The organism is Umezawaea tangerina, assembly GCF_003002815.1.
Classification (GTDB): domain Bacteria; phylum Actinomycetota; class Actinomycetes; order Mycobacteriales; family Pseudonocardiaceae; genus Umezawaea; species Umezawaea tangerina.
Genome location: NZ_PVTF01000006.1, coordinates 230,687 through 346,029 on the forward strand (window position 1 = coordinate 230,687; position 115,343 = coordinate 346,029).

General features: G+C 66.5%; 96 protein-coding genes and 2 pseudogenes (1 of these 98 cut by a window edge). 61 read left to right on the plus strand and 37 right to left on the minus strand.

Going from position 1 to position 115,343, the window contains the following annotated elements; all coding sequences use genetic code 11:
• On the plus strand, nucleotides 1-1,329 hold the final stretch of the coding sequence (locus tag CLV43_RS21345; protein WP_106189011.1) for a family 78 glycoside hydrolase catalytic domain. The gene continues 1,890 nt to the left of window position 1, outside the view; only the last 1,329 of its 3,219 coding nucleotides appear in the window; its start codon lies beyond the left edge, outside the window; the stop codon is at nucleotides 1,327-1,329.
• Between the two features lie 47 nt (nucleotides 1,330-1,376).
• Here the strand turns inward: CLV43_RS21345 and CLV43_RS21350 are convergent, their stop codons facing one another.
• On the minus strand, nucleotides 1,377-1,832 hold the full coding sequence (locus CLV43_RS21350) for a MarR family winged helix-turn-helix transcriptional regulator (protein WP_245886761.1): 456 nt from the start codon (nucleotides 1,830-1,832) through the stop codon (nucleotides 1,377-1,379).
• 101 nt (nucleotides 1,833-1,933) lie between these two features.
• Between CLV43_RS21350 and CLV43_RS21355 the strand changes: the two genes are divergently transcribed.
• The 9 genes from CLV43_RS21355 (at nucleotide 1,934) to CLV43_RS21390 (ending at nucleotide 10,254) form a co-directional block, all read left to right on the plus strand.
• On the plus strand, nucleotides 1,934-2,569 hold the full coding sequence (locus CLV43_RS21355; RefSeq protein ID WP_106189012.1) for an NAD(P)H-dependent oxidoreductase: 636 nt from the start codon (nucleotides 1,934-1,936) through the stop codon (nucleotides 2,567-2,569).
• A 6-nt stretch (nucleotides 2,570-2,575) separates the two neighbouring features.
• Nucleotides 2,576-3,886, plus strand: a complete 1,311-nt coding sequence (locus CLV43_RS21360; protein ID WP_106189013.1) for a PucR family transcriptional regulator — start codon at nucleotides 2,576-2,578, stop codon at nucleotides 3,884-3,886.
• A 119-nt stretch (nucleotides 3,887-4,005) separates the two neighbouring features.
• The gene (locus CLV43_RS21365) at nucleotides 4,006-4,500 is read left to right on the plus strand and encodes a flavin reductase family protein (protein WP_106189014.1); all 495 of its coding nucleotides are present in this window, start codon (nucleotides 4,006-4,008) and stop codon (nucleotides 4,498-4,500) included.
• Between the two features lie 34 nt (nucleotides 4,501-4,534).
• Entirely contained in the window at nucleotides 4,535-5,749 is a 1,215-nt protein-coding gene (locus CLV43_RS21370) for an acyl-CoA dehydrogenase family protein (protein ID WP_106189337.1), read from the plus strand.
• 44 nt (nucleotides 5,750-5,793) lie between these two features.
• On the plus strand, nucleotides 5,794-6,624 hold the full coding sequence (locus CLV43_RS47875) for a cupin domain-containing protein (RefSeq protein ID WP_170155946.1): 831 nt from the start codon (nucleotides 5,794-5,796) through the stop codon (nucleotides 6,622-6,624).
• Complete coding sequence (locus CLV43_RS21375) at nucleotides 6,621-7,352, plus strand: HpcH/HpaI aldolase family protein (RefSeq protein WP_170155947.1); 732 nt, start codon at nucleotides 6,621-6,623, stop codon at nucleotides 7,350-7,352. The genes CLV43_RS47875 and CLV43_RS21375 overlap by 4 nt, the downstream gene beginning before the upstream one ends.
• On the plus strand, nucleotides 7,349-7,792 hold the full coding sequence (locus CLV43_RS21380; protein ID WP_106189016.1) for a nuclear transport factor 2 family protein: 444 nt from the start codon (nucleotides 7,349-7,351) through the stop codon (nucleotides 7,790-7,792). Before CLV43_RS21375 ends, CLV43_RS21380 begins: the two co-directional genes overlap by 4 nt.
• An 8-nt stretch (nucleotides 7,793-7,800) precedes the next feature.
• Complete coding sequence (locus CLV43_RS21385; protein WP_106189017.1) at nucleotides 7,801-9,027, plus strand: DUF3500 domain-containing protein; 1,227 nt, start codon at nucleotides 7,801-7,803, stop codon at nucleotides 9,025-9,027.
• Between the two features lie 243 nt (nucleotides 9,028-9,270).
• Nucleotides 9,271-10,254 (plus strand): nuclear transport factor 2-like protein, encoded by a 984-nt coding sequence (locus tag CLV43_RS21390; protein WP_106189018.1) that lies wholly within the window; start codon nucleotides 9,271-9,273, stop codon nucleotides 10,252-10,254.
• Nucleotides 10,255-10,281: 27 nt separating this feature from the next.
• On the opposite strand, the gene CLV43_RS21395 is transcribed toward CLV43_RS21390, so the two are convergent.
• The 7 genes from CLV43_RS21395 to CLV43_RS21425 form a co-directional block, all read right to left on the minus strand.
• Nucleotides 10,282-11,727 carry an L-fucose/L-arabinose isomerase family protein gene (locus CLV43_RS21395; RefSeq protein ID WP_106189019.1) on the minus strand — a complete coding sequence of 482 codons (1,446 nt, stop codon included), beginning with the start codon at nucleotides 11,725-11,727 and terminating at the stop codon, nucleotides 10,282-10,284.
• 25 nt (nucleotides 11,728-11,752) lie between these two features.
• Nucleotides 11,753-12,115, minus strand: coding sequence for an L-rhamnose mutarotase (locus CLV43_RS21400; RefSeq protein ID WP_106189020.1), 363 nt, complete (start codon nucleotides 12,113-12,115; stop codon nucleotides 11,753-11,755).
• 37 nt (nucleotides 12,116-12,152) lie between these two features.
• A complete protein-coding gene (gene rhaS / locus CLV43_RS21405; RefSeq protein WP_106189021.1) occupies nucleotides 12,153-13,226 on the minus strand; it encodes a rhamnose ABC transporter substrate-binding protein in 1,074 nt (357 codons plus the stop codon).
• Nucleotides 13,227-13,259: 33 nt separating this feature from the next.
• Nucleotides 13,260-16,643, minus strand: coding sequence for a glycosylhydrolase-like jelly roll fold domain-containing protein (locus tag CLV43_RS21410; protein ID WP_106189022.1), 3,384 nt, complete (start codon nucleotides 16,641-16,643; stop codon nucleotides 13,260-13,262).
• Nucleotides 16,644-16,884: 241 nt separating this feature from the next.
• Nucleotides 16,885-17,796, minus strand: a complete 912-nt coding sequence (locus CLV43_RS21415; protein WP_106189023.1) for a zinc-binding dehydrogenase — start codon at nucleotides 17,794-17,796, stop codon at nucleotides 16,885-16,887.
• A 100-nt stretch (nucleotides 17,797-17,896) separates the two neighbouring features.
• Nucleotides 17,897-18,829, minus strand: a complete 933-nt coding sequence (locus CLV43_RS21420) for an AraC family transcriptional regulator (RefSeq protein WP_106189024.1) — start codon at nucleotides 18,827-18,829, stop codon at nucleotides 17,897-17,899.
• 32 nt (nucleotides 18,830-18,861) lie between these two features.
• Nucleotides 18,862-19,713: an SDR family oxidoreductase gene (locus tag CLV43_RS21425; protein ID WP_106189025.1), complete on the minus strand. Its 852-nt coding sequence runs from the start codon at nucleotides 19,711-19,713 to the stop codon at nucleotides 18,862-18,864.
• 89 nt (nucleotides 19,714-19,802) lie between these two features.
• Here CLV43_RS21425 and CLV43_RS21430 point away from each other — a divergent pair, with 89 nt between their 5' ends.
• The gene (locus CLV43_RS21430) at nucleotides 19,803-20,369 is read left to right on the plus strand and encodes a TetR/AcrR family transcriptional regulator (protein ID WP_106189026.1); all 567 of its coding nucleotides are present in this window, start codon (nucleotides 19,803-19,805) and stop codon (nucleotides 20,367-20,369) included.
• On the opposite strand, the gene CLV43_RS21435 is transcribed toward CLV43_RS21430, so the two are convergent.
• On the minus strand, nucleotides 20,366-21,250 hold the full coding sequence (locus tag CLV43_RS21435) for a TIGR03619 family F420-dependent LLM class oxidoreductase (RefSeq protein WP_170155948.1): 885 nt from the start codon (nucleotides 21,248-21,250) through the stop codon (nucleotides 20,366-20,368). The genes CLV43_RS21430 and CLV43_RS21435 overlap by 4 nt on opposite strands.
• A 213-nt stretch (nucleotides 21,251-21,463) precedes the next feature.
• Entirely contained in the window at nucleotides 21,464-21,967 is a 504-nt protein-coding gene (locus CLV43_RS21440; protein WP_245886765.1) for a MarR family winged helix-turn-helix transcriptional regulator, read from the minus strand.
• Nucleotides 21,968-22,128: 161 nt separating this feature from the next.
• On the opposite strand from CLV43_RS21440, the gene CLV43_RS21445 reads away from it, so the two are divergent.
• Entirely contained in the window at nucleotides 22,129-24,876 is a 2,748-nt protein-coding gene (locus tag CLV43_RS21445) for an AfsR/SARP family transcriptional regulator (RefSeq protein WP_106189028.1), read from the plus strand.
• An 89-nt stretch (nucleotides 24,877-24,965) separates the two neighbouring features.
• On the opposite strand, the gene CLV43_RS21450 is transcribed toward CLV43_RS21445, so the two are convergent.
• Together CLV43_RS21450 and CLV43_RS21455 are read right to left on the minus strand one after the other, a co-directional pair.
• Nucleotides 24,966-30,620 (minus strand): RHS repeat-associated core domain-containing protein, encoded by a 5,655-nt coding sequence (locus tag CLV43_RS21450; protein ID WP_146174844.1) that lies wholly within the window; start codon nucleotides 30,618-30,620, stop codon nucleotides 24,966-24,968.
• Nucleotides 30,617-37,120: a LamG domain-containing protein gene (locus tag CLV43_RS21455; protein ID WP_146174845.1), complete on the minus strand. Its 6,504-nt coding sequence runs from the start codon at nucleotides 37,118-37,120 to the stop codon at nucleotides 30,617-30,619. The genes CLV43_RS21450 and CLV43_RS21455 overlap by 4 nt, the downstream gene beginning before the upstream one ends.
• Nucleotides 37,121-37,935: 815 nt before the next feature.
• Between CLV43_RS21455 and CLV43_RS21460 the strand changes: the two genes are divergently transcribed.
• Both CLV43_RS21460 and CLV43_RS21465 read left to right on the plus strand, forming a co-directional pair.
• Entirely contained in the window at nucleotides 37,936-38,751 is an 816-nt protein-coding gene (locus CLV43_RS21460; protein ID WP_170155949.1) for a cupin domain-containing protein, read from the plus strand.
• Nucleotides 38,752-38,764: 13 nt separating this feature from the next.
• On the plus strand, nucleotides 38,765-40,378 hold the full coding sequence (locus CLV43_RS21465; protein WP_106189032.1) for a hypothetical protein: 1,614 nt from the start codon (nucleotides 38,765-38,767) through the stop codon (nucleotides 40,376-40,378).
• Between the two features lie 54 nt (nucleotides 40,379-40,432).
• Here the strand turns inward: CLV43_RS21465 and CLV43_RS21470 are convergent, their stop codons facing one another.
• Nucleotides 40,433-41,701 carry an aminotransferase class III-fold pyridoxal phosphate-dependent enzyme gene (locus tag CLV43_RS21470; RefSeq protein WP_106189033.1) on the minus strand — a complete coding sequence of 423 codons (1,269 nt, stop codon included), beginning with the start codon at nucleotides 41,699-41,701 and terminating at the stop codon, nucleotides 40,433-40,435.
• Nucleotides 41,702-41,998: 297 nt separating this feature from the next.
• Here CLV43_RS21470 and CLV43_RS21475 point away from each other — a divergent pair, with 297 nt between their 5' ends.
• Entirely contained in the window at nucleotides 41,999-42,676 is a 678-nt protein-coding gene (locus CLV43_RS21475) for a guanylate kinase (protein WP_281262170.1), read from the plus strand.
• A gap of 298 nt (nucleotides 42,677-42,974) precedes the next feature.
• Here the strand turns inward: CLV43_RS21475 and CLV43_RS21480 are convergent, their stop codons facing one another.
• The 3 genes from CLV43_RS21480 to ahcY form a co-directional block, all read right to left on the minus strand.
• Entirely contained in the window at nucleotides 42,975-43,640 is a 666-nt protein-coding gene (locus tag CLV43_RS21480; RefSeq protein ID WP_106189035.1) for a YqcI/YcgG family protein, read from the minus strand.
• A gap of 320 nt (nucleotides 43,641-43,960) precedes the next feature.
• Entirely contained in the window at nucleotides 43,961-44,878 is a 918-nt protein-coding gene (locus CLV43_RS21485) for a cupin domain-containing protein (RefSeq protein ID WP_211304463.1), read from the minus strand.
• 9 nt (nucleotides 44,879-44,887) lie between these two features.
• Nucleotides 44,888-46,315 (minus strand): adenosylhomocysteinase, encoded by a 1,428-nt coding sequence (ahcY, locus tag CLV43_RS21490; protein WP_106189036.1) that lies wholly within the window; start codon nucleotides 46,313-46,315, stop codon nucleotides 44,888-44,890.
• Between the two features lie 687 nt (nucleotides 46,316-47,002).
• On the opposite strand from ahcY, the gene CLV43_RS21495 reads away from it, so the two are divergent.
• Nucleotides 47,003-48,277, plus strand: coding sequence for a helix-turn-helix domain-containing protein (locus CLV43_RS21495; RefSeq protein WP_106189037.1), 1,275 nt, complete (start codon nucleotides 47,003-47,005; stop codon nucleotides 48,275-48,277).
• Nucleotides 48,278-48,336: 59 nt separating this feature from the next.
• Here CLV43_RS21495 and CLV43_RS21500 read toward each other — a convergent pair whose 3' ends face one another.
• The 5 genes from CLV43_RS21500 to CLV43_RS21515 are packed head-to-tail and all read right to left on the minus strand — an operon-like array spanning nucleotide 48,337 to nucleotide 52,834.
• Nucleotides 48,337-49,125, minus strand: a complete 789-nt coding sequence (locus tag CLV43_RS21500; RefSeq protein ID WP_106189038.1) for an ABC transporter permease — start codon at nucleotides 49,123-49,125, stop codon at nucleotides 48,337-48,339.
• A gap of 10 nt (nucleotides 49,126-49,135) precedes the next feature.
• Nucleotides 49,136-49,912, minus strand: a complete 777-nt coding sequence (locus CLV43_RS21505) for an ABC transporter permease (protein ID WP_106189039.1) — start codon at nucleotides 49,910-49,912, stop codon at nucleotides 49,136-49,138.
• On the minus strand, nucleotides 49,909-50,844 hold the full coding sequence (locus tag CLV43_RS48480) for an ABC transporter ATP-binding protein (protein ID WP_211304464.1): 936 nt from the start codon (nucleotides 50,842-50,844) through the stop codon (nucleotides 49,909-49,911). The genes CLV43_RS21505 and CLV43_RS48480 overlap by 4 nt, the downstream gene beginning before the upstream one ends.
• The gene (locus tag CLV43_RS48485; protein WP_211304465.1) at nucleotides 50,841-51,671 is read right to left on the minus strand and encodes a GNAT family N-acetyltransferase; all 831 of its coding nucleotides are present in this window, start codon (nucleotides 51,669-51,671) and stop codon (nucleotides 50,841-50,843) included. Before CLV43_RS48485 ends, CLV43_RS48480 begins: the two co-directional genes overlap by 4 nt.
• Nucleotides 51,668-52,834 carry a M16 family metallopeptidase gene (locus CLV43_RS21515; RefSeq protein ID WP_106189041.1) on the minus strand — a complete coding sequence of 389 codons (1,167 nt, stop codon included), beginning with the start codon at nucleotides 52,832-52,834 and terminating at the stop codon, nucleotides 51,668-51,670. Before CLV43_RS21515 ends, CLV43_RS48485 begins: the two co-directional genes overlap by 4 nt.
• Before the next feature lie 565 nt (nucleotides 52,835-53,399).
• Here CLV43_RS21515 and CLV43_RS21520 point away from each other — a divergent pair.
• From CLV43_RS21520 to CLV43_RS21540, 4 genes are all read left to right on the plus strand, one after another.
• On the plus strand, nucleotides 53,400-54,530 hold the full coding sequence (locus tag CLV43_RS21520; protein ID WP_106189042.1) for a hypothetical protein: 1,131 nt from the start codon (nucleotides 53,400-53,402) through the stop codon (nucleotides 54,528-54,530).
• A gap of 517 nt (nucleotides 54,531-55,047) precedes the next feature.
• Nucleotides 55,048-57,981 (plus strand): ATP-binding protein, encoded by a 2,934-nt coding sequence (locus CLV43_RS21525; protein ID WP_170155952.1) that lies wholly within the window; start codon nucleotides 55,048-55,050, stop codon nucleotides 57,979-57,981.
• 172 nt (nucleotides 57,982-58,153) lie between these two features.
• The gene (locus CLV43_RS47155; protein ID WP_146174846.1) at nucleotides 58,154-59,851 is read left to right on the plus strand and encodes a beta propeller lectin; all 1,698 of its coding nucleotides are present in this window, start codon (nucleotides 58,154-58,156) and stop codon (nucleotides 59,849-59,851) included.
• 300 nt (nucleotides 59,852-60,151) lie between these two features.
• Nucleotides 60,152-60,592, plus strand: coding sequence for a hypothetical protein (locus tag CLV43_RS21540; protein ID WP_106189046.1), 441 nt, complete (start codon nucleotides 60,152-60,154; stop codon nucleotides 60,590-60,592).
• Nucleotides 60,593-60,627: 35 nt separating this feature from the next.
• Here CLV43_RS21540 and CLV43_RS47880 read toward each other — a convergent pair whose 3' ends face one another.
• Entirely contained in the window at nucleotides 60,628-61,026 is a 399-nt protein-coding gene (locus CLV43_RS47880; RefSeq protein WP_170155928.1) for a hypothetical protein, read from the minus strand.
• Here CLV43_RS47880 and CLV43_RS50465 point away from each other — a divergent pair.
• Complete coding sequence (locus CLV43_RS50465; RefSeq protein WP_425445767.1) at nucleotides 60,974-61,864, plus strand: AAA family ATPase; 891 nt, start codon at nucleotides 60,974-60,976, stop codon at nucleotides 61,862-61,864. The genes CLV43_RS47880 and CLV43_RS50465 overlap by 53 nt on opposite strands.
• Here CLV43_RS50465 and CLV43_RS21555 read toward each other — a convergent pair.
• Nucleotides 61,804-62,331 (minus strand): annotated as a pseudogene (locus tag CLV43_RS21555) (RES family NAD+ phosphorylase); the annotation flags it as partial. The gene CLV43_RS50465 and the pseudogene CLV43_RS21555 sit on opposite strands and share 61 nt — an antisense overlap.
• Before the next feature lie 3 nt (nucleotides 62,332-62,334).
• Nucleotides 62,335-63,294: a nucleoside monophosphate kinase gene (locus tag CLV43_RS21560; RefSeq protein WP_106189050.1), complete on the minus strand. Its 960-nt coding sequence runs from the start codon at nucleotides 63,292-63,294 to the stop codon at nucleotides 62,335-62,337.
• A 225-nt stretch (nucleotides 63,295-63,519) separates the two neighbouring features.
• Here CLV43_RS21560 and CLV43_RS21565 point away from each other — a divergent pair, with 225 nt between their 5' ends.
• From CLV43_RS21565 to CLV43_RS50080, 4 genes are all read left to right on the plus strand, one after another.
• Nucleotides 63,520-64,536: a radical SAM family protein gene (locus tag CLV43_RS21565; RefSeq protein WP_146174848.1), complete on the plus strand. Its 1,017-nt coding sequence runs from the start codon at nucleotides 63,520-63,522 to the stop codon at nucleotides 64,534-64,536.
• Complete coding sequence (locus CLV43_RS21570) at nucleotides 64,529-65,833, plus strand: hypothetical protein (RefSeq protein ID WP_106189052.1); 1,305 nt, start codon at nucleotides 64,529-64,531, stop codon at nucleotides 65,831-65,833. Before CLV43_RS21565 ends, CLV43_RS21570 begins: the two co-directional genes overlap by 8 nt.
• Nucleotides 65,834-65,836: 3 nt before the next feature.
• Entirely contained in the window at nucleotides 65,837-66,358 is a 522-nt protein-coding gene (locus CLV43_RS47160; protein ID WP_146174849.1) for a hypothetical protein, read from the plus strand.
• A gap of 230 nt (nucleotides 66,359-66,588) precedes the next feature.
• Nucleotides 66,589-66,720, plus strand: coding sequence for a hypothetical protein (locus tag CLV43_RS50080; protein WP_281262171.1), 132 nt, complete (start codon nucleotides 66,589-66,591; stop codon nucleotides 66,718-66,720).
• Nucleotides 66,721-66,966: 246 nt separating this feature from the next.
• On the opposite strand, the gene CLV43_RS21575 is transcribed toward CLV43_RS50080, so the two are convergent.
• The gene (locus CLV43_RS21575) at nucleotides 66,967-68,019 is read right to left on the minus strand and encodes an IS110 family RNA-guided transposase (protein ID WP_106189053.1); all 1,053 of its coding nucleotides are present in this window, start codon (nucleotides 68,017-68,019) and stop codon (nucleotides 66,967-66,969) included.
• 256 nt (nucleotides 68,020-68,275) lie between these two features.
• A complete protein-coding gene (locus tag CLV43_RS21580) occupies nucleotides 68,276-69,268 on the minus strand; it encodes an IS3 family transposase (protein ID WP_106189054.1) in 993 nt (330 codons plus the stop codon).
• Between the two features lie 1,009 nt (nucleotides 69,269-70,277).
• On the opposite strand from CLV43_RS21580, the gene CLV43_RS21585 reads away from it, so the two are divergent.
• Nucleotides 70,278-70,547 carry an integrase core domain-containing protein gene (locus CLV43_RS21585; protein ID WP_106189055.1) on the plus strand — a complete coding sequence of 90 codons (270 nt, stop codon included), beginning with the start codon at nucleotides 70,278-70,280 and terminating at the stop codon, nucleotides 70,545-70,547.
• A 210-nt stretch (nucleotides 70,548-70,757) separates the two neighbouring features.
• On the opposite strand, the gene CLV43_RS21590 is transcribed toward CLV43_RS21585, so the two are convergent.
• On the minus strand, nucleotides 70,758-71,537 hold the full coding sequence (locus CLV43_RS21590) for a transposase (RefSeq protein ID WP_106189056.1): 780 nt from the start codon (nucleotides 71,535-71,537) through the stop codon (nucleotides 70,758-70,760).
• Nucleotides 71,538-71,648: 111 nt separating this feature from the next.
• Nucleotides 71,649-72,323 (minus strand): GNAT family N-acetyltransferase, encoded by a 675-nt coding sequence (locus CLV43_RS21595; protein ID WP_106189057.1) that lies wholly within the window; start codon nucleotides 72,321-72,323, stop codon nucleotides 71,649-71,651.
• A gap of 2,142 nt (nucleotides 72,324-74,465) precedes the next feature.
• On the opposite strand from CLV43_RS21595, the gene CLV43_RS47165 reads away from it, so the two are divergent.
• The 3 genes from CLV43_RS47165 to CLV43_RS21600 all read left to right on the plus strand — a co-directional run bounded on the left by CLV43_RS47165 (nucleotide 74,466) and on the right by CLV43_RS21600 (nucleotide 77,890).
• Entirely contained in the window at nucleotides 74,466-75,401 is a 936-nt protein-coding gene (locus tag CLV43_RS47165; RefSeq protein WP_146174850.1) for a hypothetical protein, read from the plus strand.
• 1,090 nt (nucleotides 75,402-76,491) lie between these two features.
• Nucleotides 76,492-76,803, plus strand: a complete 312-nt coding sequence (locus CLV43_RS47170; RefSeq protein WP_146174851.1) for a hypothetical protein — start codon at nucleotides 76,492-76,494, stop codon at nucleotides 76,801-76,803.
• 157 nt (nucleotides 76,804-76,960) lie between these two features.
• Nucleotides 76,961-77,890, plus strand: a complete 930-nt coding sequence (locus CLV43_RS21600; protein WP_245886845.1) for a restriction endonuclease — start codon at nucleotides 76,961-76,963, stop codon at nucleotides 77,888-77,890.
• Between the two features lie 230 nt (nucleotides 77,891-78,120).
• Here the strand turns inward: CLV43_RS21600 and CLV43_RS21605 are convergent, their stop codons facing one another.
• From CLV43_RS21605 to CLV43_RS21625, 5 genes are all read right to left on the minus strand, one after another.
• On the minus strand, nucleotides 78,121-80,784 hold the full coding sequence (locus CLV43_RS21605; RefSeq protein WP_170155954.1) for an AAA family ATPase: 2,664 nt from the start codon (nucleotides 80,782-80,784) through the stop codon (nucleotides 78,121-78,123).
• A gap of 320 nt (nucleotides 80,785-81,104) precedes the next feature.
• A complete protein-coding gene (locus CLV43_RS21610) occupies nucleotides 81,105-81,509 on the minus strand; it encodes a hypothetical protein (protein WP_146174854.1) in 405 nt (134 codons plus the stop codon).
• 20 nt (nucleotides 81,510-81,529) lie between these two features.
• Nucleotides 81,530-82,423, minus strand: a complete 894-nt coding sequence (locus CLV43_RS21615; RefSeq protein WP_106189060.1) for a helix-turn-helix domain-containing protein — start codon at nucleotides 82,421-82,423, stop codon at nucleotides 81,530-81,532.
• Nucleotides 82,420-82,698, minus strand: a complete 279-nt coding sequence (locus CLV43_RS21620) for a hypothetical protein (RefSeq protein ID WP_106189061.1) — start codon at nucleotides 82,696-82,698, stop codon at nucleotides 82,420-82,422. Before CLV43_RS21620 ends, CLV43_RS21615 begins: the two co-directional genes overlap by 4 nt.
• Nucleotides 82,695-83,078, minus strand: a complete 384-nt coding sequence (locus tag CLV43_RS21625) for a recombinase family protein (protein ID WP_245886847.1) — start codon at nucleotides 83,076-83,078, stop codon at nucleotides 82,695-82,697. The genes CLV43_RS21620 and CLV43_RS21625 overlap by 4 nt, the downstream gene beginning before the upstream one ends.
• Before the next feature lie 528 nt (nucleotides 83,079-83,606).
• Here CLV43_RS21625 and CLV43_RS21630 point away from each other — a divergent pair.
• Complete coding sequence (locus CLV43_RS21630) at nucleotides 83,607-84,452, plus strand: helix-turn-helix domain-containing protein (RefSeq protein WP_106189063.1); 846 nt, start codon at nucleotides 83,607-83,609, stop codon at nucleotides 84,450-84,452.
• A gap of 12 nt (nucleotides 84,453-84,464) precedes the next feature.
• Complete coding sequence (locus tag CLV43_RS21635) at nucleotides 84,465-84,653, plus strand: DUF397 domain-containing protein (RefSeq protein WP_106189064.1); 189 nt, start codon at nucleotides 84,465-84,467, stop codon at nucleotides 84,651-84,653.
• A gap of 96 nt (nucleotides 84,654-84,749) precedes the next feature.
• Here CLV43_RS21635 and CLV43_RS47175 read toward each other — a convergent pair whose 3' ends face one another.
• Complete coding sequence (locus CLV43_RS47175; protein WP_146174856.1) at nucleotides 84,750-86,315, minus strand: hypothetical protein; 1,566 nt, start codon at nucleotides 86,313-86,315, stop codon at nucleotides 84,750-84,752.
• A gap of 220 nt (nucleotides 86,316-86,535) precedes the next feature.
• Between CLV43_RS47175 and CLV43_RS21640 the strand changes: the two genes are divergently transcribed.
• The 18 genes and pseudogenes from CLV43_RS21640 to CLV43_RS21720 all read left to right on the plus strand — a co-directional run bounded on the left by CLV43_RS21640 (nucleotide 86,536) and on the right by CLV43_RS21720 (nucleotide 106,190).
• Nucleotides 86,536-86,922 (plus strand): hypothetical protein, encoded by a 387-nt coding sequence (locus CLV43_RS21640; protein ID WP_106189065.1) that lies wholly within the window; start codon nucleotides 86,536-86,538, stop codon nucleotides 86,920-86,922.
• A gap of 154 nt (nucleotides 86,923-87,076) precedes the next feature.
• Nucleotides 87,077-87,457 carry a hypothetical protein gene (locus CLV43_RS21645; RefSeq protein WP_146174857.1) on the plus strand — a complete coding sequence of 127 codons (381 nt, stop codon included), beginning with the start codon at nucleotides 87,077-87,079 and terminating at the stop codon, nucleotides 87,455-87,457.
• A gap of 11 nt (nucleotides 87,458-87,468) precedes the next feature.
• Nucleotides 87,469-87,738: a hypothetical protein gene (locus CLV43_RS21650; protein WP_146174858.1), complete on the plus strand. Its 270-nt coding sequence runs from the start codon at nucleotides 87,469-87,471 to the stop codon at nucleotides 87,736-87,738.
• Nucleotides 87,739-88,598: 860 nt separating this feature from the next.
• On the plus strand, nucleotides 88,599-90,779 hold the full coding sequence (locus tag CLV43_RS21655) for a type IV secretory system conjugative DNA transfer family protein (RefSeq protein ID WP_106189068.1): 2,181 nt from the start codon (nucleotides 88,599-88,601) through the stop codon (nucleotides 90,777-90,779).
• Nucleotides 90,776-91,684 (plus strand): replication-relaxation family protein, encoded by a 909-nt coding sequence (locus CLV43_RS21660; RefSeq protein WP_106189069.1) that lies wholly within the window; start codon nucleotides 90,776-90,778, stop codon nucleotides 91,682-91,684. The genes CLV43_RS21655 and CLV43_RS21660 overlap by 4 nt, the downstream gene beginning before the upstream one ends.
• A complete protein-coding gene (locus tag CLV43_RS21665; protein WP_106189070.1) occupies nucleotides 91,681-92,721 on the plus strand; it encodes a DNA-methyltransferase in 1,041 nt (346 codons plus the stop codon). The genes CLV43_RS21660 and CLV43_RS21665 overlap by 4 nt, the downstream gene beginning before the upstream one ends.
• Nucleotides 92,722-92,828: 107 nt before the next feature.
• Nucleotides 92,829-93,134, plus strand: coding sequence for a hypothetical protein (locus CLV43_RS21670; RefSeq protein WP_106189071.1), 306 nt, complete (start codon nucleotides 92,829-92,831; stop codon nucleotides 93,132-93,134).
• Nucleotides 93,135-93,289: 155 nt separating this feature from the next.
• Nucleotides 93,290-93,433, plus strand: a complete 144-nt coding sequence (locus tag CLV43_RS47885; RefSeq protein ID WP_170155955.1) for a hypothetical protein — start codon at nucleotides 93,290-93,292, stop codon at nucleotides 93,431-93,433.
• A 55-nt stretch (nucleotides 93,434-93,488) separates the two neighbouring features.
• Nucleotides 93,489-95,225, plus strand: coding sequence for a recombinase family protein (locus CLV43_RS21675; protein ID WP_106189072.1), 1,737 nt, complete (start codon nucleotides 93,489-93,491; stop codon nucleotides 95,223-95,225).
• Nucleotides 95,226-95,708: 483 nt separating this feature from the next.
• A complete protein-coding gene (locus CLV43_RS48490; protein ID WP_211304466.1) occupies nucleotides 95,709-96,392 on the plus strand; it encodes a transposase in 684 nt (227 codons plus the stop codon).
• Between the two features lie 223 nt (nucleotides 96,393-96,615).
• On the plus strand, nucleotides 96,616-100,290 hold the full coding sequence (locus tag CLV43_RS21690; protein ID WP_106189074.1) for an FtsK/SpoIIIE domain-containing protein: 3,675 nt from the start codon (nucleotides 96,616-96,618) through the stop codon (nucleotides 100,288-100,290).
• Nucleotides 100,281-100,547 (plus strand): WXG100 family type VII secretion target, encoded by a 267-nt coding sequence (locus CLV43_RS21695; protein WP_106189075.1) that lies wholly within the window; start codon nucleotides 100,281-100,283, stop codon nucleotides 100,545-100,547. Before CLV43_RS21690 ends, CLV43_RS21695 begins: the two co-directional genes overlap by 10 nt.
• 103 nt (nucleotides 100,548-100,650) lie before the next feature.
• Nucleotides 100,651-101,563, plus strand: a pseudogene (locus CLV43_RS21700) (IS630 family transposase); the annotation flags it as partial.
• 199 nt (nucleotides 101,564-101,762) lie between these two features.
• Entirely contained in the window at nucleotides 101,763-102,368 is a 606-nt protein-coding gene (locus tag CLV43_RS49355) for a helix-turn-helix domain-containing protein (RefSeq protein ID WP_245886771.1), read from the plus strand.
• A gap of 23 nt (nucleotides 102,369-102,391) precedes the next feature.
• Nucleotides 102,392-102,796, plus strand: coding sequence for an integrase core domain-containing protein (locus tag CLV43_RS48500; protein WP_245886774.1), 405 nt, complete (start codon nucleotides 102,392-102,394; stop codon nucleotides 102,794-102,796).
• Nucleotides 102,797-103,446: 650 nt separating this feature from the next.
• Nucleotides 103,447-104,463, plus strand: a complete 1,017-nt coding sequence (locus tag CLV43_RS21710) for a hypothetical protein (protein ID WP_146174859.1) — start codon at nucleotides 103,447-103,449, stop codon at nucleotides 104,461-104,463.
• Nucleotides 104,464-104,472: 9 nt separating this feature from the next.
• Nucleotides 104,473-105,348, plus strand: coding sequence for a pentapeptide repeat-containing protein (locus CLV43_RS21715; protein ID WP_146174860.1), 876 nt, complete (start codon nucleotides 104,473-104,475; stop codon nucleotides 105,346-105,348).
• Nucleotides 105,349-105,899: 551 nt separating this feature from the next.
• Nucleotides 105,900-106,190 (plus strand): integrase core domain-containing protein, encoded by a 291-nt coding sequence (locus CLV43_RS21720; protein ID WP_281262175.1) that lies wholly within the window; start codon nucleotides 105,900-105,902, stop codon nucleotides 106,188-106,190.
• Between the two features lie 261 nt (nucleotides 106,191-106,451).
• Here the strand turns inward: CLV43_RS21720 and CLV43_RS49360 are convergent, their stop codons facing one another.
• Nucleotides 106,452-106,922, minus strand: coding sequence for a hypothetical protein (locus tag CLV43_RS49360; RefSeq protein ID WP_245886776.1), 471 nt, complete (start codon nucleotides 106,920-106,922; stop codon nucleotides 106,452-106,454).
• Here CLV43_RS49360 and CLV43_RS50470 point away from each other — a divergent pair.
• The 4 genes from CLV43_RS50470 (at nucleotide 106,842) to CLV43_RS49370 (ending at nucleotide 108,112) form a co-directional block, all read left to right on the plus strand.
• On the plus strand, nucleotides 106,842-107,105 hold the full coding sequence (locus tag CLV43_RS50470) for an integrase core domain-containing protein (protein ID WP_425445768.1): 264 nt from the start codon (nucleotides 106,842-106,844) through the stop codon (nucleotides 107,103-107,105). The genes CLV43_RS49360 and CLV43_RS50470 overlap by 81 nt on opposite strands.
• Before the next feature lie 105 nt (nucleotides 107,106-107,210).
• Nucleotides 107,211-107,339 carry a hypothetical protein gene (locus CLV43_RS50085; protein ID WP_281262172.1) on the plus strand — a complete coding sequence of 43 codons (129 nt, stop codon included), beginning with the start codon at nucleotides 107,211-107,213 and terminating at the stop codon, nucleotides 107,337-107,339.
• A 402-nt stretch (nucleotides 107,340-107,741) separates the two neighbouring features.
• Nucleotides 107,742-107,939, plus strand: a complete 198-nt coding sequence (locus tag CLV43_RS49365; RefSeq protein WP_245886778.1) for an integrase — start codon at nucleotides 107,742-107,744, stop codon at nucleotides 107,937-107,939.
• Nucleotides 107,927-108,112: an integrase core domain-containing protein gene (locus CLV43_RS49370; RefSeq protein WP_245886779.1), complete on the plus strand. Its 186-nt coding sequence runs from the start codon at nucleotides 107,927-107,929 to the stop codon at nucleotides 108,110-108,112. The genes CLV43_RS49365 and CLV43_RS49370 overlap by 13 nt, the downstream gene beginning before the upstream one ends.
• Before the next feature lie 277 nt (nucleotides 108,113-108,389).
• On the opposite strand, the gene CLV43_RS21735 is transcribed toward CLV43_RS49370, so the two are convergent.
• Nucleotides 108,390-108,986 (minus strand): AAA family ATPase, encoded by a 597-nt coding sequence (locus CLV43_RS21735; RefSeq protein ID WP_106189079.1) that lies wholly within the window; start codon nucleotides 108,984-108,986, stop codon nucleotides 108,390-108,392.
• Nucleotides 108,987-109,086: 100 nt separating this feature from the next.
• Here CLV43_RS21735 and CLV43_RS21740 point away from each other — a divergent pair, with 100 nt between their 5' ends.
• Together CLV43_RS21740 and CLV43_RS21745 are read left to right on the plus strand one after the other, a co-directional pair.
• Nucleotides 109,087-109,587, plus strand: coding sequence for an NUDIX domain-containing protein (locus CLV43_RS21740; protein WP_106189080.1), 501 nt, complete (start codon nucleotides 109,087-109,089; stop codon nucleotides 109,585-109,587).
• 24 nt (nucleotides 109,588-109,611) lie between these two features.
• On the plus strand, nucleotides 109,612-110,262 hold the full coding sequence (locus tag CLV43_RS21745) for a class I SAM-dependent methyltransferase (RefSeq protein ID WP_106189081.1): 651 nt from the start codon (nucleotides 109,612-109,614) through the stop codon (nucleotides 110,260-110,262).
• Here CLV43_RS21745 and CLV43_RS47180 read toward each other — a convergent pair.
• Nucleotides 110,249-111,556 carry a hypothetical protein gene (locus tag CLV43_RS47180; protein ID WP_146174861.1) on the minus strand — a complete coding sequence of 436 codons (1,308 nt, stop codon included), beginning with the start codon at nucleotides 111,554-111,556 and terminating at the stop codon, nucleotides 110,249-110,251. The genes CLV43_RS21745 and CLV43_RS47180 overlap by 14 nt on opposite strands.
• 479 nt (nucleotides 111,557-112,035) lie before the next feature.
• Between CLV43_RS47180 and CLV43_RS21750 the strand changes: the two genes are divergently transcribed.
• From CLV43_RS21750 to CLV43_RS21765, 6 genes are all read left to right on the plus strand, one after another.
• Nucleotides 112,036-112,344 (plus strand): hypothetical protein, encoded by a 309-nt coding sequence (locus tag CLV43_RS21750; RefSeq protein WP_106189082.1) that lies wholly within the window; start codon nucleotides 112,036-112,038, stop codon nucleotides 112,342-112,344.
• Between the two features lie 507 nt (nucleotides 112,345-112,851).
• A complete protein-coding gene (locus CLV43_RS47185) occupies nucleotides 112,852-113,064 on the plus strand; it encodes a hypothetical protein (protein ID WP_146174862.1) in 213 nt (70 codons plus the stop codon).
• 171 nt (nucleotides 113,065-113,235) lie between these two features.
• Nucleotides 113,236-113,733 (plus strand): type I restriction endonuclease, encoded by a 498-nt coding sequence (locus CLV43_RS21755; protein ID WP_342749805.1) that lies wholly within the window; start codon nucleotides 113,236-113,238, stop codon nucleotides 113,731-113,733.
• A gap of 38 nt (nucleotides 113,734-113,771) precedes the next feature.
• A complete protein-coding gene (locus tag CLV43_RS49375) occupies nucleotides 113,772-114,344 on the plus strand; it encodes a helix-turn-helix domain-containing protein (RefSeq protein WP_245886782.1) in 573 nt (190 codons plus the stop codon).
• A complete protein-coding gene (locus CLV43_RS48530) occupies nucleotides 114,341-114,868 on the plus strand; it encodes an integrase core domain-containing protein (RefSeq protein WP_245886786.1) in 528 nt (175 codons plus the stop codon). Before CLV43_RS49375 ends, CLV43_RS48530 begins: the two co-directional genes overlap by 4 nt.
• Before the next feature lie 221 nt (nucleotides 114,869-115,089).
• Nucleotides 115,090-115,287 (plus strand): hypothetical protein, encoded by a 198-nt coding sequence (locus CLV43_RS21765; RefSeq protein WP_106189083.1) that lies wholly within the window; start codon nucleotides 115,090-115,092, stop codon nucleotides 115,285-115,287.
• The last annotated feature ends 56 nt before the right edge of the window (nucleotides 115,288-115,343 follow it).

The following is a 115,343-nucleotide window of genomic DNA, read 5'->3' on the forward strand; positions in this document are numbered from 1 at the left end:
GCGGTCGCCAAGACCGGCGACTTCACCAGCTCGGACGACCTGCTCAACCGCTACCACGCCGCGCAGGCGAACACGATCCTGAACAACCTGCACTCGGTGCCCACCGACACCCCGATGTACGAGAAGCGGCCCTACACCGCCGACGGCTTCCTGGCCGCCGACTCCGCCATCGCCGGCTTCGACATGCGCGACTTCTACGAGAACTGGATGCGCGCGCACCGCGACGACCAGGCGCCGTCGGGCAACATCGGCCAGACCGTGCCCGGCACCGTGGGCGCCAAGGAGGTCGTCGACCCGATCTGGTCGGCCAGCCTCGTCCTCGTCACCTGGGACCTGTACTGGTACTACGGCGACATCCGGCCGCTGGAGGAGAACTACGCGGCGATGAAGTCGTGGCTGGGGTTCTTCGAGGCCAACATCGCGAAGACCGGCTACACCTACGCGGGCGGCAGCTACGCCGACTGGCTCTCCCCCGGCTACGCGATGCCCCCGGAGGGACCGCGGCTCGCGGGCACCGCCTACATCCACAAGACCACCACGACGATGGCGGCGATCGCCCGCGCCCTCGGGCGGACCGACGACGCCGCGCGCTACGACCAGCTCGCCACCACGATCGCCACCGCCTTCAACGCCAAGTTCTACGACGCGGCGAAGGGCGCGTACTTCGACGACCCGGCGGCGGGCTACCGGCAGACGTCCAACCTGCTGCCGCTGAGCCTCGGCCTCGTGCGGGAGGCCGACCGGGCCACCGTGGTGGCGAACCTCGTGAAGGACGTCGACGCCCGCGGCGCGCACCTGAACACCGGCGCGCTCGGCACGAAGCTCATCCTCCCGGTGCTCACCGACACCGGGAACTCCGACCTGGCCTACCGGCTCGCGACGAACCCGACGTACCCCGGCTGGGGCTACTGGTTCCAGTCGCTGGGCGCCACGACCATGTGGGAGGAGTGGCCCGCCGGGTCGCGGTCGCGGCAGCACGCCTTCATGGGCACCGTCGACGACTGGCTCTTCCAGGACGTCGCGGGCATCCGGCCCGCGGCACCTGGCTACACCAAGGTCCGGATCCAGCCCTCCCCCGTCGGCGACCTGAAGCGCGCGTCGGCCGAGGTGACGTCCCCGCTCGGCAAGGTGCGCTCGTCGTGGACCCGCGACCGGACCCGCCTCACCCTGAAGGTCACCATCCCGGTCGGTGCGAGCGGAGAAGTCCTCGTGCCGGTGGGCAAGGGGGCCAAGGTGGACGCTCCGGCGGGCGCGAAGCTCCAGACCACAAAGGACGGTTACGCCAGCTACCAGGTCGGTTCGGGCACCTACGAGTTCCGCGCGGGCTAGGACGACCGGCCCCTTGTCCACTGTGGACAAGGGGCCGACCCGTGCCCTCAGTCGCCTTCGATGACGCGGGTGACCCGCCTGCTGATCTCCTTCAGCTCCCGCTGCTGCGCCTTGGGCAGGACGTCGAACACCAGCCGCTGCACCTCGTCGACGTGCCCCGGCGCCGTGGCGACGACCTTCTCCCACCCCGTGTCGGTCAACGCCGCCAACGTGTACCGGCCGTCGGCCGGGTCTGGCGCGCGGCGCACCCAGTCCTGCTTCTCCAGCTTGGCGACGACCTGGGACAGCCGCGGCAGCGACGCCTCCGCCTCCGCGGCCAGCTCGCTCATCCGCATCGTCCGCTCCGGCGCCGTCGACAGCGTCGACAGCACCAGGTAGTCGAAGTGGCTGATCCCGGCGTCGCGGCGCATCTGGGTGTCGAGCGCGCTGGGCAGCCGGAGGATCAGCCCGACGAGCGCGCGCCAGGTGTCCTGCTGCTCGTCGGTCAGCCAACGCGGTTCCACCGCCCGAGCCTAGCCCGACCCCGGCGTGACGCGGCTCCCAGTTCAGTTAAACCTTCAAGCGTGTTAGCTTCAGTTAAAGGTTTAACTCAGAGAGGACCGCCATGACCCTGTTCCGCCTGGACGCCAGCATCCGCCCGGAAGGCTCGGCCACCCGCGAGATCGGTGACGTCGTCGAGCAGGAGTGGCTCGCGGCCCACCCCGGCGACCCGGTCGAGCGGCGCCACATCGGTGTCGACGTCCTGCCCGCCGACGCGTGGGCCGCGGCGGTCGACGCGAGCTTCACGCCCGAGGCCGAGCACACGCCCGCGCACCGGCGGGCCGCGGCGCTGGCCGCCGCGCTGGTGGACGAGCTGCTGGCCGCGGACGTGCTGCTGTTCGCCGTGCCGCTGTACAACTACGGCGTCTCCCAGCACTTCAAGACCTACAGCGACCTGGTCTGGACCGACCCCCGCGCGCACGGGAGGCAGTTCCTCGAAGGCAGGAAGACCGTGCTGGTCACGGCTCGCGGCGGCGCGTACGGCGAAGGCACGCCGCGGGCGGGCTGGGACCACGCGACACCGTTCATGCGCCGCACCCTCGCCGACGTGTGGGGCGCGGACCTGACCGTGATCGAACGCGAGTTCACGCTGGTGGGCGTGAAGCCGGCGTTCGCCGACTTCGCCGACCTGGCCGCGGCGATGCACGCCGAGGCGCTCTCGACAGCGCGGGAGGTGGGCAAGGCGCTCGGCGCGCTGTAGGTCGCGGTGACCACGACACGGCGGGCCTGGGTCGGCCGGCTGCGACCGCGGGGTGAGGTCGACGTCGACCGGGCGGCGTGTCCCCGCGAGATCGTCGAGGACGCCGTCGCCCGCGTCGGCACCGACCCCGTGCGCTGGGCGATCGAGCTGAGCGCCGCCGTCGTGCGGCGGATCGTCGACGAGGTGCCCGCGCTCGGCGGCAGCCCGGCCGCGGTCGCGATGCTCGGCCGGGGCAACGAGGCGACCACCCTGCGGGCGTTGTCCGCACTGGTCGAAGGCCCGGTCCCACCGCCGGGCGAGGCGACGTTGGAGAGCATCCGCGAGCTCGTGCACCGGGCCGTGCCGCTGGAGCAGGTGCTGCGGGGTGTCCGGGTAGGACACGCGGCGACGACCGAGGAGTTCCTGCTGGCCTGCGCCGAACTGGTCGAGCCGGAGGGGGCGGTCGACGAGGTCACGGCCGTCTCCCGCGAGCTGTTCTCCTACGTCAACGACCTCTCCGACACCATGGTCCGCACCTACCTGGTGGAGCACGAGGTGTGGAGCACCAGCGCCGCCGCGGCGCGCGCCGACACCGTGCGCTCCCTGCTGGGCGGTGCCGCGGCGGACGTCGGCGAGGCGTCCCGCGTCCTCGGTTACGACCTGCGGCGGACTCACCAGGCGGTGGTGGTGTGGTCGGAGTCGCCGGACAGCGGGTCGGCGGTGCAGGCCGCGGCGCTCCGGGCGCGCGGGGCCACCACGACGCTGGTCGTCCCCGTGGCCTCGGGACGGTCGTGGGCGTGGGGCACCGTACCGCCGGACGACGCCGGGGCCGGGGAGGGCGTCGGGTCGTGGGAGGGCGTCGCGGAAGTGCTGTCGCGGCACCACGTCCAGGCGGCCTTCGGGACTCCGGTGGCCGAGGTCACGGGATTCCGCCAGTCTCACCGCGAGGCCGAACGCGCGGAACGGGTCGAGCGGCTGCGGCGCGAGGCGGGACGGGTGCCGCGGCCCGCGACCGCCTACGCCGACGTCGCGACCATCGCCTTGCTGGCCGACGACCTCGACGCGGCGGGCGAGTTCGTGCGGCGAGAGCTCGGCGGGCTCGCCGCCCGCGGCGCGGCGATGGAGGCGTTGCGCACCACGCTGCACCACTACATCGGCGCCGAGCGCAGCCTCGTGGAAGTCGCCCGCCGCCTGCACGTGGCCAGGGGAACCGTGACCTACCGGGTGAACCGGGCCCAGGAGGTGCTGGGCCACGGCATCGACGACCGCCGCTTCGCCCTGCACGCCGCGCTGGCGCTCGCCGAGGAATTGGGCGACGCGGTCATCCTGCCGCGGTGAACGCGAACCGGGGTGGCAGCTCAACGGAGGGCCGGAATCCTGGTCCCGCGGACCAAGCGGCCTCGTGGGGAACGGGAGTTGACTCCGGTCGTCGGACCCGGAACACCAGGAGGCGCACGATGATCGACCGCGAGACCTTCGTCGAGCTGATGAGCGGGGTGTGCGCGCCGGTCACCGTGGTGACGGCCACGACCGCCGACGGCCGACCGCACGGCAGCACCGTGTCGAGCTTCGCCTCGCTCTCCCTCGACCCCCCGCTGGTGAGCTTCGCCCTGGACCGCGCTTCGGGTCTGCTGGCGCACCTCCAGCCCGGTGACCGCGTGGGGGTCAACATCCTCGGCGCGCACCAGCAGGAGCTCGCCTCGACGTTCGCCCGCCGCCACCGGGGACCGGGCCTGAAGTTCGACGGCGTCACCTGGACCGTGCGCGCCGGACTGCCGCACCTGCCCGAGTCCGCGGGCTGGACGGCGGGACGCGTCGAGCGCCACGTGGACGCCGGTGACCACGTCTTGCTCGTCGTGCAGGTCGAGGAGGCCGAGCCGACCTCGACTCCCCCGCTGGTCTACGCCCGCCGGGTCTTCGGCACGCACGCTCCCCTCGCCGTCGCGAGCTGACCTTTCCCCCGCACGCCACCACATCGGAGTGACGATGAGCATCATCATGGACGCCCCCAGCACCACCGCCGCCGCGCGCACGCTGCGGGCCGACCTCGTCGAGCGCGCCGCCAAGCTCCGCCCGTTGCTGGCGGACAACGCCGACGCGACCGACCGCGACCGCGCCGTGCCCGCGGAGAACATCGACGCCCTGGCCGGAGCGGGCCTGCTCTCGTTGACGCGGCCCGCCCGCCACGGCGGCCTGCAGACCGATTTCCGCACCCTGCTGGAGGTCAGCCGCGAGATCGCCCGCGCCTGCGGCTCCACCTCGTGGGTGGCCACGCTGCTCAACGCCAGCGCGTGGTTCGTCGGCCTGTTCCCCGCTTTGGCCCAGGACGACGTCTGGGCCGGGACCCCCGACGCCCGGATCGCCGGTGTCGTAACGCCTTCCGGTACCACACGCCTGGTCGAGGGCGGTTACCGGGTGAGCGGGCGCTGGGCCCCGGCCTCCGGCTGCGCGCACGCCGACTGGGCGGTGCTCGGGGTCGTCCGGCCGGACGCGGAGGGCACGGCGGACGCCGTCGGCATCGTGCTCGCGCCGATGGCGGAGCTGGTCGTCGAGGACACCTGGTTCGTGACGGGCATGCGCGGGACCGCGTCGAACACGCTCGTCGGCGAGGACGTCTTCGTTCCGGCGCACCGGTTCCTGTCCGTCCCCGACGCCGTGGAGGGCCGCTGCCGCACGCCGTTCACCGACGAGGCCCTCTACCGGGCACCGTTCGTGCCCGTCGCCGCGATCACGCTGACCGGCCCTCAGCTCGGGCTGGCCGCGGCCGCTGTCGACGTCCTGGCGGAGAAGGCGCCGCGACGGGCGTTGACCATGACCCACTACGCCACCCAAGCCGAAGCTCCCACCATCCAGATCGCCGCCGCGAACGCCGCGTCGCTGGCGGACTCCGCGCAGCTGCACGCCTACCGCGCGGCCGCCGACATCGACGAGGCCGCGCTGGTCGGGGTGTTCCCCGACTACGACGCCAGGGCGCGGATGCGGATGGACGCCGGGATGGCGGTGGTCCACGCGCGCGAGGCGGTGCGGATCGTGTGCTCGGCGCAAGGTGCCTCGACCTTCGGCGAGGCCAACCCGTTGCAGCGCGTCTGGCGCGACATCGAGACCGGCAGCAGGCACGCGGTGCTCAACCCCGAGGTGGCCGCCGAGATCTACGGGAAGTCGCTGTTCGGCATCCGCGGCACGGTGTCCGCGCTGGTCTAGCGCGCTGCCCGGTCAGGTTTTCCCTCTCACGAAAGGGGTCGACGATGACCATCGCGGGGTCACCCGTCTTCGACGTCGTCGCGCAGCGCGAGCCGGACCAGGTCTCCGCCGGTGGCAGCCGGACGTGGTCGTTGCGCGGCAGGAACTTCGTGGTCGCGGTCACCGAGCTCGAAGCGGGTGACCGCCTCACCGAGCACGACCTGCCCGACGAGCACGTGCTGCTCGTCCAGGACGACGTCGGGGTGGACGTGGACCACGGCGGTGTCGTCCACGTGTCCGAGCCCGCGCTCGTCGTCGTGCCCGCGGGCACCAGCGCCGTGCAGGCGGCGGCGCCGACCACGGTGGTACGGGTGTTCACCTCCCGCTGCGCCGAGCAGGTGCGGCGGGCGGTCAACCACGCCGCCGGGATCGACCCGCGGGCCGCGCCGCTCCCGGATCCCGTCCAGGCGGTCGACGGGATCCGGGTGCACCGGCTGAGCGACGTCCCCGACGAGGAAGGGCGACTCGGCCGGATCTTCCGGACGGCGTCGCTGATGGTGAACTGGTTCCCGGTGCACGACGGGCCGCGCGACACCGAACGGCTCTCGCCGCACGCCCACGGGGACTTCGAGCAGATGTCGGTGACCCTAGTCGGGACCTACGCCCACCACCTCCGGGTCCCGTGGACACCGCGGATGAGCGAGTGGCGCGACGACCGGCACGTCGAGGTCGGCAGTCCCTCGATGACGCTGATCCCGCCGACCGTCGTGCACACGACCCGTGCCGTGGGCGCGGGCCCGCACACGCTCGTCGACGTCTTCGCCCCACCCCGCCAGGACTTCCTCGCCAACGGCTGGGTCCTCAACGCCGCCGACTACCGGGAGACCCCGCTGTGACAACGCGTCCCTTCCCCCGGCTCGGGGCCTGGGTCAAGCTCCCCGCGCCGGAGAGCGTCGAACTGCTGGCACTGGCCGGGTTCGACTTCGTCGTGGTCGACCTCGAGCACGGCGCGATCGACACCCGCACCACGTCGACCATGATCGCGCTGGCCCGCGGCTGCGGGCTCACCCCGTTCGTCCGGGTCGCCGGGACGACCGCCCGTGACGTCCAGGTCCCGCTCGACGCGGGCGCGGCGGGCCTGTTCGTCCCGCAGGTGGACAACGCCGCCGCGGCACGGGAAGCCGTGCGGGTGACGCGCTTCCCACCGCTCGGACGACGTGGGGCCAGCACGTCCGGACGGGCGGGTCGGTGGGGGCTCGCCGAGCTCGCCGACCACGTGCGGTCCGGCAACGACGAGGTCCGCCTGGTGGTCCAGGTCGAGAGCGCCGGTGCCCTGTCCTCGATGGCCGAGATCGGCGAGGTCCCCGGCGTGGACGCGGTCTTCATCGACCCGACCGATCTCGCGGTCTCCGGCGGGCTGCCCGAGAACGGCCTGGCGGAGCTGGTCGCGGCGGCCGAACGGCGTTGCGCCGACCACCACATCACTTTGGGGACAACAGCATCCGGCGACGCACCGGACCTGCTCGGCCGCGGGTACGACTTCCTCGTCCTGGGCGCCGACACCACGATGCTGCGCCAAGGCGCCCGTGCACTGGTCGACGGTGCGACGGCGGTGGGGCGATGACCACCCACCTCTCGGCGCTGGTGACCGCGCTGTGGTTCGAGATCGACCACCGCGGTGGCGCCGCGGCCTCCGGCTTCTTCACCGCCGACGCCGAGCTGACGTTCTCGCGCCGGACCTTCCGCGGCACCGCGGAGATCGACGGCGTCTACCGCGACCGGGCCGCACGGGGGCCGCGGGTCTCGCGCCACCTGATGTCGAACTTCCACGTCCTGCGCCGGGAACCGGACCTCGTGGAGGCCGTGTCCGCCCTCGTGCTCTACGCGCGGGACGGCGAACCTCCCGTCCCCACAACGGTTCCCGTTCTGGTCGCCGACGTGTTCGACCGCTTCGTCCTGGTCGACAGCCCCAACGGGGAGGAACCCCGGTGGCTCATCGCCTCCCGGCGGATCGAGAACCGCTTCCTCCTGCCCGGCGACGTCCTGGCCGTTCCCACCGAGTGAGGAAACCCATGTCCCAGCAGCGAAACGCGGAAGACCTCCCCCTGCCGACCACGCGCGGCTCCCTGCCGATCGTCGACTCCCACCTGTACGACGACCTGCTCCCGCCCGAAGCCGCGTTCGAGCTGACCGCGGGCCTGCGCCGCCATCGGGACCCCTACGTGGGCATCACCGAGGACGGCACCCCGCGCCGAGGTCTCTACCGCCTCGACGGTCCGGGAACCTCCCCGAGGTCCGCCGTCCCGAAGGCCACGGCCTACCTCGACGCGCTGGCGCCGCACCGGAAGGTGGTCGGTGCCCTGCCGATGGACGCGCCGGAGTGGCGGCTGTGGACCAACGCGATCCCGACGTGGCACCCGAAGGGCCTGCGCCTGGACCGGCTCGCCCAGGCCGACCGCGACCGCGCACTGGCCGTCGTCGAGGCGAGCCTCAGCCCGGCGGGCTACGCCCAGGTGCGAGCGGCGATGGCGCTCAACGCGAACCTGGGGGAGCTGATCGACGACTACCGGGACACCCTCACGGAGTTCGCCTACTGGTTCACCGTCTTCGGGACCCCGTCGGCGGACTCGCCGTGGGGCTGGCAGCTGATGGGCCACCACGTGGACCTGCACTGCGTCTTCGTCGGCGGGCAGGTCGTGCTCGCCCCGGTGTTCCTCGGCGCCGAGCCGACGACCGGGACCGGCCGCTACGCGGGTGTCGAGGCGTTCGGCGACGAGACCGAGGTCGCCTTGGCGCTGCGCCGCACCTTGTCCGCCGACCGCGAGGACGAGTTCCTGCTGGGGTCGTCGTTGCGGGCGGAGGACCTCCCGCCCGAGCTCGCGGGCCCGTGGAACGGTCGGCACCTCGCGGGCGCGGGCGCCGACAACCTCGTCCTGCCGCCGGAGGGGATCGTCGCGGCGAGCCTGCCGCCCGACCAGCGCGACGGGCTGGTGGAGCTGATCCGGGTCTACCTCGACCGCATGCCGGCACCGCAGGCCGACCGCACGTTGGCGCTGGTCCGCGAGCACTTCGCCGAGACGCGCTTCGCCTGGCGCGGCGGGCACGACGACGAGTGCGCCTTCTACTACCGGATCCACTCCCCCGTGCTGCTGGTCGAGTACGACAACCACCCCGGCGTCTTCCTCACCAACCCCGAGCCCGCCCGCTTCCACGTGCACACCATCGTTCGGGCGCCCAACGGCAACGACTACGGCCGTGACCTGCTCGCCCAGCACTACCGGGCCCACCACGGAGGATGAGCCGCTGCCTGCCCGACCCGTCGCGGAGGGCCGCGCACTCCACCTAGATCACGCCGGGGGTCTTGTGGTCGATGTCGTGCGGACCGGGCCATCACGACGTCCGACCTCGCCCACAGGGCGGCGCACTCCTCGCCGCGCGGGAGCCGACCCCGGTGCTGCCGACCCAGGGGTCGACAGCATCTGGCTCGCCGTCGCCGACAGGACGATCTTCTCTCCATGAGCTCGTTCTCCCCTGGAGGTCGGATGACGGACAACGCGGCACCGGCGGACCGGTCCCGACGCACCTTGCTGAAGACGGCCGCGCTGGGCGGCACCGCGGCCGCCGCGGGCCTGGCACTGCCTGCCACGGCAAGGGCTTCCGCCCCGACGACCGCCGTCGACACGTCGCACGCCTCCCCGGAGGTCGTGCGGGTGCTCTCCGCCTACTTCCGGGACAAGAGCGCCGCCGACGTCGAGGCCACGATGGCGCACTTCGCCAAGCGGCCGGTCACCTACGTCGACGCGGTCGTGGGGTGGCCGTTCTCCACCTGGCAGGAACTGCACGACCTGTTCGCGCGGTACATGCCGACCTGGCCCGCGGGCGCTAGGTCCTACCCCACCCGGATCGTCGGGGACGCGACCGGCGCGATCGTGCACTTCACCGACGACGCCGGGCTGTTCGGCCCGTCCGAGATCCGGGCGGTCGGCGTGGTGGACCTCACCCGCGGCAGGATCACCCGCTGGGTCGACTACTGGGACGGCAGGCACTTCGGCATTTCCGACCGCGACGCGCTGAAGGTCCCCGACGACCGGTTCCCGACCGACTTCAAGGAGTCCACGGTCGGCGAGAACGCGGCCGCCCGGACCAGGCGGGTGGCGGCGGAGCTGAACCGGGCCTTCGCCGCCGACGACTCCGCGGCGGCCTCGGCGCTGTTCACGCCGGACGCCTCGTTCACCGACCTGGTGTCGCACGTCCACGTCGTCGGCCGGCGCCACATCGGGTCGTTCCTGGCCGGGGCCCGCGGCCTGCTGCCCTACACCGGCTCCGGCGCACGGGTGCGGCACGTCGTGGGCTCGAACACCGGCGGCGGGTACGAGTGGACCGCGTCCGGCGCGGTGCCCCGTGGCGTCAACACCCTGGAGCTCGACGACGCCGGCCGGATCACCTCCTTCACGGCGATGTGGGACGGCGCCGAGGTCGAGGACGACCGGCTCCTGCGGCTCGCGGCCGCCGCGGTCGAGCGGTGACGGGGTGGCCGCGGTCCGCCACGACCATCAGGGCCGGACGACCGTCAGCTCCAGGCCGAGCAGGTCCGCGACCGCGGCCAGTTCCGCGACCCGGTGCCCCGTCCCCAACGCCCAGTGGTGGCCGACCCCGGAGGCCGACCAGGCGTCGGTCCACTCACCGGGGTCGCGGCCGAAGTCCACCCTCGACGTCGTGTTGCCGATCCGCAGCAGCGGACCGGGGACGACGGTGCCCTCCGACGCGACCATCGTGAACGTGCCGTCGCGGTCCTGGCCGAGCCCGAACGCCGTGACCGGGCCGTGGGTGACGTCGAACTCGACCGACACGCCCCAGCCCCGCTTGCCGTGCAGGACGTCCAGCCCGCGCAGCAACGGCTTCCCGGCGCTGATGGCCAGGTGCGCGGGCCCGTCGTGGCCCATCTCCACGACGCCGTCCCGGAAGTTCAGCGCCTGGAACTCGGTGAACGAGCCGCCCGCGCCGAGCCGGTCCATCACCAGCATCGCCAACGAGGTGCGCAGCTCGTACTCGCCGCAGGCCGGGACACCGCGCGCGGTCAGCAGCGAGGAACCCAGGATCAGGCCCGCGCCGACGCGCTCGTGCACCTCCCCGTCGAGGCCGCGGTGGTAGTAGGCGAGGGAGTCCAGCGAGAAGTCCTCGACCAGCCGGTCGAGCGCGACCGACACCCTGGCCGCCCAGTCCAGGTCCTCGGCCACCACCGAGGAGTCCAGGGTGAACACCTCGCGGGCCAGCGCGGCGCGGGCCCCGGCCTCGGCGTCGGTGACCCGCTCGACCCTGACCCGCACGTCGTCGACCTCCAGGACCTCGACGTGCCCGCCGAGCTGGGCGCTCACCAGGGTCGAGTCGGTGGCGACGTCCATCATGCCGGGGTAGAGGTGGCCGAGCAGCCCGTGCCTGCCGTGGCGCAGCGCGGCCCGCACCCCGGCGGCCTTGACCCACCGCCCGATCCGCGTCCACGCCCGTTCGTCGGCCAGGTAGCCAGACACCGAGCGGAACTCGACGCCGCAGCGCCGGAACGCGTTGGCCATCTCGGGCAGCGGGCACGCGCCGCAGTAGGCGAGCCAGGCGCCGGTGTCGAAGGTGGCGTGGTCCATCACCTCACTGGGCTGCAGGTTGACCAGCAGCACCGGGGAACCGGAGCGCTGGGCGACCGGCACCAGCATCGACGCGGTCAGGTACGTGGTGAGGAAGCCGACGATCAGGTCGCAGTCGGCGACGCGCAGGCGTTCGGCGGCCGCGGCACCGTCGCGTTCGTCGGAGATGAAGCCGACGTCGACGACCTCGCAGTCCAGCCCGCCGAGCCGGGCGGACACCTCGTCCGCCGAACGGCGCAGCTGGGGCAGCAGCTCGGGGAACTGCGGCCAGTAGGCGCCGAGCCCACCGGAGACCAGCCCGACGCGGGTCCTGCGGGTGGTGACCCGGTCGAGCCCTGCTGGAACCTGGAGCGTGCCGGTCACGACAAGTCCTTTCACCGTGGGGAGTTCAGTGGTCGCGGTCGGGTGCCGCGGCGCGCCGTCCCAGCTGCTCGTCCAGGTTGAACACCTCGGCGAGCAGCCGGAACCCCTCGTCCGGCGGCGCGCCTTCCAGGTCGACGAAGTACTGCCCCATCTCGGCCTGCCACCGGCGGTTCACGTCGGTGGCCGCCATCGCCGCTTGGGCGTCGGCCAGCGAGTCGGCCTCGACGTAGCCGACCAGCAGGCCGTCCTCGTCCAGGAAGAGGGAGTAGTTGCGCCACCCGGTGTCGCGCAGGGCATCGAGCATGTCCGGCCACACCTCCCGGTGCCGTCGCCGGTACTCGGCCAGGCGGTCCGGCCGGACCTGCAACCGGAAGCAGTAACGAGGCATCGGCACTCCTAGCGCGTCGGCCGCCCCCGCGGCGGGGTCAGAAGTCGAACCGGTCGATGTTGGCGCTGTCGAAGACGGTCGGCGGGCCGAGGACGATCTCGCCGCGCTCCCCGACGGTGTACTCGCCGAGCTTGCCCGCCGTGAACCTCTCGCCCTTGGCGCCGGTGATCCGCCCGGACTCCAGCGCCACGCCCGCCTGCGCGGCGAGGTAGCCGATGTCGGCCGGGTTCCACAGCGCGAACCGGGCCACCGTGCCGTTCTTGACGAACTCGCGCATCTGGTTCGGCGTGCCGAGCCCGGTCAGCGCGACCTTGCCCTTGAAGCTCGACGAGCCGATGTAGCGCGCCGCCGCCGAGATGCCGACCGTCGTCGGCGACACGATCACCTTGAGGTTCGGGTACGACAGCAGGAGCCCCTGGGTCTCCTGGAACGACTTGAGGTCGTCGTCGTTGCCGTAGGCGATCTTCACCAGCTCCAGCCCGGCGTTCTCCGGCTTGGCCAGGTCGGCCTTCACCACGTCGATCCACGCGTTCTGGTTGGTGGCGTTGGGCGTCGCGGACAGGATCGCGATCTCCCCCGACCCGCCCGCGAGCTCCGAGGCCATCTCCACGAGCTTGTCGCCGACGCCCTGGGTGGTGGCCTGGTTGATGAACACGTCACGGCACTCCGCCGCCGCGTCGGAGTCGAACCCGACGACCTTGACGCCCTCGGAGCGCGCCCGCTGGAGCGACGGGCACACGGCGTTCGGGTCGTTCGCGGCGATGGCGATGACGTCCTGCCGCTGCTGGACCAGCGTGTTGATGTAGCTCACCTGGGAGGAGGCGCTGGCGTCGTTGGGGCCGACGAGCTTGTACTCGCCCTTGAGCTCCTCCAGCGCCGCCTGCCCGCCCGCGGTCTCGATGTCGGAGTACGGGTTGTTCAGCTGCTTGGGCAGGAAGGCCATCTTGACGCCCTCCTTGAGCGGTGCGTCCGGCCGTGCCGACCCGGACGCGGCGCCCGTCGACGTGGTGCCGCCGCTGTTCTTCGACGTGCCGCCGCACGCGGTCAGCCCGACGGCCAGCACGGCGGTGACGGCCGCGACGAGGACTCGGCTGGTGGAGGTTCGGGACATCGTTGTCGCCTCTCTCGGTGTCCGGTTGCCGGGTCAGCCGCGGGTCAGCGCGACGTCGACAAGCCGTTCGGGGCGCAGGAACACCGGGCCGACGAGCCCGGACGGGATCACCTGACCCCGCGCGTTCGCACCGGTGTTGGTGACGCGGACGCGCACGAGGTTGGTGCCCGGCCGCAGCACCGCCGTGACGTCGGCCCGGTAGGGCCTCCAGAGCCTCGTCCCGAGCGCCGCACCGTTGACCTCGACCTGCGCCACGTCGAGGACCGCACCGAGGTCGAGTGTCCACTTGCGACCCGACAGCACATCGGCGTCGAGCGCGATCTCCTTCTCGTACCAGGCGGAACCGGAGTAGGCGCTGTCCAAGTCGGTCCAGGAACCCAACGGCCGCGGGGTTTCCGGCGCGCCCGGTCGGTCGAAGCGGAACCTCCAGTCGCCGTCCAGCGCGACGGCGGCCAGCGCGTCCGCTACGGTCGTCGTTCCCCGGTAACGACGTCCGCCCGCGGTCGCGACGACCTCGACGGGACCGGGCCCGGTCACCCGCACCGTGGCCACGGCGTCGCGGGAATCGACCCGCACGCGCTCCACGGGTGCCGTCGAGGACACGGCGTGCGCCGGTTCCCGCGTCGCGCGGAACACCACCAGCACAGTCGCCTTCGACTCCAGCCGGAGCTCGACCGCCGTGCCGCCGTCGCGCTCCCCGGTGAACGGCGCGGACCGCCACACCCCGGCCGTCGTCGCGGTCCCGGTGTCCGGGTCCCAGACCTCCGGGACCCCCGTCGCGGGGAACGCGGCCGTGACGTCGACGACGGCGTCGCGTTCGTTCATGAGCACGAAGGCGCGTTCCCGGCCGCGTTCCAGCCGGAGCACCCGGACGTCCGCCGTCGCCGGGGTCAACGCGACCGCCGCCGCACCCGCCGCGACCGCCGCCGCGGCGGCGGCCGTCGGATCGGCGGCGCGGATCGCCCGGCGCGACCCGGTGAACAGCCCGTCGAGCGCACGGCGCAGGCCCGCGTGGTCTCCCCCGGCTTCCTCGGTGGGCAGGTCGCCGACGACGACCAGGGTCCCGCCCCCGCGGACGAACCGGGTCAGCACGGCCACCGTGCCCAGGGCCAGCACGGGTGTCCGCGGCACCACCACGGCCCGGTACCGCTGCCGCCCCACGACGAGCAGCGGCCCGCGCGTCCTGGCGTGCGCGATGAGCGCGGGGTCCGCGTCGAGCGCCCCCTCGTCGACGAGGTCGAAGTCGACCTGGACGTCCTCCAACGCGTGCGCCGCCCCCATGAACGCGGCGTCGATCCCCGTGATCGCCGCGGTGTCCTGGTAGGTCTCGACCGCGCGCTGCGGTTGCAGCAGGGCGGTGTGCGCCAGTGCCGGTGCCCGGCAGGCCTCCATCAGCCTGCCGATCCACTCGTTCAGCGGCGTGGACAGCTCCCACCACGGGTTGACCGGCTGGAACGGCGGCGGGTAGAAGATCACGTCGGAGTCGGTGAACCTGGCGTGCAGCAGCGTGTGGTTCACCCCGCGCACGGCGAACGCCCCGACCACCTCGCGGGTCAGCGCGGGGGTCACCTGCCAGCCGGTCGCGCCCATCGCCTCCAGGTAGACCCGTTCCAGGCCGAGCTGGTGCGCGGCGCTCGCGGGCCACCGGGACAGCGTGCGGTGGAAACCGCGCTGGTAGTGGTCGAAGATCAGGTCGGTGCCCGGCACCTGGGCCCACTGGTGGGTGGTGTTCATGTTGCCGGAGCTGCGGAGCTGCTCGCCCGGCCCGTACTCGTCCCACAGCGGGTTGGAGATGAACCGCAGCCCGTGGGCGGCCATCCACTCGCCCTGGCGGCGGTAGTAGGCCGAGGCGAAGCGGTCGGACACGGCGCGCCAGAACACCCCTCGCAGCCTCAGGCCGTCCTGCCCCAGCTCGTCGTGCACGGCGGCCAGCGCGATCCCCGGCTCAACCCCGAGGCGGGACAGCTCGGCGTCCAGCGCCGGGGACCAGGGCACGGTGTTGAACGGCCCGTCGGCCGAGGCGAGGAACGGCTCGTCGTCGGCGAAGCCGCGCAGGACCGTGCCCGCGGCCCAGGGGAACCTGCGCAGGTACTCGCCGGGCACCACGTCGAGGAACAGGTCCACGGCCTCGTCGTCGAGCAGGTCGAGGTAGGTGTGGGCCGCGTCCTGGACCAGTTCCCGCACCGTGAACAGGTCGACCCGCCACCGGCCGGCCGGGGCGTCCCACACGCCGCCCGCGCGGGCCAGGTCGGTCAGGTCGACGACCCTGGCGAGGTCCGCGGACCCCTCCGGCCGGGCGGTCGCGGTGATCAGCGGGGTGGTGGCGGCCGGGAGGTCGAAGGCGTCCAGGGAGGACGCCGAGTCGAACCCGTCGGCGAACAGCGTCCGCCCGTCGGGGTCGAGGACCGTCAGGCTGTCCCAGGACGACCGCTGGTCCACGACCGACCGCACGCCGACCCGTCCGGTGGCGTAGGTGCCGTCCACGACGGCGGGCTGCGCGACGCCGTCCACCGACGGGACGAACCGGTCCCCGCGGACCTCGACCTCCAGCACGTGGTCGACGGCGGGGTCGAACCCCTGGACCGGCGGCGCTCCCCGCACGAGGGTGAAGGAACCGCCGTCCTGCCGCCAGATGTCCACTCCGCCGTCGCGGCGCAGGTCCGCGAGGACGCCGTTCGCCTCGCCCCTGCCGCGCAACACCAGACCCGCTGTGTTGCGGTCCACCCGGACCTTCGCGACCACGTCGTAGTCCTGCCAGTCCGCACCCGCGCGCAGCAACGTGATCCCGTCCCGCGCGGAGGCGTCCACCAGCAGCCGTCCGTCCGAAACGGACAGTCCGCGGCCGACCAGCGGCACCGCCGTCCCACCCGCCGCGATGACGGTCTGGTGGCCCACGCCCTTGATGCGCAGGTCCGGGCGCGGCTGGTAGATGCGGTCGCCGACCTTGCCGCCGTTGACCACGAACCCGCCGCCGCGGCCGCTGGGGAAGAAGTCGTCGTTGAACAGCCACACGTGCATGCCGTGCCGCTGCGCCTCGCGGAGGGTGAGCTCGATGAGCGCGAACCAGTCCTCGGTGAAGAACCGGGGTCGCAGCGCCGCGGTGTCGAAGGGGAACACCAGCACCTCGAACACGCCCTGCCCGCGCATGTCGGCGAGCTGGTCGGTCACGAGATCGGGGGTGACGGCGCCGTTCCAGAACCACAGGACCGTCGGCCTGCTGTCGGCGCGCGGATCGGCGAACCGGGCGACCTGGAAGCCCTCGTCGGTGCCCGGTGCGGCGTTCGCGGTCGGCCGCCCTCCCACGACCGACACCCCGGCGACCAGCGCGGCCGCCGCGCTCAGGGCGAGCACGCGACGCCGGGGGAGCAGCAGGTCACCGGAGGTCGTCACGACGTGGACACGGCTCGGATCGCGCATCGACCCTCGACTCCTTTGTGGACGGACGATGTCGAGGTGAACGAGAGTTGAAACGATTCATTCACCGCCCGAGCCACGGTATATGACCTACGTCACTATGGTCAAGATTGACGACAGGACATGTTCGGGGACAACAGTTGACGAACCCGCATGGCGCCATCCGCCGAGGTCACGCGCGTAGCAGATCGGCTAAAACGTTTCAACCATGCCGTCGGACGACCTGCCGAGTGGGCCGAAGGCATCACGACACGTCGAGGACGACCTTGCCGCGGACCTCGCGGGCGAACAGCGCGCGGACGGCGTCGTCGACGTCCTTCCAGTCACCGCGCAACCCGACCTGCGCCGACAACCGCCCGGTGGCCAGCAGCCCCAGCAGGTCCGTCAGCTCCCCCGTGACCGGAGACGTCGCGTCCCCGTAGGTGTTGATGGTCCTCGGCGCGCCGAACCCGAACAGCGCCCCTGCCGGGAACGTCGTGCCCTGCCCCGAGGCGAAACCGACGAGGTGGACCGCCCCGCCGTCGGCCAGCAGGTCCCACATCCGCGCCAGGTCCGGTCCTCCGACCGCGTCGAGCACGAGGTCGAACCGGTCGTCCACAGTGGACAGGTCGGTCACCACGTCCCGCGCGCCGAGCTCGCGCAGCCCTGCCGCCCGATCGGGACCACCGACCTGCGCCGTCACCTCCGCACCGGCGAGCGCGGCCAGCTGGACCGCGAAGCGCCCCACTCCCCCGCTCGCACCGGTGACCAACACCTTGCGCGCCAACAACGACCGCGTCCGCAGGACGCGCAGCGCCGTGACCCCGGCGACGCCCAGCGCGGCCGCGTCGGTCAGCTCCACCCCGTCGGGGACCACGCCGAGCCACGCGGCGCGGACCGCCACCCGCTCGGCCCACGCGTACGGCGCCATGCCCAGCGCGACGCGCGCGCCCTCGGCGGGCCCCGAACCGTCGGCCGCGGCCCGCACCACCACACCGGCCGCGTCGTGCCCGTGGATGACGCCCGCGGGCCACTCCTCGGCGTACCGCAGCTCGCCGAGGTTCAGGCCGATGTGCCGGATCTCCACCAGCGCCTCGTCCGCGGCGGGCAGGGGCTCTTCGACATCGGCGAACCGGACCGGTCCGCCGTCGCCGTGTTCGACGACCAAAGCACGCATGATGATCTCCTGGTCAGCGGGGGGAACTCGCACCACCGAGCCTTCGCCACGGCGTCCCCTCCGACCAGGTCCGGCAGGATCAGAAGTGTGGCCATCTGCCTCACCGCCCGCCGGTGCGCTCCCGGACCGCGCGGCGGAACTCGCCGGGTGTCGTACCGCGCGCCCGCCGGAACGCCCTGCTGAACGCCTGCGGCGTCGCGTACCCGACCGCGCCCGCCATCGCGTCGATCGGCTCGTCGGTGTCCCGCAACCGGAGCGCGGCGAGGTCCATCCGCCACCGGGTCAGGTACGCGCCGGGCGTCTGCCCCACAGCGGCCGGGAACCGCCGCGACAACGTCGCCCTCGACACCCGGATCGCCGCCGCCAGCGTCGCCGTGGTCCACGGCCGCTCCGGCTCCTCGTGGATGCGCGCCAACGCGTCCCGCACCACGGGGTCGAGCAACGCCCCCAGCCACGACCCCGTCCGCCGCACCGGATGCCGTTCCAGCCAGGCCCGCACGAACTGCACCAGCAGGAGGTCGATCATGCTGTTGACCGCCGCGGTGGTCCCGATCCGCGGCCGCGCCAGCTCACCCTCCAGCAACCGGATCACCCCGTCCAGCGACGGGTTCTCCCGAGCGGCCAGGTGCATCGGTGCTGTGAGCGCGCCCAGCACCGCGGTGCTCACCTCGGGATCCTGCTCGTAGTGCAGGGTCAGCAACCGGGTCTCCACCGGCGGGCCGCCCAACCGCACCACCCCGCCCACCGCCTGCGCCCGCGCCGCCGCCAACGGGTCGCACGCCTCCATCCGCGCCCCGGCCTGGTTCGACAACCCGTGCACCGTCCCCGGCGGCAGCAGGACGACGTCCCCCGCCACCAACCGAAACGGCCGCTCGCCCGGCACGTTGAGCCACATCACCCCGTCGGACACCGCGTGCAACGCCGCACCCGGAAACGCGTCCAACCACAGCCCCCAGCTCCCACCGGCCTCGAGCCGCACCCCCACCGACCCCCGCGCCCCCGAGACCCGCAGCGCGTCCGCCAGAAGATCCATCCCTCCATCGTCGCACGGCCAGAAGTCACCGGTCAGCGGTCGAAAGCCACCTCGCCCGCCTGCTCCTTGCGGCTCTCCAACGCGGCCAGCCGTCCGGTCAGCGCGGCGTGCACGGCGTCGTAGGTGTCGGCGCCGAGCGGCAGGCGCAGTGGTGGGTTGGGGTCGCGGGTGGTGGCGTAGACGGCCGCGGCGACCTTGGCCGGGTCGCCGGTGAGGGCGTCGTCGTCGAGGGCTTCCAGCGAACGGCGCGTGCGGCCGACGGCGTTGTCGCGGTAGGGGGCCGTCTCGTCGGTGAAGCGCATAGCCGAGGCGAACCCGGTCCGGGTGCCGCCGGGCTCGACCAGGGTGAGGTGGATGCCGAAGTCGGCGACCTCGCGGCTGACGCTCTCGGTGAAGCCCTCCAGCCCCCACTTGCCCGCGTGGTAGGCGCTGTGCGTCGGGACGCCGACCTGCCCGCCCATGCTGGAGACCTGGATGATCCGGCCGCCGCCCTGCGCGCGCATCGGCGCCAGGAACGCGCGGGTGATCAGCATCGGTGCCAGCAGGAGCACCTCGACCTGGTCGCGGACCTGCTCGACGGTCATCTCCTCGGCGGCGCCCACGACGACGTACCCGGCGTTGTTGACCACTACGTCCACCGGCCCGGCGTCGATCGTCCGGCGGACCACCTCCTCGACCTCGGCGGGCCTGGTGAGGTCCAGGACCTCGACCGCCAGCCGGTCGCCGTGCGCCTCGCGCAGGTCGTCCAGCGCGTCCGGGCGGCGGACCGTGGCGGTGACGCGGTCGCCGTGGCGCAGGGCGTGGTCGGTGAGGTGGCGGCCGAGCCCGCCGGAGGCCCCGGTGACGAACCAGTGGCGCACCTCCTTGTCCACGGGTGAGGGCATGGGACCTCCTCGGCTAGAGTTCTAGCGGAACACGTTCCGCTTACCACTTAAGCGGAACGCGTTCCGGAACACAAGCCGAGAGGACCCCCATGCCCGCCACGCCCCGCCGGACCAGGAGCGACGCCCTGGAGAACCGGGCACGCCTGCTGGAGGTCGCCGCGCGGGTCTTCGCCGAGCAGGGCCTGGACACCGCGCCCGCCGCGATCGCCAAGCAGGCGGGCGTCGGCGTAGGCACGCTCTACCGGCACTTCCCGACCAGGGAAGCCCTCGTCGACGCCGCCTACCGGCACCAGCTCACCCTCGTGTGCGACCAGGCGGCCGAGCTCGTCACCCGGCACCCGGCCGCCGAGGCCACCCGGCTGTGGATGACCCACTTCATCGACTACGCCACCGCCAAGACCGGCATGTCCGAGGCGCTCAACGCCATCATCGCCTCCGGCGTCGACCCCTTCGTCGACAGCCGCGCCCTCCTCACCGGCGCCGTCGCCACCCTGCTCGGCGCGGGCGCGGAGGACGGCAGCGTGCGCACCGACGTCGCGTCCGAGGACGTCCTGCTCCTCATGGGCGGCATCGCCTACTCCGTGCAGCACGGCACCAAGGAACAGGCGGGCCGGCTCGTCGACCTCCTCATGGACGCGCTGACCAAGAACACCTAGGGCACCAGGGACCGCAGCTCGTCGAGGATCTCGATCTGCACGTCGATCTCCTCGGCCGACGGGGACGCGAACATGACCGCGTCGACCCCGCGGTCGCGGAGCCGTTCGATGTCGTCGGCGAGCTGGCGCGGCGCCCCACCGAGGAACGGCCGGTCGTCGGCCATCGGCTTGGCCACCAGGGGCGTGTTGCTCTGCGCCGTCACGATCAGCGCCGACGCGTCGCGCCCGAGGCGTTCGGCGCCCTCCCGGAACCGCGCGACCTGCGCCGTCACGCCGTCCAGGGAGAACGCGATGGGCGTGATGCCGTCGGCGATCCGCGCGGCCCGGTCGATACCGGCGTCGGTGTTGGCTCCGATGACGACCGGGATGTGGCCGCGCACGGGCTTCGGGTTGATCTCCGACGCCTCGATCCCGTAGAACCGGCCGCGGTGCTCCACGGGGTCCGGCCCCCAGCACGCCCGAACGGCCGCGATCACGTCGTCGAACCCGGCGCCCCGGCGCTTCCAGGGGACGCCCGCCGTCGCGAACTCCTGCGCCATCCAGCCCTGCCCGAACCCGGCGACGACCCGCCCGCCGCTGAACTGGTCGAGCGTCGCCAACCGGCGGGCCAGCACGACCGGCGTGTGCAGCAGGGCGTCGATCACGCTGGTGCCGAGGGTGATCCGACTGGTGAGCGCGGCCACGTGCCCCAGCGTCTGGAGCGGTTCGAAGGTCGTCCGGTACATCTCCGGCAGGCGTTCCATCGTGCCGTCGGGCCCCGGCACGACCGGCGCCATCGGGCGCAGCAGGCGCTCGTAGGTCCACAGCGAGTCGTAGCCGAGTCGTTCCGCCGCCTGAGCGATCGTCGTGATGTTGGCGGGCGAGGCGTGGACCCCCGACACCGGCAACATGATCCCCAACTTCAAGAGGTCCTTCTTTCCCCTGTTCCGCACGGGCCCAGTGGAAGATCACCGCGACCGCCCGCGGATCGAGTTGTGCCTTCCGCGCTCCCCGGACTACCCCGGTCGCGCACTTCGACGATAGCCATACTTCAAGAATGAAATCAACCTTGAAGTATCACGTCGTGGCTCCGGCCTCGCGACCTGTCCGAACGACTACTCCTGGTCTTCCCCGGCGTACAGCGGCCAGGCCCGCTGGGGGTCCACCTGCCGCGCGACCTGACGCCCGATGTCCCGCAGCCCGGTCACCTGCTCGGCGCTGAGCACGTCGAACACCAACCGCCGGACCGCCTCCACGTGCCCCGGCGCCGCCTGCTCGACCACGACCATGCCCGCGTCGGTCAACGTCGCCTCGACGACCCGCCCGTTCTCCGCCGACGGCCGCCGCACGACCCAGCCCCGCTGCTCCAGCCGCTTGACCACGTTCGACAGCCTCGACGGCGAGCCGTTCACGTACTGCGCCAGGTCGCTCATCTGCATGCGCCGCTCGGGCATCATGGACAGCGCGGCGAGCACGAGGTACTCGAAGAACTGGATCCCGCTGTCCCGTTGCAGCTGCGCGTCGATCGCCGTGGGCAGCCTGATCATCAACCACGACAGCGACACCCAGGCGTCGTTCTCCTCGGCCGACAACCAGCGCGTCCCATCCCGGCCTTCCACACCGCGCAGCCTACCTACCAGCACCGACCCCATCCCGATCACGCCGTGCGACCGTCCCGCCCCTGCCCAGTCGCCATCGCGTCGAATCTTGCGCCACCCGCCGCGGTGGGTGAAGCTGGTCGGGCCGCTGTCAGGGGGGCCGCGGCCGGTGGGGAGTTGTCGTGGGGACGCGGTTCACGCTGCTGGGCGAGGTCGGGGCGCTGGTCGACGGGCACGTCGTGGAGATCAGGCATCGGCAGCAGCGGTGCCTGCTGGCGCTGCTGCTGGTGGACGTCGGCCGGGTGGTGTCGGTGGACGCGCTGGTGGACCGGATGTGGGCCGACGAGCCCCCTCGACGCCCCCGCGAGGCCCTGTACAGCTACGTGTCGCGGTTGCGCGCGGCGTTGGCGGGCAGCGACGACGCCGTGGTGGAGAGCCGCGCGGGCGGGTACGCGCTGGTCACCGACCCGGAGGCGGTCGACCTGCACCGGTTCCGCGCGCTGGTGGCCGAGGCCGGGGCGAGCGCGGAGGACAAGGCCGCCGCGCTCCTGACCGAGGCGCTCGGGCTGTGGTCCGGTGAGGCGTTCGCGGGGCTGGACTCGCCGTGGCTGGTGGTGACGCGGGACGTCCTGGCGCGCGAACGGCTCCGGGCACGGCTGGACCTGGTCGACCTCCGGCTGCGCGCGGGGCTGCACCGCGAGTCGACCGCCGTGCTGGCGGAGCTGACCGCGGAGCACCCGCTGGACGAACGCGCCGCCGCGCAGTTCATGCTCGCCCTGTACCGCTCCGGGCAGCAGCGGGAGGCGTTGCGGCACTACGACCAGGTCCGCCGCGGGCTGGCCGACGAGCTCGGCGTGGACCCGAGCCCGCAGCTGCGCGACCTGCACCAGCAGATCCTCACGGCGACGGCGGCACCCGCGTCCACGCAAGCCCCCGTGCTCGTCCCCCGGCAGCTGCCCGCCGACCTGCCGGGCTTCACCGGCCGCGACGACCAGCTCGCCGAACTGGACGCGCTGCTGGCCGAGCGGCGCGACGCGGTGGTGGTCGCCGCGCTGTCCGGCACGGCGGGCGTCGGCAAGACGACCGTCGCGGTGCGGTGGGCGCACCGCGTCGCCGACCGCTTCCCCGACGGGCAGCTCTACGTGAACCTGCGGGGTTTCGACCCCGGCGGCACGGTGCTGGACGCCGCCGACGCCGTGCGCGGGTTCCTCGACGCGCTCGGCGTGCCCTCGGGCAACGTGCCGCGCGACCACGAGGCGCAGGTCGCGCTGTACCGCACGCTGCTCGCCGACCGGCGGGTGCTGCTGGTGCTGGACAACGCCCGCGACTCCGCGCACGTCCGGCCGCTGCTGCCCGGTGCGCCGGGGTGCCTGGTGGTCGTGACCAGCCGCGACGACCTGGGCGGGCTGGTCGCCACCAACAACGCCCGGCCGTGCGTGCTGCCCGTGCTGTCCGCCGAGCAGGCGAACCGGCTCCTGGCCGCACGGCTCGGCGTGCGCCGGATCCACGCCGAACCCGAGGCGACGGCCGAGCTAGTCGCCCGCTGCGCGGGGCTGCCGCTGGCGCTGGCCGTGGTGGGCGCACGGGCCGCCACCCGTCCTGGTCTGCCGCTGGCGTCGCTGGCCGCCGAGCTCGACGCGGACGACCTCGGGCTGGACGGGTTCGCCAGCGGGGACGCCGACACCGACGTGCGCTCGGTGTTCTCCTGGTCCTACCGCGCGCTCGGCGACGAGGCGGCGCGCGCGTTCCGGCTGCTGGCCGTGCACCCCGGCCCGGACTTCGCCACGCCCGCCGCCGCGTCGCTGCTCGGCGTTCCGCAGGCCGCGGCGCGGCGGGTGCTGGTCGAGCTGACGCGGGCGCACCTGCTCGCGGAGGTCTCGCCCGGCCGGTTCGCGTTCCACGACCTGCTGCGCGCCTACGGCGTCGACCTGGCGGACCCGGACGAGCACAGCGCGGCGCTGCTCAGGTTGCTCGGGCACTACCACCACAGCACCAACAACGCGCGCACGCTGTTCGCGATCCGCCAGAACGTCGGGCCCGAGCCGCCCGGCCCCGACGTGGTCGTGATCGACTTCGCCGAGCTCGAGCCCGCGCTGGCGTGGTTCGACGAGGAGGTGGCCACGATCCTCCCGACCATCCGGTACGCCACCGCGGCCGGACTCCCGCACGAGGCGTGGCTGGTGACCAAGGCGGCGGCGGCGTTCCTGGACCGCCGGGGGATGCTCTGGGACAACGCGGACCTGCTGCTCACCGGCCTGGAAGCCGCCGAACGCGCGGGCGACCGCCGCGAGGAGGCGGCCGTCCGGCAGAACCTGGGCCGCGCGTGCTTCAGGGTGGGCGCGTACGACGAGGCGCGGGTGCACCTCGACCGGGCCCTGGTGCTGAACACCGAACTGGGCGACACCAAGGCCCTCGCGCTCACCCGCCTCGGCCTCGCCAGGCTGTGCGGCTCGCTGGGAGCCGACCGCGAGGCGCTGCACCACGTCCAGTGCTCGCTGGAGCACTTCGAGGCCGAGGGCGACGAGAGCGGGCAGGCGTTGGCGCACAACGGGATCGCGCTCTGCCGTTCGCAGCTCGGCGACTACCCGGAAGCACTGCGGCACGCCGAGCTCGCACTCGCCCACGCCCCGGACGACTCCGGCTACCTGGACACGATCGGCCACGTCCACCTCCGCCGCGGTGACCACGACTCCGCCATCACCTACCTGCGCAAGGCGGTCGAGCTCGCCGTCCGCGAGCACGACAACAACTCCGAGGCGGAGTCCTACACCCACCTCGGCGACGCCTACGCCGCCGCGGGCGACCACGCCGCCGCCCGTGACGCCTGGCAGCACGCGCTGACCATCCTCGACCAGTTCCAAGCCCCGGAAGCCGCGAGCGTCCGGGCCCGGCTGCGCGACCTGGTGGGAGTGGTGGACCGGGCCGTCTGAGAATCCACTGTGGACTGACGTGCGACGCCCCCGAACACCGCCAGGCCCGGCGGATGGTGCTGCCGGGCCTGGCGGATCGGGACAGCGGGTCAGAACATGCCCCTCCCGCCCCCGCTGTTGCGGTGCACGATCCCGTCACTGGACTCGTAGAACCCCGACCTCTTCGAGTTCTCCGTCCCGTAGCGGTAGTCCTCACTCGGGTTGGGCCGCCCGGTCGCCGGGTTCTTCTTGGTCGGCTGCGGACCGAGGTTCATGCGGCCCGGCATCTTCTGCTGGTCGATGCGCTCCTTCCGGCTGAAGATGCAGTCCGACGGCACCGCGTTGCCCGACTTGCAGTAGGACGCCCCCAGCGGACGAACCGCGTCCGGTGAGTCGCACCCGATCGTCTGCGACCGGTTCCCCGCCGCGTAGCAGCCCATGTCGGTGGCCGGAGCGGCCTCCATCTCCCGCTGCGTCCTCTCCCACTCGTCGCGCTGCCGCTTGGGCTCCTCGTACCGCTCCTCGGCGTAGTGGCCCTCGAAGCTCATCCAGCCGCCCGTGGCCGTTCCCAGCGCGGCGCCGTCGACGCCCTTGGCGACGCCGTCCACCACCCTGCTCGTGACCTCGGCCGACTTGTCGACGGCCGACGCGGCTTCCAGGGCCTTGTCGGCTCCCTTCACCGCCCAGCCGAGCGCCTTGCCGTAGATGCCGGTGATGGCGGAGACGCCGTCGAGCACCGCCGTCCGGTAGTCGCCCTCCTTCACCGAGATGACCGCGTCGGCGACCGAGCTGACCACGGCCACGGCGCCGAACACCAACCCGGCGGGCGGCGGGAGCAGCGCGCCGATGCTCGCGAACGTCGAGATCGCCCCGAACACCCGGCCCCAGAGGCTGCGACCGGAGGGGTCGGCGTAGGTGAGCGGGTTGTTGTCCGAGTACGTGTACCCGTTCATCGACTGCGCGTCGTTCTTGGTCAGCAACGAGTCCACCGACAGGAACCGGCCCAGCACCGGGTCGTACTCGCGGGCGCCCAGGTGCACCAGGCCGGTGGACGGGTCGTTCGTCCCGCCCACGAAACCCCGTTCACCGGGGAACACCGCCGATCCCCGCGTCCCGCCGAACGGCGTCTGCCGCTTGCGGGTGACCTGGAGTCCCGTGCTGGTCACGGCGACCTGGGACGTGCCCTGGTGGTCGCCCGCCAGCCAGGTCAGGCCGGACGCGTCGCGCATCGCCACGGTCTGGTCGCCGAACTGGTAGTAGCGGGTCGCCGACTTGGCGCCGGTCGCCTTGGTGACCCGCAGCTCCTGGCCGTCCAGGTACAGCGTGGTCCCCGTCGGGTCGCGGCGCAGCAGGCGCTCGCCGTCGGCGTCGTAGACGAACTCGGTGGTGGTGCCGCCCTGGGTCACCTTGGCCAGTCGGCCCTCGGCGTCCCAGTCCAGCGCCTGCCCCGGTTTGACCTTGACGTTCCCGGCCGCGTCGTAGGTCACCTGGCCGGAGGTGTCCACGCCCGGCCCCTTGGTGGCGACCGCCGTCACCGCGTGCGAGCGCGGTTGCCCGGACGCCGGGTACGTCGACGTCTGGACGGTGTTGCCGCCCGTCGCGTGCTGGGTCTGGGTCAGCCGGTTGCCGCTCACGTCGTAGGTGAACGACTGCCAGTACGGCGCCGCCCCGCCCAGGGTGGCGACGTCCGGGGTGTCCCCGCACTTCGCCGACGCCGGCGTCCACGCCTCGGCGAGCCGCAGGAGGTCGTCGTAGCGGAAGCACTGGGTGTCGGCCCGGCCCGGTGCCTTGTCCGAGACCGAGGTGATGTTCCCGGACGGGTCGTAGGAGTAGTTGACATCGGACTGCATCGGGCTCGGCACCTCGGCGTCCACGATGGACCTCTGGAGCCTGCGGGTGTTGGGGTCGTAGTAGTTCGACAGCCACAGCCGCTTGCCCTGCTCGCCCAGCGTGGTCCGGGCGATCTCGCCGTAGCGGGTGTACTCGGCACTGGACACGTAGTCGACCGTGTCGCCGTCGCCGCCGGTCATCGTCAGCGGGTGGCCGAGGTCGTCGTAGGTGTAGGACACCGACTCCGCGGCCAGGCTCCCCGCCTCGGTGAAGCTGCGACCGGCGATGTGGCCGTCAGCCTTGTACCCGAGGTAGGTCGTGTACGAGCCCGCCAGACCGGGTTCCCGCGTGCTCGCCGGGATCGTGACCGTGGACCCGACGACCTTGCCGAGCGGGTCGTAGCCCTCGACCGCGTCGCGGTAGGCCAGCCCACCCGCGTACCGGGTGGACGTGGCGGGCAGCCCCTTGCCGAGCAGGGCGCTGTCGTAGGTCCACTCCGCCTGGACCGGACCCGTCGACGAGTCGAGCCGCTCGGAGGTCTTGCGGTCGAGGTCGTCGTAGCCGAAGACCACGACGGTGCCCCTGGCGTCCTTGCGGGACACCAGGTTGCCGACCTTGTCGTAGGCCAGGGCGGTGACGCCCTTGTCCGGGTCCTCGTCCACGACCTTGCGGCCGTGCAGGTCGTACGTGCGCTTCCACGCCTGCCCGGACGGGTCCACGATCCCGGCCAGCTGGTCGGCGGGCGTGTACGCGTACGTGGTGCGGTCGTAGGTCGCCTGCACCGCGGTCCCGTGGTACTGCCGGAACTCCACCAGACGTCCGCGGGCGTCGTAGATGGACGTCCCCGCGGTGGCTCCCGCGGGCGGGGTGACCGTCACGCGGTCGCCGTCGTAGACGGCGGTGACCCGCCACAGCTCCTGGGCACCACCCTTGATCACGTGCGTCTTCTGCCGTCCGACGCCGTCGTAGGTGTTGACCGCCTGGCTGGGGACGTCGGCGTCACTGGCGACCCAGATCCGGTCGTCGACCGGAGCGCTGTTGTAGTACGGGTTGGTCGCCCGGAACTGGCGGCCCTGCGAGTCGTACGCGCTGTCCGCGATCAGCCTGCCGCCGCCGGGTGACGGCGTCTGCTTCTGCCGCAGCCGCAGCAACCCGTCGTAGATCTCCTTGCTGGTCGTGTAGTTGCCGTTCGGCCCCAACGACGTCGTGGTCACCACCGTCGGGTCGTCCTGCCGGTAGTCATAGGCGAAGTACTGGTTGCCGTGCGGGTTCGACGTCCGCGGCCGGTTCGGCAGCCACACCTCGGTGGTGCGGCCGAGGGAGTCGTAGGTGGTCTCGGTGACGTTGCCGTTGGCGTCCTTGACCTGGATCGGCTGGCCGAAGGACGTCTCCAGGGTGGAGGTCGTGGAGAACCCGGCCGCGTCGGTCACGACCGTCCCGGTCACCGGGCCGCCGACCGCCGGGGTGTAGACCGTCCTGCTCCCGTGGTCGTTGGCGTCCTTTGTGGACGTCGCTCGACCGTGGAGGTCGTAGGCCGCCGTCGACTTCAGCGTGGTCACGGGGTCGGTGCCGGTCCACTGGTCCAGGTCCTCCACGCGCGTGGCGTTGCCGTGGTCGTCGTAGGAGGTCCTGGTCGCCGACACCGCGTCGTCCGGGAGCTTCGGCGTGGCCGTGCACGCCTTCGCGACCGTCTTCACCAGCGACGGCAGGGTGAGCAGCCACGCGCCGGTGTTCTCGGCGTAGTCGACGGTCGTGCACCGGTCGTCGGCCGCGGTCGTGGTGTCGCCCAGGTCGTCGGTCCTCGTCACCTGCCCGTGGGAGTTGTAGGTCGGCTCGGTCCTGGTCTTGCGCCAGCCGCCCGCGGACAGCGCCTGGTAGGTGGTCTCCGGGCCGGATGTGACCAGGTAGGCGTTCAGCGCGCCGCGGGTCGCGGTCGGCCCCTGGACGGCCGGGGTGCTGATCGTCTTGGACACCACCTTGGTGGTGTCGCCGTCGAACACGGTCGTCTCGAACTTGCGGCCCTGCAGCCAGCGGTCGTCGTTGCGGGCCGCGTTCTCCGTGTCGACCACCTGCGCCTGCCGGGTCCCGCTCGGCAGGCGGTCGCCGTTCATGCCCTGGTAGTAGCGCTCCTCGGTCAGCGTGACCGGGCCGGACGGGTCCTCCGCCACGCCCTTGCGGACCTGCACCCGCTTGAAGCCGTGGAACACGTTGTAGTCGCGGTGGTCGTCCTTGGTGAGCTCCGAGTCGTCCCACGCCCACGCGGCCCCGTCCAGGTAGCTATACCTGGTCTCCTGCACGGGGTTGGCCGAGATCCGGTCGGACTCGGTGATCTTCTCGACCACGTACTTCTGGAAGCGGTCGGTCTGCTCGGCGAAGTTCTTCTTCGCCCACTTGACCGGGTAGCACCGCAGGGTGTTGCTCTCCGCCGCGGGCACCTGCTGGCCCGCCACGCAGTCCGGCTTGGCGTAGGTGACCTCGATCAGCCCGCCCGACTCCGACTCGATCGCGCTGACCCGGTAGCGCAGCAGCGGGCCGACGCCGTCAGTCTTCTCGACCCGGTTGGGCATCTTCGTGCCCTCGAACCGCACCTGCGGCAGCTCGACGGACCCGCCCGCCAACCCGGTGTGCTTGACGCCCTTGAGCCACAGCGCGGGCTTCTCGCCGTCACCGTTCACCGGGAACTGCTGGTCCAGCTGCCACTGCTCGACGGGCCGGTAGCCGGAACCGTCGCGGACGCTGGTGACGACCTTGTCCAGGCGCTTGGTCGTCCAGAAGGACGGGCCGTGCTGGTCCTTGCACGTCGCGGTGTCGCACTTGTCGCTCCACGGCACGTCCGGCCAGTTGTCCTTCTTGCTCGGCGTGCAGTCGCTGCCGGGCACGCACCGGTCGGCCGTGACGAAGTCGACCTTGGCCGCGGCGGGCTCGGAACTGCCCGTGTTCAGGCCGTAGAGCGCGGTCTTCAGCGTGCCGCCCCTGGTGTAGGAGACGGCGGCGTCCTTGCCCGCCACGCCGTAGGAGTTGGTCTCGGGGCTGTAGTCGTAGAGGATCTCGTTGCCGTTGCGGTCGACGACCTTGTCCAGGTTCCACCGCCACGGCAGCACGCACTGCGAGGTCTCGAACGTGCCGCGGTGGCACGGTTCGTTCGCGTCGTCGCCGTAGACCGGCAGCTTCCACGTCGACCCCGCGTCGGCGCGCGACCCGAAGAAGTACTGCGTGCCGTCGACCGTCGTGATCTTCCACGACTCGGTCGCGTCACCCGGCGAGCCGATCCGCTCCACGCGCGCACCGTCGTCCGAGCGCGGGTGCCACCCCTTCGCCGCGTCTAGCACCAGCTCGCCGCCCGAACCGCCGTAGGACGAGGTCGCGTTGTCGCTGCGCCAGCACAGGTCGCCGACGTCCTTGGGCGGCGTCGTGCCGTCCATCGTGTCGTTGGCGCACGGGATGTAGGACCGCTCCACGAACCCGACCGACAGGTCCCAGCCGTCACCGACCCACGACGCCTGGTTGTTGGTCGCGCTCGTCCGGCCGTCCACTGAGGACGACGCGTAGGACAGCGCGGGCTGCGGGGCGAGCCCGCCGGGAACCGGCGGGACCCGCATCGGGTACGACCAGGTGAAGTCTCCGGTCTGGCCGGAAACGTCCCACTTGGCCGACGGGGACAGCGGGGTGGCCCGGCTGGTGCCGCCGCCGTCCACACCCCCGCCGCCGGGCCCCTGGTCGCCGTGCAGCTCGTTCCCGACGGCCTCGTCCTGGCCGCGGGAGGTGTCGGGCTTCTGCTCGGTCACCTTGGTGGAAGCGGTGTCCGGCAAGGGGACCGAGGGCTCCGCGGCCCACGCGGCCGGGGAGAGGACGGTCGTCACCACGGAGGTGACCAGGACGAACGGGAGCAGGACGGCGAGACGTCTACCGCTGGTGCGCAAGAACCCTCCAGTCATGATGCGAACACCGCCGCGTCGGTCGGGGCGTTGACGAGGACGTAGCCCAGCTGCTTGTCCACCGGGTAACCGGCGCAGGCCACGTCCCCGGACACGAAGCTGTCCGTGCCCTTGCACCGGTAGAGCGGCTGGCTGGGCCCGGCCGGGGCGGTCGTCCAGATCCGGCCCTGCGAGCCCACGACGGTCTTGCCCTCGCAGGCCGTGTCGGTGGACGCGAACGAGTCGTTCCCGTCGCGGCACAGCATCAGCGAGGTGGTGTCGGGCTGGTCGGCCATCGCCAGGAACCCCGACGCCTCGCCGAACACCGCGGCCACCGGCGGACCGTCCACAGTGGCCACGTCGTCGTAGCCCGGCAGGATGTACCGGGTCAGGGCGGCGTACCCGCCCGTGTAGCCGAGCAGGCCCTCGGACGTGGCCCCCTCGCACGTGCTCGACCGCGACTCGAACCGGTCACCGCCCGCCTTGCAGCGGTACAGCGCGACGGTCGGGACGTTGGTCGGCTGCACGGTGTACACCAGGCCGACCTCACCGACCCTGGCCTGCCCCTCGCAGGCCGAGTCGGTCGAGGTGAACGCGTCCGCTCCGGCCGCGCACGCGTACAGCGTCCGCGTGTTCGGCCCCGCGGCCACCGAAAGGCCCAGTGCGCCTTCGAAGTGGTACCCAGCCCGGACCTGGCCGGTCGGACCGCTGTAGTGGTCGCCCACGCCGTTGACGAACCGGCCGAGCTGCCCCGCAACCGGGGCGGCCCACGCCGCGCGCTCGGCGATCGTGCCGTCGCGCAGCACGCCCTCGGCCGCGTGCACCTCGTCCAGGTCACCGCGGAAGAACCCGGAGGGCTGCCCGCTGACCTTGCTCCGGCCGATCACCTCCTTGCCCGCCGCGGGCCACAGGACGGCACCGTCGCGCGAGGCGACCAGCTGGCCGTTCACGTACAGCCGCAGCTGCCGCGCCGGGTAGTCGTAGACACCGGCCAGGTGCGTCCACTCGTTCACCTTCGGCGACACCGCGTCGGCCGCGTACACCAGCGGTGCGCCGTCGGAGTCGGCCGTGTGGGCGCCGAACACCCACCGGTCGAGCTCCGGCCGGTACTGCAGGACGTACCCGGAGTTGCGGTCGCCGTCCTGGCTGACGACCGTGGCCACCTTGTCGGTGGCGCGCAGCCGGACCCAGGCGGAGACGCTGAAGCTGTCGTGCATGGGCACGTACGACGGGTTGGTCAGGACACCGGTGCCGTCGAGCACCGCGGCCTGCCCCGTCACGCCGGGCCCGTAGGTGACGCCCCCGGTGACGACGGCGTCGTTCTTGCGCCAGGTCGCGTCCTTGGCCGACTTGTCGTCGAACCGGTAGTAGCCCCAGTCCCCGTCGAGCACGTCGTCGTGGACCTTGCGCACCTCACCGCCGGACAGCACCTTGCCGTACACCTTGACCTCGTCGACGGCGAGGTCGAAGAACGAGGCGTTGCCGCCGTTCCACCTGGCCCTGCCGATCGACATCGGTCCCGGCGCGGGCAGGATCGTCACACCGACCTGGGCCGCGGAGAGCAGACCGTTCACGTACAGCCGCACCTGGTGCAGACCGACGTCGTAGGACATGGCCAGGTGCGTCCACTCGCCCGCGTTCGCCGACTCGGTCGAGTTCAGGATCGTCACGGCCTGGCCGGGGTTGTCCACGTCCTTGGTCGGCACGATCACCGTCCACTTGCGCGCGGCACCGTTGTACCCCAGGGAGAACGCGCTGAGCCGGGTGCCGTCCTGCGCGATCACCGCCTCGTTGTTCGTACCCGCGTTCGCCAGGTAGACCCACGCGGCAGCCGAGAAGCTCTGCGTGGTGTCGACGACCGGGCCGTCGGTCTCCGCGTAGCCCGAGGTGCCGTCGAGCCGGAGGCCGTTCGGACCACCGCGCCCGCCGACCCTGGTCGCGCCGCCCTTGAGGGTGGCGGTCATGCCGCGGCCGCTCGCGTCCGCACCGGTCGTCCCGTCGCGCTCGTCGAACGACCAGGACGCCGCGTCGGCTGTCGGCAGCACCGCCGGAGCCGACTCCGCCGGGTAGGAGTGGAACAGCGCGGACACCCGCGTCTTGTCGAGCTGGCCGGTGTACATGCGGACGTCGTCCACGTCGCCGACCCACTGCTCGGCGGGCTGACCCGCCACCTTGCCGCGCCCGATGACCAGTGGAGCGCCCGCAGGCGGCTGCCACGCCGAGTTCAGCGTGCCGTCACCGACGCGCGTCCCGTTGACGTACAACCAGATCTTCTTGGTCGCCGGGTCGTACACGCCCACCAGGTGGGTCCACTTGCCGACGTCGGAGGGCACGACGGACACCGCCGCCTGCGTGACGGGAGCCGAAGCCGTGTCCGACTCGGGCATCTCGAAGCTCCACACGCCGAACGGGTGGTTGGGCTCCCGCACGTGCCCCAGCTTGAACTTGCTGGAGCTGGCTCCGTCGACGGTGACCGCGTCCATCTTGCAACCGCCGGGGTTCGCCGTGAAGTCGCACGCCTTGTCCGGCAGGCGGACCCAGGCCGAGACCGCGAACGCCAGGTCGGTGCGCACGTCCAGCCCGGTCGTGGTGACCGCGTCGGAACCGCCGTGCAACGAGATGGCGTTGCCGACCCGGCCGGGGACGAACCCCGCACCGCCCGCGAGCGTGCCGCCCCGAGCGCCGACCGAGTCGGCGGCGTTGCGACCGGACGACTCGTCGAACTGGTAGTCGTGCACCAGCGACAGGTCGCGGCCCGCCATGGCCTGGATCTCCGAGGCGAACAGCGTCCGCGAGTACCCGGCCACGTCGTCCACGGCACCGGTGAAGTACTCCACCGGTCCGCCGTTCCACTTGGCCCGGCCGATCTGGAGCCCACCCGTGGCGTTCCAGCCCTGCGTGTGCGCGGTCGACCCGACGAGCACACCGTTGACGTAGAGCTGCATCTGCTTGGCGGGCGCGTCGTAGACCGCGACCAGGTGCGTCCACTGTCCCAGCTGGACGGACCCGGCGAGCACCTCGTCACGGGCGGAGCCCGTGTCGTCGGTGCCGAACATGATGAACGACCAGTGCCCGTCGTCGGCCGCGCGGACCTTGAACGCGCTGATCTTCGTCCCGTCCTCGGACACCACGGCGGGCAGGCCGCCGAGCTTGTCCACCCGCGCCCAGGCCGCCACCGAGAAGCTGCGGTCGGTGTCCACGGTGTGCGGGGCGTTGACCCACTGCTGGCCCGCGCCGTCCAGGCGGGCGGCCAGGTCGGACGAGTCGGGCATCCCCGACTGGCCCGCCGTGTACACGCCGCCGTTGACCATGGTCGCGTTCAGGCCGTTGGACGACGAGTCGGCGGTGCTGCCGTCGAGCTTCCACAGCCCCTTGGCGACCGCGTCACCGCCGACGACACCGCGGATCTCCTCGTCCGTCAGCACCCGGCTGTAGGCGCGCAGCTCGTCGATCGAGCCGTGCCAGGGGTTCCCGGTCCTGCCGTTGTCCTGGTTGCGGCCCAGGACCATCGGACCGGTCGCGTTGTACGCGGCGGTCTTCGCGGCCGTACCGGCGAGCACACCGTTGACGTAAAGCCGCATCTGCTTGGCGGGCGCGTCGTACACGGCCACCAGGTGCGTCCACTCCCCCACCTTCGCGGCCACACCGCTCTGCACGGCCGCGTCACCGGGGTGGGTGGCCGCGTCGGAGCCGAACGTGTAGAACTCCCACCGGTCACCGGCCGGGTTCGCCCGGTACCCCAGCAGCATCCCGCTGTTCAGACCCCCGAACTGGGCCACCGTCGTGGCCAGCGAGTCCGCCGCCGTGGTGCGGTCGAGCTTCGCCCACACCGCCACCGAGTAGCTCTGGTCGGTGCGCACGACCGGGCCGTCCGTCTGCACGTAGTCGGCGTCCTCGTCCAGCTGCAACGCGCCGTCCACGGCACCGTTCGGCACGAAGTGCGCGCCACCGCGCAGCACGCCCATGCTGCCGCCCGCCACCGAGTTGCCCGCGGTGGTGCCGTTGGCCTCGTCGAACTTCCAGTAGCCCAGCTGCACGTTGTCGCGGCTGACCGCGGCCCGGATGTCGGCGTCGTTGAGCACCCGGTCGTAGAGCTTCACCTCGTCGACCGAGCCCTGGAGGTAGTCGACGTCCGCGTGCGAGTCCCACATCGTCCGTCCGATCCGGACGGACCCCGCCGCGTTCTCCGGCCGCGCGTTGGCCTTGGCCACGCTGCCCGCCAGCACGCCGTTGACGTACAGGCGGAGCTGGTTCGCGGGCGCGTCGTACACGCCGGTCAGCTGCGTCCACGAGTTGAGCTGCGCGGTCGACGACGACCACACCAGGTCCGCCGCACCCTGCACGGCGTCCGGGTCGGCCATGCCGAACACCCAGCGGCCGCCGTTCTCCGCGCGGTACCACAGGTCGAACCCGGCGAACGTCGTGCCGTCCTGGCTCACGACCGCCTGCGCGCCCTCGGCCTTGGTGATCTTCGCCCACGCCGACACCGTGAAGCTGCCGTCGGTGCGCACGGCGTTGGGCGCGGTCGCGTAACCGCTGGTGCCGTCCAACGTGATGGCCGATCCCACGGCACCGGGCGTGTAGCTGATGCCGCCCGTGGTGGTGCCGTCGCGGTCGCCGAGGAACGCCGTGTCCTTGGCGTTGCCCTCGAACGAGTACTGCGCCACGGCCCCGCTGCCCGGCCGCACGTGGACGTGCAGCAGGGTCTCCGGGCTCAGGTTGCCCGCCCGGTCGGCGCTCTGCACGTGCAATGCGCGAGGTCCGTCGCCAGGCGGCGTCGTGCTCACGGTCGCCCTGCCGCCCAACGCGTCCGCGTCCACCGTGGTGTTCTGCTGCTCGTCCCACCGGTACACGTAGTGGTCGACGTCGGTGACGCCGGCGGCCTCGAAGGTGAACGTGCCCGGCACGCCGACACCGCCGTGCCACCTGTTGTCGTCCTGGTAGAGCCCCGCGCCGACCTTCGGCGCGGTGGCGGGCCCGACGCGGTCGACCACGAAACCCGGACCGCTGCGGGCATCACCGGTGTCCCACCCGTCGTCACCGCGCAGCGACCACGTGACCTCCTGGCCGTTGCGCTGGGTCAGGTCGTAGGTGGTGCTGTAGGTGTTGCCCTGCTGGAGCTGCGGCCCCTTGCGGTCCTCGGTCGCCGACCCGGCCTTGATCGACCAGTTCGCGGTGAGCTGGTCCGCGCCGTCCGCGTCGGTGATCTTCCCCTTGAGCCGGACGGAGTCACCGGTCAGGAACGCCTTGCCACCGCACCACTTGCACACCACGCCCGCGGGCTCGGTGGTCAGGTCGGTGGCCGGGCTCGGCTTGGTGTTGTACTGCGCGACGATGCGGGTGGCACCACCGTCGTACTTGCGCCACCCGTCGGTGTAGCCGTTGTTCTCGTTGGCCGCCTTGATGAAGTACGCCGACCAGCCGGACGGGTTGTAGTACCCGCCCAGGTTCCAGCCGATGCCCTTGTTGCCCGCGCACCCCGTGTAGGCGGGTTGGGCGTTGGCAGCGCCCACGAACGTGCCCGCCGGCTGGTTGTTCCAGCTCAGGTTGGCGTCGAACGTGGAGTTGGCGATCCACAGCTCGTGCTGGGCGTCGGCGCAGCGCGGGCTGTAGAGGATGGTCGCGTTCAGCGAGATGCCGATGACCCGCTTGTCGCGCAGGAAGCTCGTGTCGAACTCCCAGAACGACCGCGTGGCACCGATGTCGTTCGAGCCGGTGCACCCCGTCAGCCCCGAACAGCGCCCCACCTTGGCGTAGGAGTCGACGTCACCGCCGCCCCACCAGTGCTTGCTGTCCGGCTTCCCGGAGAACACCTTCGCCCACCCCGCGATGTCGGCCGTGCGCCAGTCGGGGTCGATCGTGACCGGGTACACCGTCTTCGGATCGGCCAGCATCTCCTGATCGGGCACCAGGGTCAGCGACCCGTCCCCCACCTCCAGTCCGACGGAAGCGGTCCGCTCACCACCCGCGTCCCACATCCGCGCGGGCGGCGTGTCGTACAGGACGTTCCCACCGCTGTCGGTCGCCCGCAGCGCCCCGTCCTGCGCGGTCACCTCCACCCCATCGGCCCGCAGCCCCATCCCGACCTTCGCGAGCGCCGGGTTCTTCGCCGCCTCGGCGGTCTTGACCACCAGGTGGTGGGCAACCCCGTCACCCTCGGCCGTCAACTCCAGGTCCACCCCCGGCAACACCTCGCGATACGTCGCCGTCGCCCCGCTCAACACAGGGGTCGGCAGAGCGCTCGGCCAGGTCAACGTGATCGGCCCGTACTTCAGCAGCGGACCCGTACCACCACCGGACAGGGTCGTACCCGTCACGACGACCTTGGGACTCACCGTCCGATCCGCGTTCAGAGCAAGAGTCGGATCCACCGGCACCCACGACGCCCCCCGCTGCACCTGCATCGGCCGCGCACTCAGCTCCGCCACCATCGTGCCGTCCGGCTGCGCCGACACCTTCCGCGTCGCCGTCCCCAACGACGTCACCACCACCGGCTCGTGCTGCCTCCGCGCCGCAGCCACCGCCACCGCCTGATCAGCCGCCTCCCCAATCCACGGCCCCCCACCAGCCTCGACCCCAGGCCCCCCAGAGCGCACCACCACAACCCCGAGCCCAACCCCCAACACCACCACGACCAGCGCCGACAACCTTCTTCGCCACGTCATCGCCCGTCCTCCACCCCATTCAAGACAACAACCGGGCGAAGTGGACCAGGCCAACCTTGCACCAACCTGACACAGCCCTGTCACGTGCCCGGTGGGCGTTGATCGAGCCGACGCTGGCGACGTGGCGGACTGCCAGGCGAGGGCCGGGAATCGCGGCACGAGTGCACGATTCGCGGGAGTCCGTGAATGCGATCCTGCACGTCGATCCCGGACCAGGGGAATTGTGCTCCACCCACTCGCGCAACGCGAAGCGACTGGCGCATCACCCTGCCCCGACAAGACTTGGGGCATCTTGGTCCCGCCTTGCGCCTGCGAAGAAGTAGAGATCAGTTGCCATTTCACGCGGGCAACGGGCAACTCTGGATATGTTTGCTCCGGCGGCTGAGGATGGTCGAGCGGTGGGGTTCCGGATCCGAAGAATGCCCGAACGGTCGAATTGGGCCAGATGAAATCCTCTTCTCGACGTCGTACCGTGCGCCGATCTCGAGGCTTGACGCACGGCACCAGGAGGACGACCACCGCCACCGATGTGTGAGAACACCCTGAGCTGGAGAACTTCGATGGCATGGACCTGGGCGGACATCACAGTTGGGCTCGGCCTCGAGCCGGACGAGGCAGGAGGGACGGCGGGCCCGATCACAGGACCGTCTGATGGTGGTGCCGACCCCGTGATGCGGTGGAGGACGCGCCTGCTCCCAGGTGGCGCCGCGCTGCGGTACAGGGCATCGACGGCCGACACCGTGCTGTACTGGCACCACGGTTCGCCCGCGAGGGTGATGTCGGACGGCCACCGGCCGCTCGCGGTGCTCGGTGGTGCGGATGAGGGCTGGAACTCCCGGCAGTGCACGGTCCCCGCCGGGGTTCGGCACACGGTGGTGTCGGATGGCGACGACCCCGTGTTGTGGAGTGAGGCATCCGTTCCCGGCCGCCCGGACTGGGCGTTCGACGACGAGGTCGTTGGCCCTTCCCGGCCCGCCGATGGCACTCGATCCGAGCCAGGAACGCCGCGGCCGCCGACCGTCGAGGCGTTCGACCTGACCGAACACATCGAGGGTGGCTACTTCCGCCAGCTGTGGGAGTCCGGGCAAACCCTGCGGACGAGCCGGGGGGAACGCACCCTGGCCAACACGATCCTCTACCTGCTCGACCGCCGCTCTCCCGTCGGACGGCTGCACTTGAACCTGTCCGACATCACCCACTTCGCGCACGGGTCGGGGGTTGTCGACTACCTGCTGGTGGCTCCGGACGGGTCCGTTCACCAGCAGCAGCTGGGTGTGGACGTCACGCGGGGGCAGGTGCCCGCGTTCACCGTGAGGGGCGGGTGGTGGAAGGCGAGCAGGCTCGCCGAAGGCCAGGAGGAGGCGCTGATCAGCGAGATCGCGGCTCCGGGGTTCGTGTTCGAGGACCAGCGGCTCGCACGGGTCTCCGAGGTGCCCGAGTTGTTCCCCGACCACGTCGACCGCGTTCTTCCCTATGCGTTCGGTTGAGGGGATCGATCCCGTGCCGCAGAAGCGGGAACCGGCGCGCCCCGTCGTGAGGATCAAGGGCACCGTCGATGCGGAGCTGCTTTCGGCGTGGCTGACGGACGTGGCGGGTGCTGTCGAGGTCGAGGTGCGGGGTCTGGTCACCACCGTCCGCGGACTTGACCTCGACCTCGACCTCGATCTCGACCCGTCGACCGCGTCGCACGTCGAGCCGACGTGGTGGGCGGCCTCGGTCCTGCGCCGAGCGCTCCGAACTGTCGTGGACGCCGGCGACTGCGGATCTCCAGGTCTGGAGAACGTGCTCGCGGGAGGGACGTGGGCCCATCCACGCGCCCGACGGGGGCCGGCTGACGTGGCCGGGATCATGCTGGTGAAACCGGGGATGCGGGCGGGGCCGAGCGCGCTCCGCGAGATCGGCCGACGCCTCGCCGAATGCGGCTACCGCGCGGAACGGGCGAGGGCCGTGAGCGCGGAGGAGATCGGTCGTGAGAACCTCGCGGTCCAGCACCACGGGGCGCACGCCGAGCTCGCGATCAGCGGCAGGATGTCGCCGCTGGAACGGATTGCCTACCTCACCATCTACGACAAACCTTCCTTCGTCGAAAGGTTCGGTGTCACCGCGGCCGAGGTCGACGTGTTCCCGGCGCAGGTCGTGCTGGAGAAGATGGGGGTGCCTGCTGAGACCCTCACCCGGTGGAGTGTGCGGGACACCGCACGGCACAACCTCGACAGCGGGGAGGTGGACGGTCCCAACGGGATCGGTGACTGCCTGTTCGTCAACGTCTTCCAGGACCCAGGGCACCACGGCGGTCAACCGTTCGCGGTGCTCAACCCCCACCTTCCAGGCGTGCTCGCGGAGTTCACCGCGGGCAACGGGGCCATCGCGATCCAGATCAGCACCGCCAGCGACCACGCACTGCCGTGGTGGCGGATGCGCAGGGAGTTCTGCGGGGTCACCGATCCGCGGGAAGCGTTGCCGGGCAGCGTGCGCGGCGACGCTCTCGCGGGACTGCTCGACCTGTCCGGTGTGGACGGACGACCTGTCCGGCGCATCAACAACGGAGTTCACCTGAGCAACGGCGCGGTCGAGGCCCTGCGAGACGGTTGGACCTGGCTGCGCCAGGCGCCGGACGACACGGTCGCGGGCCACCTGCTGGCGGCCGCTGGGGTGTCGCCGTGGAGTGCGGTCACCAAGCCGTTCGTGGTGATCGGGCGGGCGAGGCGGGTGGCGCAGGAGATCACCGACGGTCTCGACGCGGAGGGTGTCGCACCGCTGCTGTCCGGAGTCACGATGCTGGAGCATGCCGACGACTGGGACGACAGCGATGCGGTGGAACTGGTGGATGCCGTTTGGGCGGCGACGACCAGTGTGCGGCAGGATCGGGCGACCAGGGCGATCGCTCTCGTGCGCGACGCCGGTGTTCTCGTCATCGTCTCCGATGACGAGAACACCAACACCGAGTTCGGTTCCACTCCGTCGTGGGAACGGGTTGTTCGCTGCTCGGCCGCGGAAGTGCTGTCGACGCTCGTTTCCCTCTCCGGTGACCACGGCGCGACGGTCGACTCGGTGCTGCCGCTGTGGGATCCGGAGCAGGTGGTCGCCACAGCCGTCCGAACGGCTTCTGCCTGAAGCCGGGTGTTCCGGCGGCCAAACGTGCTTGGTGGCCGCCGGAACACCCGGGTTTCACATCGCGGTTGGCAGCTCCACTTCCTCAAGAGTGCGTTGCAGAGCCACCTCGGCGTGAGCCAGAGTTTCCTCGACCGTCTCCGCGTCATGCGCGGTCGACAGCGCCCAGTTGTGCGACAGGTGGATCAGGACGCCCTGCTCGGCCATGTGGACGGCGAACCGGCGCCGCCAGGTGAGGTCGTGATCGCCCTTCGCCGTGACGGTCGGCATAGCCGGCGGACCGGTGACGCGCAGAGGCGCACCCAACCGCTCGCTGAGAGCGAGCAGCCCCGACGACAGGGACTCCCCGGAGCGCCGCATCTTCTCGACACCGTCCTCTTCCCGCAGGATCCGGATGTTGGTGATGGCGGCCGCCATCGAACTGGCCGAGTTCCAGAAGGTGCCGGCGACGAAGACGCTCTCCGCGGCCGAGCGCAGTCGTTCGGTGCCCAGCACCGCCGCAAGGGGCCATCCGTTGCCCAGTCCTTTCGAGAAGCACACAAGGTCCGGTCGAAAGCCGAAGACCGTGTGCGACCCGCTGAGGGCCAACCGGAAGCCCGCCCGTACGTCGTCGCTGATCAGCAGGGTCCCGGCCCGCTCGCAGTGCGCGTGCAGCGCGTTGATCCACGCGCGGTCGGGCAGGATCGCCTCGTCGGCCATCGGGTGGTGGAACGGCGTGACCACGACCGCGGCCAACTGGTCGCCGTGTGCCGTGAACAACCGGTCCAGGTCCGCGATGTCGTTCCACCGGATGGAGCGGACGCTTTGGACGTCGTCGGCGATCCTTCCTCCTGGGGGGTTGCTCAGGCCGCCCCACCCGTGCATGCCGTGGTAAGCGCCCTCGACGCACGCCACGAGCGAGCGACCGGTGTGAGCGCGGGCGATGACGAGGGCGGACCAGGTTGCGTCCGACCCGCTGTTGCCCCAGGAGGTCCACGTCATCTCCGGTACCAGGTCGACCAGGGTCTCTGCCAGTTCGATCGACCTCGCGGTGGCGTGGCTGAGAGTGCTGCCCTTGGCCGACTGCTCGCGGACAGCGGCGTCGATCTCGGGGCGGGCATAACCGTTGATCATCGCGCCGTAGCCGCAGATGTAGTCGATGTACCAGTTGCCGTCTACATCCCGCATCCGCGCGCCCTCGGCCCGGTCGGCGAACCACGGCATCGCGTCGGGGTCGTAGGAGGACGGGATCCTGTTGTGGCCCCAGATCCCGTGGGGGATCACCCTGCGGCCACGTTCCAGCAGCTTCCTGGACTCGGTGTAGCGCGGATGTGCGTCGATGCTCATGAGCGGTGGCCTTTCGGAGGTGGGATGCGTTCGCGGTGAGACCCGCTCGGCAGGCAGATGAACAGGTGGCAGTGGTGTCACCGATTCCGAAAATAATCAGTGTCCGGATAGTTCCCCGACTTCTCAAGGTGTTGTTCGATGCCTGCGGGGTAGGCAACAGGAATTGGACCCGCGTTGCCCGTTCGCAGTGACAACGGACAACCGGTGACTATTCTTCGATGGGTGCAAGGATTGCAGGCGCAGTGTTGATACCGAGAGAGGCCAGTGCTGGTGGACTTGAAAGAACTTCGGCTTTCCGTGAAATCGTCGGGTTGCCTATTCGTCTTGTCGGGCCCGTCCGGGATCGGGAAGACGTCGTTGGCGCGAGCGATGATGAAGTCCGATGATTCGATCGGTTTCGTCCGGAGCCTGACGACCCGTCCGCCCCGCGCGGGTTCGGAGGACGACTACGAGTACGTCAGTCGACAGGAGTTCCAGCGCCTCGTCGACCAGGACCAGTTCCTGGAGTGGATCCACCCGTCGTTCGACGAGTACTACGGCATGCTGCGCGCACCAGTGGACGAAGCGCTGGCCCAAGGCCGAGACCTCGTCTTCGACTGGGTCCCCGAGGGGTTCCTGAACCTCCGCAGGTTCTACCCGGAGCAGACCGTGGGGATCTTCGTCATGGCGCCGACGGTGGCGGTGATGCGCTCCCGTCTGCACGGCCGCGGCAGCGAGACGGGTGATGAGCTGGTGCACCGGCAGCGGATGGCGGAGCAGGACTTCGACTTCGTCGACCAGCACGAGTACCACGTCGTCAACGACGACTTCGACGAGGCGTTGGAGACGGTCATGGCGATCCGTCGTGCGGAGAAGGCCAAGGTAAGGCGTCAACCGTCCGTCCTGGACAACTACCGGAAGATCGCCCGGAAGTCGCTCGTGCGGTACTACGACCCCGCCGGACCCGGCGACGTGGAGTCCACGCGATCCTCCTGATCGAAGTCGGATCGTCACCGGCCGTGGCGATCCTTCAGCCGCGATCGAGCGGGTGAGGAGGATTCCGCCGGTCAAGGTCGTGGGGTCCGTTCCGAGGTGCGAAGCGAACCCCACGACCAGCGTTGGCGACGACAAGGAGACCGAGTCGGTCCGGGTGAGCCCGACGATCGGGATGACGACCCCGACGTGCCAGTCGGCGACTCCCGAGAGCGCGGACGAGGTGAGGAGGTCCGCAAGACCACCCGTTCGTCGGAGATGAGGTCGGCTTTGGTCGGGTGTCATCCATCGGGTCGGCCGGTCACGTTGAACGGCGTCGTGCCTTCATCCAGGCGGCATTTGCGCTCTCCTGTGAGCCGGGATCCCCGTACGCCGCGAGGCTCGGGCGTGGGGGACGCCGTAGGACGTGAGTCGTCGCCGGATGGGAGGGCCGGACCGGCCGTGCCGATCGAACAATTTCGCGTGCACGGGCGATCAGCGTGAACGTCGGGCCGACGTTTCCGCTCTGCCTGGAGGTGTGCGCCGAGGAGCTGAAGTCGATGCGGAGAGAGACGCCGTCGAGCCGCAGCGTCCATTCGGCTGAACTCGGGGCGACCTTCTCCATCTCCTCTTCCGGCCGCAGCACAGCGTTGGCCCGCATCACCGCGTGCACGACCCTCGACGCCAAAGCGAAGTCAGCGGCGGGAGCCCCTGGCTCGGCCTGCTCGACGAACAGGGCCAGGATCGCCTCGGGCGAGTCCTCGATGATCACGCACAGCTGCCGGAGGTGGTCGATGATCCGGTCGACTACGTCTTCGGTGTCGGCGACGAAACCGAAGTAGAGGTCACGGGTGTTGAACGGAGTCCTCGAGTGACCGCAAGGGAAGTCGGAGTCGTTCACCGTGGTGCTGCAGCACTCGATCAATGCGTGCACCTCGGCGGGCAGCGAGGTCGCGCCCGACGCCAAAGAACTGAGTCTGTGCAACATATCCCCTCCTGGGTGGAGTTACCGCGTCGGACGTCTGGTCGTGGGAGTTGTCCGGCGCCCCCGCTGTGGACAATTCCGCGCTTCGTGTGGTTCGTTGAGCCGGGCGACAGGTCGGAATGTCGCGCGTTCTTGATCACATTGCCGAAGGGTGCTCGCACCTTTGCCGATGCGGCAGTCGGGTGAATTTATTTGCGGGTTCGTTCGCCCTGCGGGGGGACGAATCTCCCGCAGTGGTGCAGGCCGCCGCGCGTGTGCGTTCCGTCAGACCTTCGATCAGGTTCACCGCGGCAACGCCTCGTCGCTGACAACGCCTGCCCGTGTCACCTGTCCTCCTGGTGTTGTGCCGTGTGCGACGCCAGCCGCTCCACGTGCCGGGGATGACGTGAGCGCAGTTCGTCGACGCCGATCAGGCGCTGGTCGGCGAAGTCGAAGCCGGGGGCGACGATCTCGCTGATCAGGCCGTGCGACACGCCCTCCGGCAGCGAACTGGTCTTCCACCAGCCACCGGGACAGGTGAACACCGGCCGCTGCCCGGCGGCCACGTCGTAGCCGAGCAGCACGTCCCGCAGTTCCCCCTCCGGGGAGACCACCTGGTAGCGCACAGGGCCGCCGCTGTGCAGGAAGTGGGTGATGTCGGAGACGTTGGAGTGCAGGCGCCCGATGGGCGACTGCCGGTCCAGCAGGTAGTAGATCGAGTTCGCCCGCACCCTGGTCCCGCCGGGCGTGCCGACCGTGTCCGGGGAGGTGTAGATCTGCCGGTAGTAGCCGCCTTCGACGTGCGACTCCAAGTCCAGCAGCTCGACGAGCCGGTCTTCCTCCCGCACCGGTGCCGACTCACCGTCGACCCGCGCAGGGGTTGCGCCCTCGTCGTACGACCAGGCGCCCCCGCCGGGGACGACCGCCTCGCTCCACAAGGCGTACCCGCCCACCGGCCTCACGACGTGCCTGCGCGACGCGGGTACGACGAGCTGCGGGGCCGTCGGGTCCGCGAACGTGCGCCCACCGGTGTCGTCGACCACCTCCAACCGCGCCCCCTCGTGGTGCAGCAGCACCACGTCATGAGAACCCCGGCGCCACGGCGGGTCGTCGTCCACCCGCGCGAGGCGCGTGCGGAACTCCATCACCGGTTTGTCCCGCTTGTCGGTGGTGATGGGTCCTCCGGTCGGCCCCGACCAGCCGCCTCCGCCGTCCGAGCCGAGTCCCAGCGCGTCGATCAGTTCTCGTTCTCGTTCGAGCACGGTTCCTCGTCAGTAGCGGTAGTTGTCGGACTTGAACGGCCCGTGCAGCGGGACACCCAGCACGTCGGCCTGGTGCTGGGTCAGGGTCGTCAGCTCCACGCGCAGGGCGTCCAGGTGCAGTTGCGCGACCTTCTCGTCCAGCAGGCGGGACAGGGTGTGCACACCGCCCTCCTGGACCGCACCCGAGTGCAGTTCCACCTGTGCCAGCACCTGGTTGGAGAACGACGCCGACATGACGAAGCTGGGATGCCCGGTCGCGTTGCCCAGGTTGAGCAGCCGCCCCTCGGACAGCAGGACGACGGAGTGCCCGTCCTCGAACACCCACTCGTCGACCTGCGGCTTGACCGGCACGCGCCGCGTGCGGGGATCCTCGACCAGACCGTTGAAGTCGATCTCACGCTCGGAGTGCCCCATGTTCCCAACGATCGCGCGGTGCTTCATGGCGGCCATGTGCTCGACCGTGACCACGGAGTCGTTGCCCGTGGCCGTGATCACCACATCCGCCTCGGCGACCACCCGTTCCAACGTGAGGACCTGGTAGCCGTCCATCGCCGCCTGCAACGCGCAGATCGGGTCCACCTCGGTGACCACCACCCGCGCGCCCTGCCCGCGCAGCGCGTCGGCACAGCCCTTGCCCACGTCGCCGTACCCGCAGACGACCGCCAGCTTGCCGCCCAGCAACACGTCGGTGGCGCGGTTGAGACCATCGATCAGCGAGTGCCTGCACCCGTAGCGGTTGTCGAACTTGGACTTGGTGACCGAGTCGTTGACGCTGACCGCCGGGAACGGCAGCACTCCCGCCGCGCTCAGCCGCTGCAGGTGCAGCGCCCCGGTGGTCGTCTCCTCGCTCGCGCCCCGCACACCCGACGCGACTCGGCGCCAGTACTGCGGATCCTCGTCGGCCAGCATGCGGTGAGCCGCCTCGTCCAACGCGACGATGTCGGTGCTACCGGTGACCTCGTGGGCGATGCCCGCGCTCAGCAGCCGCGTCAGACCCGCGCCGTCGTCCAGCAAGAGGTTCGGGCCACCACCGTCCGGCCACGCCAACGCCTGCCGTGCGCACCACCAGAACTCGTCGGGGGTCTGCTCCTTCCACGCGAACACCGACGTGCCCTCCACCGCGGCGAGCGCTGCCGCCGCGTGGTCCTGCGTGGACACCGGGCTCGAGCTCGCCCAGCGGACCTGCGCCCCCAACGCCTGGAGGGTCTCCACGAGAACGGCCGTCTGCACCGTGGTGTGCAGAAGCCCGGTGATGCGGGCTCCCGCCAACGGGGCCGCGGGCCCGAGCTGACGGCGCAACGCCATCAGACCCGGCATCTCGGTCTCGGCGAGCTCGATCTCACGGCGGCCCACCGCCGCCAAGGAGGGATCGGCCACCTCCGAGGCCGATCGTGCACCGTCCGGTGGAACGTGCTCGCGCAGTGGTGAGATCGTCATGCTGGTTTCCTGTCAGTCAAGGGGAGCGGAACCGCGGGTGATGCACCTTCCGGCGATCCCGGCAAAGTCCCTCCGGAGGTCCTGTTGGTTCCGTCATGCGGCCGAGGGTGCCGACGAGCCGTACAACCAGCTCACTGCGGACGTTTCACAACTGTTGCCGAACAAGAATCACCCTTCAATTGTTGTCCGATGTCCATTTGAGGCAACGACCTTCAGAGCGCCATGGTATAGCGTTAAACGTGAACATGGGCGATAGACGTAACACAGCGATGATCTAACATGGACAACAGAACGAAGGTGCCCAGGAGAATCAACGGATGCGCAAACAAGATGGCGAATTCTCGCACCGTCCACCAGCGGCGTTTGCGCCCAGGACGTCGGTCGACGATCATCGCCAGCCGACTTTTCGACGTGCAAGCAAAACGGAGAAAACGGACATGACCATGCACCGCCCCACACGGAAGGTCGTCAAGTCGACGCCATCGCGCAGCAAGGTCCGACAATGACCGAAAATCATATCCGCGCCATAAGGGGAGAACACCGTACCGTATCCAGACGGGAAAAGTTCACCTACAAGACGGCGAGATGTTGCCGGCTTGAACTGTCCGAGGAAGCAGCTGCGTCGGGATTCCCCGAATCAACCGTTTAATGCATACGTCACAATCTTGATCCAGAAAGTCGTGCCTGATGAACGCGTCCGATGACCCGCCAGCACATTTCGGTGAGCTCCTGAGGCGGTTGAGGTCAGCCAAAGGGATGTCCCAGGGCGAACTCGCCAGGAGGGTTAACTACAGCAAGAGCCACCTCAGTCGCGTGGAGTCCGGCGACAAGCGGCCGACCTCCGCGTTGGCCAGGTTGTGCGACAACGCCCTGGACGTCGACGGTGAACTCCTGGACTACCTGCAACACCATGCGCACCTCTCACCGGCGGTCGTGCCGTCGAGGTTCGCGCAGCTCCCCGCCGCAACCGTCTCGTTCACCGGGCGTCAAGACGTGCTGGCCACACTGGACGACCTGCTCGACCGCCGGGCGAGGTCGGAGTCGGTCATCATCAGCGGGCCACCGGGGGTGGGCAAGACCGCTCTGGCCGTGCACTGGGCCTACCGGGTCGCCCGCCGGTTCGCCCACGGTGTCCTCTACAGCGATCTGGGCGGCTTCGATGGCGAGGACGATGCGTCACCCAGCGCTGTCCTGAAAGGGTTCCTGCTCGCGCTGGGTGTCGCGCCCGAGGCGATCCCGGCCGGGATGAGCGAACGGGCCGCGGCCTACCGCGACCTGCTCGCGAACCGCCAAGTGCTTGTGGTGCTGGACAACGCGGCCTCGGTCAAGCAGGTGCGGCCGCTGTTGGCGGGCTCGGTCGGGGGATCGCTGGTGGTGATGACCAGCAGGCTGAGCCTGACCGGACTGACGATCCGGGAGGGCGCGCGCACGATCGTCCTGAAGGAGATGGGGCTGGACGAGGCGGTGCAGTACGTGCAGTCCGCGGTCTTGGACCGCCGGGTTGTCGTCAGCCCCGTCCTGGCCACGAGGCTCGCCCAGTTGTGCGAGTGCCTTCCGCTGGCGTTGGCGATCGTCGTGCACCGCCTGAGCCGCGCGGGTGACGCCGACGCGGCGCACCTGGTGAGCCTGTTGGAGCGCCGCAGCACCACACTGCTCGACGTGCTGTCGATCTCCGGGGACGACTCACTGTCCGTGCGGGGCTCGCTGTGGTGGTCCTACCGCGCCCTGTCCGACCCGCTGTCCCAGGCACTGAGGCTGATCAGCACGTACGCCCCGAACGGCATCGACGTCGACGAGGCGGCGAGCCTGCTCAACGTGACATCCGAGGTCGCGTTGACGGTGCTGGAGTCGTTGGCCGCGGTGAACCTGATCAGGCCGTCGGACAAGCGCGGCTACTCCTGTTCACCGATGGTGGCGACCTTCGTCGCCGATCTCGTCAGCCGCCCGGATCTCGCGAGCTGACGGACGTCCGTCCCCGAGCCGGGGGGCCACGCCGCGACCCCCGCCACGTCGTGATCAGGTCACGTGAGGTCGAGGGTGCCGGAGCGGCGGGCACCCCGGACGAGGACGTCGAAGGCGAAGGACGCCGCGGCGAACCACCCGATGGTGGTGAGCACCGCCATTCCCGTCGGCACCAGCACGGCCGCCGGTGGGCTGTGCGCCACCACACCGCGCAAAGCGGTCAGCACGTGGGTCAGCGGGAGCAAAGCGCCGACGGCACGGGCGGGGCCGGGCAGCACCTCGGCCGGGACCAGTACGCCGCACAGCGGCATCATGAGCAGGTACGCGGCGTTGGAGACGACGTTGCGCAGCCCGTAGGCCCGCAGCACCAGCGCGGCCAGCAGGAGCCCGAAGCAATAGCTGCCCAGTGCGGCCAAGCCCACCAGCGCCACGACCGCGGGCACCTGCGCGGCCTGCCAGGAGACACCGAACAAGGGGGCGAGTCCGAACAAGGCGACCAGCGATGTCGCCGTACCGCTGACCGGCCACTGCAGACTACGGCCGAAGAACACCCACACCGGCCGCGTCGGCGCGGCCACCAGCAAAGGCAACGTGCCGGACATCCGCTCCCATCCGGTGGACGCCACGACCGACAGGCTTTCCACCACCGAGGTCATCACCGCGTTGCCCAGCACGAGGCGCACGGTCTGCTCGGCACCACCGACCTTGGTACCGAGGTAGGTGAAGAACACGACCTGGGCCAGCATCCGACCCAGCCAGCCGAACGTCCACGTGCGCCAGGTGTAGATGGCACGGGCATCGGCGAAGGCGACTGCCGCGCTGCGGCCGATCACGCGCAAGCTCTGCACGACTGCGTCCTCATGTGTGGGAGAGCGAACCGGAGCTGCGCACCACGTGCAGGACGCGCAGCAGGAGGGTGGTGCCGATGAGGCTCGCCACACCGCCGAGAGCGAGCACCACGCCCAACCGCGCCCACGGGTCCGCCGGCGGTGCCGGGAGCAGGGTGTCGCGCAACAGGTCGGCGCTCCAGGACAAGAACACGGCCCGTCCCAGTGGTCGGAGCCACTCGGGCAGGTCGGTGACGGGGACCAGGACTCCTCCCAACAGGTAGAAGGGGTAGGTCAGGGTGTTCTGCACAGTGCGAGCCGACGGCGTGAGCAGGAACAGCGGTGCCAGCAGTCCCGCGGTCGTCGCGGTAGCCAGTCCGGTCGCCACCAGCGCGACCGGCAGCACGAGCGGGTGCTCGACCACGACCCAGTGACCGAAGACCAGTCCCGAGGTCAGCCACGAGCTGGCGAAGGCAATCAAGCCCACCGCGGTGACCGCGCACATCCGTCCCAGCAGGACCACCGGCAACGGCGCGGGAGAAGCGACGACGCTCTCGAAGACCCCCAAGGCGCGATCCTCGGTGATGCTCTGCCCCGCGGTGAACAGCGCCGAGGTCCACAACGCCATCAGCGCCGGGGCCACTATCGCGGACGGGGCGAACGCCACAAGGCCCGCGTCACCGCCAAGGCTCGCGACGCTCAGGAACACCACCGCCAGCAGCGGCGCCATCAGACAGGCCTGGAGCACTTCCGCGGAACGGAGCGCCAACTGGAGCTGCAACCGCAGGGACGCGAGGAGAACCCTCATCGGTCCACCGCCATCCCCTGTCGCCGCAACAACCGCAAGTACGCCTCCTCCAGGGAAGGGCGCCCACGTACCAGTCGGGTGACGCCGGCGTCGACCAGCAGGTGCAGGACCTCACCGGTGGTGTCCCCGCTGGTCTCCAGTTCCACCCGGTCACCGCCGCTGCCGTCCAGCACCACCACTTCAGGACGTGCGACCAACTCCGCCACGACTGCCGCGGGCACACCGGAGGCGCTGATGCGGTCCTGCGAGGTGACTAGGCCCGCGACGGAGCTCGGGGACCCCGTGGCCAGCACCGCACCGCGGCGCATCAGCGTCACCCTGTCGCACACGGCCTCGGCCTCGGCGGTGTCGTGCGTCGTGAGCAGCACGGTGCGCCCGTCATCGCGCAGCTGAGCCACCAGGTCGCGGAACTCGTGCGCCGCGATCGGGTCCATGCCCGCGGTCGGCTCGTCGAGGATGAGCACGGGCGGATCCGCGACGAGCCCGCGCGCGAGGTGCAACCGCTGCTTCATGCCGCGGGAGAAGTGGTCGACCCGTTCATCGGCACGACCGGTCAGACCGGTGCGCTCCAGCAGGACGGCCACGCGCTCGCGCAACGCCCTACCGCTCAGACCGTGCAAGGCGGCCCAGAAGTTCAGGTTCTGCCGCGCGGTCAGCCGTCCGTACACCCCCCGGTCCCCGCCGAACACGACGCCCACCGAGCGCCGCACGTGCGCGGCATCCCGCACCACGTCGCGCCCCAAAACCGATGCGCTCCCCCCGGTGGGGAGCAGCACCGTCGACAGGATGCGGCACAGCGTCGTCTTTCCCGCGCCATTCGGGCCGAGCAGGCCGTGCACCTCTCCTCGCGGAACCTCGAAGGTGAACCGCTCGAGCGCCTGACCGCCGCCTTGGAAGGTGCGGGTCAGCCCGCTCGCACTGACCGCGATCACGATCCACTTCCCGCCAGTCGGTCGACGTCGCAGGACCAGAGGACGTGATCCGGACGCCACCCGCCGCGGGCCAGCGACGCCAGGATCCGCTCGGCGTGTCCGGGACCGTCCACTCCGGACGGGTGCACGACGTTGCCGATCAGGGGGAGCCCACGCTCCCGCGCGTGGTCGACCGCACGTCCGCTCAGCAACCGCACCGCTTGCCGGTGTCGTCGATGGCCGGGAACCACCAAGACGTCGAACAGCTCGACGAAGGCCTCGCCGACCACCTCGTCCCACTCCTCGGTCAGGATCGTCGCGTGCCCGACCGGACCGTTCTCGTCGCGGGCGACGAACGTGACCCGGCCGGGGGCGTCCAGCACCAGCCGCGCGGCCTTCTCCTGGGCATCGGTCCTGCCCGGCATCCCCCAGGACGACGCGCCTTCGGCGATGGCATCGGTCAGCCAGCCCAGCACCGCACCCTCGTCGTCGACACGAGCGTGATCCACCGTGAACCCCGCGGTATCCGGCGTCGAGGGCGATCCGTCGTGGCGGACGTACGTCGTCCGCGTCCGCCATGCGTCCCCCGGCGACACTCCTGCGGGTAGCCGCAGGAGCACGTCCCTCGCCTTCGGTGCCTCCGTGCTGAGGACGTGCAGCAGTTCACGGGTGAACACCGCGTCGCGCACCAGTCCCGGCGAGCAGTACTGGACCAGGTAGGAGACGTGGTCGTTCGACGGATCCGCGTACTCGCCGCCCACCCAGCACGACCCCGCTGTCCCGTGCAGAGCATCCGCCGCGGCCGCCGCGTCCAAGTACGAGCTCGCCACGACGTCCACCGCGGTCACGAGGTCGACCTCGAGACCACCACTAGCTGTTCCAGAGCGCTACGGGCCGCGGCCGCCACGTCGTCAGCGGTCACAGCCGCCAATGCGGCCAGGCGTGCTTCCCCATGGGGGTCGGCACCCGGCAAGTACGCCAGTGCCAGTGCCCGCGCGTGGTCCAACGGGCTCTCCTGGTCGAACAAGATCGACGCGCGGAGACCGCGCACCGCCGCGTCCAAGTCCTGCCGCGAGGGACCGCGTTCGGCGAACCGCTCCAGCGAGCGGCTCACCACCTTGGCGGCTCGGACGACGTTCTGGGGTTCCACGCCGATGAGCACCCGCCACGCGCCTGCCTCCAGGTAACCGCGGTGCCAGGACTGGAACGAGTAGGCCAGGCCCGCCCCTCGCAGCTCCCGGTACAGCACGGAGGACGGGCTGGAGCCCAGGAGTCCGGACAGCACGTCCCACACAGCGCCGTTGTCACCTCGAGCCGCGGACCTCGACCCGATGGCCACCCAGCCGAACCCCGTCGTCTGCAACAGGGGCGTGGTGTGCGGGGAAGACAGGGGGTGGCGTTCGCCGCTCTGCGGCGCGAAGCGGGCGACGGCGGCGGAACGAAGCGGTCCGGGCAGGTCCGGCCCCACCACCGCGAGCACGGGAACGCTGTGGCCGAACAGGACTTCGTGCCCCTTGACGACCTCCCCGACGGTGAGGGCCTCGACCTCTTCGCGGGTACCTCCGACTGGGCGTCCCAGGGGGTGTTCGGGGAACAACGCGGCCAAGAACCTGTCCTGGACGACATCGGCGGGGTCTGCCGCGGCCACTGCCAGCTCTTGGAGAACTGCTGCCCGTTCGGAGTCCAGCACCCCTTCGTCGATGGCGGGCTCCAGCACAGCGCGCAGCAACAGGTCGGCCACCTCGTCCGCGTCCTCGGCGAGCACGCGGACGTAGTACAGCATCGTCTCCAGGCCGGTGTCCGCGTTCGCGTACCCGCCAAGCCGCTCGACGTGCTCCGACAACGGTCCCGCCGAACCGATCGGCGCGGACATGAGGACGTGTTCCAGCACGTGGGCCAGACCGCCGCGGTCCTGCGGGTCGTGCCGGGCTCCGCGGGGGACGGCCAGGCACAGGCAGGTGGACCGCAACGCGGGGTCGAGCACCGCGGCTACAGGGGGATTCTCGATCATCTTCAGCTATCCGTCCTCCTGCTGGGGGTGGCGGGGACGCGGTGGTCCCCGCCACCCAGCCGGTCGTGAGTTCCACGACCGTGTGCCTTAGCGGGTCTTGACCTTGTCAAGCCGCGGACGCAGGCTCGTCGCGTGCTTACGCATGATTCCTCCTCCCTTCTTCGTCGATGTGCGGAGAGCGCGACGCGATTACCCAGGAGATCCGAACGGGCCTTGGGGATCCGCTCGGAGTCCATCGGGATTGCGTTTCGCTCCTGGCCATGACCATTCCAGCCGAACTGGTGCGGTTCAACGGTTGTCCAGTGCCCGTCGGTGTGCGACAACAACCCCTACGGCGACAACGTGGGCCTATACCGGAATCGGCGGTCGACACACCCCGAATGTGAAGGGTGAATGCCCCCTTCCTCCCGATTCCCCGTGACTGGGTGCTCTGAACGTACTCATCGCCGCGCTTCCACCGGCCAGAACGTGATGACGCGCGCCTCGATTCGACTCCCGCTTTGCCCTTTCCGGTCGACATCGGACAACACCGCCAGATCTTCGCACTCGATGGCACCGTCGAAACGTGAGCACTGCGGAGAAAACCGGCAACGCCATCGACCGAAAGCTGCTGCACGACCTGTTCGACGTGCCCGAGGACGAAGGGCCCAGCAGGCTGGTGCTCGCCGCGCGTCGTGAGCACTACACGTTGCCCTACCTGGTGTTGTCGGTCCTCGAAACCGAAGGCGTGGAACTGGGCGGCACGGCGGCGGGAGAACTCGCCCGCGCCCGCCGCCGCGCCGCCCACTACGACGACCTCGTCGACCGCGTCCTCGCCGGAACGGATCTCGAGGTCCTCAAGGGGCGCGGTCTCGCGGCTCGCTACCCGAGCGGGGTCCTCCGCGCCCAGGGCGACCTGGACCTGGTCATCCGCGACGAGGCCCAACTGTGGAGGGCCGCGACAGCGTTGACCGCGAACCCGGTGCTGTCCGCCTCGGTGACGCTGTTCGGGGCACCGAAGCGCGATCTCGTCGTCACGCTGTGCTGGGTCCCGGAAGAACCCCTGGTGGATCCGGAGGTCCGGGTCGAGCTCCTCACCGCGCCGCTCTTCGGAGACCACGCCGCGGTGCCCGTGCGCAGGGACCTGCCCGACGACCCGGCGCTGGCGGATCTGCTGTGCGTGGCCGAGGAAGGACTGCAACGCCCGTACCACCGCCGTGACGCCCTGGACCTCTACGTCCTGGTCGGCGCCGCGTCGCTCGACCGCGCCGACGTGCTCGACGCCGCGGCCGCTTCCAACCTCGCTCCCGAGCTCGCGGCGCTGGTCGAGTACACCGCCGACCAGTTGCCCGTATCCGAGGCGAGCGAGTGGCTACCCCTGTTGCGCCCGGAAGCCGAACGGGAGACGAAGCGGCGGGCCGATCACCCGGCACCTGAACCCACCACCACGACCGCCGAAGCGCTCGCCGCGGGCGGGGTCCTGCACGGCATGCCCCTGGGCGGAGCCGCCACCCACACCGGGAACGAGGTGCTGCTGCACGGCTACGGCGACGAGGTGCTCGCGTTGACCCCGATCGGCGACTACCTGCTGGTGTCCGGAGCCATCGTGTCCAGGGACCTGTTCGACACCGCGTTGGCCGAGCGCGACACCCTGCACCCCGGCGCCTACCGCAACACCCTTGGAGGAAAAGGCGATGAGCCCGGTCGTGACGATTAGGGGCAGCCGAACCGGATGAGGGCCACCGCGTGGTTGGTCGGTTCACCTCGGCCCAGCCGGATGGACCGCACCAGCCGGCGTTCCGAGCGACCGAGCAGACCCGGATCACCTGGTTCCGACAGCAGGTCCAGGTGTCCCATCCGCCGAGCGACCATCGCGGCGCCCATGGGACGGCGGCTGCGGAGGTACGCGCTGAACGCGACGCCGAAGTGGTGGCGGGCAGCGTCCAGGTCGCCTGGCCTACTGCAGGACGGTGCCGAGCTCACGTCGCATGTTGGCGACGCCCACCCGGCGGGTGATGGCCTCGTACCGCTCGCCACAACATCGGAGTCTCGTACACCGAGTGCCCCTGGCCTCGGAGCCGCTGTGACGCTCGGCCGAGCTTGGTCAGCCGGCGCCTGACTTGCGGACAACGAACTCGGCATCCGACCCATATCCGCGAGTTCGACATTCCGGCACGAAGGTGCTGGATACTGGTCGCACAGGTGGATCGGACCGGGTTCAGGCTCCGTGGCGGGTGAGGGGATTCCTGGTGGGCGTCGGGCTGTTCGGACGGCAGGCCGAGCTCGACGTTCTCGGTGGCTGTCTCGACGCGGCCGCATCAGGTGTCGCGCAGGTGGTGCTCTGCGGCGGCGAGCCGGGAATCGGCAAGACCCGGCTGAGTGAGGGCGCCGTGACGATGGCTCGCGAGCGCGGGTTCGTCACGGCGTGGGGCCGGTCGGCGGAGTCGGACGGGGCGCCGCCGTGCTGGCCGTGGCGGCAGGTGCTGCGGGAGTTGGCGGCCGGCGACGGGGGCAAGGCCGCCACGGCCCTCGGGGTCGCCGGTGAGCTCGCCCTGGTGGCGCCTGAAGCCTTTCCCGACGTGTGCGTGGATCCGGTCGATCTGGACGACGATCCGGAGCGGCGGTTTCGGGTGTTCGACGCGGTGACGCGGTTCCTGGTGGACCGCGCCGCGAACGCTGGGCTGGTGGTCGTGCTGGACGACCTGCATCGCGCGGATGCCGCGTCGGTGTTGCTGCTGCGCCACCTGGCCCGGCATCCAGGGTCGGCACCACTGCTCGCTCTGGCCACTTACCGCAGCACCGAACCGGGTCTTCGGTCGCAGTTGACGGGTCTGCTCCGGGAGCCGGGCACCTCGCGGCTCGACCTGCGCGGGCTCGATCGGGCAGCGGTCGCGCGGATCGTCGACGAGTCTGCCGGGCGACCGGTGTCCAAGGCCGCAGTCGACCGGCTCCACGCGCATACCGGGGGGAACCCGTTCTTCGTCGGCGAACTCGCCCGCGGTGTGGCGGCCGCTCCCGAACCGGGACCGAGCGCAGCGCCGAACCCCGTTCCCGGCACTGTGCGGGACGCGATCCGGGATCGGTTGGCCGCTTTGACCGATGGCTGCCAGGAGTTGGTGCGCGTGGCGTCGGTGTTGGGTCGGGACTTCGCGCCGGAGGTCGTGGCGCGGGTCGTCGGCCGACCGCTGCCGCAGTGCCTCGACGACTGGGACGAGGCCGTCTCCAGCGGGTTGGTGACCGTCGAACCGGTCGGCGGTCACCACTTCACGCACGCACTCGTCGCCGAGGCCGTCGAGGCCGATCTGTCCACTGTGGAGCGCACTGCTCTGCACCGGGCCGCGGCACTGGCCGTCGAGGCGCTGGCCGTCGACCTGGCGCCACACCTGGCCGACCTCGCGCGGCACTGGGCGCGGGTCGCCGACCCGGACGGTCCGGCTCATGCGGCCGCCTGGGCGCACCGAGCAGGCGACGAAGCGATGTTCCGACTGTCCTACGAAGAGGCGGCGCGGCTGTACCGGCAGGCGCTGACCTACCACGAGCTCGACGACCGGAGCCGGTTCGCCGTGCTGATCGCCCTGGCCAGAGCACTGCGGCAGGCTGTCGACCTGCCCGCTGCGTTCGAGGCCTGTGGGCAGGCGGTGCGGATCGCCAACGGGCTGAACTCACCAGAGCTGTGCGCCGAAGCGGCGATCGTCCTCGAGCCGACGACCGTCGCGCCGCTGGACGCCGAGCTGTACAGCTGGCTCACCCACGCAGCCGACGCACTGGACCCGACACCGACACCACCGCTGGCGTCGTTGCGCGCCCGTGTCCTGGCCGGACTTGCCCGGTGTGCGGTGTACCTGGACGACCTCGACCGGGCCACCGCCGCCGGGGCGGAGGCGCTCGCGATCGCGGCGAACGGCAACGACCCGACAGCGTCCGCCGCAGCGCTGCGCGCCCGACACGCGGTGTGCGTCGGCGCCGACGGCGTCGACGAGCGCGACGTACTGGCCGACCGAATGCTGGAGCTGGCCGATCGGGCCAACAGCGCGGCGAGCCGCATCCTCGGTTACTCATGGCGGGTCGACGTGCGATTCGCCAGGGGTGACCTGAACGGCGTCGCGGCCGACCTGGAGAACCTGGACTGGTGGGTGCGGCAGGCGGGTGGCCCGACCGCCCGCTGGCACCTGACCCGGTACCGGGCCGCGCTGGCACAGGCGCGCGGCGCGTTCCAGCAAGCCGTCGAACTGGCGGACGAGGCGTTCGACGCCGTCGCACCGCTGGGATACCCGGCGGCGTTCCCGGTCCGGATGGCGCTGCTGCTCACGGTCGACCACCACCGGGGGATCGATCCGGTGGCGCCGTACGTGCAGGCCTGTCTGACGGCGGGTCCCGGCGGCACCGCGACTCCGGGTCACGGGTTCCGGATCATGGACTACCTGTGCCCGGCGATGGTGCTGCAGAGTGCCGGGTACCTCGACGCGGCGGCGGCGAAGTTCCGCGCGCTCGGGCCGGTACCGACCTGGCGAGTTCCGCCGTTCCACCAGTTGGTGCTGTACGCGTTCGGGATCATGATCGGTGTCCGGATCGACGAGCGGGACGCCGTGGCGGAGTTGCGTGACCTGCTGGCACCGTTCCGCGGCCACCACGTCGTGTCCGGGACCGTCGTCGAGCACTACTGCGGTCCGGTGGAGCTCTACCTCGGGGTGGCAGCCCGCCACCTCGGCGACCTGGACGCCGCGGCCGAGGACCTGTCCGCGGCGGTGCGGGCGAGCCAGGCGGCCGGAGCGGCCCCGCACCTGGTCGAGGCACGCACCGAACTGGCCACCGTGCTGGTCCGGCGCGGCGACCCGGCTGGCGCGCGGGCGCTGGCCTCCCAGGCGATCCGCGACGCGGACGCACTCGGCATGGCGCCGTGGCGCTCGCGCCTGGCCCGCCTCGTCCACGATCCCAGAGCCGCGGCCGGGGAGTTGACCCCGCGTGAGCACGAGGTCGCTGCCGCGGTGGGGCGCGGTCTGACCAACCGGCAGATCGCCGTCGAGCTGTACCTGTCCGAACGCACCGCCCAGAACCACGTGCAGCACATCCTGAGCAAGCTCGGGTTCACCAGCCGCAGCCAGATCGCGACCTGGATCGCCGACCCAGCGCACGGTCGCCTGCGCGATCTGAGTACCGGGGAAGAGTAGTTCGGCGGATGGCCGCCCAGTTGGAGCCGCCTACCGTCAGCCGTCATGCCGTACCCGACCAACACTGTCCGAGCCGCCGCGGTGGCGGGGATCGTCGGTCTGATCGGGTTCGCGGCGACCCGAACCACAGCCTGGTTTCCGGTATTCGTACTGACTCCAAGAAGAGGATGAAATGTTCACCGCAAATGCGCATTCGGTATCTGACACAGCGATCTCCGTGCACTGGCACTACACGACCGAGCACGCCGAGGGTGTGGAAACCCTGACCATCGAGCAGAGACGCTCCGACGGCGTCGGTCGAGTGACGTCCGCCAGCCCCAGCCCGGCAACGTCCGACGGCGTATGCCTGTTCGGGGACCTGGACGCGAACGTGGAGTACGTGTACGCGGTATCGGCAACCCTGACCGACGGCTCGTCGGTGTCCGCAACGGCCACCGCCACCACGATGCCCCATCCGACATCGCCATCTCGGCCTCGCCCTTCGGTCAAGGCGCCATTCGGCCTGCAGGTGGTGGACTGGTACAACTTGCGGGCGACCCTGACCTGGAAGAACGGGGAGGGGTACGGCAAAGTCCTGGTTCGCGTCGGCGACGGGACAGGGGTCGACAGCCAGATCGAACTGGACGGAAGCCCGACCCAGTACACGACCGGCCGCCTCACCTCCGGCAGGATGTGCCGGTTCGCCGTAAAGGGCGGAGTGGACAGGAGCGCGCTTTCTCACAACTGGGACTACTCAGACTGGACGTCGATCGACCAGTTAGCTCCTCCTGGGCCTTCGCCGGACAGAATTCCGAGCTTGGGATTCGCCGGCCTGGACGCGTACTGGATTGATGCACGAGCCACTGTCGGCACCGCCGGGGCGCTGCCGGGCAAAGGGTGGGGACGTGCGCTGCCCATCACTCCCGCTGACGCCGCATCGTCGAGGTCGGACATCGCAGCGGTGACCCGAGGCAGTCAGGTGGACCTGTTCTGGACCGGCTCGGATGGCGCGATCGGTTCCACTTGGGCCGAACCCGCGCACCTGGCAGGGGAATGGACAAGGCCGTTCCCGATCACGCCCCCCGGCGCCGCAGCAGCGGGATCCGCGCTTGCCGTGGTCAACCGCAGCGGCGGCGGTCAACTCGACATGTTCTGGATCGGCCCCGATGGGGCGGTCGCCTCCACCTGGGCCAACCCCGATGGAACGCCGTGGCACACACCGTTTCCCATCACCGCACCGCACGCGGCTCGACCAGGATCTCCCGTCGCCGTGGTTGAACGAGGTGGCGGCCAGTTGGACGTGTTCTGGATCGGCCCGGACGGCGCGATCGGCTCCACCTGGGCAGACCCGGACGGAAAGCCCTGGCGTCCACCGTTCCCGATCACTCCACCGGGAGCCGCGCGATCGAACTCACCGCTGGCAGCGGTGCACCGCGGCGGCGGCCAGCTCGACGTGTTCTGGATCGGCCCCGATGGGGCGATCGGCTCCACCTGGGCAGACCCGGACGGAAAGCCCTGGCGTCCACCGTTCCCGATCACTCCACCGGGAGCCGCGCGATCGAACTCACCGCTGGCAGCGGTGCACCGCGGCGGCGGCCAGCTCGACGTGTTCTGGATCGGCCCCGACGGCGCGATCGGCTCCACCTGGGCCAACCCCGGCTCGGGCTGGCAACCGCCGTTCCCCGTCACGCCGAGCGCGGCGACGCGAGGCGACTCATCACTTGTCGCGTTCCACCGCGGCGGCGGCCAGCTCGACGTGTTCTGGATCGGCCCCGACGGCGCGGCCGCCTCCACCTGGGCCAACCCGGGTTCGGGCTGGCAACCGCCCTTCCCCGTATCACCACCTCAGACAGCCCGGCCCGGTTCTCCACTGGCCGTCGTCACCCGTTAGGCACCGTGCGGCAGCACGACCACCAGCACCTTCAGCAAGCGCTTGCCGACTGGGTGGCCGGACCATCGCCCCGGTGCCAGTGCCCTTCACCGCACGCTTCGCCCCGTGGGTCGCCTGGAGCCAGCAGATGCTCGGTCTACCGGTGAACCTGCAGCGACAGATCGCGGCCGGAACCAACTGGGGCATAACCGGATCGGCGACGTTTCACGGCACGTACTCCGGCGGGCAGCACTCCGCCTACGGGACCTGCGGATCCGGACCGTTGGTTGCCGAGGCCGAAGAATTCAGGCGGTACAGCAGATGAGCACTCAGACTCTGACGGTCCAACTCGCAGGCCGCTGGCCGATATCCCTGGTGCTGCCCGCCGACGAGGTCGTGGTCACCACTCTTGTGGTCTCTCAGACCGATCCGCAGCTACCCACCATCACCTCGGTGGAGCACATCAACGGCCGGCTCGGCGAATTCGGCGTGGTGCTCAAGGACGCCACCGCTCTCGACCAACTCGCCCAAGCCGTCAACGTCCAGTACCTGTCCACCTTGCAAGCCAACGTCGAGACGCAGCTGGTCGACTCGCTGCGCGATGCCGTCGGCCGAGAACGATCGATCTGGGAGGACTGGCCGGGAAAGGTCGCCCGACTCGTGGGCAAGACCGCTCTCGACGTGAGTATCACCCAGCTGGTGGGGATACCGCTCACCACCATCGTTCGGCACGCACTCGCGGGAATCGAGCGAATCGTATGAATCAGCCAGGGCAATCAACCGGAGACGTCCAGACACTACGATTTCGCCTGAAGGACCCCGGTGACGCGGTCCACCACCGCGAGCTCGGCGAAGCCATCCGGCAGCAGCTGCTCGGTGTAGAACTGGCACCCAACGCCGTCGGCACCACGCTGCGGCTGGTCCTGCCCCGGGGGATGCACCGCGGATGTGGTGATCGCCTCGCTGTCCGCGCCGGGAGTGCTGCATGAGCGAACCACCATAGAGCTGGACGCCACGCAGCCTGCACCACCGGGCACACCGACTGCGGTTCCGATGGCGATCACAGAGGATTTGCGCCGGTACATCTCGACCGCGTTCGTGGCAGCCGCCGACAGCCCAGACGCCGACCAGGCCGAACTGCAGATGAGCCGCTTGCGCGGCGTGCCAACAGCTGAGGTCCACGGGGACGTCGTCACCCGACTCCGAGGTGAGGACTGGTTCAAGTCGTGGGCCGCAAGGCATCACCCGAATTCCGGCCTGTCCGGACTGCGGACGGTGCTGGACAGCACGTCGCTGATCCTGCTGCACGGCGATCCAGGCACCAGGAAGTCCGCGCTGATGCACTCGCTCGCCCCGGCCTGCGCCCTCGGTCGAGACGTGCTGTTCATCCAACTCAACGAACAGCTGCGCGGACAAGGCATCCAAGGCCTCGCAGGCAGCGAGCTGGTCACCATCGAGAGCATCTACCGGGCCGCCGAACAACACGCGTTGCCGGCAATCGTGTTCGTCGATGAGGCCGACGCCGTCACCAGCTCCCGCGGCACCGATGACATCGGCTCCGGCGCCCAGGAGAACGTCGCAACCGTCGATGGACTGATCGTGGCACTCGACCGAGCGAGCAGGCGGTCCAAGGGATGCCTTGCTCAAACGGTGACCCTGACCTGCGGTGGTGATACCTCTCTGCGAGCACCTCGTCCACAGAAATCAACTCCACCACCGAGTAGCGGCCTGGGGACTGGTCGCTCGACCCGCCCCCACCTCGGATGTCTCCCGCGCGGTCGAGATGAATTCCGACGCTCGCTTGAGATGAGCCGCCCTCAGGCTGGAAACCTGGGTTTTCGCCGGGGCTGCTGTTTCGCGACGGTGATACCCGCTTCGTTCGCGAGCTTGACCAGGCGCGCGAGCCCAGGCACGGAGTCGACCTGCTCGGCGCTGCGCGGAACGACCGTCAGGATCGTGGGATCCACGCGATCGCCGAACAGCATTACAGCGCGTGCGGTGTTGAAGCGGCCGCTGATCCACACGATGCCCTGAGCGACGTCGATCTGCTGGTGCACGGCTTCGGCCCACCGCACAGTCCGGCCGTAATGAGCGCTGTTGGTCTCGGTCAGTCTCCGTGGACGCACTCCGAGCCGCAGCAGGCCGGGATCGTGGAACTCGACCAGCTCCAGGTTCGCTGAGGAGTCGAGCTGTAACACCGAGGTCGTTCGGCCGCGGTAGTTCCTCTGGTACACCGTGCGGCGCCCGGACAGCGGGACGTTGCGAAAGATCGTCTCTGCCACGGCGCCTTGGTAGCAGTCAGCCGCGTAGAGAACTGGCACGGTGTTTCCGCTGCGGTCGGCAAACCAGTGGAAGCGCCCGCCGCCGCCGTTACCTGGATTGAACGCATGGCCCTCATAGGCGGAACCGTGGCAGCGGTGCATTGGCACGGTGGGCGACCACGTAGTGAGGTTCGCGCGCCTCGCCAAGTCTGCGGGAGGATCCGGTACGAGGTGGGGCATGAGTCACGTGTCCAGTTCGTTCCTGGCCAGACCCACCAATTCGGTGCGCGGCAAATCGAGAGGGCGTGCACCATCGACGAGGCCGTTGCCGGACACCATCCACGCCACGATCTCCCAGGCGGTCATCTCGGTCGATAGCAGGGACACGGCCTCGGCGACGTCCTGATCCAGCTCGTCGCCTCGCAGCTGGAAGCCGGGAACGAGGAGCTGGCCCTTGTAGTCCAACGCGATGAAGCGGCGTGCTCTGCGCAGCGCCTGAAGCTCCTCGAACGAGAGCGAGACCCGCTCGGACACCTCCTTCAGCAACGGCATGTCGGAACTCGCCGACACCTCGTTGACGAGGCCGGCTTGTTCCTCGGCGCTGAACACCTCGGGCTCGAACGTCTCCAGCGCATCGGCCAGCGCGACCACATCGGAACGACTCAACCGTTCGTCAAGCCAGTCGAGGACCTCGGCGACGTTGTAGCGAACAGGATTGGTCGAGTCGAGGATCAGGTCCGCAGCGCCGAGCAACAACTGGTCGACCTGGGTCTCGGTGGGATCGCGCAGCACTTCCTCGGCGTTCTCGGTCGTCAGGTCGTGGTCAGTCGTCATGCGATCAACGAGGACGCCACGCGGAGCCTTGAGCAGGACGCACACGAAATCCACATCACCCAGTAACTCCTCGAGCGCCGCTCGGACCTTTTCGTGGCGGATGCCCTCGATAATCAGCACACGGGCGTCGCCGGACTGCTGGTTCAACACGGCACGGCAGTATCCGAAGACATCGGTGTCGACCCAGTGTTGACCGGCTTTCATGAGGACTTTTCGGTTCTGCGGGTCCATCCCCTGTGCGGCTACCCGCCTGCGAACCGCGTCACCGAAGCTCACGATTTGCGCGCCGTCGATGACCCGGGCCAAGGCACGCGCGAGCGTCGTCTTGCCTCCGCCAGCGTGACCGATAATGCCTATGGCGCTGTCCATGTGAGCCTCCGACCCGACGTGACTCCTCAAATGCCGGGGAGTGCGCGTGACCAAGAGTAATCTCGGGGTTGTCAGAGACAACAAGGGATAACAACGGTACTCTCTGCCAACTCCTGGTGGTACCGCTGGCGAGGTGGTCCAGTATTACTTGCTGTGACGGCCGTGGTACCAGGAGTGATCCACCACATGGCTTCTCTCGAGTTGGCGCTTTCGGTTGGAGCGACGATGATCGACACCGATCGGTGGAGTTCGGAGCTGCGCACGCGTGGAGTTGACCACGTAGCGCGATCGGTGCTGTTGAGCGTGCTGGACGACTCCGCTCAGGCGGCGGACCTTAGTGCGCCCATCAACTGTTCCGGCCTTGGGCGGATCCGGCACTTCAGTTCGGCCACCTCTCCGGGGTGGCCGGACAACCCACTACCGTGGTTGCCTGCGCGGCAACACCTGGGAGTGGACGCCGTGCCTGAACCGCGCTGTGAAGCCCAAGTCTTCCAGAACGCCGTCTGCAACTGGCGCTGCTGGTACTGCTACGTCCCGTTCTCGCTGCTGCGCGGTGATGCCTCCCGTTCACGCATGGTCACGGCAGAGGACATGGTTGACATGTATCTGGCCCTCGAGGAACGGCCTGTGGTCCTAGACCTCTCCGGCGGCCAGCCGGACCTGGTTCCCGAGTGGGTCGTCTGGACCATGCGGGCGCTGATCGACCGCGGAGCCCAGGATGACGTCTTCCTCTGGAGCGATGACAACCTGAGCAATGACTACCTGTTCCGCTACCTCGGCGACGGTGATCTGGACCTCTTGAGCTCCTACCGTGGTTACGGCCGAGTCGCCTGTTTCAAAGGGTTTGACGACAGCTCCTTCGCCTTCAATACGGCCGCATCACCGGAGCTCTTCAAGCGTCAGTTCGACCTGTTCCGGAGCCTGCTGACCGTTCGACCCGACACGTGCGCGTACGTGACTCTCACAGCCCCGAAGATTCCAGCGGAGGGTGCGCTCGTCGCGATGCGCCGTTTCGCGGACAGCCTTCAAGGCCTGGATCACGATCTGCTCGGCCGTACAGTCCCACTGCGCATCGAGGTGTTCACTCCGGTCGCCGCCCGGATGAGGGCTGACCACCACGCTGCTCTCCAAGTGCAGGAGGCGATGGTGGAGGCATGGCTCACGGTGCTCGAGGAACGCGGCGTCATACCCCTCGATAAACAGTTCGGCGCTCAACCGTCGGGGGATAGCCGCGGTGTCTGAAGCCTGGTTCGCCGACAGCATCGGCTTGCAGACGCGGGACGGACAGTCCGAGGACAACGCCTGGCGGCGTCGCCTGCTCGATCTCGTGTCCCGGCGGCTCGGCAGGGATCCGAGCGCGTCGTTCAACGCGGTTGTCAAGGTGGCCAAGGGGGCCGACCCGATCCTGGTCCAAGCGATGTTGCGTGAGCTCGCTGCGACGGCCTCTCCGCGGGTGCGTGCTCGCGCTCGCGAGGTGTTGGCCAACGCAGGCCAGCAGACCGCGTTGTTGTCGGCAGTGTGCGGAGAAGGACTGCCGGCCCCGCATCCTCTCGACTACGAGTGGCGTTTCACCCGCCGTACACGAGACGACCTCGTATCGTCCGCCTTCGCACGAGCGTCCCGTTCAGTCTTGTTGCTCGGCTGCCCGACCGTCGCGTTGACGTTGCTCGCGCGGTCGCCCGATCTGCGCACGACGCTGGTCGACGACAATCCCGCGCTGCCCGTGCTCTCTGATCTCGTGCCAAGAGAAACCGCCAACTACACACAGCTCCGCGCCGACCTGATCGCGCGTCCGAACGTGACAGCGGACCTGGAGGTAGACGTCGTCATCGCCGATGCCCCCTTCTATCCGGAGGCCATGACAGGCTTTCTCGCCGCTGCGGTCAACGGTGCGCGCCGTGGGGCAACTGTTCTGTTTGTCCTGCCACCGTTCGGAACCAGGCCCAGCGCGGAGTCCGACGTCCGGGACTTCTTCCGGCTCGCCACGGCCTCAGGACTCAGGCATGAGGCGACCCTGACGAACGGTGTTCGCTACGTCAGGCCGCCGTTCGAGGCCAACGCCCATCGAGCGGCAGGACTGCTGTCGGTCGCTGACGACTGGCGTGCCGCCGACCTGGCGGTGTTTCGGTTGACCAGTCGGGCCGCCCCCACCAAAGCGCCTCTTGAGTCCGAACGGGCGCGCTGGCGAGAGGTCGTGGTCGGAGGGAAGCGGTGGCGCGTCAAGACCAACTCCGGTGACGCAGACGCTGTCGAAGGTCTTCTCCAGCCCATCGCGGCCAACTCGGTGCTTGATTCGGTGAGCCGCCGTGACCAGCGCAGACATCAAGCGAACGTGTGCACTGATGCCAACGAGTTCTTCATCACGTCCAACCCGGATCTGCTGCTCGAGGTGCTCGCTTCGATCAATACAGGACTCAACCCCGCAGCTCAGGGCGAGAAACTACTCGGACGCACGTTCGGGTTTACGGAATACGTCGAAGTCACGGTTGCGCACGACATGATCACACGCGGTGCGGGCGCGGAGACCGAACTCGGATAGGACATGGACACCACGAAGGCCGACGCACATGCGATCCGCACTGCGCTGCTCGATGATCCCGCCCTCGCCCAGCACGCCGCTGTGATGAGTCATAGTGCTCCACGTCCTGGCGCAGGGCTGCATCTTGCGGTCATGACGGGCCCTTATCTCGAGCGCGTGGTCAACGGCACCAAGACCGTCGAGTCGCGCTTCCACAGAATTCGAAGCGCACCTCTGGATACGGTGGCGGCCGGCGACCTCGTCGCATTCAAGCCGTCAGGCGACCCGGTGACTCACATCGCGGGTGTTCGTCGCGCGATCTTTCTTGACATGACCCGTACGCCACTGGAAGAAGTCCGCTTGACTTGGCAGGATCGCATCGCGGACAGCACGGACGAGTTCTGGGCAGCGCGCGAAAATGCGCGATGGGTGTCACTCGTCGAACTGGACTGGGTGAAGGCGATGGCTCCGGTGAAGTTGCAGAAGCGTGACAGGCGAGGATGGATCACGTACGGACCGTGTTGTCCCGCAGTATCGCTGTTCTGACGTTGCGGTGCCTTACGTGGTATCACGGCGAATGCCGAACTCGCGAAAGGGGCACGCTATGGCGTGAGCCGATGCGCGGGCCACCTTCGGGCCCCACTGTCGCGCCGGTCATTGGTGCGACATGGTGACCGCTGCCTGATTCGGCCGCTGTCCGCAGCACGACCCAGGACCTCCCCGTCGACTCGTCACACTGCGGTCGGACTGTCCGGACGTCCCTCCACCGCGAAGACGTGCTGAGCGTGATCCTCCAGTCGGTTGCTGAGGCCGTTGCGGTGTTGTGCGCGCAAGCCGTCGAGCTTGAGCTCGTAGGTGAAGCGCGGGTCTTCGACGAGTACGCCGTCGCCTTCATCGGCTCGATGTAGGCAAACAGGTCCTTGTTGGGAGTCCAGTGGCGGCGGCATGTCTCGCTGTCGACCGGTGACCTCGGTATGCGCCGCCGCCCTGGCCAGACTTTGGGCAGGGCACCAACGTGCGCGAGATCGTTGTGCGCAGGGCCGGACTTTGGGCAGGAGCACCAAAGGATGGGAACAGGGCTGACCAGCGTACTTACAGTGGCAGTCTAGTGGTCGAGTGTCAGTTCGAGCTCCAGACGCCTGAGTGAGTGGCTCCTATGTCAAGAGTTGCTCCGGGGCTGGTGTCGTCGGGGGTGCGAGAGCGCGGATGATTTCGCCGTAGACCTGGCGGGCGATGTAGCGTTTGAGCAGCCGAATGATCTCCTTGCGGCTGGAACCGGTGGCGTTGCGGCGTGCGGCGTAGTCACTTGTGCGGGAGTCGTGGATCAGTCTGTTGACGGCGATTGTCCACAGTGCACTGTTTGCTGCGCGGTCTCCGCCGCGGTTGAGTCTGTGGCGCTGGGTCTTGCCGCTGGAATGTTCGACAGGGCTGACACCGCACAACGCCGCGAAGGCGGCCTCGCCGCTCAGTCGTTCGGGGTTGTCACCCGCAGTGACCAGGAGTTGGGCGGCGCAGATCGGCCCGATGCCCGGCTGGGCGAGCAGTCCGGGAACGGTCTGACGGGTGAGGAGTTCGATGGCGTTGTCGCTGTCGCGTACTTCCCGTTCGAGGTACTGCCACCGTCGGGCGAGCGCGCGAAGGCCCAGGCTGGTCCCGTCGGTTGAGGTCAACTTGGCGCAGGCTGCGACGAGGTCGGCAGCACGACGCCGGTCCACGCGGCCGCGGGTCGTGTCGTCGAGTTCCAGGACGAGGCTGCGCAGCTGTAGTTCGGCTTGCACTCGGGACTTCACCGCGCTGCGGCGGGCCACGAGCAGGGCGCGTAGCTGTCCGGCGGGGCCGGTACGGGACTTCGGGGTGGCGGTGGCGTCCCCGGAGAGCACGGCGCGGGCGGCGTTCTCCGCGTCGACCGGATCGGACTTGCCCCGACGCCGGCGTGCGGTGCGGTTGGGCCGGTTGACCTCGAACACCGCGACTCCCGCTCCGGTCAGGAACTGTGCCAGGCGGTAGCCGAAGCTCCCGGTGCCCTCCACGCCGGCTTGTCGGAGCTCGCCGAAACCGGCGGCCCAGTCCCACAGGAATCGGTGGTGGGCGTCGTCGGTGGGGAAATCGGCCACGCCCAGGCGGCGCCCGAGCTGGTCGAGTGCGACCGCGACGTGGAGATCCTTATGGGTGTCGACGCCGAGGGTGACAACGCAGGTTGCAGACACGTGATTCCTGTCAGATGTAGACGATCGGGGAAGCGATCGACGGTCCGCCCACGGACAGGACACTCACCATGCAGGGCAACGCCCCTATCGGGTCACGCGTGCGGGACCGCGATCGCAGCGAGGGACACCGCCCCGGATTCGACAGATCAACGCCTCGGCACCCGAAGGGCCAGTCGAAACACGGGTCAGACTCCAGGACGGCGTCCACCACCCATCATCCACCGGCATCAACCCTTGGGGCCACTCGTATGACGAGTCAGGCTCCAGGTCGGTGTCCCTCACCCGTGATCCTGGACTGAGTGTCGTAGCAATCGCCGATCGAACCCATCGACGGCACAAGTCCGGACTCCTTGGCACGTAAGGTAAATGCCCATGACGTGTACTGGACACCATGGTCGGAGTGGATCACCGTGTCCGCTGCGGTCTCGCGGTCGTGCAGGGCCATGCCGAGCGCGTTGGTTACCAACGCGGCGTCCTGGCAGCTGTCGATCGACCAGCCGACCACCTTGCGGGAGAAGGCATCCAGCACCACGGCGCAGTAGACCTTGCCCTCACGGGTGCGGTGTTCGGTGATATCGGTGATCCAGAGTTGGTTCGGTGCGATGCGGACGAAATCGCGGTCGACCAGATCGGTCGCGGTAGCCGTGTCCGGCCTGGGCCGTCGATGCTTGCGGCCCGGAAGTCCTGTGATACCAACGCGTTTCATGAGCATCTCGACCGCGCCGTGGCTCACCGTGACGCCACGACCCAGCATCAGCTCCGCGCGGACCCGTCGGGAGCCGTAGACCCCGTTGGAGGCGGCGTGGACCTGCCTGATGAGGTCGGTCAGCCAGGCGTGCCGCACCGAGCGTGCCGACGGAGCACGACCGCGCCACGCGTGCAGCCCCGATTCAGACACTCCCAGGATCCGGCAGGCGGTCTGGATCGGGAGTCCGTCCTGGGCCATCGCCGCGATCGCGGCGTAGCGGGCTTTTGGGCGCACCGCCTCCTTGAGTAGTTCGGTAGCGCGCTGGTGGATCGCCAGTTCGGTTTCCAGTTCGGCGATACGAAGTCGGGCCGAGGCCAGTTCGGCCTTCTCCGCCGAGGTCAGCCCCGGTTCTTGCCCGGCGTCGACGAGGGCCTGGCGGCGCCAGGTGTAGATGGTCTGGTCGCTGATCTGCAGGTCGTGCGCGACCTGGGCGACGGTGCGGCCGGCTTTGAGCAGGTCGAGGACCTTGCTGCGGAACTCCGGCGGGTAACTCTTAGGCATGCTGACCTCTCCTGGGGATGATCAGCATGAAGTCCAGTGACCCGACTCCGCAAAATCCAGGGCACATCACTTCGCCCGCGGCCTCAAAGATGACCCACAAGAGTGGAGCCAGGCCATGACCGAAGCCAACCAGGCCCGTCACGCCTTCTACGCCTGCCCGCATTGACCTGGGAATCACAGGTACCGCACCCGTTTCCGTTTGGCCCCGGCGTCCATTGCTACCGCGCGCTAAACCATTAACCGACAACGGCCTCCCGCTCAATTCCGAAAGCTGACGGCCCACTGCAGACCCTGACGTGCGCCATGGTCACCTGTGCTGTACGCGACGAACTGGCGGATGGTCGTCTCACGTCTGCACAACTCGTCTGAGCTTTTCAGATAGTCATCCACGATTCTGAAACCGGATGTTGGGAGGTTGTCGCCATTCACGCGCCAGCTGCCGTCAACGCGGCAAAGTCGGCGTGTGCATGTTCGACTCCCTCGGGGTTAGACCTGGGCCTTCTCGTGTTCGGCTGGCATCCGGTAGATGCTGGCGAGGCTGAGGTTATGTCCTTTTCGTTGCTGGTGGGGATGTACAGATCGGGCCGGATGTCCTTTGAGGAATTCACCGCTCGCGCGGCGGCGGAGCACGGTGTGCAACTATCCGAACGTTCCGATCCCCTTACGCCGGGGAGTCCTTCACGGCTGCACTTCCAGGCTCTTCACCGCTTCCCTGGCTTTCGCCCTGTTCATTCGGGCTCGACACTCCCTCGCCCCAGCCGTCACCGGGCAGGTGATCCAACGACGCGGCAGGCTTCACTTCACGTTACGGACCGTTCGGTTGCACGCGCCAAGAGTGGGCGCTTGACGCTGGGCTTCGGCCCCGCCCGTTTCCAGACGACACCGCCAGCCTGCTTCCGGGCCTCCTGGCAGCTAACCCGGATCGGACTTTCACAGGCAAGCGACGACGAGCTTACGAATCAGCGAATCAACCGCCTACACGATCAACCACCAACCCTTCTGGACGCACATGAACGCGATTATGGAACGGTGGATCCGGAGCTGCCGCCACGAACTCCTCGATCGCACGCTGATCTGGAACCAACGACATCTGCTCCACGCACTGCGGGAGTACGAGCAGTTCTACAACACCCACCGGCCCCACCAAGGTATTGCCAACGCCCGACCGCTACGGCAACTGCCACAATCGACCACGAACCAAGCCCAGGTCACTGACCTCGACATCCACCGACGGCAGCGACTGGGCGGCATCCTCAACGAGTACCACCACGCAGCCTGACCAGCACGGACGGTATTTTCGGCAAGCACAGCGCGCGGCTGAGGTCGACGTGGCCGCGCGTCGGCAAGCTGGGGCGCAGGCTGCGCAGGCGGCAGCGGCGGTCGAGGATCCGCCCGACGGCGGGTAACGTTCGAGTAAAGGTTGTCCCGTAATGATCGAGTGTGTTGGCGGGCAGGGGTAACCGCGGTGTTGTCCGCGCCTGGTGGCCGCTCAGGTTGTCATGGCCAGGTTGCGCATCTGGGCGATGCCTCGGGTGGCGTACAGGACGCCGTCGCGTTTGCGGCGGCAGTTGCGCAGGATGCTGTAGGACTTCATGTGGGCCAGGGCGTGCTCCACCCGCGCGCGGACGCTCCGGTGGATGGTGTTGAGGTCCTTCTTCCATTGCGGCAGTGGTGATTGCCCTGTGCGCGGTTTCCGGTAGGGCATGATCACCTCGGGTTTGCCCTGGTAGCCGCCGTCGGCCATCACCGTGGCGCCCCGGCACTGCTGGTCGACGTGCGACTCGGTGTAGGCCCGGCAGTCGTTGCGGTTGCCGGGTGTGGGGTCGCCGACCGCAACGATCAGGCGGGTGTTGGCGTCGATGACGACCTGCATGTTCACCGAGTACCGGTAGTTCTTCGACGAGGCGGACATGCTCCGGTCGTGGGTGGGCACCATGGTTCCGTCCACGATCAGCACGGTGTCCGGGCTGTGCTTGCGGGTCACCGGCGCGAGCGCCAGCAGCGGTGCCAGGTGATCCACAACGCGGCCCGCGGCCGACTTCGAGATCCCGAACAGCAACGCGACCTGCCGAAACGTCAGATTCGTCCGGTAGTACACCGCCACCAGCAGCACCCGATCCGCCAGCGACAACCCCCACCGCCGACCGGTGCCGGTCTGCTCACCACCCCGACGGGCCACGACCCGCACGAGCTTGCGGAACACCCGCACCGACAAGCCCGTGAACACCGGCACCCACTTCGGCCGGTCCGCACTGATCACCTGCTCCACACCAAGATCATCCGCTCGGTCGAGATCGCGTTACGGGACAACCTTTAGCGAAGAACGGCCCGTGACCTGTTTTTCATGGTCACGGGCCGTTTCGCCTCATTGATGGTCGTATCAGCAGCCCTTCAGCAACGCAGCGCCGGCGCTGGTGAGGGGCTCCTCGACGGTGGTGATGGCAAACCGCGACCGTGCCTCGGCCAGCAAACGTCGGGCGATTCCGCGACGCTGCCAGGCCATTGCAGTCCAGATGTGGCCGATCGACTCATAGATCCCATCCTCGTCGCGGTCGTAAACCACCAGGAACCCGACGAGCCGCCCGCTGTAGAACCATGGTCCGTCCTGTCCGCCGCTGGCGGACGTCGGTGCCAGCATCACCAGCCATACGCCCGCTTCACCCGGTGGAAAGTCCCACCCGCACACTCGCTTGTACGCCAAAGCCGCACGGTTGAGCGGGCTGTCGTGCCACGTCCGGGCCGGGCCGGTGAATGCATCATCGCCGAGCCGGACATCACCGAAGGTGTGGAAGTCGTCATCGAGGTCGACACCAGACATCATCAGGTCGAAGTTGTCGCCTGGAGGCGGTGCCTGCCAGGACACCGATGGGCCGAGTTGAGCGGTGATCGCCAGATCTGCCCGGTCGAACAGGAACCCGAACTGGGAGAGGATCTCCGGCAGCGACGACTCCTCCTCGGCGGTGACGGAGCCAGGGACGAGAGCCGACAGCGCCCGATAGGCTGTGCGACAGGCCTGCTCGATCTCCGGTACTTCCGGGAAACCGGTGCCGGTCACAGTCCTGCTCCATCGGTGTGCTCATGCGCAAGCGCCGTGGTCGCACGGCGATTGTCGAGCTGCTTGCTCGTCACGGTCATCGCGATGGTGTGCTCGCCGCAGGCTCGTCTCCGGCGGGACGAAGCGGTGGCCACGCGTCCGGATTCTCCAGGACACATGCGGTGATCAGGTAGAGCGCTGCCGGACCGTGCTGCGACTGGACGAATGCGTCCGCTACACCGGTAGCGGGCCGAAGGCCATGCTCGCGCAGCTGCTTCTCCGTCCATAAAAACGACGGCGCGGCACCGCTGGCGAAACACGGAGCACCGTTCGGCGCCCATCCCATTGGTTGGCTCATACCTGCTCCTTGAACAGCGATCCGACTGCGGGCGAGTACGCCTTGCTGATCGACGATATCCTTCACCGCCGTGGTGACGTCCGAGGTAACCGAGATCCCGCCCGCGAAGCACCCGAATTTCAGCGCAGTTCACCAGAGTGGTCCACCCGCCAGCGGTGAACACGGAAGGTGTTCGGTCGCATCCTGACGGTAACCACACGTGGAAGGATGCGGCCGTACCTGTGGAGTTCATAGCTCACGGGATTGATCCGCAAGACCCTGAAAGACCGTTGCGGCGTTTGAGCACGCCCAACGCCGGTCCAGACTCGACCGCAAAGGAATCGCTCTGGGTGGAGCCGGACTACAACACCGTGGCGAATGAGATCCACCCGGTCGGCGGCAGCCCATTCCGCGACTGGCCCGGCCCGCCGATCGTCATGCCCGCGGGCCTGTTGCCTGACGGCAGGCCGTTCGGACGAGATGAGCGGAAACTCGTTCTGTATCGAGGGCGTACGGGCCCCAGAACGGAGCGTCGCGGTCAGCTCGGCCTCGACCTGCGCTCCACCGGGTCACCGACTCGCGCCGCAACTCCTCCACCAACATGGCGGCTTGTTCCAGCTGCGGTTCGACATAGCCGGGTGCCCACTGCTGCTCCCGTTCCCACCGGGCCACCTGCTCACGCAGCTGCTCGTCGGACAGTTCGGCCTGGTCACGCTGTTCGACCGGGCGACTCAGCGCCTCCCACACCCGGTGCCACGCCACGTGCCGAACCCGGCACTGTGCAGCAGAAGTCCGCCAGGACCGCCGACGGCGACCCACTCGCCCTCGCACCACCGCCGACCGTGCGATTCCGGTTCAACCGGAGCATCGCACTCAACAAACTCCAACATGTGGACACCATGGCGATGGTCGAGAAGTCACGGTCAACTGACGGTCAAACGGCGCACCTGAGCGGCGGGCCGTCAATCCGGCGCCACTGTCACATCACGGTCACACGATCAATCTCACCACGACCGGTACCACTCCTGTCGTAGTAGCTCACGGACACCACGGCACAGCTTCACGGTCAAACCACGGTCAAATGATCAAGCCCGACACGACCGTCGGTCCCCCGTCATCGCCGCTCACGCCATCACCAGCAGCCAATGGAGATCAACCCCGGACACCCGCGAGCACTACCGTCCACGGTCAAACCACGGTCAGAACGACAGAAGCGCCACCGGAAATGACCTCCGGTGGCGCTTCTGACCTGCATAAACAGTTGTGGAGCTCCTCAGCCGTTATTCCAACCGTCCAGAACTCCTGAACCCACTGGTCAGCGCACTGCGCGCGATCCAGACAGACGCCAAGCGCGGCCAGGAAGTGCGGTCTGTGGCGTCCCCTGTCCCACGGCGACAGGACATAAGGGAGCGGATCGGCGAGCAAGGGTTGGCAGAAATGGCCAAGATGTACCTCGCCGGTTCAACAGCTAAGGATCTCGCAACTAAGCACGGTATCTGCGTGAAGACGGTGCGGCGACTCATGAAGGAACGTGGGGCGCGTAAGCGCTAAGTTACCGCCCACTTACCCAAGTCGTCCTGATCGGTCGCCTATGCAGCGCCCCCAGCCGAACCCATCGGCTGGGGCACTGTCGTTTATGTGTGGTAGTTGCTGGCATTTGAGATTAGCGGGAAATCAATGTCAACACCCCAGCACCCGGTAGGCGTAAGGGCCCAATGTCTATGTGGGCGTCGGACTCTCATGTAGTTGTGGCGCATCCTGTAGCACAGTTGTATCTTGGACGCCCGCTTTAACCTGAAGCTTCCCAAGATCCATAACCTCGCGAGGTGCCCGTGAACACGGAAAAGCCAGAGATCAACCCGCTGTCGTCCGCCGCGCCGCTACACCTCGCATGTGCTCATTTGCGGGATGCGTGGACAGCACTTCGAGTAAACGGCACTCCTCACAACAGATCCGCGCCGTACTCACTCGGATCAGCAGGGTCAGAGTCACAGGAGTTTATTTGGAAGGCTGCGGAGTTTGCGATTGTATTCGCAGCCGATAGCGTGCTCGATCACTTGCGGGCGCTGGCTTTGAGCTACGAGGCGGCGGCGCGTTCTCAGACCACATGGAGTGCCAATGAATGGCCAGGTGTCACCAGTTATACATCCGCTCGGGCGATCTTGGAAGGCTGCGCACTTGTTGGCTGGTTTACCAACCCAGATATTGATGCCGAAGAGCGCCTTCGCCGAGGAGCACGGATACGCCTCTGGTCGCTGAGCGAGGAGCAGGCCGGGCCCAACCCTCCGCCTAAGGAAGCTCTGAAGTTTTGGCGCGAGAAGATTGAAGATTGCGGAATGCGCTTCCGCAAGTATGGCCGGGGCTGGGGCATCGAGGTTGATGGTGAGCCTCGGAACTACTCACACCAAGCCGCGATCAAAGAACTAGTGCCGACAATTGGTCGCAAGTTCTACCACGAGTGGAGCGGGCTGGCTCACCACGTGTCGTGGGCATTTGCTGACTGGGGGCGGATGCGCGTCAACGAAGAAACGTCTGCACTGCGCTTCGTCTTCAAGACTCACGCAGACCGCCACGTGATACTTGTATCCAATCTTGCAGGCATCGTTACCACCGCTGGCAACAGCTTTGCCCGCTACTTTGGTCGAAGCTCCGATGCGCTACTAGCGGCCTATGAGCAGGTCTTTGCGTATCTTGAAGCAGAGTTTCCGCATATTGAAGCAGCTCAACGACGAATGGATGTGGAACGAGATGGCGAGCACTGATGTTCGGTGCGTAGAGCCACCGGGTCTGCTCAGATCAGTGCGACGTAACGCCACAAGATGATCTACCGATACCATCGGTGTTCGCATGTGCGCGTGCTACCGACGTCGGAAGTGAGCCATGACTGATTCAGGAAAACCGAGACGTCCACTACGAAAGATTGGCATTCGCCCAAGCGGGTCGATTGCCGGATGGCAGTCACGGGCACAAAAGTCGGATAGGCCCAGCAGGCGAGTAACCAAGAAGGTAGTGGTAGTTGCACTATTCGTAGTGTCAAACCTTCTGACACTCTTCTTAAGTACTTCTTTTGGCCGCTACGCGCCTCGACTATTCGCAGAGGCCGAGCAGCAGCTCGACGCAGGCCCACTCATCGTGTTGCAAGAACTACCCTGGCCATTCAAAAAGTGCAGCCCGCCCACGGTTGCGATGATGCGCTCTGATGTCACTCCGGACTCATTGGTAGGCGACGACTCTCTCGATCGCATCATCGCGTCGGGAGGAGCGTCATGGAACACCGGATCACTTTCTCTCAGCCTTCTAACCCCAGACACTACACCCGTATACGTGAACGACATGACAGTGACAGTCTTCTCTAGAGATAGGACGCGCAAACCGAACTGGGTACGGAGCGTTCTAGCTGGCGGATGCGGCGGTGTGCCAACTCGCATCTATTCAGCCAATCTTGACATCGGGAAGCCTGAAGTAGTGGATCGCGGAGTAGAAGGCGATGGTGCTGATAAGCCGGGCGTTAGCAAGCCGCTGTCCGGCGCTTCCTTTACTGCTTCCATTGCCGATCCCGCACGGTTCCGACTGGATGCAACCATCTGCGATGGCTACGTTGAGTGGGGTCTAGCCATCCACTACAACCATGGTGGTCAAGAGTTCACGAAATCTGTTGGCACGCCCGAACAGCCACTGCGGTCTGTCGGCAGTACGAGCCCCGTCCCGTCGTACACGGAAGCGACAGCAGGCGATCTTACTTCGGTAGTACGGGCACAAGACGCGCAATGCACGGTCACACCCCCAAGCACCGGACAGTCAAGTGCTACTTCTCCTAGCACAGGCAGCAGTAGTACGTGTGAAGCTAAACAGATGGTGGCCGATGCCAATCTGGACGCCACGGTGGCGTCGTCACTCATGGAACCTGCTTGCCGAGATAAGTTCGCAGTCGTGTTCGCATCCGGTGAAAGTTCGTCTTCGCTGGGCTACCGGGTTTTTGCTCGGGACAGCGGACGGTGGCGACAGATTCCCAACGCCGCAACTGGCCCGGCTCACAATGCCATCGATGCCGTGGTGCTTAGCGCCAATGGTGTCGACGTACCTAGCTTCAAAGTAGCATACGCTGATTGCATTGAATCAGATACCGCTGGCGTGCTGGTCTTTGCTTCTTGCAAGTCGAAGTAGATCTCGAAAAGGCGCCGTTTCTGCGCAGCAGCAGGCCGACTTGAACCACCTTGTATACTGACACGCTACTGCCCAACATCAGAGCGTCATGGGGTAGCTAGGCCAGTCGGGGCTGTTTGTGCGTAATGGTGGACAAGTAAGGACGCCGCTAGTGAACATGCAGAACGCGAAGAAGATCGACCCCAACGCCTATAATGCCCTGGCTGATGCTCTCTCAGTTATTTACTGGAACAAGCCGCCATGGGCACGCTACCTTCGTGGTCTGCTCAAGGACAACTTAGAGCTATTGACTGGACTCGATCTGACGGGCCCAACGACCAAGCGTGAGAACTCTGGCGAATTGGTCGAACGTCTCATGGCCAACGAGAGCAAGTATCAGGGTGTCGCGATTTCCCTGATGCTGCGCGTAGCGAGCATGGACAGCTTCCCAAACCTGAACGCCCAAGAAGACAGCGCCGACCTGATCTCCAAGGCCAAGGACGCTGTCGCAGAGCTGCGCAAGTGGACGAAGCGCCACCAGGAGATTGCCGAAGCCAACGAACGTGCGGTAGCCGCGATGGCCAAAGCAGCCGCAGAAGCCAGCAGAAGCCGGGCGTTCACTGAGTCACTATCTGCCCTCAAGGACGAGTTCCTTGGGATGCACAAGGGCACTGGTACGCCCCAGCAACGAGGCATTGAGCTTGAGAAGTTCCTCAATGCACTGTTCGGGCTGTTCGACCTCGAACCACGAGCGGCATACTCTCTGGCGAACGAGCAGATCGACGGAGCGTTCAGCTTTGACACCGACGACTACATCTTAGAAGCCCGTTGGTGGAAGAAAGCCATCGGCCGCGGGCACTTGGATGTCTTCGCCAGCAAGATCCGACGCAAGGGCAAGAACGCGCTAGGACTGTATGCAAGCATCAGCGGTTTTACCCAGGATGCCCTTGACACCTACGAGGACGGCACACCGTTCATCACCATTGACGGCATGGACATCATGGCTGTACTTGACGGGCGCGTCCGCCTCGATGATCTCCTGAAGCGCAAGAAGCGTCACGCCAATGAGACTGGCAACTGCTACTTTCCTGTGGCGGAGATGCTCTAGCCGTTCTCGCCAGCGCACGAGGTACCTTAATTGAGGGTATTTTGACCCATCTCCGCAGATCAGACGAATTCTTGACCACTCGGACAAGATGGCAGTACCACGCACCGCGACCGCTGGTCGCTGAAGTCGTCCTGACCGGTCGCCTGACAGCAAGTGCCCCAACCGCGAACGATGGTTGGGGTACATTGTCGTAAAAGCCTGACAATCATCCTCCTGGAAAGTCAGACAAACTACGACTTCTTCCGTCTCCTTTCCGTCATCGCGGCTCTCGTGTCCAGCTGTTTACCCCATAGTTCCAGGGAGTCCAAAGAACTCCGCAGATCGTCGTGAGAGGGTGCCGGATCGCCCGCCGAAGCTGGCGCATCGTGCGCGTCAATCCACCTTGAAATCTCAGTCATTTGCGACTCAAGAGTATCCCAATCGTCATCTTCGACCGAGACTTTACGTAGCCTGTTCGTCTGAACTGGGCGGTCAAAGCGAGAGATAACACCTTGAAAAAGTCGCTCTTCTACAGCCCTCTCCCAAGCTGCACGTAGCTGTCCTGCGATTCGATAAGCCTCCGTGCGCCATGCGGCATCCGCGCCGCTGTCATACATCTTCTTGACCTGTTCAAGCTTCACCTTTATCTTGCCGATGCGCTCTTTGACCGGAGCTCCAAGCGAAGACAACCCATCGTCACAAAGTCCTGTTACGCCTGCCCCGCGCTCAATCTGAACATATGCAATAGACACAGCTGAATCAGCTGCGTACCTGTTTAACGCCTCTACAAAGGCGAGATCATGGGTAAAAATCAGAACCTGGCGGTTCTTTGCTTCCAGTGCAATTCGACGCGCGGCTTTAAGCCGAAAGTTGTGATCAAGTGAACAAACTGGATCATCGAACACAATGGCCGATCCGTCCGTGCTTGTCGACAACTCAGTAAAGAATCCGGCAAGCGCAACAGCTCGGCATTCACCTTCGCTGAGCACATCCGTAAGACGCTGGGTCGACTTCACGCCACTAAATGCAAGCCGGTGAAGTGACTTTCCTTTTCGGGCGTCGCCTTTAGCAATCTCGACCTTAAGTCGGTCAGCTCCAAGTTCCTTCAGTTCAGACTGGAATGCCGATTTTAGTCGCTCAGTAATCAGCTGCTCGGAGAGCTTCTTGACCTGTATCGTGATTTGCTGCGTGTTGCACAACGCCTTCGCTTTCACAAGAGCTTGAACCTGCACCTTACGGTCATGTTCACCAATGACAACCGCAAGACTCTTACTCAAGAGAGCACGGTCGCTAAGCTCTTCATACTCCTTTTGAACCTTCTTGAGCGCTTCTGGATCGCTCGCCGCAATCAGCTCTTCGGCTTGCGTAGCCTCCGCATCTGAAGCTGCGCGAAGGTCTTCCATGACATCGCTGACTCTCCAATCAACTACGGGCAAAGCCGCATCGAGAGCCGTCTTTTCCTCCAGGAGGGCACAAACAAAGTCTGTACGTGCGCGAACAGCCTCCCCGAAGCGAGCCAACTTCTCATCAAGATCTTTGTAAGTCTCACCGAGGGGAGCAAGTGAACCTGCGCGAGGAACGTTGTTCTCCACGGCCTCGCGGATCGAGGTCACCAGCTTCTTTGCCCGACCTCTCAATACGTCGAGCTTTGACTGCGATTCATCTCGCGCGAACTTCTCAAGAGAAGTAAGCATCAAGGCTGCCGCAGGCTGCAACTCCTGATGACATAGGACGCAATGCGCCTCCGCGCCGACGTGCGGAAACTCGTGGTGCGGGTAGGCCTGGTCTTGGGAATATGCCCGTGCAGCCCGCCAAAGCCTCATCCAAGTTTCTGAACCAACACCCTCAACACTGGTGCCTTCAAGAAGCGATGCATCCGCTTCCACAGCTTTCTGCTGTTCGGAGACTTCGACGATCAAGTCTCGGGCCTGTTGAACTTTGACATCACTCAATGCTTCTGCAAGACGACCAGCCGCGATATAAATAGGTCGCAACTGTTGTTCATGCTGTTTGTGGAGTTTTGCCTTCGTAGCCGGATCGCTTTGGCGCAATGCTTCAAGCTCTTTGCCAAGGAAACTCAATCGAGAAACTTCAACATCCGAAAGCACCGCAAGCTCGTTAATAGCAGCAGCGCAACCGTCCGCACCCAGCTTTTTGATTTGAGCACTGACCATGCCACCTTCAATGAACCGAGGAAGAGCAGCTTGCTCAGCATGAAGGCTCCGAACACGTCCATCTATGACGGATTCAACTGACCCACACGCTTTAGCCAGCGCTTCCAGGAGTGTAAGAACCTCCGGCGCAAACGCTACGTCGTCTTCTTCAGTAAGCAGGTGGTTTGACGCGGAAGTATCGAACAGGGTAATTTGGCGAAGTTCGGGTGGCGCAAGCTTTCCACTTTGCCACGAATGCGTAAGCTCATCAACACCGTAGTTGTATGCAACCTCAGCACTTGGCAAGTTTCCAGCAGCATCCGCATAGACATTAGGCAGAATCGAATTTATCTTGCCGCGAACCCGGCAAATCTGCTTCAAAATTCTACTGTAGCCGGATTTGCCTGCACCATTATCTCCATAAACGACAGTGATGCCCGCTGAAGCAAAAAGCAACTCTTGGTCAGCAGCGAGCAAGTTAACGTTGCGGACTTGGCTGATCCGCGAAAGCTCTGTGGAGATACCGCCATCGCTCTGACTCGGAACATGATCTTCGGATAGAGGCTCGAAATTCTCGCATCGCCCAGTGGTCGCCTGCTGCAAGCAGAGCTCAGCCAACTGCTCCAGATCGGATGGGGTCAACGCGCCAGCAACCAGTCGACGCAACGCGTCTCGCTGCCAAAATGGGCGGCTCACCGACCACTGAACAACAGCCGAGTAGGCGGCGACTAAGTTGTTCTTCTGAGCAATCGGATCTACCATCTTTGGCATTATGATAGGAATCACTCCTTTGGTCAACGCGCGAACGACCAAGGTGTGGTCAGCCGTCGATTTAAGGCGACCAAAGATGGACACGTAACGCTTTTGCGCCCTGCACTCGACACTCTCCACCCGCTAAGCGAGCTCGACGCTTAAGCCTTTAGTTTCCACACTTGAACACGTATCGGGACGAGTATACAAGACGTTACGGCAATACCTGCCCATTAGAGTGAATGACGGCGAGTACACGAGCTGCTACTTTGCGTTGCAATCCATCAACGCGCATCTTGCTGCAACCGCTTCTCAGTAATTCTGAGCTGTTCTCACCGATACCAAGGCTCAGCAACCTCGCGGATAACAGGCAGCACCCCAGTTGGGTACCCATCCGCGAGTTGCCGCAGATAGCCAGGCTCATCGGGATCGCTGTCAGGCCAGTTGAGGCGAAGCGCCTCTCTGGCCTTCACAGCTCGGTCTATCAGCATGGACACCGTGACCGCCTCTTCTTGGTGCCCGTGGTGCTTGCCGAGGCAGGGCATCGGTTCGGTCAGGCCGTCAGGGGCCTCTGACTGGCGGTGCTTGCTCATGCTGTCGTCCGCCACTTGGGAGATTTGGCTCCGAGCCCAGGTCTCGGCTTCCTGGCGGCGGTGCTCCTTGAGCGCCGCGCTCACGACGCACCAAGCAATGCTGAGCAGCAGAAGACCGAGCACTGCCACCGCGGCCTTGGTCACCAGATCGACGGTTGCCACGTTCAGCCCCGAGGTTCAAGGTCGCCGTGGCTGTAGATCTCCGCCCAGTGCAGGAAAACGTCCTGCGATGCCTCGGGGCTGAGCGCCAGCTGGTCGAGGACGTCAAACTTCCACTGCATGACCGAGATGGCGGCGTCCTCGTCGTAGAAGACAGTGGCCACGTCGGTGTCCGTATAGCCCATCGGCTTCACATGTGGCGCGAACATCAGGTAGGTCGCGCCGTACTGGAGCGCCGGATGTCCCACCGACCACGGCACCACCCGCAGGCTGATTGGCGACCACTCAGACAGAAGGCTCAGCTTCATGCACTGGTCGTGCATCACGGCGTGGCTGCCAACCACCAGACGGAGCGCTATCTCGTGCAGGAAGAACGTCGCTGCCGGAGCTGCCTCCTGCTCCAGCACCTTCTGCCGCTCCATCCGAGCATCAACCCAGGCAGCGTGTTGTTCGTCGCTGGCGGTGGACTCATCAAGCAGTGCTTCGGCGTACGGCTCTGCTTGCAGTAGCGACGGGATCAGCATCGGCTCGTAGGTGGAGATGGTCAGCGCCTGGGCTTCGTGCATTCGTAGGCAAAGAAGATCATCTGGAACGGCGTCGCCATGCACGCGGAGGAAATAGCCGTAGTCGGGCTCCTGAGCGAGCCGCAGTATGCGCGTGCGGGTGGCCTTGTCGGCACGGCAGGCGGTCAGCAACGACGCGATGTCGGTTTCACTCGTCCCGCGCACGCCGTTCTCCAGCTTGGAGAGTTTGCTCGGTGACCACTCCAACTGTTCTGAGATGGCAGTGCCTCGCAGACCAGCACACTCGCGAACCAACCGGAGTTCCTCGCCGAGTTCTCGACTGTGGGCGCTGGTCGTACGGATGGGGCGCTTGACGTCGTCAGTAAGTGCGCTCATGGCTGTGGCACGTCGCCTTCTGGGTTGTGGTGGCTCACGCCAGGAGGCGCAGCAGTGGTGTCGGGGCTGCCGAGGATCTGGCGGCGCCGCTCGGCGATCAGCTGCAAGGCCTCGCCCAGGCTCACCATCTGCTGGCCGAGTGCCGTCTCCCGCTCGGCGGAGAAGCCCGCCTCACTCAGGCCATTCTGCACATCGAGGCTGCGCAGGATGTAGCGGCTCAGCTCCGAGTTGACGTTGCTCATGCCCGCCAGCAGGACACGCACTTCGGGCGTCACGGCCCGTCCGCCTTGACCAAGTCCTCTTCTTCATGGACGACCAGCAGCACCGAGCCTCGGCGACGGATGAGTCGTCGCAGGAAGGCAAGAACTTCGTTGTCGATTGACAAGTGGTCGAGATGCGGCACCACCACACCGTGTGAGCTGGCTAGGTCAAGCACGTCGATCACGCCCGCGAACCCTGGGCGCTTGACCTGCTTGCCGGGCACTTCGCGGTCGACGAACACCGAGGCCAGGAGAAAGCCAGCTTCGGCGCAGTAGCTGCTGAGTTCCTTACATAGCATGGCGATCTGGTCGTTGTCTGGTTCTTCGAGGCGCAGGTAGCCGTAAACCACGGGGCGGCTGGTCTCAGCCTGCGGGGCTTCGTCGGGTGCGGGCATCACGGCTAGAACCTCTCTCGGAGTCGGTAGGCAAGAGCTGCCTGCGGGCACGGCCAAGGGGTGTGGCACTGGATGCAGGTACTCCCGACGCCAAGCAGTCGTGGCGTGTGCAGCACCAGCGCCAGGACGATCAGGGCGTAGAGCTCTGCCTGGGTTCCGGCAGCACTGCGGACTCGTCCTCTACGGGCATCGACTCCGCGAGGTCAGCGGCCGGAACTTGTTGGTATGCCTCAAGAAATCCGCGCATCAGGCACCTCCCAGACCCAAGCTGGCGGCCACAACCGCACATACGAAACGACCACCGCAGGCCTCCTGGGGGTGGATGCAGGCGGGGCGCAGGGCTCGCTGGATGCGCCGCTCGGGGTCGGCACGGTGTCCACCGCGCTCCGCCTGCTTCAGTGAGCCTCAACTTGAAACTCAATCCAAACGATGACAGATTGAGTTTCAATCTGGAAGCCACTTGACCCTAGGGTCGCCCGATGGGAGTACTTAAGCGCCGTGATGATCTCGCCAGGCACACTGAACGGCATGGTTGACGACGAGGATCCCGGCCCCATCGTGCAGCGCCTGATCTTCGGCGCTCGTCTGGCCGAGCTGCGCGAAGCCACCGGCATGACCGTCGACCAGGCCAACACCGCCATGCCCGGCTGGTACCGGGGCAAGCTCGGCAAGGTCGAGAACGGCGACCTCAACACCACCGACACCGAACTTGACCGGCTCTTCGAGCTCTACAAGGTCAGCGGCCCGGTGGCTGACGAGATCCGCAAGCTCGGCGTGGAAGCCAGGCGCAAGCTGGCTCCGGCGCGGGTACCGGATCACTCCCGGCGCTACGTCTGGCTGGAACGTGCTGCTGACGAGATCCGCGAGTACTACGGCGCGTCAGTACCGGGCAACCTCCAGAGCGAGGCCTACGCCCTGGCGCAGATGGCCAGCTCCTTGGTGATCGCCCCGGCAGACATGCCGACGATCGCTCGTGACCGCGTTGCCCGAGGTGACCGCTACAAGAACGACCCCGGCCGCAAGCTGCACGCCGTGCTCAACGAGGAGGCGGTGCTCCGGAGGATTGGCGGCGTTGACGTGCTGGCTGGGCAGATCGAACGGCTGCTGGAGCTGGGTGCGCTGCCGAACGTCACCATCCAGATCGTGCCGCTGGAAGCCGGGGCGCACGCGGCGCTGGAGTACACCTTCACGTTGCTGTACATCGCCAGGGCTCGGGCAAGCATCGTGTACATCGAGAGCTTGGCCACGGCGGACTACCTTGCTCGCCCTCAGCACGCCCAGACCTATAACCTCGCGTTTGAGTCGGCGCAGCGCACGGCGCTCAGCCATGAGGACATGGCCGACTACCTGCGTCAGACCCAGAACCGACTGTAAGAGGAGCCGCAGATGTCGACGGACGCCCGGAAGAGCGCCCAGTGGCGGAAGAGCAGCTACAGCGGCAGCGGCGCCCAGTGCGTCGAGGTCGCTGACAGTGCCACCACCACGGCTGTGCGCGACTCGAAGAACCCGGATGGGCCTGTGGTGACGTTCCCGCGTACGACTTGGGTGCGGTTTGCTCGGGGCTTCAGAGGTTGAGCTGTCGGCCCATCTGACAGCTCAACCCCAGCGGGGGCAATAATCGGTATACCCACAACTTCTGCAATTCAAAATTTGTGCAGCGCATGAACATTATCAGGGGCGGTACGGAAGCCACTGACCGGCTCCCGAATTGTATTTATAGTATGGATAATTGACTGATTTGGGAGCCACTACGAACGGATTACCATTGTCGTTGATAGTATGAATATACGTCTGACCATCAACGGTAATGCTCAAATCGAGCCACCATTCGCAGTAACAGTTATTTGACGTCGATCGCATCAACACGGTTGCCGACTTGCCGGGATCAAGACTTAGATAGAACGGCTTGTCTGTCTTCTCGACTCCCGGCATAAGGTCGTCCCCCTCACGGAAGACCGCAGTTTGCGAGTCGATGTCCAGCTTGAGGTAGTTATACGCTTGCGATCCTCCCTTTGGCTGACATATAGGACGTTCGCCTTGCAATGAATCTGCAGTGACCGTTCGCCCTATCGATGCAGAGCTAATCACCATCGGCTTATCGCGTGCAGCAATCGTAATTCGAGCGATATTCCCCCCGACGCTGATGCCGCCATTTGCCCTAGACCATGAATTCAAGTCCACTAGCTCGCAGGGCTCATCGGGCGGGCGAAGCTTGAAAAGGTCTCCGGCGGGGAACATGTAGCCCGGAGGAAAACCAGCTGACTTATCCCCGCCGTCGCCAGTTCCGAAGCTTGCCTCTTTTGGGTCAGATGCGACAATCAGCGTGTAGGGGATTTCTGATCCCGTACTGCCGGATACCTTTATGTCTTGAGCGGTTTTAGGCTTAACTTCCTCGGCATTACCTCCTTGCCAGTGTGGAATAAATGCAGCTCCAGCGATCAACCCTAGGACGGCTGCTCCTACGACAAGTTTCTTAGAGGTAGTCAGACGCTTTCGCCTTACTGGCGGCTCTAATTTTTCCTGCTGTGCGATATGTTCGGATGTTGCAAACGATACCGACTCGGGCACATCTGGAATTGCTGCGGAAGAAGTTCGCGCCACACTTGCTTCTACCACACCCTCCTCCCTCGACTTAGCAGCGTTCTTTCCCTCTTGCGCAGAGCTACTTGCAACGAGAGCTTCTTTTGCCTCATAGGGGATGCCGAGCGAGTTAGCAACCCTTTGCAGCGTATGTAGATCATCTAGCGCACACTGGATAGCGGCTATCGCTGCTTCAATTGCCCTTCCTTCGTATTTCTTTCTTGCATAGGCGGCCGAATATCCTTTGGCGGGACGAAAATGCATGGATGCCAATATCTGGCGGATAGTTTTTACGCCAAGCAGATATCTAAGCCCCGCATCCTCATCCTCGACTTTCACTATTTCTTTGGCGGTCTGAATAAATTTCACAGCATCGGACCGCGTGCCCAGTTTTTCAAGTACATTCGGATAGCTCAGCTTGGACATCCCGATGTACTCATGCACCGACTTGGTTGCGTCGTCGAAATTGCCTTGGTCGACTTGTTCGATGAATACAACACGCAAGAACGTGCGCATGAGCCCACTGTCAATATCTAGACTTTTTGGATCGAGTCGGAATTTTAGTTTCAGCTGCCGCACTAGTTTTGGACACGTTCCGGATGCAAACTCATGTCCTTCATGGAAAAGTTGCTCAATTTCTTTAGGGTCGACCTTCATGCCTAACACCCTCCAGGTTCAGCTGTTACTCATTTTGGAAGATTGTACTTTGAACCCCAGAAACCCGAACGGGTGACCTTGGGTATAGGGTCGCGTCCGCCTGAAACCAATTTCCTTTTGCTCAGTTTGACAAAACATCGAAAAAGGTAATTAAAGTATTTACAAATCTGCTTAAATGTAGTTAAATATACGCCGGGATTGGCCTCTTGGAGGTCAAAAGATGATTTCATCTGTTGCGTATATCGAAGAAGATGCCTTCCAAGACTTTCTTTCGTGCTACAGCAGCTCGCAGCACGAGCACATCGACCATCTTGCGCATTACTTACGTGATTGGTGCGAAGAGGGCGACGGCACGGAAGATTGTGGCTACGATTTTGGCATCTACATGGTCGTCTTTGCGCTCATCGCCCAGAGTTGGGCGACAGAAGGCAAGACCATCCTCACTACCAGGCCAGGCACTTTCGCCCGCGAGGACAGTCACACCAACGCGCTAGAGAGGCGCGTTGTCCCTGACTTGCTCGTAAAGGACTGCTGGGACTGCAACGAGGCGGTCAGCCCGCAGTCCTTCACTCTCCGCTCCGCCAGGCATCAGCGTACCAATCGGTAACATTCTGCAACTTGGCCGATCCCACCACCAGCCCATCACCCTTTCGAGGGGAGATGGGCTGTTTAAATTTAGGGCCCTGACCTGCCCTTTTCCACCGTTTCCAGTAGTTCCACCATTTCTTTCCACCATTTCCATTAGGTACTGGATCGACCACATGCCAATGTTCTTCCTGCATGGCAATGACCTTCAGGCAGATCGCCTGGAACCAAGTGAAAGGAAGACGCAAAAGATGCAAGGAGAGATCCAAATCACCGGCCAGTCAGACAACTGGCAGAACTCAAGTGGCTTGCCCATCACCAGGGAGGGCCGGGCGTTCAACCGAGCACTTCGTATGCAGGACATGGGTGCCGTGCTTCAGGCACGGCAACTCCAGAACTCAGCCCAGATCGCACAGTTGGCCATGGAGGCCGTTCGAGAGGTGAACACTCACCGCCGCCTTCTGACCCAGGGAGACGAGCAGACCGCCTTGGCCATGGCCTTGGCAGACGTCGCGGTAAACCACCTCGCAGTAGTCCTGCGAATCCAGCGAGGCTAGGGCACCAGATCGTGGGAGCCATCGTTGTTGGAGGGCTCTGCGCCCTTGTCGCCTTGTTCGTGGTGGAAATCGCCATTCCCTGGGCGGCTCACCACTGGGTACTCGCGCTGTTCGTCTTGGTGACCTTCGCGCTCGTGTGGGTCAGCACGCGTCCAACAGTGGTGGCCTGGTTCCGTGAGATGAGGCGAGCCAAGCAGCAGCGCCGTGCCGTCGAGAAGATCACCGCCGATACGAAGGCCCAGATGGAGCACATCGCAGGTAAGTGGAAGTCAGAACAGTGAGTGCAGCGCCTGGGAAGGGCTGGCCTGCCCGCATCTTTCTTGGGGCTATGGCACTGCTTGCGATTTCACTGGGTGCGCGGCTGGTCTACGAACTGCTAGCCCCGCTTATGGGTTCGCTCATCGGTCTGGCGGCCCTCGTGGCGATCTACTGGTGGATTCAGCGCAGCTGGTAGATACGTCGATATCAGATCTTATCCCAACAATCCACCAGGAGGACACGTGTGCCCAGACTCACCCGTAAGCAATTCTTGGAGCGTCTACACGTCCACGAAGAGCTGCAAGCCGTAGAGCGCGAACTGACGCTCTCGACCTTGGAAGCCGAGCTGCACCGCCAGCGACGTTCGACCAACGGCGACAAGTCACCGGGCGTTCGGCGTCCATCGGCTGGCCCACCGTCAGAGGTAGATGGGTACCAGTCGCCGATGTGACTATTACATTCTCTCTTTCCTAGTCCGTAGATTTCTTGCATAGTTGGCTTGAGGGCGAGCATAAGTCTTTCCTACAACAGGCCGTATGTCCGTTCGTGCAGCTTTGGACAGCTCGCCCTCACGCCTTCTTTAGATACTCAGGTCGCCATGACGACAAGCTTCTAGCTGCTTGCTGCCGCAAGTCTGGCTTATTCGTCATGCCCTGAATTCGGAAGGTGTACCAACACCAACAGAAGGGAGACTGAATGTCACAAGACTCGGGCCAAGAGCCCGTAACTGTAACAGCCGACGCGCGGCCACATCCCGCCGTTCGTGCGCTAGCCCGCGCCAGCATCTTGCTTGCTCGTCAGCAGGTGCAAGCCGAGCTGAGTTCGCTTTCAGGTCAGGCGACCGCGGTCACCGCGGACTCGGCCGAGCAGGGCGAGGTCGACCATGAGTAAGCCACTCGTCTGGTCGGAGCTGCACCCGCCTCGCGGCCTGACGCTGGCCGACCTCACGGCGGCCCTGCGGCCTCTCGCGAACCGCCCCACATCCGGCCCGCTCCAGAAGACGCCCCTGGTCGTCTTCGAGCTTCGCGCGGAGAAGGGCATCATCCGTTGGTTGCTCGGCACCGACTACAAGCTAGCGTCGAAACTGCCGCGCCAATTGCGGGCCCAATTGCCCCGACTCGACGTCGTCCAGCTGGCGGATGCTGATCGGACATCACCGGAGCTGGCCGCTGACATCAAGCTGAGCAACCTGTCCAGTCCGCTGCGCCTGGACACGGCCGAGGCCGTCAGCTCAGCGGTGCTGGATTGCCTCAGCCGCTTGCCGGATGGTCAGACGGCAGTCGTCCAGTGGGCGATCGGCCCGGCGCAGCCCCGCGCCCAGCAGCCAGAAACCTTTCGGCTCAGCGAGACGCTCGGGCTACGGACGCCAACGCCGGACACGGCCACCGAACGAGACTGGAAAACCAAGACGTCCGAACCCATCCTCACCGTGCGAGGCAGGATCGGGGCCGGTGGTGGTGACGCTAGGGCCAACCGCAGCCTCATCCAGTCCGTGGCTGCTGCTCTCGCTCTGGCCGACAGCAGCGGCACCTGTCTGCGAACCAGCACGGCCACCGCCCAGCGAGCTCACAATCTGACGGCCGTCCATCACAACAGTGGTCGGTGGTCATCGGTGGTCAGTGTTGCCGAGTTGGCCACGCTCCTTGCGTTCCCGCTTGGCGAGCGCGACCTTCCAGGAGCCACGGGTCTGGTGCTGGGACGCCCGCCCGCCAGCTTGCTGCGGGAACCAGACAGCCCGCAGCCGATCCGGATCATCGGTACCAGCCTGCATCCGGCCAGTCGCCAACAAGCAGTCGTCATGCCAGATTCCGCCAGTGGCCACCATGTCCATGTCGTGGGCCCGACTGGCTCTGGCAAGAGCAACTGGCTCGCGGGGGCAGTACTGGCCGACGTCCAAGCTGGACATGGAGTTTTCGTTGTAGAGCCACGTGGAGACCTGATCCACGATCTTTTAGCCCGCATTCCGGATGACCGCCGCGAGGACGTGGTGGTCATCGACCCAGCTGGATCACCTGGCGAAGGAGTCGTCGGCTTCAACCCGCTGGCCGGGCCACCCGAGGAAGCCGAGCGCCGCGCCGACGAGATGGTCGGCCTCTTCCGAAACCTCTACGGCTCAGCCATCGGGCCTCGAAGTACCGACGTTCTCCTGCACGCGACGCTCACCGTGGCCAAGCTGCCCGGCGGCAGCCTGGCCGACATTCCGGTGCTGCTGAGCAACGCCGTCTTCCGCCGGAAGCACCTGCCAGGCGTCAGCGACCCGCTCGTCCTCGGGCCCTGGTGGGCCTGGTTCGAGAGCATGTCTGAAGCCGAGCGGCAGCAAGTCACCGCGCCGATCAACAACAAGCTGCGAGCGTTTCTGAGCCGGGCAGCAGTCCGGCGGTTGCTGGCTCCAGACGGCAGCGCGTTCACGCTGGATGACCTGTTCACCAAACGCCGCGTTGTCCTGGTGAACCTCAATGCTGGGCTCCTCGGCACGGAAGCCTGCCGTCTGCTCGGCAGCTTGCTTCTCAGCAGCTTTTGGTCGGCTGCCGAACGGCGAGCAGCCGTGCCGAAGGAAGATCGCTACCCGGTGCGGGTGGTGGTTGACGAGTTCGCCAGCTACATAGCAGCGCTGGACTTTGACGCGGTCTTGGCGTTGGCTCGCGGCCTCGGTGTATCGATCACCGTTGCCCACCAGAACGTCGCCCAACTGACGGCAAGCCTTCTCGCGACTGTGGCCGCCAACGCCCGTTCCCGTGTGGTTTTCCGGCCGTCGCCCAGCGACGAGAAGACGCTCACCGCGCTCCTGGGTGCGGATGTCCTTCCTGGCGATCTGGCACGAATTGGTGCCTTCCAGGCCGCCGCTCGGCTCTACATCGACGGCGAGATGACACCAACGTTCACCGTGCAGACGCTCTCCCTGCCGGACGCCACCACCGATCCGGACGCCATGCGCAGCGAGAGCCGCAGGCGCTACGGCACCGACGGCGAAGAGATCGACCGCCGTTTGCTGGAGCGGTGGCACGGCGACAGCCCGCCCAGTGACAGTCCTATCGGTGTGAGGCGAAGGAGGACAACAGCGTGACCAGCCCTACCGCTCGACCTACCGATCCCGTTGATTTCGTCCTACCTCCCACCAGCGCCAATGACTCCCATCCGCCTACGAGTTCTGCGCCCAACAAGGCGCAGAACCTGACTACTCGCGCGGCGCGTCTGCGTGATCGCCTTGGCGACCGTGACCTTGGCGTGCTCGGCTCACTCCGTCAGTTCCGCCTACTGAGCGGCCACCACATCCAACGCCTCCATGTCGCTGACGGCTCCGAGAAAACCAGGGCCAGGCGGTCACGGGCACTCGTGCAGCGCCTCGCCAAACTTGGTCTGGTGGTGCGCTTTGGCCGCAGCGTCGGCGGCATCCGAGCAGGCAGCAAGGGACACACCATCGGGCTGACTGGGCTCGGTGAGGCGGTGCTGGATGTTGGCCAGGATCAAGGCCGACGGCACCGCCAAGTCTGGGAAGGCAAGCCGTACTTCCAGGATCACACGCTGGCAATCGCCGAACTGCACACGTCGCTGACGGAACACATCGCGGCCAACGGCGATGCCGACCTGATCGCCTTCGAGACGGAACCCAAAGTCTGGCGACGCTTCGGCGGCATCGGCGGCAGCTTGACGCTCAAGCCGGACTATTTGGCACACATCGGTGTCGGTGACATCGAACGCGTGGTCTTCGTGGAGATCGACCTCGGCACCGAGAGCCTGCCGAGCGTCTTACGCAAGTGCCAGGTCTACTTGCAGTACTGGCAGGCGGGCATCGAGCAGCACCTGCACGGCCTGTTCCCAAGCGTCCTCTGGCTGGTGCCAGACGGCCGCCGCAGGGGTCGTCTGCAAGAGGGTGTGGAGCGGCTGCCCCGGGATGCCCAAGCACTGTTCACCATCGCCCTGCTACATGAGGGCGCACAACTACTAACTACCAATGGAGGTCTCGCATGACGAACCAACAACAAGCCGCGGGGCTTCCCCGCAACCAACTGCTCATCGGCGACGTCCGCAGCCGCCTCAAGGAGCTGCCCGACGATTCCGTCGACTGCATAGTCACCTCGCCGCCATACTTCGCCCTGCGCGACTACGGCCACAAAGACCAACTTGGCCTGGAGCCATCGGTCGAGGGCTGGGTGCGCGACATCCTTGCCGTCGCCAGTGACCTGAAGCGCGTCCTCAAGCCAACCGGGGCGCTGTGGCTGAACCTCGGCGACTCGTACGCCCACCACCCTCGCGAGGGTGCGCCTAAAAAGAGCCTGCTGCTCGGCCCATCGCGCGTGGCGCTCGGCATGGTGGCCGACGGCTGGTTGCTACGCAATCACGTCGTCTGGGCGAAGACCAATCCCATGCCCAGCAACGTCACCGATCGCCTAAGCAACACTCACGAGACGATCTACTTCTTCACCAAGGAACGTCGATACTTCTTTGACCTTGGCGCCATCCGGCAGCCTCACAAGTCGAGCCCGACGACCAGCGGCAAGCGTCGGGGCCGCGACGGGGTGTACCCACCGCGGACTGCCTTGCCTCAGCGTGCGGAACGCACTGGCGACGTCAACGGCGGCTTGGCTCGCCTCAAGGCATCCGGGGCCATCGGGCATCCGCTCGGCAAGAATCCAGGCGATGTCTGGTCTCTGGGTACGGCTGCGCTCCATGCAGACCATTTCGCTCCGTTCCCGACCAGCCTTGTCGAACGGGCGCTCCTGAGTACCTGCCCCGAACGCGTCTGCGTGTTCTGCGGTCGGGGATGGCAACGCGCCCAACAGCGGATCGACGGCCGCTTGCTACGCGTTGGCTCGCTGCAACGGGATTGCACCTGTTCGCCGATCTGGCAGCCGGGTGTGGTGCTCGACCCCTTCATGGGCAGCGGTACCACGGCGATTACCGCTGAGACTCAAGGTCGCGACTGGGTGGGAATCGAGCTGAACCCGGACTACGCCGCTCTGGCCGAGCAGCGTCTTGCCAAGTGGCGTGACGCCACCAAGTCCTGAGGCACTTCCGCCTCAGGACGGGCACCGCTTCGTCGGTGGCCTGCGGCTGTTTGTCGTCATCTCCTGCAACAGGGATGGCCAGCCGCACCACACCGAGGAGGACGGCCATGACCGATCCCAAAGCCAACGGCGTCAAGACTCTGGGCATCCGCCTGCCGCACGAGCTGCACGCCCAGTTCGCCCTCGTCGCCCAGCTCGACGGCCTGAACCTGACGGACGCCATCCTGCGTGCGGTGGAGTTCTACGTCGAGACCAAGCGGAGCGAAGGCGACTTCGCCGCACGGGCGCAGGAGGCACTGGCGGAGATCGAGCGCGAAGCCAACAGCCGCCGGGCAGCCATCCAGGCACTGTTCGGAGACAGCGAGCCAGCCGACACCTCGGCCACCCGGAGCCGCCGCACTACCGACAAGTAGTAGCGGTACTCCACGTCGGCTACGGACAGCAGAACTCTGCTGTCCGTAGCCGGACTACACATTTGCAAAACACGCCACGGACGAACGAGAGGCAGGACAGGAGATCCTATCTTGCCAGTTCTTTCAAACAGCGAGAAAATTAGGAGGAACAGTGAATGAAATCAAGGAAAAAACCGGATCTGGAGGTGAAAGCCTACGGTCAGCAGCTCGACAGTTTTGACCTCGACCTAGTAGTGCAGCTCGTCATCATGCTAGGACGCGAACTAGTGAAAGAAGATGTCGACGCTGAGGACGAATGATCACTCCAGACCTTCAATCGTTTAACTACATTCCAGACTCCAGGAGGATTAAAAAATGGACGAAGACATCCTGAACCAGGAGCTTGCGCTCCACGTCACGGGCATCAAGCGAACGAAGCGAGCAGTCCTCTACCTGCGCGTTTCCACGTCGGGACAGGTCAACACCGACTACAACCCAGAGGGTATCTCGATCCCTGCGCAGCGGGAGGCTGGGACGCGCAAGGCTGACTCACTGGACGCAGGAGTCGTCCGCGAATTTGTCGAACCCGGCCGTACCGCTACGAGTATCGATAAACGACCAGTGTTTCAAGAGATGATCGCTTGGGTCAAAGAGCAAAAAGACATTGACTACATCATCGTCTATCACTTCAATCGAGTGTTCCGCAACAGCGTCGACGCGGCCATCACCAAACGCGACCTGCACAAGGTCGGCACTCGTATCGTCTCAACCGTGCTCGACATGGGCGAAGGACCTGAAAGCGCCATGGTGGAATCCATCATCCATGCCGTCGACCAATATCAGTCACAGGCAAGCGGAGCAGACATCCGCTACAAGATGGGCCAGAAGGCCAAGAACGGTGGAACTCTCGGCCCAGCGCCGCTGGGATACCTCAACGTCCGCGAGGCCAAGCCAGAGGGTGGCGAGATCCGCACAGTCATGATCGACCCTGAACGTGGTCCTCTCGTCCGCAAGGGCATCGAGCTGTTCGCCACTGGCCAGTACATCGCGCAGGATGCGCTTGACCACGTCACTACAGCAGGCCTACGCACCCGAGGTACTCGCCGCACCAGCCCAAAAGAGCTGTCGCTCAGCCAGTTCTACGAGATCCTCAGCGACCGCTACTACATCGGCAAGGTCAACTACGACGACGTGGAGTACCCCGGTCGTCATCAGGCTCTCATCACAGAGGAGACCTTCGACCGGGTGCAGCGCGTCCTCGCCCTCCGAGGTGGTGGCGGTACCAGGGAGCGTGTACACCACCACTGGCTCAAGGGACTGTTGTGGTGTCACCGCTGTGGGCATCGCATGGTCATCATGCGCGGCAAAGGGAACGGCGGTGTCTACTTCTACTTTTTTTGCCGAGGCAGGCAGAAGCACCTGTGCGACTTGCCGTACCTGGGCATGGCCGACGTTGAAGCAGCCGTGGACAAGCACCTTGGCACCGTCCGCCTGCGTGATGACTTCCAGGCAGCCGTACGCCGCCAACTCGATGAGGCAGTGCTCATCGAGCAGGGCGCCATCAGCGGTCTCAAGAAGCGCCTTGGTGCCCGTCTGGATGAACTAGATACCAAGGAGGACAACCTCCTTGAGCTCCTGGGCGATCCTGACTGGCCACGGGCCAAGATCAAGAGCAAGCTTGCAGGCATCGAGCGTGAACGCGCTGAGATCCAGGCCCAGATCGCTGACACCACCAGCAAGCTCGAAGCTGGCCGCCAGTTCTTCGGGGCTGCGCTCGACCTGCTGGCCGATCCACAGGGTTTCTACCGCCGTGGGAGTGACACGGTGAAGCGAGCCATCACCAAGGTCATGTTCCATAAGCTGCACCTCGACGCCGAGCAGATCATGGGGCACGACCTGACTGACGGCCTGGCCGGACTGGTCGAGGCAGGTGGTGCTGGAGGGCAGCTCCGCAACAGCAAAAGCACCTCCGTCCCTGGGGACGGAGGTGCTTTTGATCTTGTAACCGATGCCGTCTTGCTTGATGTCGTCCAAGGGGACAACGGTTCAAGTAAGACCGCACTGGTGGACGATACAGGGATTGAACCTGTGACCCCTACCGTGTCAACGTAAATCCCGAAGAGCCCTGACCAGCGGAAACAGAGACACCCCGCGTCATTATGGTGCCATAGCAGGACGTTGAGTGCAGTTTAGCATCGTTCAACGCGTCCCGCTGCTCCCAATCTGCTCCCACAACCGTGCTCCCACATCAACCCCATCCCACGGCAACCACGTCGCTCCACATAGGCCGGGACACAGAACCGTTGCACCGCTTGAATTATGCATAAAGACTCTGGCAGATCCTGCACGGCGCGGGCATCGACCCCACACCCGTCCGACCTGGCGGGAGTTTCTCACCGCCCAAGCCGAGGGCATCATCGCCGCGGGCTTCTTCCACCTCGACACCGTGCTCGGCACACGCCTCTACGCACTGGCCTTTCTCGAACACGGCACCCGACGCCTGCACATCACCGGCGTCACCTCCCATCCGACCCAGGCATCGACAGCGCAGCAGGCCGAAACCTCGCCGCCGACCTCGACACCCGCACCGAGTCCTTGCGATTCCTGATCCGCGACCGCGACGCCAAGTACAGCCCGACCTTCGACACTGTCTTCCACCCCGACGACCTGCGCGTGCTCAGGAGCGCGCCACAAGCACCCCGGATGAACGCCCACTGCGAACGAGTCATCGGCACCATCCGACGCGAACTCCTCGACCACATCCTGATCACCGACGAAACCCACGCACGCCGGATCCTCACAACCTACGAAGACCACTACAACCAGCACAGACCCACCAAGCCCGCGACCAACTGCCACCCGACGTTCAGCAACACCCCGCCGCAGTCCACGGCCCCGACACCAGCAGAGTGCTCCGCACCCGCGTCCTCGGCGGACTCACCAACGAGTACAAACATGCCGCTTGACCAGCAACGACGACTTTTCGAGCGGCACAACCTGCACGAAGCGCTTCGAGACGCCCACGCCGAACAACAGACCGACACGTGGAAACAGATCTACCGGGCACGGGCCGGGATCGAAGGCACCATCCACCAGGCCACCGCGGTCACCGGTACCCGCCAAGCCCGATACACCGGCCTCGGCAAAGTCAGCCTGGAACACGCCTTCGCCACTGCCGCGATCAACCTCATCCGCCTCGACGCTTGGTGGACCGGCATACCCATCCAACACACCCGAACCACCCACCTGAGCAGACTCGGTCTCACCCTCGCCGCATAGGCTGAATTAGGCAACAAGGTCGCACGACGTCGCCGACCAGTCCTCGGAAGCCTGATCAACGAGTACGAACCCACAGCCGCCTAACCGCAGGTCAAACTGTGTGGCCGACTTCTGACACCCCACAGCCTCGAACACCATCTCCCGGACCTTGACCCGGCAAGATCAGTAACGTTCGTTCGATGTCGACCGACCATCTGGGCAGTCCACACACCAGAGGAGTGCCATGCCGATCGCCGCGCGAGCCAAGTCGTCCTTTCCAGGCTTCGTGTCGACTTCGGCGTGGCCGCGCTCGGTGTTGGTCGACGTCGTGGCGGAGTTGACCGGAGCACTGCAGGGGGTTCGCTCGGACCACCGGACCGAGTCCGAGGAGGTGCTGGCGACCAGGTGGCGTTCGGCATGGGCGGACGGTTCCGCCGACCTGCTCGGTGATCCCGACTCGTACCTGCAACTGGCTTTCGCGGTGCGCTACTTCCTAGACATCCTGCGCAGGCTCGACGGTTCGGAGGAGCGCCTTGCCGAGATCTCCGATCTCGCCGACGCTGGCCTTCCGGAGAGGGCAACGGGAACAACGGGTGTGGGGTTCCACCTGCCGAACTACCTGAGGGACCTGGGTGCGCCACTGCCGGACGACGTGGCGGTGCGACGCGCCGTCTTCGGCGCCATGCGCCCGATCCAGGCGATGGTGGCGCACGTCGGAGGTGGGGTGTTGGACGACGGGGGTGTCGAACTCCTCGCGGTCGCGTGCCTCGGCGCCCACGCCTTGAACGCACCCGATCCCGTGTGGAAGCTGCTGACGGAGGTCGCACCCGTCCGGGATCGAGCCGAACCGGAGGTCGCCGAATTCCCCTTCCCCAATGTGGCGACCATCGCCGTGGTCGAGGCGGTGGCTCGCTCCCACACTGGTCTGCTGGCCGCCGAGCGGCGGGAGACCGAACTCAGGTCGGCGACCAAGCGGATCAAGTCGACCCTAGACGACGGCGAGGTGGACGAGTGGGTCCTGGACAGGTTCCAAGACGTCGGGCTTGACCTCGCGCGTATGCGGGGCCTGCTGCGCCACCTGCGAGACTACCGGGCCGCCGGGCCGTTCAGGAAGCTGGTGATGGGCGACCCGGACGACGAGATTCAGGACGAGGCCCGCGACCTGCTCGTGGAGTGGAACCACCGGGTGCGGCTCGCCGTGGAACACGCGGAGGAGATGCGGGCGGAGCGATCGACGGCGTTGAGGCGACTGCGCCCGCAGGTCGAAGCGCACTCGGTGGACCGCTGGGCGTCCAATGACCTGCTGCGACCTCAACAGGACTACATCGGGGCCCAGCTTACCGGTGACGCGTCCCAGTTGGGGCTGTTGTGGTTCCTCGACCCGGTGCCCGACGCTCCCTGGGCGAGGTTGCCGGAACTGAACCACGTCCGGTTGAGCGTCAGCTTCCTCACCGGGGACAAGGGTCTGCCCTACGAGGTCGCGGAACGGGCTGTGCGGGCGATCGTCCTGGACCAGATGTCACGGGCCTTGCCGGGAAGGCTCCGGTTGACCTGGATCGACCCGTCGGGTCGTGGTAAGAGCGCCGGGCCGCTGCTGGCGATGCTCGACGGCGACAAGTCGATGATCGACGGCGCGGTGCACGTCGAGCCGGACGACATCACCGCCGCGCTCCGCCGGGTCAGCGACCGGATGGCCAAGCTCGAACAGCAGTGCCTTCGGGACACCCACGCGGACCTGGCGGCGTACAACCTGGTCGCAGGGGTACTCGCGGAACCCAACCAGATCGTGGTGGTCACGGGGTACCCCAACGGTTTCTCCGAGGAGAACGCGCGCAGGCTGCACCAGATCGCCGAGAACGGCAACAGGCTGGGCATCCAGGCCCTCGTGGTGGCCGACCCGCTGATGGCCGACACCATCCGCACGGCGGCGCGGCCCGACCAGTACTTCCCCTTGCTGGCCTCGACGCCGAACAAGAACCTCCCGCACTGGTGGCACCCCGACCTCCTGCCGGGCCACTACCGGGTGCTCGGCCACGGTGGACGGCCGCACGCCTCGATCTTGGACGTCGCGATCGGCGAGGACGTGGTGCCTTGCGTCCCCTGCGATCTGCCGGACTTCGACGCCGCCGCCGCGAAACGCGTCGTGACCGGTTACCTCGCCGCGTCCGCCTCCACGGCGGAGGTCCGGGTCGACACCGCCACGCTGGGGTCCGCCGACGACGGGACGGCGAGCAGCGCCGACGGGGTGGTGGTGTCGCTAGGGATTCACGGCCGGGGGGACCTACTGGACCTGGCGTTGGGGCGGGGACTTCGGCAGAACGTCCTGATCGGCGGCCTGCCCGGGTCGGGCAAGTCGACGCTGATGCACACTCTCATCACGGCGGCCGCGCGGCGGTACTCCCCGGCCGAGCTGGAGCTGTACCTGCTCGACTTCAAGCAGGGCGTGGAGTTCCGCCCCTACGCCGATCTCGCGCTCCCGCACGCCAAGGTCGTGGCGGTGCAAAGCGAACGGGAGTTCGGTCTGTCCGTGCTCCGAGGTCTCCGCGACGAGGTCGACCGCCGCGGCGCGCTGTTCCGCGGCAAGGACGGCGGTGGGGCGGACAACATCAGGACCTACCGGCAGAACACGGGGAAGTCGCTGCCCAGGGTGGTCGTGGTCGTGGACGAGTTCCAGGTGCTCTTCGCGGACGACGACGCCATCGCCCACGAGTGCGCCCAACTCCTCGACCACCTGGTTCGCCAAGGGCGAGCCTTCGGCCTGCACGCCATCCTCGGCACCCAAACCCTTCGCGGCCACGGGGCGATGCACCTGTTGCGCGGCACGCTCGACCAGGTCGCGGTGCGCATCGTGCTGAAGACCAACGAGGCCGATTCGAGGCTGTTCCTGGCCGAGGATAACCCGGCAGGTGCTGGCCTCGGCAGGCCGGGGTTGGCGATCTACAACGAGGACGCCGGCCACCTGTCGGGCAACAAGGAGTTCCAGGTCGCCATCTCCGACGACAGCCAGCGCATGGCGATCATCGAGGAGGAGCGGCGGCGAGCCGACGAGTCGGGGTTCACCCGACGGCCCTTGGTCTTCGACGGCACACGCGTCGTCGGCGTCGAGGACGACGATGACGTGGTCGCGCTCACGAGCGGGCGGGGTCCTGTGGACCGCAAGCGGGTCCGCCTGCACCTGGGGTTGCCGGTCGCCATTGGCGGCTCCGGTTTCGTCGACCTGCGCAGCCGAGCGGGCAGCCACCTGGCCGTGGTGGACCGCGACGTCAAGCGGGCGACCGGGGCCCTGGTGGTGGCGTTGACGACCGGTTGCTTGTCGACCACCCCCGCCCCCGAGGTCGTCGTGGTCGACTGCCTCGGCAAGGACGAGGACCACGGGGACGTGCTCCACGACGCGGCCGCTTGGTTGCCGCGGGTCACGTTCGTCCGCAGGGTTGGGCTCGCCGCCGCGGTCTCGCGGGTGGCGGCCGAGGTCCGCCGCCGGGTCGACGAGGACGACACCCGCGGCTCGCGGCTGGTGCTGGTGATCAGCGCAGTGAACCGCGCCCGTGACCTCGGCGACGAGAACACCTACGCGGAGGAGGGCACCGTCCGGCACGACCTTCTGTCGGTGCTGAAGGACGGTTCGGATTACGGAGTGCACGTGGTGGTCAACGTCGACTCGGTCGACACCCTGGAACGCAGGCTCGGCGCCGGTTCCCTCGCGGAGTTCGGCATCCGCGTGCTCGGGCAGTGCTCGGAGGACACGTCGCGGCAGGTGGTGGGCACGGCCGCCGCGAGCAGGCTCGGGGACAGCTACGCCCTCGTGCACGAACCGGACGACAACAGGCTGGAGACGGTACGACCGTTCCCGTCGCCCTCACCGGAGTGGATGGCCGCGACCTCGGTCGCCGAACAGGACAGGAGCACCGAATGGCACTAGTCCAGTACGACCCCGACCAGCTAGACCGCGCGGCGAGCGCGTTGACCCGTAGCCAAACCGTCCTGGTGAACGAGGCGCGTTCGGTGAACGCGACGATCGGCGGCCTCACGGGGTTCAACGACCCTGGCGCCACACGGTTCCGTGACGAGGTGCGCCAAGTGGCCCGGACGCTGCAACTGCAGTCCGAGGCGCTGGCCAGGCACGCGACCCACCTGAGGAAACTCGCCCAGGAGGTCCGAAACCTACCGAAGCGGTGACCGGCTTTCCCCGGTCGTGACCCAGGCTCGTGCGGCAGGCGCGTTCGTCGCCTTCCGCACGAGCCCTAGTGTCCTGAGTCGTTGATTCGTTGTAGGTTTTGAGATGGCTCGTCGTGGACCCGCGTTGCCCGAGTTGGTGTTGACTGACCTCGAGCGGCAGACGTTGCAGGGCTGGGAACGTCGTCGTTCGACCGCGCAGACATTGGCGCTGAGGTCGCGGATTGTATTGACCTGCGCCGAAGGTCTGTCCAACATGGACGTCGTCCGGAGGTGGGCGTTTCACCACCCACGGCGAACAAGTGGCGCCGCAGGTTCATCGAGAACCGCCTGGACGGCCTGTACGACGAGCCCTGTCCGGGCGCGGCGCGCACGATCACCGACGCCCAGGTCGAGCACGTCGTGGTGACGACGTTGGAGCAGGCGACACCGAACAACGACTCGCACTGGTCGACCGGGTCGATGGCCGCGGCCACAGGTATGTCGCAGACGGCGATCTCCCGGATATGGCGTGCTTTCGAACTCAAGCCGCACGTGGTGCAGACCTGGAAACTATCGACCGATCCGTTGTTCATCGACAAGGTCCGCGACGTGGTCGGCCTCTACCTGGATCCGCCGGCGAAGGCGATGGTGTTGTGCGTGGACGAGAAATCCGGGATGCAGGCGTTGGATCGCACCGCCCCGGCCCTGCCGATCATGCCCACCACGCCAGCGCGTCGCACCCATGACTACGTTCGACACGGCACCACGAGTCTGTTTGCGGCACTGGACATCGCCACCGGCAAGTCATCGGTCGTCACCAGCGCCGTCACCGACACCAGGAGTTCCTGAAATTCCTCAAGGCTATCGATGCCAACACTCCGCCGGAGTTGGATCTGCACCTGGTGTGCGACAACTACGCCACCCACAAGACTCCGGAGATCAAGACCTGGTTGGTCCGACATCCCCGGTTCCATCTGCACTTCACCCCGACCGGCTCGTCCTGGCTCAACCTGGTCGAGCGGTGGTTCGCCGAGTTGACCAACCGTAAACTCCGCCGCAGCGCTGTACCTGCCGAAAACCTCATCCATGCAGGTGACAGAGGGTCCACAGAGACCCATGCGCGGATGCAGTCGTGATCATGCCGCTGCGGATGAGCACGGCATGATGACCAGCCATGCTGCTTCGACTGGCCTACCTCAGCGTGACCAACGCGTTCGCTTTACTACGCCTGCTCCCATGAGCGACCGGGACAAGGACGTGGAGATCCTGGTGCTACGGCACCAGATCACCGTCCTGGAGCGCGAACTGGGCACAACTCGACTGCGGTTCTCCCTCGCCGATCGGGCGTTCTTCGCGGCATTGCTGCACCGGCTCCCTGCGACAGTGCTTCGTCAGTTCCAGTTGCCGGTACGCCCGGAGACGGTACTGCGCTGGCATCGGGACCTGCTCGCCCGCCGCCACGCGGCCAAGTCCCGGCCCCAACGGCCCGGACGACCGCGGACACTACGGTCAATCCGGCTCCTGGTGCTCCGCCTGGCACAGGAGAACCCCACCTGGGGCTACCGCCGCATCCACGGCGAACTACTCGTACTCAGCATCCAGGTCGCCGCGTCCACGGTATGGCAGACCCTCCAGGACGCCGGAATCGACCCGGCACCCGATCGCACCTCCACCACTTGGACGGACTTCCTCCGATCCCAAGCCGAAGCCCTGCTGGCCTGCGACTTCTTCGAAGTCCCGACCCTAAGCGGCACCCACCTGTACATACTCGCGGTCATCGAACACAGCAGCCGCCGCATCCGCGTCCTGGGCGCCACCGCGCACCCGACCGCGGCTAGGTAACCCAGGCCGCGAAGAACCTCGTCATGGACCTCGACGACGCGGGCAACTCCGCACGATTCCTGATCCGCGACCGCGACCGGAAGTTCCCCGCCCTCTTCGATGCGGTTCTCGCCGACGCGGGCATCCAGGTCATCCTCACCGGTGTCCGGATCCCTCGAATGAACTCAATCATGGAGAGATGGATCCAAAGCTGCCACCACGAACTCCTCGACCGCACACTCATCTGGAACCAACCACACCTACTCCACGCCCTGCGCGAGTACGAGCAGTTCTACAACACCCACCGACCCCACCAAGGCATCGCCAACGCACGACCACTACACCCACTGCCACCACCGATCACCGACCAAGCCCAGATCACCGACTTGGACATCCGCCGACGACAACGCCTGGGCGGCCTCCTCAACGAATACCACCACGCCGCCTGACCAGCACAGACGTAGTTTTCGGCAAGCACACCTGGTTCCCACGCTTGTCGGTGTCCCAGAATGACCTTCTGAGTGCATACTCTCGAACACCGCTTTGCGGGCTGGCAGGCGGGCTGGGACCGCCGAGGAGGTGGCTCCGCGTGGCACGGACGGTCACAGGACTTGTCAGCAGCGCTGTGACGTTCACCGTCCTCGTCCGGTACGTCCTTGCCAGCACCAACCCTGGGCATCGTCCACCGGGACCGGGGAGGCCCGATCCGGATCCACGTTGTCCGAGAGCCGACTGCGGAAGAATCGCGAAACGCGACGACACCACCAGCTTGTACCACTGCGACAGCTGCCGGTCGTGGTTTGGTGTGGCGGTGTGTGTCAAGTGCCGTGGGTTCGCCTACACGGACGATGACTACGCCTGGGTTTGCGGTGGCAGCCATACCACCTACGAGACGAGAAAATGCCCCTGTGGGCGTCTCGGGGATCCTATCGGCCGTGGGTGGTGGCGATGCGGGTTTCCTGACTGCGTACCCTTTGCGATAAGGGTCTGCCAGTGTGGATTCTCGGGCGCAGATCACGGCTACGCGTGCATAAGAGCGGGCGACACCAACTGGTCCTGCGAACTCACCGGCACGAATTGGTCGTCGAGGAGCTGATGTATGGCTACCAACGTGCTGGGCACGATCACCGGATCCACCGGCATGGGCCGGTACTTTACCGTTGTCAGCGCCCTGCCGTCGGCGTCGTTCGTCAGTTACGTGTACTTGCTGGTGGAAAGCGGCGCGTGGAGCGGGCCTGTGCGATTCGACGAGGCGCTGCGCGGTATCGACCTCAAAGCCGGAGTCCTGTTGACCCTGGTGTCGTTTGCGGCGGCCGTTACCCTGCACCCACTGCAGTTCGCGCTGATCCAACTTCTCGAAGGCTATTGGGGACGGTCTACCATCGCGCGCCGCCTCGCCGCACTGAGAGTTCTTCACCATCAACGCGTCACTGCGCGGCTGGACCGGGAAACCGAGAACGGAACGTGGTCGGCCGATGCACACGCCGCCGAGACAGTGATCCGACAACGTGAAGCGAAACGACTCCGGGAGTCCTACCCGACCGAGCTCGACGACATCCTCCCGACCCGTCTGGGCAACGTGTTGCGCCGCTATGAGATGAGCGGCGGATCCCCGTACGGGATCGACCTGATCGCCACGGCGCCCAGGATCTCCATGGTCGCGCAAGACCGTGAACTGCAGTACGTTGCGGATCAGCGAACACAATTGGAACTGGCGGTCCGCGTTGCAGTGCTGGCGATGATCGCGGCTATGGCGACTGTGGTCGTGTTGTGGCGGCACGGCGCGTGGCTGCTCCTCGCAATCGGCCCGTACACCGTTGCCTATCTCGCGTACCGGGGCGCGGTCGTCGCCGCGCACGAGTACGGGACAGCGCTCACCGTCATGGTGGAGCTGAACAGGTTCGCCCTCTACGAGAGATTGCACCTGAAGCTTCCGGATTCACTAGAAGCAGAGAAACATCTGAATCCCGGAATCATGAGGTTATTGAGGTCCAAGCATCCCATCACGGATCGCGACTCGCCGTACCGGCACCCGGACCCAGCGCCGTCGGTGTTCCCGCCCGGCATTTCCTCCGGTAGGGGATCCACCGCCTCGACCGCCGATCGAGTGGAGTGATCAGACACCGTGAACGCGAGCGATCCAGCCAAGAGGCAGTCCACCGAGCCATCGGACATCGAAGAGAAGCCCACCAGCGCTGACTTGCCAGAGGGTGCGCTATCGGCGGTCCATCCCAAGGGGACGTTCCGACCACCGCTGCCGAACAAAGCGGATAAATCACCGGAGTTGCCGACCCAACGCGGGCAGTACCCTCAAGCCCTTGCCAAAACTGCGGCGATGCTGCCCGTTTCAGATACGAACGGCAGACCGCGGCGACGGGACCAGTTCCTGTGGTTGTGGCCGATCGGCGCAGTCGCGGTGATGGCGGCAGCTGGCCATTTCTTCGGCGCGTTCGGCGCTCTGTTGTCGGCGGTAGTCGTCGTCGCTACGCTGGTGCTGCTGATCGGCGACATCACGATCAGTCTCCGAACCCGGATCTGGGTCTTGGCGTTGGCAGTGCTCGTGGCGGCCAGCGTGGTGGTAGGGCGGTATGCCGGCGTCGCCATCTTGGCGGCGCCGGCCGATGCCTTCGAACCGCTCGACCTTCGGGGGCAAATCGTAGACGCGGACGCCATCCGGGGGCGGGACCTACAGAACGCGCAGTTGGCGGGCGCTGTGTTGGACGACTTGGACCTGCGCGGCCTGAACCTCGCCGGCGTTAAGGCCCAGGGCGCCTCGTTCCGGCGCGCCGTGCTCGACGAGGTGCAGTTCACTGGGGCCGATCTGCGAGGCGCGGACTTCACCGATGCCTGTCTGGAGCGGTCGGACTTGAGCGGTGCTCAGCTCGGCGGGATGATCGCACGCGGTGCGGACGTTACTAATGTGGTGACGGACAAGGAACTCATCGCCAATGTCGTATCGTGGCCGGAACCCGGCAATATCCCACCACAGCATTGCCTATGAGTGCTCGATTCGAATCTCGAGGACTGGCTCTGCGTCTGCCGGAATGCCGTCCGCGCAGGTCAAGTGATATGATGATGCGACGTTACGAATGTCGCCTGGTCGTTGATTTTGTCGGATGCTGCAGGAAGCTCCGCGCTGCAACAGTTCTCGACAACCACCACCATCGCAGGACAGACACATCAGAACCACAGACCGAGCACGAGCAGAACCGCCGAAGAGTTCTGCACCATCGTGGCTGAGAACGGTGTAACCCTGTGCCTGCCGAAACCTCATCCATGCAGGTGACAAAGGGCCCGCAGAGGCCCATGCGCGGATGCAGTCGTGATCACGCACTGCCCGAGTTCGAGCAGTTCCACAACACTGTGCCTGCCGAAAACTTCATCCGCCCAGGTGAAAGAGGGTCCGCCGAAACCCATGCACGGATGCAATCGTGATCACGCTGCTGTGGACGAGCACGGCATGACGACCAGCCATGCTGCTTCGACTGGCCTACCTGAGCGTGATCAACGCGGTCGCCCTACTGCGTCTTCCACGCCGACGACCTCCGCATCATCACAAGCGCACCACAGGCACCGCGGATGAACGCCCACTGCGAACGGGTCATCGGCACTATCCGCCGCGAGCTCCTCGACCACATTTTGATCATGGATGAGCGTCACACACGGCAAGTCCTGAAGACCTACGAAGACCACTACAACCGATACCGCCCACACAAGGCCCGAGACCAACTACCACCCGCAGCTCGGCAACACCCTGCCGCGGTACATGACCTCGGCACGCACAGCGTGCTCCGCACCCGCATCCTCGGCGGCCTAATCAACGAGTACAGACTTGTTACTTGACCAGCAGCGACGACTTTTCGAGCGGCACAGGATCGCCGCCGTTGGCGGGAGGTCTTCCCGATCACGCCGGGCACCCTGCTCGCCTGGCATCGTAGGTTCATCGCCCGTAAGTGGGACTACTCCGCACATCGACGCATCGGGAGTCCACCGACACGAGCAGCGATCAGGACGCTCGTACTGCGGCTTGCCAGGGAGAACTCCCAGCGGGGACACCGCCGCATCCAAGGCGAACTGGTCGGGCTCGGATACCGCATCGCCCCTTCAACGGTCTGGCAAATCCTGCACGACGCGGGCATCGATCCAGCACCACGCCGCAGTGGCCCGACCTGGCGAGAGTTCCTGACCGCCCAAGGCGAGGGCATCATCGCCGCGGACTTCCTGCACCTCGACACCGTGCTCGGCACACGCCTCTACGCACTGGCCTTCCTCGAACACGGCACCCGACGCCTGCACATCACCGGCGTCACCACCCACCCCACCCAGGCATAGACAGCGCAGCAGGCCAGGAATCTCGCCGCTGACCTCGGACACCGAATGGAGTCGCTCCGATTCGTGCTCCGCGACCGTGACGGCAAGTACGGTCAGGCGTTTGACGCCGTCTTCCACACCGACGATATGCGCGTCATCACCAGCGCGCCGCAAGCGCCTCGGATGAACGCCCACTGCGAACGAGTCATCGGCACTCTCCGACGCGAACTCCTCGATCAGTTCCTGATCATGGGTGAGGGCCACCCACGGCAAGTCCTGAAGACCTACGAAGTGCACTACAACCGACATAGACCCCACCAAGCCCGCGACCAGCTACCACCCGCAGACCAGCAACACCCCGCCGCAGTGCACGACCCCGACACCCGCAGAGTGCTCCGCACCCGCATCTTCGGCGGACTCATCAACGAGTACAGAAATGCCGCTTGACCAGCAGCGACGACTTTTCGAGCGGCACAGGTTTCGCAGAGATACATGCGCGGATGCAGTCGTGATCCCGCGAAGTTGCTGATGAGCACGGCATGATGATCAGCCATGCTGTTTCGACTGGCCTACCTCAGCATGACCAACGCGTTCGCCCTGCGCCTGCTTCCTATAAGCGACCAGGACAAGGACGCGGAAATCCTCGTGCTACAACACCAGATCACCGTGCTGGAACGCTAACTGGGCAAAACTCCACTGCGGTTCTTCCTCGCCGATCGGGCGTTCCTCGCGGCGCTGCTGCACCGGCTCCCGCTGAGAACGCTCCGTCAGCTTCAGCTGCCGGTACGTCCGGAAACGGTGTTGCGCCGGCATCGGGGCCTGCTCGCGCGCCGCCACACGGCCAAGTCTCGGCCCCAGCGCGCCAGCCGACCGCGGACCCTGCGCTCGATCCGACGCTTGGTACTGCGCCTGGCACGGGAGAATTCCACGTGGGGCTACCGCCGCATCCACGGCGAACTGCTCGTGCTCGGCATCAAGGTCGCCGCGTCAACGGTTTAGGAGATCCTCAAGGATGCCGGAATCGACCCAGCCTCTGATCGCACTTCCGCCACCTGGGCGGACTTCCTCCGTTCTCAGTCCGAGGTGCTGCTGGCCTGCGACTTCTTCGAGGTCTCGACCGTGCGCGGCATCCGCATGTACGCGCTCGCGGTCATCGAGCACAGCAGCGGCCGGATCCGCGTCCTGGGCGCCACCGCGCACCCGACCGCAGCGCGGTTCTCCCAAACCGCGAAGAAACTCGTCATGGACCTCGACGACGCAGGCAGCCCGTGCGGTTCCTGATCCGCGACCGCGACGGAAAGTTCCCCACCCTGTTCGACGCCGTTCTCGCCGACGCAGGCATCCAGATCGTCCTCAGCGGTGTCCGGATCCCGCGGATGAACGCGATCATGGAGAGATGGATCCGGAGCTACCGCCACGAACTCCTCGACCGCACGCTGATCTGGAACCGATGACACCTGCTCCACGCACTGCGGGAGTACGGGCAGTTCTACAACACCCACCGGCCCCACCAAGGTATCGTCAACGCCCGACTGCTACGGCAACTGCCACAACCAACCACGAACCAAGCCCAGGTCGCCGACCTCGACAGCCACCGACGGTAGCGATTGGGCGGCATCCTCAACGAGTACCACCACGCAGCCTGACCAGCACGGATGGAATTTTTGGCAAGCACTACGGACAGTTGGGCAGTTGAAAACAATAGAATATCAACCTATCGACGGACAGCCTCTACTTTGCAGCTAATTCAACAATTGAAATGACTCGATCTTCGATCTCCGCGGCGGCCGAGTTCGGATCGCCTAGATTAATCAACCCCACACCAATTCGCTCGGCATGATGACAGATCCGTTGATCGATATATTCCTGAAGCGCATCACCTTCTTCGCGAAGAGGGTCTACAGAGTCCACCATACTAAACCTCCAAGCCGGCCTAAAAATCATGTCATAAGTAGGAATATAAAGTTCTGAAAATGCGGACATCGCTTGCGCAAGCACTTCTTTATGCCGACTTAGATCGATGCTCAACGCGTCGGTATAGGCGAGAACATCGAGCAAGGATCTGTCGCAGATCACTATTTCAGCAGATCTTAAAGCCTCTACTTCCGCAGCAATTGTCCCAGCGAACAGCTCTAGTTGTGTCATATGTCCCCTGCTGCCGCCTGCCAGATAACGACTTATTCGCGAGGGTTCCAACGCAAGTGAGACTGCATATCCACGCCGTAGCAGACGTGCCACTACGTCATGACACAGCGTCGTCTTGCCAGTGAGATGGGTACCGGAAATCGCGAATCGGAACTTTCGTGAGAGTGGAGCTGCTCTATTCATGGCCCTAATATAGCCAAGCGTGTGCGGTCCTGGCAAGAGTTTCACAACGGTCCGACAAGACGTCTATTTTCAAAAAATGCAATCCTGATACTATTGCCGAATGAGTAGATCAATACTAGTCGCGGAGGGCGGAGCCACGAAGGATAACGGGTTTCTATACATCTGCTCGGGATATCTTGTCGAAGACGCCAGAGTTCTATTGGTGCATCACAACGGGTTTGACAAGTGGGTCCCACCAGGTGGTCATATTGAATTTGGAGAGACATTTTCTCAAACAGCAACGCGCGAGTTTCTTGAGGAAACCGGCTTGACTGTACGCGCAATTTCTGCATCCATGGAAATCGACCCAAAGGACGGGAATGCCATACCAGAGCCTGTACCCTTCTATGTTGACGTCGAATATAACAGCTTTACAAAGCCAGCTTTGGTCCAATTTTTTTATGTCGAGCGTGACAAGTCGGGCAGACAGGTAGAGGAAGCACAGTTGTCGGAGATAAAGCAGCTCGGTTGGTTTTCGATGGAAGAACTAGAAACCATCTCTACATTTGACCAAGTTCGCAGTCTTGCCCGACATGCGCTAATGCACTATCCAGTACGCTAGCGTACAGCAATTTAAGGGAGTCATGTGACCGAGACGGGATGGAAAAACCTATTTCCTCATCAAGTCCCAAGCACCCTTCACTGGGAATCAAAAGATTTCATCCAGAAAGGCAAGGGAAATATCCTTGATCTTGGGTGTGGATCGGAACCGGCGCAAGTAATCAATAATGACTATTGTTACGTTAAAGTCGACATTAACCCTAACGTGGTTGACAATTTGCGGGAATCTTCGCTCAAAGGAGTGCATATTGCGCAAGCCGACGCGACATCGCTGCCATTCCAAAATAGCACTTTTGATTTAATCCTATGCAAAGCTATCTTTACAGCGCTAGTCACCGATGATGCTTGTAAGGCAACAATTTTAGAGATTCAACGAGTGCTGCGACCAGGTGGTCTAGCACTAGTCTTGGATTTCCTTATTAACCAAGACGATCCATACTTTACCAGCCGATACAAGCAAACACATGATTATCCATATGGAACTTTTTGGGTCCATGACGACCTAGGGAATATACTGTACTCGGCTCGCCACTTCTCACACACATGGCTTCAAGAAATGCTCTCCTTGACACCAAGGCTGCGGCTCTCTCAAACGGAAGTTAGGCCTGTCCACACCCGAACAGGAAAGCCAACACTCGGAATATTCCACATCGTGGAGAAAATTAGCGAAGCTTAATTCCGAGAGTTGCAAGGTGGGGCCAAATCGCGGACCAAGACTGGTCGCGCGCGAGAAATGCGTAGCTTCTAGTAGGACTACCGTCAGATTCAATAGCAGACCGGAGCGTCTGCCAACTCTTCCATATATTCCTATTCTGGCCTGTTGCGAACTTACTAGCCGCCACCATCCTCGCAGTGCGCGATTCGAGCAATGTGCGCGGGCTATAACCATCGGCTAAACTGGCCGACTCATCAAAGTAGTCTAGGCAGATGGGGTTGTCCTCCAGAAAGTACAGCCACCCCACATTTAGTTTAGCGCTCGCAAGCCCTGCGGTATTTGGGTTTACCGCGACACGCCCTTGGAGGTACTCGACACCCTCTTGGGCGATCGCAAGAGAGTTATGGAGCGATCTAGAAGTTGGCTCCAAGATCCACCCCAAATGTGCCTTTCTCCAGCGAACCGTTCCTGGAATCCAGTCGTCTGAAGGCGTGTAAGACAGGAGGAAAGGGTCAATACGCTCCATTCGTTCAAGGTATCGAGCAGAGCGGGCGAAATCCTCCAGTTCGTAGTAGTAGACAAACAGCTCTTTGAAAAGCCGGAGCTTATATTCATTGGGTAGCTTACGAACCGGAATCTGGGGGAAATACCTGCACATTAGGTAATAGACTATTGAAAATCTTCCGCGACTCCGATTTATCAGTATCAGATTCGCGAGGAAGAGCGCAGCAATCTCGAAGTCTCGACGGGTGATCGCCAACTCCAGAAAAGTTTGTGACATCGTGGCTGATTCGGAGTAACGGCCAGCCCAAAAGGCAGTTGTCACGGAATACTCAAGATCTGACACGGACTCCAGGTTGGCTGCGGTCTCTTCACGCCTTTCGGTAAGGTTGTTATTTTTCGACTGACTCGCGATCAAATTGTCAACAACCAGGCCGAGAATTTCCAGCTCCATACCCTTGCGCCAGTCGTCTGCGCCAAGCAGTGGGAACATATTCCGGGCTTCATTGCGCCATTGCGTGGGTTTCGCGTGCGTTGGATCAACGTCAAAGCCAAACAGGCGCGCGGCTGCGCGCTTTGCGATACCGCTGGGCATGTCCGCGACAGCCTGGCTCACCATGTCGAAGACTTTGACAGTAAACGCCCTATGCGAAGCGTCCCAAAGCTGGACCTTTTGTCGAAGTGTGACAATCTCTAGACTTTTAAGCGACGGATTAGGGCTGTCAACTCTCACAATTCCGCGCTCGCGTACTTGCGCCAAATCCCGAAGGAGTTGCTGGCGCAGCTCAGCAAGGGACTCACGTGAGAAAGTCATCCGAACCTCCCCTGATCTCACCCAGATCATACCCTGATACCGCCTGCTGCCATGAGGTCTTCTTGAGTCGTCAGGCGATCCGCGATGATCGCAGCTCAGACAGAGAGGTCAGGTCGCAACCGCAGTCAGAGATGATCCTTGATCTCGCCTGTTCCGCTCAACTATTGCTGTAACTCTGATGACTATTACAAGGCAACAGCCACTCACCTAGTTAGATACATAAAGAGCGCGTTAGCACCTGAAAAAGGAGAAAGTCAGAAATGCCCGGTAAACTACCTCCTCGCAGGCGCTTAAACGCCCTGCAACGGCAGCATGACCACGCCAACGCAAGCGGTGCAACAACATCCTCGCGGCCGCCGCGATCGCAGTCCTGCTGGTGGCTAGCACAGCCACCGTCACCGTCGAACTCACGAACGGCAAATACAACAACCACTGTCACCACCAGCGCGTAGGTCGGCTCACCGCCGAAGCAGACGAACATGGCGAACAACGAGAGTGACGTGTTCCAGGAACTCAGCCGGTCCGAACCCGAAACCGCCCTCAGCGCCAAGATCCACGCGCGTCCAGAGGCGCGGGGCACCTCCATCGAGTTTGAGGTCGAGGGTGCCAAGGGCGCCAGCCGGTGCGACCTGATGGCACTCACGCGCGACGGCGAGTTGATGCCCGTCACGTCGTGGCTGGTGGGAGCAACGGCGCTCAACGGGGGCGTGGGCATGCGGTGGAGCGAGATCACCGCGTTCGTTGTGAAGGATGCCAGTGGAGCGACGCTGCTCCACATGCCGACTTAAGACTTCTACCACGGAAGTGCGCGACGCGAATGCCTGCTTAATTAACACCTCAGAGGGCTAGTTGTCCCAGATCGCTTAGTGGTCCTCGCACCATGATCAGCTCGGATCAAACATGTCCACCGGAGCATCCGAAACCTAGTAGGACTCTCAAGAGTCGAAGAGCCACTATGGAGTACGAGTCGCGGCACCTCGAATGAGGCGAAGAATCCACCCCCTGTAGACATGGGGAAAGCTGGTTAGTCCTGGGTTATCTAAGAGTTTGACGGTGTCCTCGTGTTGTCTGCGGCCCGCCATGTCTCCAGAGTCGCACGGATCAAACTGCGTCGCCAAGTCGCTGTGCACCGACCCGACGAGGGCAATGTCCAGCCGAGTGGTAGGCCGAAACAGGCTCAGGCGCCAAAGGCACAGAATCGCAGTTCCTGCTCCATGGCACCCGCGCAAGTCATCAAGTGTCGGCACCACTTGTCGACGAACCCGACCAGAAGCATCGGAACAGGAAAGAGACCCATGCAGAACAACACCTCCAACGACGGGCCATCGAACGACAACCAACCGATGGACCACCACACCGCCCTGCTCATGCTGATCGGAGTCATAGCCGCGATCCTATTGGGCGGTCTAACCTACCTCGACGAACACAACACGCCCGTGGCACTCATCGCCGCCATCTCGGGGTTCGTCGGCGGTGTCTTGTTCGGCAAGGCGATCATCCGTCGATGACGCCGTAACACAAATGGACCGGAGACCTGTGCTCGGCCGGTGACCAGTAATCGCAGGCGCTCGTGTGCAGCGTTCTGAAGTCCACGGGTTGGGTCTCGGTCGTTTCGCCAGCGGCTGACTGGGGCTACGACACCGACCGGGCCTGGATCACCAATAGCTACCCGCGCCTCGCTGCTCAAGATCAACCCAGGGCCGGACGGTTTGCCGTGGTTGGACGATGCGCGCCTGGCCGAGGTGGTCTCGTCGCTGACGCGCTCCGAGGTGGGCAAGCTCATCGAGCTCAACGAGCGGATGACTGAGCGCCTCCTTGAGGGCCTGCCTGTGGCGGGACTACCGAATTGGGACCAGGGACGCGCGCAGCGCGTCCGGTTTATCGACTTTGACGACGCAGCCAACAACGACTTCCTGGCGATCAGCCAGTTCCGGGTGGATGAGCCCGGCGGCCAGGCCAAGAAGTTCGTCGCTCCCGATGTCGTGCTGTTCGTCAATGGCATTCCGCTGGTGGTCATCGAGTGCAAGAGCCCGTACATCACCGACCCGATGGCCGAGGGCATCACCCAGCTGCGTCGCTACGCCAACCAGCGTCACCTCGGCCTTGTGGCTGCCGAAAACCTCATCCATGCAGGTGACAGAGGGTCCACCGAGACTCATGCGCGGATGCAGTCATGATCATGCCGCTGCCGATAAGCACGGCATGATGATCGGTCATGCTGCTTCGGCTGGCCTACCTCAGCGTGACCAACGCGTTCGCGCTACTACGCCTACTCCCCATTAGCGACCGGGACAAAGACGTGGAGATCCTGTTGCTACGGCACCAGATCACCGTGCTGGAATGCCAACTGGGCAAGACTCGACTGCGGTTCTCCCCCGCCGATCGGGCGTTCCTCGCGGCATTACTGCACCGGCTCCCGGCAAGAGTGCTTCGTCAGTTCCAGTTGCCGGTGCGCCCAGAAACGGTACTGCGCTGGCATCGGGACCTGCTCGCACGCCGCCACGCGGCCAAGTCTCGCCCCCAACGCCCCGGCCGACCGCGGACACTACGGTCAATCCGGCTCCTAGTGCTCCGCCTGGCACGAGAGAACCCCACCTGGGGCTACCGCCGCATCCACGGCGAGCTACTCGTGCTTGGCATCACGGTCGCCGCATCCACGGTCTGGCAGATCCTCCAGGACGCCGGAATCGACCCGGCATCCGATCGCACGTCCACTACCTGGGCAGACTTCCTCCGCTCCCAGGCCCAGGTACTACTGGCCTGCGACTTTTCGACGTACCGACCGTGAGCGGCACCCACCTGTACGTACTCGCGGTCATCGAACACACAAGCCGCCGAATCCGCGTCCTGGGCGCCACGGCGCATCCGACCGCTGCCTGGGTCGCCCAGGCAGCGAAGAACCTCGTGATGGACCTCGACGACGCGGGCAACTCCGCGAGGTTCCTGATGCGCGATCGCGACGGGAAGTTCCCCGCCCTGTTCGACGCCGTCCTCGCCGATGCGGGCATCCGGGTTGTCCTCAGCGGTGTCCGAATACCGCAGATGAACGCGATCATGGAACGCTGGATCAAAACCTGCCGCCACGAACTCCTCGACCGCACCCTCATCTGGAACCAACGACATCTGTTGCATGCCCTACGTGAGTACGAGCAGTTCTACAACACCCACCGACCCCACCAAGGCATCGCCAACGCACGACCACTACACCCACTGCCACCACCGATCACCGACCAAGCCCAGATCACCGACTTCGACGTCCGTCGACGACAACGACTGGGCGGCATCCTCAACGAGTACCACCACGCCGCCTGACCAGCACGGACGTAGTTTTCGGCAAGCACAGGGTCCTGCGGCGTCGGGCGGGTGTCGGAGTGTGCGTTCACTGCGGCGAGCAGGTGGCTGAAGCGCGCCGCGGTGGCTGGGATGCCGTAGGCCGGGCTGGTGATCTCCTTTTCGAGGGTGCCGCTGCGGAGGTCGCCGCTGAGCCTGAAACGGGAGATCTTGTTGTCGAAGCTCTGCACGACCCACAGCGCGTGGACGCGGTGCAGTCCGACAAGCCCGCGCACCTGGCGGTGAGGCCAGGCGAGCGAAAGCCCATGATCGGCGAGGTTCTCGGCCACGCGCTGCTCGCCGCCGACCCCGATCTCGCCGGCACCGTCCGCGCCGAAGACGCGCAGCGGTGGCAGCGGCCACATATTGCTCTCCTTCCGCATCTCCGTGGCCGGACATGATGTGTTCTTGGAAGTGTTAGGAGCCATGGACAGTTCCTGGCGGTGTTCAGCTGCCT

Bases quoted from the DNA above. Each gene is read 5' to 3' on its own strand.
- CLV43_RS49355 (WP_245886771.1), top strand. From the start codon at position 101,763: ATGAGCGACCGGGACAAGGACGTGGAGATCCTGGTGCTACGGCACCAG.
- CLV43_RS50465 (WP_425445767.1), top strand. From the start codon at position 60,974: ATGAGCCGCTTGCGCGGCGTGCCAACAGCTGAGGTCCACGGGGACGTC.
- CLV43_RS21600 (WP_245886845.1), top strand. From the start codon at position 76,961: ATGCAGAACGCGAAGAAGATCGACCCCAACGCCTATAATGCCCTGGCT.
- CLV43_RS21655 (WP_106189068.1), top strand. From the start codon at position 88,599: ATGAGTAAGCCACTCGTCTGGTCGGAGCTGCACCCGCCTCGCGGCCTG.
- CLV43_RS21695 (WP_106189075.1), top strand. From the start codon at position 100,281: ATGGCACTAGTCCAGTACGACCCCGACCAGCTAGACCGCGCGGCGAGC.
- rhaS (WP_106189021.1), bottom strand. From the start codon at position 13,226: ATGTCCCGAACCTCCACCAGCCGAGTCCTCGTCGCGGCCGTCACCGCC.
- CLV43_RS21640 (WP_106189065.1), top strand. From the start codon at position 86,536: ATGATTTCATCTGTTGCGTATATCGAAGAAGATGCCTTCCAAGACTTT.
- CLV43_RS47170 (WP_146174851.1), top strand. From the start codon at position 76,492: ATGGTGGCCGATGCCAATCTGGACGCCACGGTGGCGTCGTCACTCATG.
- CLV43_RS21750 (WP_106189082.1), top strand. From the start codon at position 112,036: ATGGCGAACAACGAGAGTGACGTGTTCCAGGAACTCAGCCGGTCCGAA.
- CLV43_RS21425 (WP_106189025.1), bottom strand. From the start codon at position 19,713: ATGCCCTCACCCGTGGACAAGGAGGTGCGCCACTGGTTCGTCACCGGG.
- CLV43_RS21480 (WP_106189035.1), bottom strand. From the start codon at position 43,640: ATGTTGCACAGACTCAGTTCTTTGGCGTCGGGCGCGACCTCGCTGCCC.
- ahcY (WP_106189036.1), bottom strand. From the start codon at position 46,315: ATGACGATCTCACCACTGCGCGAGCACGTTCCACCGGACGGTGCACGA.
- CLV43_RS47185 (WP_146174862.1), top strand. From the start codon at position 112,852: ATGCAGAACAACACCTCCAACGACGGGCCATCGAACGACAACCAACCG.
- CLV43_RS21670 (WP_106189071.1), top strand. From the start codon at position 92,829: ATGACCGATCCCAAAGCCAACGGCGTCAAGACTCTGGGCATCCGCCTG.
- CLV43_RS21710 (WP_146174859.1), top strand. From the start codon at position 103,447: ATGGCTACCAACGTGCTGGGCACGATCACCGGATCCACCGGCATGGGC.
- CLV43_RS21630 (WP_106189063.1), top strand. From the start codon at position 83,607: ATGGTTGACGACGAGGATCCCGGCCCCATCGTGCAGCGCCTGATCTTC.
- CLV43_RS21645 (WP_146174857.1), top strand. From the start codon at position 87,077: ATGCCAATGTTCTTCCTGCATGGCAATGACCTTCAGGCAGATCGCCTG.
- CLV43_RS21365 (WP_106189014.1), top strand. From the start codon at position 4,006: ATGATCGACCGCGAGACCTTCGTCGAGCTGATGAGCGGGGTGTGCGCG.
- CLV43_RS21605 (WP_170155954.1), bottom strand. From the start codon at position 80,784: ATGGTAGATCCGATTGCTCAGAAGAACAACTTAGTCGCCGCCTACTCG.
- CLV43_RS21390 (WP_106189018.1), top strand. From the start codon at position 9,271: ATGACGGACAACGCGGCACCGGCGGACCGGTCCCGACGCACCTTGCTG.
- CLV43_RS21565 (WP_146174848.1), top strand. From the start codon at position 63,520: ATGATCGACACCGATCGGTGGAGTTCGGAGCTGCGCACGCGTGGAGTT.
- CLV43_RS21560 (WP_106189050.1), bottom strand. From the start codon at position 63,294: ATGGACAGCGCCATAGGCATTATCGGTCACGCTGGCGGAGGCAAGACG.
- CLV43_RS21385 (WP_106189017.1), top strand. From the start codon at position 7,801: ATGTCCCAGCAGCGAAACGCGGAAGACCTCCCCCTGCCGACCACGCGC.
- CLV43_RS48500 (WP_245886774.1), top strand. From the start codon at position 102,392: ATGGACCTCGACGACGCGGGCAACTCCGCACGATTCCTGATCCGCGAC.
- CLV43_RS21580 (WP_106189054.1), bottom strand. From the start codon at position 69,268: ATGCCTAAGAGTTACCCGCCGGAGTTCCGCAGCAAGGTCCTCGACCTG.
- CLV43_RS21515 (WP_106189041.1), bottom strand. From the start codon at position 52,834: ATGATCGAGAATCCCCCTGTAGCCGCGGTGCTCGACCCCGCGTTGCGG.
- CLV43_RS47160 (WP_146174849.1), top strand. From the start codon at position 65,837: ATGGACACCACGAAGGCCGACGCACATGCGATCCGCACTGCGCTGCTC.
- CLV43_RS21540 (WP_106189046.1), top strand. From the start codon at position 60,152: ATGAGCACTCAGACTCTGACGGTCCAACTCGCAGGCCGCTGGCCGATA.
- CLV43_RS47885 (WP_170155955.1), top strand. From the start codon at position 93,290: ATGAAATCAAGGAAAAAACCGGATCTGGAGGTGAAAGCCTACGGTCAG.
- CLV43_RS21400 (WP_106189020.1), bottom strand. From the start codon at position 12,115: ATGCCTCGTTACTGCTTCCGGTTGCAGGTCCGGCCGGACCGCCTGGCC.
- CLV43_RS21740 (WP_106189080.1), top strand. From the start codon at position 109,087: ATGAGTAGATCAATACTAGTCGCGGAGGGCGGAGCCACGAAGGATAAC.
- CLV43_RS21370 (WP_106189337.1), top strand. From the start codon at position 4,535: ATGAGCATCATCATGGACGCCCCCAGCACCACCGCCGCCGCGCGCACG.
- CLV43_RS50085 (WP_281262172.1), top strand. From the start codon at position 107,211: ATGCTGTTTCGACTGGCCTACCTCAGCATGACCAACGCGTTCGCCCTG.
- CLV43_RS49375 (WP_245886782.1), top strand. From the start codon at position 113,772: ATGCTGCTTCGGCTGGCCTACCTCAGCGTGACCAACGCGTTCGCGCTA.
- CLV43_RS21665 (WP_106189070.1), top strand. From the start codon at position 91,681: ATGACGAACCAACAACAAGCCGCGGGGCTTCCCCGCAACCAACTGCTC.
- CLV43_RS21690 (WP_106189074.1), top strand. From the start codon at position 96,616: ATGCCGATCGCCGCGCGAGCCAAGTCGTCCTTTCCAGGCTTCGTGTCG.
- CLV43_RS21420 (WP_106189024.1), bottom strand. From the start codon at position 18,829: ATGGATCTTCTGGCGGACGCGCTGCGGGTCTCGGGGGCGCGGGGGTCG.
- CLV43_RS50470 (WP_425445768.1), top strand. From the start codon at position 106,842: ATGAACGCCCACTGCGAACGAGTCATCGGCACTCTCCGACGCGAACTC.
- CLV43_RS21355 (WP_106189012.1), top strand. From the start codon at position 1,934: ATGACCCTGTTCCGCCTGGACGCCAGCATCCGCCCGGAAGGCTCGGCC.
- CLV43_RS21635 (WP_106189064.1), top strand. From the start codon at position 84,465: ATGTCGACGGACGCCCGGAAGAGCGCCCAGTGGCGGAAGAGCAGCTAC.
- CLV43_RS21495 (WP_106189037.1), top strand. From the start codon at position 47,003: ATGAACGCGTCCGATGACCCGCCAGCACATTTCGGTGAGCTCCTGAGG.
- CLV43_RS21735 (WP_106189079.1), bottom strand. From the start codon at position 108,986: ATGAATAGAGCAGCTCCACTCTCACGAAAGTTCCGATTCGCGATTTCC.
- CLV43_RS21585 (WP_106189055.1), top strand. From the start codon at position 70,278: ATGAACGCGATTATGGAACGGTGGATCCGGAGCTGCCGCCACGAACTC.
- CLV43_RS21410 (WP_106189022.1), bottom strand. From the start codon at position 16,643: ATGCGCGATCCGAGCCGTGTCCACGTCGTGACGACCTCCGGTGACCTG.
- CLV43_RS47155 (WP_146174846.1), top strand. From the start codon at position 58,154: ATGTTCACCGCAAATGCGCATTCGGTATCTGACACAGCGATCTCCGTG.
- CLV43_RS21625 (WP_245886847.1), bottom strand. From the start codon at position 83,078: ATGCCCGCACCCGACGAAGCCCCGCAGGCTGAGACCAGCCGCCCCGTG.
- CLV43_RS21430 (WP_106189026.1), top strand. From the start codon at position 19,803: ATGCCCGCCACGCCCCGCCGGACCAGGAGCGACGCCCTGGAGAACCGG.
- CLV43_RS47175 (WP_146174856.1), bottom strand. From the start codon at position 86,315: ATGAAGGTCGACCCTAAAGAAATTGAGCAACTTTTCCATGAAGGACAT.
- CLV43_RS47180 (WP_146174861.1), bottom strand. From the start codon at position 111,556: ATGACTTTCTCACGTGAGTCCCTTGCTGAGCTGCGCCAGCAACTCCTT.
- CLV43_RS21505 (WP_106189039.1), bottom strand. From the start codon at position 49,912: ATGAGGGTTCTCCTCGCGTCCCTGCGGTTGCAGCTCCAGTTGGCGCTC.
- CLV43_RS21415 (WP_106189023.1), bottom strand. From the start codon at position 17,796: ATGCGTGCTTTGGTCGTCGAACACGGCGACGGCGGACCGGTCCGGTTC.
- CLV43_RS21470 (WP_106189033.1), bottom strand. From the start codon at position 41,701: ATGAGCATCGACGCACATCCGCGCTACACCGAGTCCAGGAAGCTGCTG.
- CLV43_RS21675 (WP_106189072.1), top strand. From the start codon at position 93,489: ATGGACGAAGACATCCTGAACCAGGAGCTTGCGCTCCACGTCACGGGC.
- CLV43_RS21460 (WP_170155949.1), top strand. From the start codon at position 37,936: ATGCGGTGGAGGACGCGCCTGCTCCCAGGTGGCGCCGCGCTGCGGTAC.
- CLV43_RS47875 (WP_170155946.1), top strand. From the start codon at position 5,794: ATGACCATCGCGGGGTCACCCGTCTTCGACGTCGTCGCGCAGCGCGAG.
- CLV43_RS21615 (WP_106189060.1), bottom strand. From the start codon at position 82,423: ATGAGCGCACTTACTGACGACGTCAAGCGCCCCATCCGTACGACCAGC.
- CLV43_RS21380 (WP_106189016.1), top strand. From the start codon at position 7,349: ATGACCACCCACCTCTCGGCGCTGGTGACCGCGCTGTGGTTCGAGATC.
- CLV43_RS21450 (WP_146174844.1), bottom strand. From the start codon at position 30,620: ATGACTGGAGGGTTCTTGCGCACCAGCGGTAGACGTCTCGCCGTCCTG.